Raw genomic sequence first — 115343 nt, forward strand, 5'->3', positions numbered from 1 at the left:
TTATGACAGAAGATCCCGGCATTCTCTTTGTAGCCCGGAGGGTACGTGGAGATTTCACCCAGGTTCAGATAATACTTGGAATACGGAGGCTGCTGCAAAACGATACCATAGTCCGTATCCAGACGTTCCTGCACGGAAGTCAGGGCGCGGGCTGCTTCCCCGTTCTCTACACCGATTCCGGCCATAACGCACATGCCTTGCGGCTCAATGAAGATCTGGCCTTCTTCGTTCTCCTTGCTGCCGATTTTGTCGCCATAGTGGTCATAAGCACGCAGGAACCAGTCGCCGTCGAAGCCGTGGGACAGGGTGATGGCACTCATGTTCTCGATCTTGGCAACAGCGTCAGCGGCTACATCATCCAGACCGCGCATCCGGCAGAGCTCGGCATAGTCCGGTCCTACGAAGACGAATAGACCTGCAATGAACACGGATTCGGCTACACCGCCTGCAATATTCTCTGTAGTCTGGAACGATTCGCCCGGCTCGGTGGAGAAGCAGTTCAGGTTCAGGCAGTCATTCCAGTCTGCGCGTCCGATCAGCGGCAGGCCGTGAGGCCCGAGGTTGTTCGTGACATGCTCGAAGCTTAGCTTCAGATGCTCAAACAGAGTAGCGGTGTGATCGGGATTGCTGTCAAAAGGAACCTGCTCATCAAGAATCGAATAATCGCCGGTCTCTTTAATATAGGCTGCTGTACCCGAGATCAGCCAGAGCGGATCATCGTTGAAGCCGGAGCCGACTTCATTGTTGCCCTTCTTGGTCAGCGGCTGGTACTGGTGATACGCGCTGCCGTCAGGGAACTGGGTAGCGGCGATATCGAGAATCCGTTCTCTGGCGCGCTCAGGAATCTGGTGGACGAAGCCGAGCAAGTCCTGATTGGAGTCGCGGAAGCCCATACCGCGGCCAATCCCGGATTCGAAGTACGAAGCGGAACGGGACATGTTGAAGGTTACCATACACTGGTACGGATTCCAGATGTTCACCATCCGGTTCAGCTTGTCGTCACCGCTCTTGATCTGGTATTTGGACAGCAGATTATCCCAGTGTGCAGCCAGAACCTCCAGAGCAGCATCCACTTGGGCATCTGTAGCGAACTGATCGATGACAGCCTGGGCCGGCTTTTTGTTGATTACGTTCAGGGCTTCCCATTTCTCATCCTCCGGGTTCTCGATGTAGCCGAGCACGAAGATGAAGCTCTGGGCTTCGCCCGGCTCCAGCGTGATGTCAAGGGCGTGGGAGCCGATTGGCGACCAGCCGCTGGCAACAGAGTTAGTAGCCTCACCGGCAGCAACTGCCTGCGGAGCATCCAGTCCATTGTACATGCCCACGAACGATTCGCGGTCGGTATCGAAGCCGGCAATTTCCTTATTTACAGAATAGAAGGCGTAGTGGTTTCTGCGCTCGCGGTATTCTGTTTTGTGATAAATAACGGAATCCTTCACTTCGACTTCGCCGGTGCTGAGGTTACGCTGGAAGTTGGTCATATCATCGTTGGCATTCCACAGACAGAACTCGGCAAAAGAGAAGAGCTTCACAGTCTTCTTTGCATCGCCTGTATTCTTAACGACCAGACGGTGGACTTCCGCATTGTGGCCCATCGGTACAAAAGCAAGCTGGTTCACGGAAATGCCGTTACGCTCACCTGTAATAGAAGTGTAGCCAAGACCATGGCGGCATTCGTAGAAATCGAGATCCCGCTTCACCGGCATCCAGCCCGGAGTCCAGAAGTCCCCGCCATCGTACAGGTAATAATAGCGGCCGCCGGTATCCAGCGGAATATTGTTATACCGGTAACGGGTAAGTCTTCTCATCCGTGCATCGCGGTAGAAGGTATAGCCCCCGGCAGTATTAGAGATGAGGCCGAAAAACTGCTCGTTGCCGAGGTAGTTAATCCATGGATAAGGTGTTTTGGGGGTGTTGATTACATACTCTTTGCGGGTGTCGTCAAAAGTTCCGAATTTCATGAGAGACAAGTCTCCTTTCGATTGTGAACGCGCGTTTACAAAGCGGAGAAAAAATTCCCTTGGAGCAAGGGATTTTTCTGTAACCGGATAAGTGCAATATGCTGTGAAACTTTACGACTTCTTCGGCGGCTGACAGGAATCGCGGGTAATCAGACGCGCCGGGAAACTGATAGTGCTAAAGGTCGGCGCTTGCGAATCACATAGCTCAATGACCTTCTCGACAGCGGCTTTGGACATTTCATAAATCGGCAGACGGACGGAGGTCAGCTTGGGATGAATCCGGGCAGCAAGCTGCACATCGTCGAACCCCGCAATGGAGATATCCTCCGGCACGGAAATGCCATGCTCCGAGAACGCTTCCATCGCCGAGATCGCCATATCATCGTTGGAGGAGAAGAAGGCGGTGGGCAGCGGGCCGCCGGAATGGAGCAGCTTCTTCACTTCCTGATATGCGGTCTCCTTGAGAAAATCACCCTGAAGGACGAAGTCCTGCTGCAGGGCAAGTCCATGGCGCTTCAGCGTATTCTCGTAAGCCATATAGCGCTCCCGCCCGGAATAAGTATTCATCCGTCCGCAGATCATGCCGATCTCCGTATGGCCGAGACCGATTAAGTACTCAATGGCTTCTACCGTGCCTTCATAATCCTTGGAATTCACAATGGCGAGATGATTGCGGTCCAGATGCTCTGACATAATCTCCGAAATGTCATAATCGATCAGCACAAGCGGGGAGCCGAGACCCACCATCTCCCGTACAATCTCGATATCCTTCTGGGTGCCGACAATGATGCCTCCGTCAATCCGTTTCTGGAGGAAGGCCTGCTTGACCTTCAGGAAGTCGTCGGGAGAATAGACGGTGTGAATCAGAACATAACAGCCGCGGGCATTCGACGTATCTACCACAGCATCGACGAACGGGGCAAAATAATTATTCTGATAAATCCGCGTCGTATTCTCCTTCTCGTTCATACTGATGGCAAACAGCCCGATCGTGTCGGTCTTCTTGCCGGCCAGAGCCCGGGCAAAGCTGTTCGGCTCATACTGGTGCTGTTCAATTACCTTCAGCACCTTGGCCCGGGTCTCTTCAGGGACATTGGAATAATTGTTGATCACACGGGATACGGTGCTTCGCGAAACCCCGGCTAGCTTGGCAATATCTTCGCTTCGCATATTGTACCCCCTCTATTGTAAACGCGCGTTTATGAGCTTATTGTAGAATAATCCGGCTCGGAGGTCAATCATTTGTGCGGATATATTTTAGACTTGATGTTACTTCATGACACAGGCTTATAAAGCAAAAACGATTGCCGGTCCATTACGGATCAGCAATCGTTTCAATTCGGTGCGAAGCTTATTCGATATCAATGCTCCATTGTCCGTCCGCTTCCACTGAAAAGACATAAATCCCGTCAGATTCGATTTTTTCGGCTGTGGAGCCGGAGTAGTTACCGATTTCATTCACCAGCAAGAGGCTATCATTCAACTTGACGGCAAAATTGGATTCTCCTGTATGCTTGGAGGTGAACCGGGTCAGCTTGCTTTGCAGTTTTGCAAATACAACATCGTTACCCTTACCGGATAACTTGATCGGTGCGCTCTTAATGTTGTCAGGGATGCTCTGCTTGATGTCCACCTTCCAAGAGCCATCCGACTCAACCTTCAGCATAAATTTTCCTTCTTCGGGTAGCACGACTAAAGACTTTCCTTTGTAAGGTCCAATTTCGTTCACAATCAATTTTTTGTAATCTCCTGTTTCATCGTACAAATAGATTACAAAATTAGAATCTCCGTTATCTGTTGCCTCCAATATAGCGATCCCGCTGTTAAGATGGAAGAACTCTGTGGCCTGGTCTTTTTTTCCTTTGAGATGGATGGATTCGTCTTTTGCTGGCGCTGGCGTAGCGGGTGCAGCCGTTTCATCGGGTGTAGGAGTGGGATCTGGATAGCGGGCGGCAACGGAAGCAGGCAGAACTCCACCAATTTTCGTGAAAAGTTTCTTTACATTTTGCACATCATTTTTCTCAATAGAGTCAGCAATCTCCAGATAAGTGAAGGTATTCTCTTTATCCTCTCTGGCCTTAATCCGGATGTTCTCGGCAATTTCTTTGGAAGACTCATCATTCCAAGCACTGGTGCCGAAGTTCTCCAGGTATTCCTGCGTCTTATCCTTCACAGAGAAGTTCTTCAGCTCCGGCGCTGGAGTAGGAGAAGCAGTCGGAGCAGCAGAAGGAGTCGTGGTTACAGCTTGCGTAACCTCAGCGGACCCGCCACATCCGCTTAATATCACCGGTGAAGCTAAAAGAGCAAAAGCTAAAGTCATTTTGGATAATTTTCCGTACATCAGTAATTTCCCCCAAATGTTTAATCATACTTAGCCAGTATATCAAAATTGGATTATTTCTACAGTGAAATTTAATAGAACTTTGCATTCCTGACACAAACATGCCAAACTAGATAGGATTAGGTTATCGACTTATATCATGATGAATTAGGGGGATATAAACTGTGTATATGACAGGTTTTGGGTCCTTGCTTGCCGGAGGATTCAGTATTTTTGCTCTTTTGCTCTGGTTATTTTGTCTGGGGATGGGGATTTATCTATTTGTGCTGGTGGTGAAGCTTGCCCGTAGGGGAATAATTGCACTGGACCTGTACAACCACTCCAAAAATCTGGAGATCCGTGAGCGTTATGAGGCGGCTCACCGGAGAGATGATTTCTGAATGATTGCATCTGATGGCAGGATTTATTATACTCCAAATATGGAATTTTCAAATTTGTCATATCTGGAGAGGAGTTTGAGCGAATGAAGAAGAAGATGACTGCTGCACTGACTGCATTTGCCGTACTTGGAGGAATGGGCACGGGCGTGTATGCCGGAGCCAACCTGCAGGAGATCAAGGCTTTTCTGAATCCAAGCATCAAATTCAAGATGAACGGCCAGCCTGTACAGCTTAAGAATGCCAGCGGTGCGGTGGTTGCCCCAATTTCCTATAAGGACACAACCTATCTGCCGGTTCGTTCCGTATCCGATCTGCTGGGAGTTACTGTTAAGTTCGATGCTGCAACTAACACTATTTCCTTGGGAGAGCAGACGGCAGGTGTACCGATTGCTACGGGCTTTGACAATATGTATCATACCAAAGACCCGGGCAAGACCGTGTACAAAGATAAGGATTACAAGGATGTATTCTTCGATGACGCCAGCAGTGACCGCGGCAGCTCCTTCATGCTGCAACCGGACAAAAAGTATCAAAAGCTCTATCTACAGATAGCCGCGATCGGCGGGGAGATCAAAGACCTCTCGATTCAAGACGCCGACACTAACACTGTACTGAAAAAGCAGACCATTGACCCGGCCAGCGGGCTTACTACCATCGAGGTGGATATTGCCGGAGTCAGCAGCTTGTATATCACTGGCGACGTGAAGAAGGGAACCTCGGTCTTCGTCCCGCTAACGACATCGTATTATAAATAATTTCTGAACTTATATATTATTCGATTCTCCCGGGAGCCTTGGTTTCCGGGCTTCTTTTTGTCTACATTTGTTGTTTGGAAGAAGAAGAAAATGGGTATTATCCGGTAAGCCGGTGAATCTGACTGGCGATGTTAAAGTTCAATGAATTCATGAGGAGTGAGAAGATGTCCACAAAAAAACTAATAATGGGCTTATCCTTGACGTTGTCCCTTCTGGTCCTGAGTGCGTGCAGCAATTCAGCGAACGCGCCATCCGCCGATCCGTCCCAGGAATCCACACCGGCAGCCGAAGCGGCGCAGACCCCTGCGGCCTCAACAGAGCCGGAGCAGACCCCAGCAGCAACGGATGAACCGGAGCAGACGCCTGAGCCAACAGCCGGAAGCAACGAGACGGCTTCCGGATCTGCGGATCTGCCGAAATTCCTGCCGGAGGATTTCCCGATGCCTAACAATGTAACAGAGACCATCCTTTCGAATGCGGAGGAGAATGAGGGCAAGAAGTCGGCATTGCTGGTTTTTAGAACAACAGACAGTATGGAATCGGTAACAAAGCTCTATGATGATTATCTGGCTTCGAAGCTGGGTGATCAGTCTGTGAAGACTATTGATCCCAAGAACCTGATCATTCAAGGGAAGACCAAGGATGGTAAGCAGAGCTGGTCAATCATTGGCGGTCCGCTTGCGTCCAAGGAGGGAACCGTTGAGCTTAACGTAATTTGGTCTGAAATATAAGACGTACAGCCAAGCTGCTTTACACAGAGGAACATCCGTTGAGCTCGATTTAGAGCAGCCAACGGATGTTTTTTTGTGATCGGACAAAAAGTGTCGAATTTTGTAATTAAAGAGTATACGCCAGGTGTGACGGGGATATATAATTAATTCTGTGAACGAAAATTAGTCAGGCGGTGTTATGGTTTGTCTTGGGAACCTGTAGGGTTTATGTTTTTCTCAACAATAGAGACGCTTGCGCTCTATTATCTGATTATGTCTCTCTATAGATTCAAATGGAGATGGTACATCTGGCAGGCTTTATTTGTCATCTTGCTTAACAATCTGCAAAGCTATCTGTTACGTAATGAACTGGGCATGTCGAATGTTGCACCACTTGTTTTAATTCTGATTTTCATCTTCTTTTTTGCTGCGGTGGTGAGGATGCCGCTGATTCTATCTATCATTGCAACGATATCAGGATTTGCTATTTTTGCAGGGATTCAGACGCTGATTCTTTGGATTGTCTTTGGCTCCGTTTCGGATATCGACAGTAAGGCCAACGGGTATTTCCTGCAGGTTGCGACGGCTGCTATTGTCTTTGGTGTATTCGGCTATCTATACCGCAAAGGCAAGGGCTTCACCTTCGATCTGGATAAACTCCGCTTCAAAATAGAGGATATCCTGCTGTCCATACTAATTTGTGCATTTGTAATCGTAGTATCTCTCCTGCTCTATTACAATGATATTTTATTGAATGCGCTGATTTTTCTGATCATGTCTGTATTCCTTCTATACTATTCCAACCGGAAGGAGCTGGAAGATGCTTGAGCATATGTCCGGCAAGCTTGCACTGCGCATCAAACGTATAGTTCCCGAGCATCCGGCAAATGTTTCAATCCTGAAGTTTGCTATTGCGGTCATCCTTAATGCGTTATTTATTATTGGGCTGACACTGGTGGTGTCCCTTCTGACGGGCAGGACAAATGAGATAATTCTGATTCTGATCTCCTTTGCCCTATTGCGTCAGGTATCCGGCGGGGTGCATCTGAAATCGGGAATGGCCTGTGTCTTGTTTACAGCGACTTTATTCACGTTCTTGTCCTTCATTGAAGTAGGCGATACAATGATTCTGCTTATGAATGGAATCAGTCTATTAATTGTACTCTGGCTGGCCCCTATCGGAATTGAACACCAGACCCGGATTCCCAGACAGCACTGGCCTAAGCTTAAAGTCATAGCAGTAATGCTTGTGGTAGCCAATGTGGTGGCAGGTTCACCGGTGATTGCGGCCTGCTTTTTGGCTCAATCGGTCAGTCTGCTCATAGCTAGAAGGGGGGTGAGAACTGAGCATGAAGGGGTTACAGGCTCTACGACGCGCAGTAGTGTATAAACTTGCATCCGGTTTGTCTGCCTTCGCTGCCCTTATCGTGTTGGTTACAGCAAGTGTATTTTACATTAACCAACCCGAGGTTCCTGAAGAGTTACTTAAATAACATTGGAGTTGATCCCTTTGAGCACGATATCTGTTACTAGAGACACAGAGGGAAACACTGGTGTATTCTCACTCGATATTGAAAAAATAACTTTTATGGAATTTGAACGGACTATCTATCGGATCATTGTCCATACGTACGATCAGACCTTTTATACAGTAGGTACGCTGAAATATTGGCTTAATACCCTGGCCAGTTCAGGATATAATTTCGTTCTAGCAGATAGAAACACGTTAATTCAGGTTTCTAATATTATCCAGTTGGATAAGACTTTTCATATTGCTTATTTTGGGGAAGACCATAGAGGAGTCGAGCAAAAGTGTTTTCTGTCAGAGAAGGGCTATAAAGAAATTCTCAAATACGTAAAGACATCCGCATCGGATATTCAATTAGTGGAGCTGCCCCAGTGGTAGCTTATTTTTTTAGGGAGGTTGGCGATTTTTCCAGACTGAGAAGCGAAGAGTAGATCGGAAGTGGTATATATAATAAGGCTGACCCTGCGCTATTCATTCTCAAGCGCCTAGGGACAGCCTTTGTTTAGATTATCCTAATCTGCAGCTAATTTAGAATACATACACAGATCAATGAAGGTTCCGTTGGAGCGCTCACTCTGTCTCAGTGTTCCTTCCAGCGAGAAGTTTAATTTCTGCAGCACCTTAATCGAATTGATATTAGCAGGCTGAGCCTTTGCTTCTATTCTATTGAAGCCCAGTGTATCAAAGGCATAATCTATTAGCGCGCGAAGGGCTTCAGACACATATCCTTTTCCCCAGAACTCGCGGCTAAGGTCATAACCGATCTCTGTCTTCGCATGATCATAGTCCAGCATATTATAACCGCATGAGCCGATAATCCGGCCGGATTCTGCTTCTATGATAGAATAGCGGATCGCTTGGTTCTCGCCCGCTAACTTACCAAGCAGCTCAATCATCTCTACGGCCTGACACTCATCCGTGAAATTGCTGATATTCATGAACCGGGTGACTTCAGGATCGGACCAGATCGCGAAGAGACTGGCTGAATCGGCGGTACTCATTTGTCTTAATACTAATCGCTCGGTACGTAATTCAGTAATCATCAAAGTGTTACCTCCATGAAGTTATATGGTATTGGTGAGGCACAACTATTGATATCTGCGCATAGTTCAGTCCTTTCCGAGTGTAAGCTGCCTCTATTATATAGAAAGCAAGAGAGAAAGTTAACAGCCATCCAGGATCGATTCAACAAATCTTCACAAAGAAGGGTACTTTGCTTGGTGGCGTCTCCTAATCTATCAACATATCCTATGTATTGTGAGGACGAAGGTAGCATAGCGATTTCGATCCTCTCAAATATATTTTAGGAGGTATAGTTTATGCCGCATAAACTATCATCTACCCATCTGATCAACCAGGGGGATACTTCAATTTACAATCCAGGTACCTCTACTCCGGCTTTTACAGATGCGAATTTTTTTAAGAATTGTGGAAAAACAGGAGCGACAGGGACTATTCAAAAATTTGGTTGCCCTATTTGTGATCTTGCCATGTTTATTTTATATAAAGGCGGGCTCTCTAATGCAACGAAATCCAATGTGTATTACGCCGTTTGGGAAGCAACTAAAAAGGGAACGGACAACGCTGCTGATTTCACAGCAAAGGGATTCACTGCAAAAATCGGAAGTCAGAGTATCACTGTAAGCATTACTCCGATTGCGGACGTATCCGTGGAAGCCGAAAAAGGGAACATCTGCATGATGAGACTTGAGGAAGGTTCCAACTCTCATTATGTCATTGTGGACGGGCATGACTCCTCCGCTTCCGGTTTTGATAAATACCTGGTATGTGATCCGGATGGCGGTGTTCAGAAGACCTTGACAAAGACCATGCAAAAAAGAGGGTTCACGGTAAGTGCATCTGTAATTACTGAGAGATATAAGCTTAGTTAAGGAAGTCATGGGAGCAGCTTGATCGCTGTAGATTCATACTGTCATTAATAGAGGCTGTGTGGGCATGTGCTCATGCAGTCTTTTTTTTGTTTCTTACTCCGCCTAACATGGTAAAGTTTAGGTAAAAAGCATCTGGGAGGGCATGATGAGAAAAACGATAATGGTAATGTTGTTCTTGTTCATATTGACAGCTTGTGCGGATTCCAAAGACGGGTTAACCACCAAAGATTTAGCCGTCCAAAAGGTGAACGATTCTAAAGCCATTGTTGGGTATGGAATGAGCCGTGCGGAAGGGGAAGAGGTACTTGGTGAAGGGGATGATAAGAGTATTGCGAATTCCGTCATGTACAGCTCTGGTGTAAGGGTTATGTACCGTGAGGATAAAGTGGCAGGTATTACTCTGTCAGAGGAATCGAAAGATACGTATGAAACCACTGGCGGTTTTAAAATTGGCATGTCCAAAGATGACTTCAAAAAAATATACGGCGATCAATATCTGATGGATATGGAGCGCAATCTGGATTATGCTTACGATTCCATCAACAAGCGTTACTTGCATGATAAAGAATGGGCAGCAAAGGCTGAAGATGATTCGAAAATATATGTAATTTCAGGTCTGTTCAACGGTAAAGGTGTAGCAGACGGCATTGCATTAGTGGATAAGCGAATGGCGATAACTTACAGGTAAATGGGAGGGCTGAAGATAAAAAATGGGCTTGCATGTTTCATAGATATTTAAGGGGACAGAATAGCAATATATGGGGCACAAAAGGCTGGCTTCGTTTACAATGAGTGGTTCTGCCATGATATAATCAATGTATATGATTGGAGTGATAATCGTGGAATTACTCGACGCACGGAATGACTTTATCTTCAAGAAAATCTTCGGCAGTGAGAATAACAAGGATGTTCTGCTGGCCTTCCTCAATAGTACCTTCATGGAAGCCGGCGAACCCCCGCTTACAGAAATTATATTAATGAATCCGTACACAGATAAGGATGCTCCAGCTGAGAAACAGTCAATCCTTGATATCAAGGCCAAGACGGCAGAGGGCAAACGGATTAACATCGAAATGCAGCTGTTCAATCCATACAATATGGAGAAGCGGACACTTTTCTACTGGAGCGAGATGTATTACCACCAAATTCAAAAAGGTGACGATTACAGCCAATTGAAGAAGTGTGTGACGATCAATATTCTGAACTATTCCTGCCTGCCGAATGACCGTCATCATAATGTGTTTCACCTTCGGGAAGACCACACTGGGATTCAGTTGAATAACGATCTGGAAATTCATGTAATGGAATTAACAAAGCTCGAGGAGCAGGCCGTCCCATTAACTGGTGGTCTGATCAACTGGTTATTATTCCTGAAGGGTGTTGAACAACCAAACTGGGAGGTGCTGACCATGAATGAACCGATGTTGAAAAAAGCAATGGATACGCTGGAGTTCCTGAGTCAGGATGCCGCTACAAGGATGGAGTATGAAGCGCGGATGAAGTATTTGCGGGATGAGGCGTCGCGGATGAATGGTGCTAGGGCTGAGGGGCGAGCTGAAGGACGAGCAGAGGGTGAACGAAAAAAGGCAGAGGCAATGGTGCGTGAACTTCTTGCACTTGGAGTAGAAACCTCCATTATTGTTAGAGCCTCAGGCCTCCCTGAGGAAGAAGTTTTAATCTTGAAATCATAAACGGGTAGACACTGACCATGAAGTAACCGATGCTGCAAAAGCAAATATAAAAATAGCTTGCCATTCCCTCACGTCCTGTGTTATTATAAATTTCGTTGCAGGACGGTAGCTCAGCGGGAGAGCACTATCTTGACAGGGTAGGGGTCATGGGTTCGAACCCCATCCGTCCTATATGCAGAAGGCCTTGATATTCAAGGCCTTCTTTCTTTTTAGAAACACGAAAAACAAACAGAGAAGCTATTGACGTTTGGCAGCAGATGACTTTATGTGTCTAATGCAATGTTATAGTTTCTTTTTTTATGGATATTTAAAGAGTGACAAAAACCCACGACACCCCATCCGTAGTATATTACAATAATAGCGCTTGTCTGGAAGTTCCTTAACCAACAACATAAAAGGTGAAATTCTATCATGATCGTAACGTTACATGAAGCGGAGCGCCCTGGGGTGAGTCTAAAATATGTGGTGATTTTTATGAAGCAAGGCGAAGATTGGGTGCTTGTGCGGCAGCGTGAGCGGTCCACCTGGGAATTTGCCGGGGGGCATATTGAGGCGGGGGAGAGCCCCGGGGAAGCTGCGGTAAGAGAGCTCTATGAAGAGACAGGCGCCGAAGATTATGAGCTGCATCCGCTATGCATCTATTCGGTCAGCAGTGATGAGCTGGGAGAGAGCTACGGAATGTTGTATTATGCAGATGTCAAAAGGTTCGGAGCTATGCCCCCGTTCGAAATGGCGGAGCTTCGAAGCTTCAGCGAGCTGCCGCAGGCGGTGACCTACCCGGGGATCTACCCCACGCTATATGCGAGAGTATGTGAATATGTGAAGCATCTGTGAATCAATCTTAATCGTATTTCTGGTAGAATAGACACACGATTGGCTGAAAGGAGGCCCAGCTCATGAGTAATGAGATTACGAGGTTTAAGCGTCTTGGCGACTACCTGAGATCACGGCGGGACCGTCTGCAGCCAGCAGCTGCAGGCATCAAGGAAACGAACAGTCAGCGCAGAACGCCAGGTCTGCGGCGGGAGGAGGTTGCGGTTCTGGCCGGCCTCAGCAGCACTTATTATACATGGCTGGAGCAGGGCAGGGAGGTTACCGCTTCCAGAGAGGTCATGGAGAGTCTCAGTCAGGCGCTGCGGTTGTCGGCAGATGAGCGCAAGCACCTGTTTGAGCTTTGGAATCCTGGCTTGCCGGATACACTTGCTTCTATAGATACGGTCAATCCGGAGCTGAACCCGCAGTGGCGGGATATTATCCGCCAATTGACTTATCCGTCTTTTATAACGAATGAGCGGTCTGAGGTGCTGGCCTGGAATGATAAAGCGAGTGAAGTGCTAAGTGATTTCGGAGGTCTGTCTGCTTCAGAGCGCATTATGATGCGTCTTCTGTTCCTGGATCTGGAGCTGCGCCGCCGGATGCTGAACTGGGAGGAGTTCGCCCTACATTCAGTAGGTGTGTACAGAACCTATTATGACTTGAACCTGCATGATCCCTGGCACAAGGAGATGGTCGATCAGCTCTTGGAGGACAGTGCAGATTTCGCCGGGATGTGGAAGCAGCACAATATTCAGGGCAAAAGGGTCAACCGTGTGGTCATAGAGAGCCTTGGTACAAGTCAGCCTGTCGTATACGATATCAATTCGATGGCAAATCTGGCGGATCACCCGGGCCTGCATATTTGTATCTATACCCCTGTTATGACGTAGCAGACGATTCTGTGAGGGACATACCCCATACGTTTTCCGCTGCTCCCTGGTAATGATCTTACTAGTATGAACGTACTGTGGCTGCTCCATGGCAGGACGGTTAGAATAAGACATGTTCGAAAGATCTATTACAGGGACAGAGGGAGGCAACCATATGCATACAAGAATACTCGGTAACGAAGGGCTGAGCGTATCAGCTCTGGGACTCGGAACGATGATGATGCCTGATAATGAAGAGTCTGTAAGAACCATTCATGGTGCGCTTGATCTGGGCGTAACTCTGCTGGACACAGCGGATATCTATGGAGCCTTCGAGCAGCAGCGCTTCGGCGGCAATGAACGGCTTCTCGGACGGGCGCTTAAGGGCCGGAGAGATCAGGCGGTGATTGCGACCAAATTCGGCATTACGCATACTCAGGGAACCAAGGGAGATCCGGCCTATATCAAAAAATCCGTAGATGCCAGCCTCTATCAACTCGGCACAGATTATATCGATCTGTACTATCAGCACCGTCCTGATCCGAACACCCCAATTGAGGAAACCGCCGGTACCCTGGCTGACCTCGTCAAGGAAGGGAAGATCCGCTTTATCGGCTTATCCGAGGCCTCGCCTGAATTGATCCGCCGGGCACACGCGGTGCATCCGTTGACCGCCCTGCAGACAGAGTATTCACTCTGGAGCAGGGAGGTGGAGGATGAGATTCTGCCGCTGGTCAAGGAGCTGGGCATCGGCTTCGTTCCTTATAGCCCGCTGGGCCGCGGTTTTCTGACTGGACAGATCAAGAGCTTCGATGATCTGCCGGAGGATGATTACCGCCGCCATTACCCGCGGTTCCAGGGAGAGAACTTCACCCGGAACCTGGAGGTCGTCTCGTTGATCGGGCAGATGGCAGCCGAGAAGGGCTGCGCCCCGGCACAGCTTGCTCTGGCCTGGCTTCTAGCACAAGGAGAGCGGATTGTACCGATCCCCGGCACGAAGCGGCTGGAGCGGTTACAAGAGAACCTCGGAGCGCTTCAGGTTACATTGACGGCAGAGGATCTCGCACGGATTGAGCGGATATCCCCGCAAGGAATTGCAGCCGGAGCACGTTACCCCGGCCAGAACTAAGCTATCACACAGAGCGGACAGCTGCTGTGCATCCATTCCTATTTTTTTCCCGGAGCGTTTTTGCCTGCGCCGCTTGCTTTAGTGAGCGGTATGCGGGAAGAACGCTTTTTTAATCCATCCCCATCCGCTCCAGCTCCTCTTCGATCCGCTGCACCTCTATCCGCTCAAACAGTAATTTAAGCTCCAATATAGGCTGCCCTGCAAGGATGGATACCGGGTGCCATACAGGCTGTTCTATGGATAGGAAGCCTCTAATCTTCTCGCAGGAGAAAGGAATGAACGGGTTCAGCAGGTTTGCCAGGTTGGCAATAATCTGAACACAGGTGTACAGCGTGTTGCCCCCGGCAGCAGGATCATGCTTGATTTGGAGCCAAGGCTGCTGTTCATCGAAATATTTGTTGGCCTGGCGGATATGCAAGAAGATGAATTCCAGAGCTTCCTTGAAATGTCCGGCCTCAATCAGACTTCCTGCTTCCTTATACAGCTGCTCCAGCCTGCCAACCCATACTTCGTCCAAATCTCCGTCTGGAACTCTGCCATTCCAGGACTTATTCAGGAACACGAGGCTGCGGTTGACGAAATTGCCGAACGCGCCCAGCAGCTCGCTGTTATGGCTATAGACGAACTCTCTCCAGGAGAAGTTGGCATCCCGCTTCTCGGGACCGTTCGCCGTCAGGAAATAACGGACCGAGTCCGGGTCATACCTGCTGAGAATATCCGGCACCCAGACCGCCCAATTGCGGCTGGTGGAGAATTTCTGCCCTTCCAGGGTCAGATATTCAGAAGAGAAGATCCGGTCCGGCAGATGCAGTTCCTCAGCTCCGAGCAGGAGAGCCGGCCAGATCAGGCTGTGAAAAGGAATATTGTCCTTCCCATGCACATAGTAAGCGGTTATTGGCGGCTGCCCATCGTTATTTTGTGCGGATGCTATAGACCAGAAATCCTCCCACCGGTTGCCTGTCTCCGCCGCCCACTGCTTGCTGGCGGACAGATAGCCGCTGACCGCTTCGATCCAGACATAGATTTTCTTGTCTGCGAAGCCGGGAGTGGGCACATCCACGCCCCAGTCCAGATCGCGTGTTGCTGCACGGTCCTGCAGACCTTCCTGCAGATATCTGCGGGTTAGCCGGACGGCATTATCTCTCCAGCCCTGCGCGGAATCAGCATATTCTGTGAGTGCTTGCTGGAAGCTGGACAGCGACAGATAGTAATGCTGAGTAGAGCGCAGCACAGGCGCAGTGCCGCAGAGGGCACATGTGCGTTCCAGCAGATCCACCGGATCGAGAATTGTTGAACAGTAATCGCATTGATCTCCCCGGGCATGCTGTCCGCAGACCGGGCAGAGGCCATGGACATAACGGTCCGGCAAGAAGCGCTGGTCCTGCTCACAATAGCACTGGAGACTGGATTTCTGGTACAGATACCCGTGATCCAGCAGCTTAAGAAACAGCTCCTGTACCGTGCTGTGGTGATGTGCCTGATCGGTCCGGGTATACAAGTCATAAGTGAAGCCTAAGGTGCGGAAGCAATCGGCGAACTCCTCATGATACCGGCTGGCGAATTCGCCCGGCGTTACACCCTCCTGCGCCGCCTGTACAGCAACGGGGGTGCCGTGACAGTCACTGCCGGATACATAGAGTACAGCGTCACCTTTGGCACGGTGGTAGCGGGCCAGAATATCTCCCGGAAGAATGCTGGCGAGTCTGCCCAGATGCAGGGAGCCGTTGGCATAAGGCCAAGCCCCTCCGATAAAAATGTTAGTCATATCTCTCTCTCCTCCTCAAATTCATTGGACGCAAAAAAGGCACTCATCCCCCAAAGGGACGAGAGCCTGTGCTCACGTGTTACCACCCAAATTCATCAATGCCTCGCGGCATTCACCTCTTCAGGTACGACCGCATAAAAATGCGGGTATACCCTAGCATGGTAACGGATGCGGGTTCCGGCGCAGCCTACGACCCGTTAATGCCAGGTTTCGGTGCGCAGCTCTGAGACCATATTCCCAAGGGTTTTCTTTGCTCCTTTTCACCGGCCGGAGCTCTCTGTGGAAGAATTGCCGAGGTACTCTTTCTCTTCGCAGCTATTGTGGTATCCTAATTACTGGATATCATATATGCAGCCCGGGAGATTTGTCAACATCATAAGTCTATTTGCAATCCACCGCACTCCTGTGCGACAGTAGAGAGTAAGAGAGATCAAAAGGAGATTGAGACTATTGCAGGAAAACAAACAGGAGAAAAAAAGCTCAGGCGCATGGGGATGGCTGGGCAGTGGGGCGGTATTGCTGCTGCTTAAGGGAAAAGCCATCATCTCTCTGCTCAAGCTGGGTAAAATCGCAGGTCCGCTAATCTCCATGATGGTATCGATCTGGGCCTATGCACTAATTTCGCCATGGCAATTCGCTGTGGGCTTCGTTGCGTTATTATTCGTTCATGAGATCGGCCATGTGATCGCTGCCAAGCGGATCGGACTGCCGGTAAGCGCTCCGTTGTTCATTCCTTTTATGGGCGCACTGATTACGATGAAGAAGCAGCCGCTGGATGCCAGGGAGGAAGCTTATGTCGCTTTTGGCGGTCCTATATTGGGGAGTATCGGTGCACTGATTGTGTTCGGAGCAGCCTATTATTATCATAGCCCCTTGTTATATTCACTGGCCTACATCGGCTTCTTCCTGAATTTGATTAATCTGCTGCCGATCCATCCGCTGGACGGGGGGAGAATTGCCACGGCAGTTACCCGCTGGTTATGGCTGGTAGGGCTCATTGGAGGCTTAGCTGTAATTATCTATTTGAAATCTATCCTGTTCGGCATCATCTGGGTAATGTTCGCCTATGATATGTATAAGAAGTACATCAGCCGGCGTACGAAGAATCAGATGCATACGGTGCTTAAAAGCTTCCTGATCCCCATAGAGGATCTGCAGGAGCAAGGGTACCTGATCCCCGGCCCCGAGCATAAACGGGAGCTGCCGTTCACCACCTACAGTGATTTGAACCGCCAGCAGTTCGTCGGGGTACGCTGGGATAACCTGGATTACTATGGAACGACGACCCTGCCGGTACAGTCGCTGATCGGAAAAGTCAAAGTCGTGCAGCTCGACCAGCTGTATGTGGACGCCAGCCTTCACTTGAAGATGACCTGTGAGATCAGCTTCACTGTTTATGACAATGATAAGTACTATGATGTGCCGGCTGCTTCCCGCTGGAGATATGGGGCGGCGTATTTTGTCCTTGCTGGAGTTCTCGGGGGTATGATGTATCTTGTCCATGTGGTTGGCAATGTAAATCTGTAGAGCTTCGTTTATGAACCTCCCGTTTCGTCAAAGCTGTAAAGAGCCGAGAAGGATAAGGGGGTAACAACAATGCGTATGGCAAGAGTATGTCTATTATGGATTGGAGCGTGTCTCCTTCTGGGAATCGCCGGATGTGCGTCAGGCAAGGAGATTCCTGAATATACGGATGTGCACAACATGACCGGACTAGACGGAAGTCTGAATTCACGGGATAGCCTGACCTCGCCGGTTCTGCGGGATGTGTATGACCGCCCGATTCCCGAGGAGGTCTATGACACTCCCTGAGTACAGTCTCCCTGCCCGCTGGCCTTGCCCCGAAACGCTCAGGCTCTATACAGAATATTAATAATTCTGTATAATGCTCCATATTGATTGGACCTACAGAGAGGAGCCAGGGGATGGCAGTGGAAATCGTACATGTTACTACAGAGGAGCAGCTTCAAATGGCGCTGGAGATCCGCAAGAAGGTATTTGTGGAAGAACAGAAGGTGCCGGTAGAAGAGGAAATCGACGAATATGATGCTATCAGTGAGCATGTGCATCATTTTCTGCTCATGGAGGGCGGGCAGCCGGCAGCAACCGGCCGGATGATCTATTATAAAGCGGACACCGCCAAGATGCAGCGGATTGCCGTTCACGGGGCCTTCCGTGCCAAGGGATGCGGACGTATCCTGCTGCTGGCTATGGAAGAACGCGCACGTGAGCTGGGGCTGCAGGCATCCATTCTGGATGCCCAGTGTCAAGCAGAACCCTTTTACCGCAAGCTTGGCTATGAAGTGATTTCCAAGGAACCCTTCTATGATGCCGGAATTCTGCATGTCAGAATGAGTAAGGCCCTATAAACTTCCTGGTACATACTCTTTCGCTGCGATGGACAAGCTAGAATCGGCCAGAGCAGCTGGCTAATTCTAGTGCGAAGGAGACGATCCTAAGTGATGAATCAAGAACGGGAACGCTTTATTGCCGCCAAACGTAACGGTGACGGGGACCTGACCGGGTTCCAGACCTCCTCCGGACGTGTGCTGGATTATCAGCAGGCACTTCAGGAGGTGCAGTCCGGCAGCATAGCTGGCGTTAATGTTTTTAAAGGTAAAGATGGCGAAATGTATATCCGCGGCGATGCAGACGGAGATCCTACGAATAATCTGGATCAGCTTCCGCAATTTTAGCCGGGCATAGATAACAGGAGGAACGGCCGGACAGGCGTCTTACAGGCGCTGAAGTCCGGCCGTTTCTATGTCCAGAGGAGACAGCAGCTTCTCCAATAATGCTGCGTTAACGTCTGCTGCACATGCCGAAACCGGTTGCTGAAGGGCTTGATTTTCTTTTCTTCTGCAAAAAGAAATAATTCCCTGAATTCTGCGCAACTTGTCGTTGGCTTAGCAGTATACATTAACAGCATGAATTATTTGGAGGGGCTTTACAATGAGATGGAGAAAAATTGCTCTTTGCACGGTTGTGTTTTTCATGATGGGAAGCTCCTATTTGTTCGCGGACGCTGTGAACCAGAGGATCAAAGTATGGAGCAATGGAAAGGAAATAGCCGATGGCGGCTATTTGATTGACGGCAAGACCTATATTCCCGCCAGAGAGGCCGGGGGGATCGTCAGCTGGGACGGCTCGGGCAGAGTGACGATCCTTAAGCCGAACGTTCATATCGTACTGTTCAAAGGCGATACGGTATTCGGCAATGTCAACACAGGCAAGCTGAAGATGAAGATTCTGACACAGGTGGACAGCCTGAAGGACAGCATTGCTGCCGTGAAGGTGGCGATTACCGATCCTGCCGGGAATGTGAAGGATATTCTGGAGGATGCTGCCGGCTCCAAGAATGAGGATTTTTGGTTCTCCACACCGGAATTCACCTATGATTTCAAGGAACCGGGCAAATATAGTGTTGGCTTCTTCATGAAGGCGTCCAAGAACGGAGAGTACATTCTTGTGTCCGAGAAGGTAGTTACGGCTTCATCCAAGAATTAAGTCCCTCCTGCAAATTGACCTGTCCTTATCTTACGTGTTACGATACCAAATGTAGGATAATTCAATTAAAGTGAGGTATTACAATGAGCGATCACAAACATGAGCATGGCCATGAACATGGTGAAGCATGCGGTTGCGGACATGATCACGACCATGAGCACGAGGAGTTTGTGCTGACCTTGACGAACGAGCAGGGCGAAGATGTAGAAATGGTACTGGTGGAAACGTTCGACGTAGGCGAGAAGTTGTACGCCCTGCTGCTTGAGCGCGAGAACCCGGAAGCAGACGGAATCATCCTTCGTATGGAAGAAGAAGACGAGGAAATGGTTCTGTACAACATTGAAGATGAAGCTGAATGGAAAGCTGTTGAAGAAGCTTATAACGAGCTGCTTGCCCAGCAAGAATAGATTTCAGGCATTCATGCAAAACCCCGATACTCTATACGTATCGGGGTTTTGCATGTCGCACTGCTATGGGAAAAGCCTTAGGAGATCGGCTCTGCTTCGACAATAACTTTTATATTGGTAATGCTGCGGTCCTCAGGTCCTTTGACAGGCAATCCGATTTCTACATGGTCGATGATATAGTCGATATTATCCTGGGTAATAACTTCTCCAGGGAGAAGAATAGGAATACCCGGCGGATAGACGTAGATGAACTCTGCAATGATGTAACCGGCAGACTCCCGGAAGGGAATCAGCTGTGTATCCGCGTAGAAGGCATCTCTCGGGATTAGGGCCAGCTGCGGGATATTCGGCACTTGTACCTTAAGCTCATAGATCTCACCCTTGCTGTAATGGATCGCTGAGAGCACCTGCAGCGCCGCAAGCAGCTTATCTACAGATTCTTTAGTATCTCCAGGGGTAATCAGGCAAAGAATATTATACATGTCGCTGAGTTCAACTTCGATGTTATACTTCTGCCGGAGCCAGTTCTCGGTCTCGTAACCGGTAATGCCCAGGTGGCGTACATGAATGTTCAGCTTCGTCGGATCATGATCGAAGGTGGCTTCTGTTCCGAGAATTTCTTTGCCGAAGCTGTACAGCCCCTCAATCTCATTAATTGAATTACGGGCATAGGTCGACAGGGCAATCGTTCTCGCCGCCATCTCATGTCCGTTCAGGGCAAGGTTGCGTCTACTGGTATCCAGAGAGGCAAGCAGAATATATGAGGTTGAAGTGGTGGTCAGCATGCTGAGAATGGTCTGTACCCGTTGTGGGTTGACAAGACCCGTCTTGGCATTGAGGTTCAGTACCGAGCTCTGTGTCATGGAGCCGCCCAGCTTATGCACGCTGGTTGCTGCCAGGTCTGCACCGGCCTGCATGGCCGATACCGGTAAGTCCTCATGAAAATGAATCAGTACTCCATGTGCCTCGTCCACAAGTACGGGAACCCCGTAACTATGGGCCAGGTCGACAATCGAACGGAGGTCGGCGCATACGCCGAAATACGTCGGATTGATAACGAGGACACCCTTGGCATCCGGATGGCGCCTTAAAGCCCGTTCCAGCGAGCTGGTGGTTATGCCGTGGTCTATCCCAAGATTCTCATCCTGTACAGGAGAGACGAAAATAGGCTTGGCTCCGGAGAAAATAATGGCCGACATCACCGATTTGTGAATATTGCGCGGCACAATAATTTTGTCTCCTTCTGAGCAGACAGAGAGGATCATAGTCATGATGGCATTGCTCGTGCCTTGTACACTGAAATACGTGTAATCGGCGCCGAAAGCCTCTGCAGCCAGCTTCTGAGCTTCAAGGATAACCCCGGTGGGCTGATGAAGATCATCAAGCGGTGCAATATTGATCAAATCTATGGATAGAGCGTTATCGCCGATAAACTCACGGAATTCGGCATCGGTCCCTAGCCCCTTCTTATGTCCCGGAATATGGAATTGAACTGGATTTCCGGCGGCATGCTTTTTGAGAGCAGTGAAGAGGGGAGTAGCTTGTTGATTCATTTAATGCTGTCACAACCTTTCGCGAAGAGTGGTTTTTTTGATTTCGCTGAAGCAAAAGGTGTCCCCGGAGGGACGGAATACCCATTTCTACTTGAGCAAGCATCAGTATAACAAATCAATCAACATAATACTAGGATGTGATGAAATGTCTGGCAAAGCAGCGGAACGTATGCATATCAGTTTAGCCTCACCGTTCATATTAGAAATGTGGATCATTATTTTCCTGGTCGAATTCGTCAAAGGCTCGCTGCTGGTAGCTCTGCTGCCAGTCTACATGGAGAATATTCTGGGTCTCTCCGTAACAGTGGTCGGATTCGCCTTCGCGCTGCAGTATCTCGGGGATAACCTGTTCCGCAGCCCGTTCGGCTGGGTGATGGAGCGGATCGGCTACCGCTGGACGATGACAGGAGCGCTGCTGCTGCTGGTCGTGGCTGTCGGGCTGATTATCTATGCCAAAGATGCCGTAAGCTTGTCCATCGCCTGTCTGATTCTGGGGATTGGTACCTCGCCGCTGTGGCCTTGCACGATGACAGGCATCACCGAGCTGGCGGGCTCAACCAAGAGCGGCAGCAGCGGCGCAGCTATGGGGGCGGTGGAGATGGCCTCCCTGGCCGGAACCGGAGTCGGGCCGATTATCGTCAACTTCATGATGGATCATGGCGGACAGGGCTACCGGACAGTCTTCCTGGTGCTGATGGGCTTCGCTGCCGCCGTTGTAGCCGTGGCGCTGTTCCTGCCTTCGAAGATCGGCGGGCATGCGCCGCGTGTGGTGCGTGAGATATCGGCAGAGGGACCGCCGGTACCGCGTAAGCCGGTAAGGCCCTTGGAGAGTCTGAAGCGGACCTGGCAGCAGGTCACCTCCTCACTGAAGGTAAGCCGTCTGCTGTTCCCGGCGCTGTTCCTGCAGGCTTTTGCGATTGGGCTTATGACCCCGGTGGTCACCTTGTTTGCACGCTCGGAGCTGCATGTCACCCCGAACCAGTTCAGCCTGCTGCTGATTGCCGGGGGAGGAATTACCGTACTGACACTTATACCCGCCGGGAAGCTGGTCGATAAGGTCGGTACTTCCATCTTCCTTAATATCGGTTTCCTGCTGGCAGCCTGCTCCATGGCCTTCTTCTCACAGGTCCGCTGGCTGCCGCTGGCCTTCGTGGCGGTGGCGCTGGTCGGGATCAGCTATGCGCTGATTCTTCCGGCGTGGAACGCTTTCCTGGCGAAGCAGGTGCCGGAAGGCGAACGCGGGACCGTCTGGGGGCTCTTCCTGACGCTGCAGGGCTCAGGGATGGTTGCCGGTCCGGTGGTGTCAGGCAAGCTGTGGGATACGGTCAGCCACGGCGCTCCTTTTCTGGCCAGCGCGGGAGTAATGGTTATATTATTCGGCCTGCATCTGCTGATCGTCCACCGGACGAAGCTGAAGCACGGCAGGGCGCACTGAGTCCAGCTGGCACAGGGAAGTGAACCCGGTGCAGAAATGCAATAAGCCGCAGACCGCCTGAAAAGGGGAGGAATGCGGCTTTATTGCTGTTTTTGCGTATAAAAGGGCTGGTCCATACCTCCTAAAGTGGGTACCAGCGTTTGGAAAAGGCCAAAAACGGGTAAAAATAGTCAATAAACCAAGTTACCGCTACATAATATGAAGTATAAAATAAGTGTAAGCTACGCAAAGATCCAAGGTGCAGGCGGAGGTCCGGCAGTCTGTTCTACTCTTAGGTTAGGCCATGAAGCTGACGATGCTTAAATCAAGCAGTTAGGGGGGAGTGCCGTGAACAAAAATGATGAAGTGGAGTACTGCAATCTGGAGCTGCGGTTCGACAGACAGCATATCCAGGATCTAATCAAGGACTTGATCAAGGAAGGTTATTCCCTGTACTGGAGTGAGAACGAGAGTGTTTTTCTTATTTCGGTGCGCACCGGCCGCAAGCTTGTGAAGCTGCGCTTCCAGCGGATTAAGGACGGCTTCAAGCTGGTGGGAGATTACATGATCCGTGATGCGCGCCTGTCAGAATGGATGGAGAAGCTGATTGGGGATATGAGAGGTCATGCCGTTGTCAAGCGCTTCCGTGACCGTCAGATCATTATAGAGAATATTTTATTCGGTGAAGTCATCCGCCTGGTGGAGATTTCCGGTTATCAACAGCGGGTGCTGTACCAGAAGGGGCCGCTTTTGTCCGATCAGGAGCTGACGAAGCTGTTCTACTCCATAGAGGGCGAAGAGCGAATCCGCGACCGCAGGCTTGCCGTGGATGAACAGCTCGACTTGCTGAATGAAGCTATGCGTGAACGCGATAAGGAAGCGGTAGCGGCCAGCACAGCGAGGCTTGAGCAATTGACCAGGGAGCTTGCAGCGCTGGAATGGTAGGGTGCGAAGTGAATACATGCAGTTAAGGGCATCCCATCGCGGGGTGTCCTTTTATTGAGCCTTTCTTGAGGACGGGGGTTCACTTCTGCGCACAAAACCGTTAAAATAGTCATTGTGAGCAATTTCCCTGATGGATCGAAGTTTGTCAATGAAATTGATCTCTCTTTCGCAGGCGGAACTTTGCTGTCTCTGACAAAGGGTGGTATTCTTATACTGCGAGAAATGGATTTCACAAAAATACAGGGTGCAAAGGGTGGAGAACCAGATGTCAAAACAACAAATCGGCGTTATTGGCTTGGCGGTAATGGGCAAGAATTTGGCTCTTAACATCGAGAGCAAAGGCTTCAGCGTATCCGTGTTTAACCGTTCCCCGGAGAAGACACATGATCTGGTCGCAGAAGCAGCGGGCAAGAACCTGGTGGGTACGTTCTCCGTTGAAGAGTTTGTACAATCACTCGAAGTACCGCGCAAGATTCTGATCATGGTTCAGGCAGGCCAGGCTACAGATGCCACCATTGAGCAGCTTCTGCCGTTCTTGGATCAAGGCGATATCATCATTGATGGCGGTAACGCTTATTTCCCTGACACGGTACGCCGCAGTAAATATCTTGAAGACAAAGGCTTCCGCTTCGTCGGCACCGGCGTGTCCGGCGGTGAAGAAGGCGCGCTCAAGGGTCCTTCCATTATGCCGGGCGGTCAGGAAAGCGCGTATAAGCTGGTTGAACCTATCCTTACGGCGATTTCAGCCCATGTGGGCGGAGAGCCTTGCTGTACATATATCGGGCCGGACGGTGCAGGACACTATGTGAAAATGGTGCATAACGGTATCGAGTACGGTGACATGCAGCTGATTGGCGAAGCCTACCACCTGCTCAAGGACGTCCTGGGTCTGGATGCCAAGGAGCTGCACAGCACCTTCGCAGAATGGAACAATGGCGAGCTGGACAGCTATCTGATTGAGATTACGAAGGATATCTTCGCTCAGTATGACGAAGAGACCGGCAAGCCGATGGTGGATGTTATCCTTGATGCTGCCGGACAAAAGGGTACCGGCAAGTGGACAAGCCAAAGCTCGCTGGATCTAGGCGTGCCGCTGTCCATGATTACCGAATCTGTCTTCTCCCGCTTCCTGTCGGCCATGAAGGAGGAACGCGTTGAAGCCAGCAAAGTGCTGAGCGGACCTGCTGTGGCTCCTTTCGACGGCGACAAGGCTGAATTCATCGAGAACGTGCGCAAAGCATTGTTCGCCAGCAAGATCGTATCGTATGCCCAGGGCTTTGCCCAGCTGCGTGTAGCTTCTGACGAATACGGCTGGAATCTGAAATACGGCGAGCTGGCCAAAATCTGGCGCGGCGGCTGCATCATCCGTTCCCGGTTCCTGCAGAACATCACAGATGCTTATGAGAACAATGCAGAGCTGAAGAACCTTCTGCTTGATCCGTTCTTCAAGGATGTTATGGACAACTACCAGTCGGCATGGCGCAAGGTTATCGCTTCGGCTGTAACTCTGGGCATTCCGGTTCCGGGATTCTCCAGCGCCCTTGCATACTACGACAGCTACCGTACAGAACGTCTTCCAGCGAACCTGCTGCAGGCACAGCGCGATTACTTCGGCGCTCACACCTTCAAGCGTGTGGACAAAGAAGGCGTGTTCCACCACAACTGGCTGGCAGAGTAACAGGCAGCGTTCAGCTTCATGCTTAGGAACCCGAGATGCTTTCCGCTTCACGCGGAGGGCTATCGGGTTTTTTGCATCCATGTGGCATAGCCATGGCAGGTACAGGCCGCTTCAAAATGAAGGCTGCCGGCATTGTGCAAACTTTTCACCCTGTGTTATGATATGACAAATGTCGCGGCTTGGAGGTTGTTATGGACGATCGAAATATCATTCTCGTCGGGATGATGGCTACGGGGAAGTCTACAGTAGGCGCCATTCTGGCTGAGGAGCTTGACTATGAACTGGTTGATCTGGATGCAGTAATTACCGGAAGAGAGGGCCGCAGTATTGCGGATATCTTCGCAGAAGGCGGAGAGCAGGCATTCCGGCGCATTGAATCAGCGGTGCTTCAGGAAATGCTGCAGGGAGAGCGCAAAGTGATCTCTACAGGCGGAGGGGCGGTTCTTGCGCCAGGGAATGCCGCAGTCATGCTGGAGCATGGATTTGTTGTGGCTCTTACAGCCACGGAGGATGCCATTATTGAACGGGTCAGCGGGGATGTGAACCGGCCGCTGCTCGCCGGCAATGCGGCAAACCGGGTCCGTTCCATTATGGAACAGCGCAGGGAAGCTTACCGTTTCGCGCATTGCACGGTCGATACAACGGAGCTGAATGTGGCTGAGGTCTCGCAATACATTTTACTGCGTTACCGCGCTTGAGCTTTTATGTGTGTTGGCGCTTAACATCAGGATGAAGTTCAATTACGCTTCGGTATCATCCCACTCGATCATGCCGCCGCTCAGGTTAGAGCCTTGAATGCCGAATTGCTGCAGATATTCACAGACCCGCTGGCTGCGGTTGCCGGAACGGCAGATGAAGATGATCTCAGTGTCTGACGGAAGACTCTCCGTCTGCTGCGGGATCTGGCCCATCGGGATATGCTGTGCACCGGGAATCATGCCGAAGGCAACCTCATCCTCTTCACGGACATCGATCAGTACAAGCTCTTCGCCGGCAGCGAGCCGCTTACGCAGCTCCTGCGGTGTAATTTGCGGAATTTCATTCATGATAGTACCCTCTTTTCTGCCTGAATGGGAATGGACTTTCTTCACGCAATGATAACACAACTGCGGATTACCCTGTCAAACAGGACCGTACATACTGACTATATATGATGAAGGAGCGCTTATACTATGGACGTTATTGTTAGGCCTACGCCGACGCTGCAAGGAGAATTCGGAGCTCTGTCCTCCAAAAACTACACCACGCGCTACCTGCTGGTAGCCGCTCTCTCTGAAGGAGTCAGCACGATCTACCATCCTGCCCACAGTGAGGACAGCGACGCGATCCGCAGATGTATTGCCGATCTTGGCGCAGTCCTGACTGAAGATGATGAGAAAATCGTAGTCCAGGGGTTCGGACGCCATCCCCGTGACGTCAAGGAGCTGAATGTCGGGAATGCCGGCGCTGTGCTGCGCTTCCTGATGGCGGTGGCTGCTCTTAGCCCGGAGGTTACCTTCGTGAATACGTATCCCGATTCTCTCGGCAAGCGGCCGCATGACGACCTCATTCTGGCACTGGGCCAGCTCGGCGTGAAGGTCGAGCATAATAACGGAAGGCTGCCCATTACGATCCGCGGCGGCAAGCCGCAGGGCGGACGGATTACCGTTTCTGGCGCTGTCAGCTCGCAGTATCTCAGCGCACTTTTATTCCTTACGCCACTGCTTGAAGAAGACAGTGAGATCATCGTGGTGGATGATCTGAAATCAAAGGTGGTCATCGGCCAGACGCTGGAGGTGCTGGAGCAGGCCGGGATTATCGTACATGCGGCTGACGATTATATGTCCTTCAAGGTGCCTGGACGCCAGAACTATGCAGCCAAGACCTATACGGTGCAAGGCGATTATCCGGGATCAGCCGCAGTGCTTGCGGCCGCAGCGGTGACGAAGTCGGATGTGACCATTCACCGGCTGGCTGAGAGAAGCAAGCAGGGAGAGCGGGCCATTGTCGATGTGCTGCGGATGATGGAGGTGCCGCTCACCCATGAGAACGGAACAGTGCATGTGCAGGGGAACGGCATTCTGAAGGCGGTAGAATTCGACGGCGATGCGGCAACCGATGCAGTGCTGGCAATGGTAGCTGCGGCGGTTTTTGCTGAAGGGACCTCGCGCTTCTATAATGTGGAGAATCTGCGCTACAAGGAATGCGACCGTATCACAGACTATCTGGCTGAGCTGACCCGGGCCGGTGCGAAGGTCGAGGAACGCCGGGACGAGATCATTGTGCATGGCACACCGGATGGCGTGGAAGGCGGCGTAACGATCAATGCCCACTATGACCACCGTGTAATTATGGCGCTTACTGTAGTTGGCCTGCGGGCCCGCCAGCCGCTGCTGATCAAGGATGCCCATCATGTGGCGAAGTCTTATCCGCAGTATTTCGATCATCTGCGCTTGCTGGGTGCGGATGTGGAATGGGTGAATTGAGCAATCTAGGTTCTTTAAGCATCACACCTCTTGCTCCGGAAGATATCCCTTCCGTATCGAAGCTGTTCAAGGTGACGATCGCCGACGCCTTCGAACGGGAAGGATTGGGGCACCTGCAGGAAGACATCCGGCAGGAGACCGCAGCCAAGATACAGATGGCCAATGCTGCGCTGAATCCGCAGGATACGGATGTGTATTTCTGGCTGGCCAGAAGCGGTGGAGTGGTTATCGGCACGGTTTCTTATGCGCCTTGCGGAGAGGACATACGGAACTGCACCGATAACCGCCTATCGGCTGTCGGTGAGCTGGGAAGCTTGTATGTCCTGCCTGAAATTCAGGGGCAGGGTGTAGGCTCAGCTTTAATTGAGGAGGTCACGGTCTTTCTCAGAAAGCGGGGGATTTCCGAATTCTGCCTGGACAGCGGTTATAAGCGAGCGCAGGACAGATGGCTGCGGAAATTCGGAACGCCCCATGCAGCAGTGCAGGATTATTGGGGGCCGGATTCCATTCATATGGTATGGCTGTGCAGCTTGGGGCACCCAGAGGATTCGTAGATCCAGATATAAATGAACAGTTACGTAAGGCTGATGGGAATTTGGAACTTCTGGTGCGGCGCTGTATGATATAGGTGTTGCTGAAAATGACAGAACCGTGGCTGAAGCGGCAAGCAGTGCTGCGGAGGGCATGGACGAAATCAGACGGAAGGGGAAATACACACATGAGCTTTGAGAACCCTAGCAGGGAAGAGATCGGCGAGATTCTGGCTGCGGCAGGCAATATCGCTGTTGTTGGCCTATCCGACAAAACTGACCGCACCTCATATATGGTTGCAGGGGCTATGCAGAGCCGGGGCTACCGGATCATTCCGGTCAACCCGTCAGTGGACGGGGAGATCCTGGGCGAGAAATGCTACCATACGCTGGCGGAGATTCCGGAGCCGGTGGATATTGTGAATGTATTCCGCCGCAGTGAATACTGCGCGGCTGTTGCGCAGGAGGCTGCTGATATCGGCGCACGTGTGCTTTGGCTGCAGCAAGGGATCATTAGTCAAGAGGCGGCGGACATTGCCGCTGCCAATCATATGATCGCGATCATGGACCGCTGCATTAAGGTGGAGGAAGCGATTACGATGAAGGGCCGGAGCCGGGGATAAGACGATTCGCATGTATGATCAGGTGTGCAGATACCGGATATACTTGTAGGTCAAAGCTATCCAGATTTAATTTTTTCAAATGTCCCTCAGACCTGGTTGCAGTATTCTTGATTAGTTCTCGCTAACAATTATTGAAATGATTTACACAGACGAAGAACGTCCTTTACTCCATTAACAAGGGGAGAAGGGCGTTTTTTTTGCATTTTCCGGGAGGGGGAAGGTAGATATGGAATTTGAAATGGCACACAGCAGCTTTATGGAGGCACATACGAATGAAAGAACGGGTGAACGGAGGGGGAGGCTGCTGCGCGGACATAACTATGCGGAGAAGCTGTTTCTGCAGAATGTATGGTGGCCGCTATTCGAGTCACTGGAGCATCTGCACCCTGAATATGAGGTGTACGACTGGAACCGGAAGTCGCAGTTTCTGGATTTTGCTTTTCTGCCGCAGAACGGAACCCGCTTTGGCATCGAATGTGACGGTTATCAGAGCCATATCAAGGATATGGACCGGGAAAAGTTCAACTATGCGCTGAACCGGGACACCTTCCTGACCGGGATGGGCTGGAAGATGCTGCACTTCTCGTTCGACGACATCCAGCAGCGTCCCGAAGTGTGCCGGATGCTGCTGCAGCTGGCGCTGGCACCGTTTTTGGCGCGGAGTAGAGTGGCCGGAGCACAACTGTTGTCTGGAGAAAAAGACGTATTACGTTTAGCCTGGCAGATTGGAAGACCCCTTCGTCCTAAGGATGTAACGGATTATTTCGAGATTAACTTTAGAACGGCACACAAACTGCTCAGCGCTCTGAGCGAGAAAGGACTGCTCCAGCCTGTCGCTGGCGGAAGAGGGATAAGATCCTATGAACTGAGGCCAATGCATCAGGATCAGAGTTGGTGAGAAGACGGAACATCATTGGTTAAAAGGCTTTGAATAGTCGCAGCCGCACCAGTGTGAATGTATTTTGTACATTAGAATTTAGTCAAAACCCGCGATTTCGAGCTTCTGTTGCATTTTATACAGTAGAATTTTGATTTATGGTTGGTTATGATGTAATTCTGAGAATTCTAATGTACGAAATACAATAGATCGTGGATATGAGCGGAATTTCGGCCAATCTGTTGTACAAAATACAATCACCGCTCTATTGGTAGGCTGTCTGTGCTCATGCTACACTTTAGCGGGTGCGAAGGGTGCGAAGGGTGCGAAGGGTGCGAAGGGTGCGAAGGGTGCGAAAGGCGCTGATGGCGCTGACGGTGCCGTCTTCGTAGCGCGCTTCACCTCCGGTTCACGCCCAGATTCTTTTGACAAAAACTGCTGTAACGCTTACCATTCAATATAGAAAGAAAGGAGAGGGTCGCCTTGAATTGGCTCGGATCTTTGCAGCAGTTGGGCAGAGCCATTATGCTTCCTACCATGGTGCTGCCGGCGGCGGCTATCCTGCTGAGTCTGGGCAGCTTACCGTGGTCTGCATGGGGACTTTCTTCGGTATCCGAAGTGACGACGTACGCGGGGCAAGGAATATTCTATTTCATGCCTTATTTGTTTGCTGTCGGTGTGGCGTGGGGGTTGTCCAATCAGGCCGGACCGGCCGGACTGGCCGCACTCGCAGGGATGTTCACTTATGACCGGATTGTGTCCAACATGGGAGACGGGGCTGTACAGCCTGCAACATTAATCGGGATTATCCTTGGGATTGTAGCCGGTGTAGCGCATAACCGGTTTAAGAATATCAAGCTGCCGGAGGCGATCCAGTTTTTTGGAGGGTCGCGTTTTGTTTTGCTGTTCATGGGCTTATTCTCGGCTCTGTTCGCCTGGGTCATGCTCGGGGTGTCTCCGCTCTTGCAGCAGCTGCTCAATGAGCTGTTCAGGGTAGTGCAGGTGACCGGCGGCTATGGAGTGTTTGTCTACGGGGTGCTATACAGGGTACTGACGGCCTTTGGCCTGCACCATATTCTGAATAATGTGTTCTGGTTCCAATTGGGCTCCTTTACGACGCCTGACGGCAGTACAGTCGTACAGGGGGATTTGCCGCGCTTTTTTGCCGGTGACCCTACGGCGGGGGTGTTCATGGCCGGGCTGTTCCCGATCATGATGTTCGCCCTGCCCGCAATTGCTTTTGCGATCATTCAGGAAGCGCGCGAGGATCTCAAGCCCAAGATCAAGAAGACTTTTTTGCGTGCAGCATTGGTGTGCTTTCTGACCGGCGTGTCGGAGCAGATTGAATTCGCCTTCCTGTTCGCGTCGCCGTATTTGTTTGCGCTGCATGTGGTCATGTCCGGGCTTGCGATGGTGTTGACCTACTCGCTCGGGATTCATCACGGCTTCTCCTATTCGGCGGGGACCATCGACTTCTTCCTCAATATGCATCTGTCCCAGCGGGCCTGGCTGCTGATTCCAATCGGGATCGGCTATGGCATTGTCTATTATAACGTGTTCCGCTGGGCGATCCGCCGGTTCCAGATTCCTACGCCGGGCCGCGAGGAGGGTTCTGAGCTGGGCGACTGGGCGGGCAATATCCCGTATCAGGCTCCGCTGATTCTGGAGGCGCTGGGCGGCAAGGAGAATATTGTGCAGGTTCAGGCCTGCATTACCCGGCTGAGATTAACGGTGCATAATGACCGCTTCATAGATACAGGGGCGCTTAAGGGACTGGGCTCCGCAGGCATTATCAAGCTGGGCGGGGGCAATGTGCAGGTCGTCTTCGGTACATATTCGGAGCTGATCCGTGAGGAGATTGACAAGCTGATGCTGCGCGATCTGCCGCAGGTGCTGTTCAGTGCGCCGATCCAGGGACGGATGATGCCGATTGAAGAGGTGCCGGATCATATTTTTGCCGCGAAGCTGGTCGGAGATGGAGTGGCCTTTGTCCCGGAAAAGGGAGAGCTGGTCTCGCCCGTATTCGGCAAAGTGATGCACGTATACCCTACGATGCACGCAGTGGGCATTGCTACGCCCGAAGGGCTCGAGGTGCTCATGCATATCGGAATCGATACTTCGCAGCTTAAGGGTCCGTTTGAGGCGCTTGTACAGGAAGGTGACAGTGTGGAGCCGGGGCAGCTGCTGGTCAAGTTTGATCTGGCCTACTTGAAGGAGCATGCCGCTTCGCTGGCGACACCGATGGTGATTACCAACCCGGACCGGGTCAAATCCTGGAGCTATGCGCCATTCAAAAACGTGAAAAAGGGGCAGTCTTCCGTCATGTCCGTGGTACTACATGAAAGCAATGTTGGAGGGATCGAAGCATGATACAAGGCATAGGCGCCGCAGCAGGTGTTGCCATCGGGAAGGCCTTTGTCCTGCCGAACTGGGAATGGAGTCTGCCGGACACCCAGGTGAATCCGGTGGATCTGGCGAAGGAGTTCGAACGGTTGTACGAAGGCATTCGGACCTCCAAGGACGAAATCGAGTTTATCAAAAAAGAATTCCGCGAGGTCGTCGGACCGGAGGAATCGAGTATTTTCGATGCCCATCTGGCGATCCTGGATGATCCGGTGTTCATGAGCGAAATCCGCGGCATTATCGAACGCCAATACAAGGCAGCCGAGGTGGCGGTCAAGGAAGCGATCGACCACTTCGTGGCGATGTTCGATTTGCTCGACGATGAATATATGAAGGAGCGTGCGGTGGATATCAAGGATGTCGGCAACCGCCTGCTGAAGCATCTCCTGGGTGCGCCTGAGGTTACACTGCCGTCGGATACCCAGCCGTACATCCTGGTAGCGAAGGAGCTGTCCCCCTCACAGCTGGCGCATTTGAATCCGGCGTATGTGCTGGGCATAGCGACGATGATGGGCGGCAAAACCTCGCATTCCTCCATCATGGCCCGTGCGCTCGGCATTCCGCTGGTGGCGGGCCTGGAGAACAAGATCCTGACTCCTATCCAGACAGGGGACATGCTGGTGCTCGATGGGGAGACCGGGGCGGTCATGATTCATCCGGATGAATCCACATTGCTTGATTTCAACACCAGACGCGCGAAGCAGCAGCGGAAGCGGGAGCAATTGGAGCTGCTGGCAACCGTGGAAGCGGTGACGAAGGACGGGGTGTCTCTGCGGCTGGCCGGCAATATCAGTTCCGTGAAGGAGCTGAATATGGCGCTGAAATACGGGGCCGAGGGAGTGGGGCTGTTCCGTACAGAGTTTCTGTACATGGACCGCAGCTCTTTTCCGACAGAGGAGGAGCAGTTCGAAGTCTATAAGCTGGTCGCGGAAAAAGTCGGCAAGGAGACCGTGGTTATCCGTACGCTTGATATCGGGGGAGACAAGCATCTGGATTACTTCCAGCTGCCGGAGGAGCAGAACCCGTTTCTTGGCTACCGGGCCATCCGGATCAGCCTGGACCGCAAGGATATGTTCAAAACCCAGATTACAGCCATTCTGCGGGCCAGTCATTACGGCAATGTGCGGATGATGTTCCCGATGATCTCTTCGGTCGAAGAGCTGCAGGCGGCCAAAGCGGTGCTGAACGAGGTGAAAAGCGAGCTGGACAGCCGGGGAGTACCGTATAACCGCGACATGAAAGTAGGTATAATGATCGAGGTTCCGGCCGCAGTGATGATTGCCGACCTGCTGGCAGAGGAAGTGGACTTCTTCAGTATCGGCACGAATGATCTGGTGCAGTATGTACTGGCTGTGGACCGGATGAATGAGCAGATCGCCCATATGTATCATCCGTACCATCCGGGAGTGCTGCGCATGATCCGCATGACGGTGGATGCGGCACGCAGCGCAGGCATTGATGTCAGTGTCTGCGGCGAGATGGCCGCAGACGAGCGCTCACTGCCGCTCTGGCTGGAGCTGGGGATCAGTGTGCTGAGCATGTCGCCGCAAGCCTTGCTGAAGGTGAAGCACCGTACGCTCAACACCCTGGCTTCTGAAGCCAGGGAGATTGCGAAGGTCTGCTTCCGCAACCGCACCAGCTCGGAGACAGAGGAGCAGCTTACTGCTTTTGTAGGTCGGAGCGGATTTCCGCTGGGCGCCGGCGGAGATTCCAAAGAGAAGACGTCATAGCCTTCTTGCGGCCGAATGTTAGCAGCGGAACAAAGACAAGGTGAACAGGAACATCGATATAAAGTCCGGTGAAGGTCAAGGGGCCATACACACCGGGCTTTTTGCTGTAAAGGGGTGCGAATCATCCACGGCTGTATTGCAGCTGAATTCATGTGCAACAGCATCATTCGCCCAAAAAGCAAAACCGTTTGGATTGCTGGACAGTCAGTATATACAGAAGTCAAAAAAAGAAGGGGGATACTAAGCCTCGATGGAACATACGTGGGAAGGCGAGCAGGTGCGCCGCTTGAATGAACAGGAGCAGCTGTTCATCAGCCGGGTACTGGAACAGAAGAAAATACTCTACAGCATTGCGTACAGTTACTTGCGCAGCGAGGCGGAGGCACTTGAAATGGTTCAGGAAACTACATACCGGGCCTGGGTCAAGCGCGGGAGCCTGAAGGATGAGGACCGGTTCGCACCCTGGCTGACCCGGATTCTGATCAACTGCTGCAAGGATGAACTGAAACGCAGGAAGCGGCTGGCCGCTCCTGTGCCGGAACAGGCAAGCGCTGGACTGCAGGAGATGACCAGTGACCGTAAGCTGGATATGGAGCGGGCTCTGGAAGCAGTGAAGCCGAAGTACCGTCAGGTGCTTGTCCTGAAGTACTACCGGGATATGACACTGACGGAAATTGCCGAGGTGCTGGGCAAGCCGGAAGGAACGGTCAAGACCTGGCTGAATAAGGGGCTTAAGCAATTGCGCGACAAGATGAAAATCAAAGGGGGACTATAGCATGGTCAAGACAGAAGAAGAGCTGCTGAAGGAGTACTACCACAGTCTGTCGGCGGAAGCCGAGGAGGTCCCGGAAATGAGGCTGAATACGGCAATCCGCAGAGGAATAACGCGTTCCAGAAGAAGCTCTATGTCACTTAGGAAGCGTTATGCTCTGGCCGCAGCGGCGGCAGTACTTGGACTAGTACTGTTGTTCTCTTTTCCCCGGGCAGGCGGGGTGTTGAAGACACAGGGAGCTGCTCCGGATCAGGCAGTATTACTTCCAAGCAATGGGGTGTTTGAAAAGTATAATCTGGCAGTAAGACATTCCACAGTATCTTCGGCAATCGAGGCTGGCCTTGTACAGCGCATCACTGGTGTTACCGCGGAGCAGAACGGATTTGTCCTGACTGTAGATGGAATTGCTGCGGATCAGAAGGGGATTATCATTTTATACTCATTGCAGAATAAGACTGGCGAGAATGCCGGAGTTGAACTTATGCAGCTTACTGGAGCTGCTGCAAACCCTTTGAATACAAGCAGGGGGCCGGGGAACTCAATTTCCCCAAATCGTATAACCTACGGTTATGAAGTAAGGCAGTGGGAGAGTGGTGCGGGAGCTCTTCCTGATCAAATTACGTTTGAGCTGGAGCTTGGGAAGTACAAGCAGTTCACTCCAGTTTCAGCAGATAGCCCTCTCTCTAAATTGTCTGTAGCTCTTCCGCTGGACCGGGAGCAGCTCGCCAAGGCAGGAGAAACCGTACATGTAGACAAAACACTGGAAATAGACGGTCAGAAAATTAAAATCAATGAGGTCTATCTGGCCGCCTCCGGCATTTATCTGGACTATACCTGCGGCCCGCTGAACTCCAAACAGATCTTCTCCATATACAAACCGGGTTTCTTAGCAGGTGGCAGCGGTGACTATACGTATCTGGATTTACGCGCCGCCGACTTTACGGACAGTGGGGGCACACTGATATTTGCGAACGACAGCCGCCTTGCACAATCACTCCAGCTGCAAATCAATGGAATTCTGGCGCTGGATAAGAAGGCAACCCAATTAGTAATTGATACGGATAAGCAACAAATTATCAAGGCTCCGGATCAGAATTTGCAAATGTCCATTCATAACACGGAGAAGGGCTCCACGATGGTGCTGGAATATGATTCTCAGGCAAAGAACAACAGTATCTACAATGACTTTAGGCTGGGGCAAACATTTACCGATGGAGCAGGTACAGTTCATTCAGCAGAAAAGTTTGATATCGATATTCCGCAGCGCACGGAGCCGGAGAATGCGAAGTCAATCCCTCACATGTATTACAAAGGTCTGGGAAGTAATAAATATCCGCAGCCGCTGACGTTCACCATTGAGGCGTATCCTGCCCTGATCAAAGAGAAGCTGTCCGTTTCTATCCGCTAATCCCCTTTAAAAGCGGCAAAAAGCCCTGAATCCTGCAGACGACAGGGCAGGGCTTGTGTTTATATCAGATATCATGCTGCCTGTTATTCACCGGCCAGCGCATCGCAGAACGCTTTGCCGTATGGCGGCAGGTCCGGCGGGAGGCGTGCGGAGATGATGTGGCCGTCCACAACGACAGGCTCATCCTTCCAGATAGCCCCGGCGTTCTCCATATCATCACGGATACCCGGTGTGGAGGTGACTGTTACACCTTCAAGAATTTTGGCGGAGATTAAGACCCAGCCGGCATGGCAGATCTGGCCAATCGGCTTCTTCGCAGTATTGAAATCCTGCACCAGCTTCAGCACTGCGCTGTACCGGCGGATTTTGTCGGGAGCCCAGCCTCCGGGAACAAGGATGCCGTCATAGTCGGCTGCCTTCAGCTCGTCCCAGCTGTATTCAGCAGTGGCCGGAACGCCGTATTTGCCGACATACGTCTTCCCCTTCTCAAGGCCGGCCAAATGAACCTCGGCCCCTTCCTCGCGGACGCGGTATACGGGATACCACAGCTCAAGATCTTCAAATTCATCGTCCACCAGCGCAATCACTTTTTTACCAGATAGTCTCATTCTGTACAGCTCCCTTCGGCTTAACTTCCTGATATCTATGTCATTCTATCAAAAGACACAGTTGAAGTCACATTTCGATATGGAAAATCCTAAAACTATTACCAATTAAAACATGATATGCTAACTAGCAGGGATTCAGGGGAATGAGGTAGAATACTAGAATAGGGAAAAGCCAATACTATGCGTTTTTAAAAGATCATTCTGAGGTGTGGGAGATGTATAAGGAACAATTAATGAAGAAGTCTTGCGGCTGCGGCGGGGTCATGACCATACATATGCATACGCTAATTTATAGTGCGAAGATCAAAATTACTCAGGTCCCTGTATATACCTGCGGGCAATGCGCCCGCTATGAGCCCTTGACGGCGATTAAGCGTGACCTGGGTCTGCTGATCCGGGAGCTTGGAGAGCGCCCTGCGGGCAAGCTGCATCTGTCCTTTGCGGACCGCAATGAGTGGGCCAGTGTGCTGAAGGATACGCTTTCTGCGGGCTTGTTTGCCGGCGGCTTGCCGGAACTGGAGGAGGCTATCCGCAAGGCTATGCAGAGCCGGATTGATCTGCTGCTGGATGTATACCGCACGGCGGCGGATCTGTCCGACAAGAAGTGGATGGAAGAGATCGGTCTGCGGCTCTCCCAGTTGACTGCCCAATCGGCAGAAAGTGCCAAATAAAGAGCATTTTTTGACATTTTGAAAAAAAGTCTGCAAAAACAATGAAAAACTTTCAGCGAATGTTGGATTTTTCACGCGCTTTTTGATACGATAGAGAAAGCATACGGAATTATTGAAATTTTAAGGGCTTTCAACTGGAAGCTATTGGAGAATCAGGAATTGGCGGAAGGCGTTAAAGCCGCGCCAGAACTGGCGTTTCAACCTTTGAAAGAAATTTTGAAAGGAAAATGAAGCGTTATCATTGCACAATTGTACAAAGTGTCGTATCATAATTTTAATTAGTCGAACGATAAAATTTATCGCAATGGAGAGAGTAATTTGACGGTAACCATTTACGATGTAGCTCGAGAAGCAGGCGTATCTATGGCTACGGTATCACGGGTTGTGAATAATAACCCCAACGTGAAACCGCAGACCCGGAAGAAGGTTTTTGAAGCGATTGAGCGTTTGGGCTATCGTCCGAATGCTGTGGCGAGAGGTCTCGCCAGCAAGAAAACGACAACCGTAGGGGTTGTTATCCCTGATATCTCAAACTCGATTTTTGCGGAAATTGCACGCGGGATTGAAGATATTGCCAATATGTATCATTACAACATTATTCTCTGCAACGCTGACAAGCGCAAAGAGAAAGAGATTCGTGTCATTAACACACTGCTTGAGAAGCAGGTGGACGGGCTGCTGTTCATGGGCGGAACCGTTACGGAAGAGCATATTCAGGCGTTCCAGACCTCTGCTGTGCCTATCGTGCTCTGTGCGACCCGCGATGAGAAGGGGACGTATCCATCCGTGGATATCGACCACGAGACGGCTGCATTTGATGCAGTGAATACGCTGATCCGCCATGGACACCGTGAGATCGCCATGATCAGCGGCACACTGCAGGACCCTGCGAACGGGTATGCCCGGTTCCACGGCTACAAGAAGGCGCTGGAGGCGGCAGGTATCGAGTATCAGGAGGATCTGGTACGCATCGGTAACTATCGTTACGAATCCGGTGTCGAAGCTATGAAGTACTTCCTGGGTCTGAAGAAGAAGCCGACGGCTATCTTTGCCGCTACTGATGAGATGGCGATTGGCGCCATTCACAGCATCCAGGATGAAGGCCTCAAGGTGCCGGATGACTTCTCGATTATCAGTGTAGACAACATCCGGATGGCTTCGATGGTTCGTCCGCTCCTCACTACTGTAGCACAGCCCATGTATGATCTCGGTGCTGTAGCGATGAGACTGCTGACGAAGCTGATGAAGAAGGAGACGGTTGAGAATCCGCGGGTTATTTTGCCGCATGAGACCATTCTTCGTCTATCTGTCAACCATGTCAACAAATAAAATTAGTATGTTTAGCTCGTGAATATAGGTTTCATAAGAAGCTCCTTCGGGAGCTTTTTATGTTTGCGGGCATAAAGTTCAAGGGGGATATGAAATGAGCGGTGTTCTGGGTCTGATTGGCGCAATGGATGAAGAAATCAAGCTGCTGCTGGAGGAGATGGAGAACCGCCAGACCACGGTGAAGGCTGGTATTACCTTTTATGCAGGGACAGTGTTCGGGAAGGCAGCCGTGGTCTGCAAATCAGGGGTAGGGAAGGTGAACGCCGCCGTAACTACCCAGATTCTGCTGGACAGCTTCGACGTTGAGCAGGTGCTGTTCACAGGAGTAGCAGGAGCGCTGCATCCTGAGCTGAACATCGGGGATATTGTTATTTCATCCTCCTGCATTCAGCATGATATGGATGTTACAGCGCTCGGTTATGCCAGAGGGGTGATTCCGTATCAGGAGATCTCTGTCTTCCAGGCAGATCCGCTACTGGTGAAGTTAGCAGAAGAGGCCTGTCAAGAGCTGGGGCAGAAGTCTGTAACAGGCATCGTGCTGTCCGGGGATCAATTCATTGCCAGCAGGGAGTCAGTAGCTAAGCTGCGTGAGCAGCTGGGCGGGGCCTGCGCAGAGATGGAGGGCGCGGCGGTCGCCCAGGTCTGCTATATGAACGGGGTCCCTTTTGTAATCGTACGTTCCATGTCAGACAAAGCAGACGGCTCAGCCCATATGAATTACAGTGAGTTCACCGTAACGGCCTCGCAGCATTCGCATGCCATTCTGGAGCATATGCTTAAGGTTATGTAACCTGCAGGCAGGCCGCCTGAATTAATACATAAACCGCTGTCTGAAGCGCACCCGGTCGAAGGTCTCGCGGGAGGACAGCGGCACATCCCGGCCCATACGCACCATAAGGCAATTGGCCGGATGCGAGCAGATCTCCGGGTCATCGGTGGCATACCACACCATATCTACCGTCTTCATCAGCTTCTCCATCATCTGGCGGTACTCCCATACACTAAGGCCGCTCCCCTTGAGGTCCCAGTGCCAATAATATTCGGTAGTGAATACAATGCAGTTCTCCAGCTGTCCCTCTTCAAAAGCGCTTGAAACCAGCAGCTTCGCAAGGCCGCTTCCGCGATACTCGTCAGCTACTTCGATGGCTCCCAGTTCAATCAGATCCTCCATCCCGCCCTGCGACCATAACTCCAGTTCATCCGGGTAATGAAAAGTAACATAGCCCACGATAACGTCTGAGACCACTGCTGCCACGATACGCCCTTCAGGTAAGCCGGATATCTCGATCAAGGCTTCAAACTGCTCCTGCGGCTTACGGAAGGCGTCCAGATCGCGGTGCATGCTTAAGGTCTGAAGCGTTTCGGGAGTTAAGGGTCCACGGACAGAAATCAGCCGGCCTTGATGCTCTATGGTATGGGATACAGGGATTTTATGGTGCTCCATGCTTGGGCTCCCTTCCGGTTCACTATAATATGGAATGTAACCGCTTCCTGTGATATACTGATTCCGACACGGAATATTCACATTTAGAGCATTGACGGAATTAATAGAATTAGAGGGTACCCTTAAAGCTTAAAGCAAACCAGTAGGGGAGGCAAGAGTAATGGGGCAAGTTCAAGGCGAAATTTTACCGGGCCGGGTGCAGCATTCGAATATGGAGGATTATTCCCGGGCAGTTGAGGAATTCCGGTGGGAGGATGTCGAGCGCAGCTTCTCCTGGCATGGGACCGGCAAGGTGAATATGGCACATGAAGCGATAGACCGTCATGTCGAGGAGGGGCGTGGGGCTGCTACAGCACTGATCTACAGCGATGCGGTGCGTGAGGAGCGGTACACCTTCGCCGACTTACGGGAACGGTCGAATAAGTTCGGTAATGTACTGCGCAAATACGGAATCGGCAAAGGAGACCGGGTGTTCATCTTCATGCCGCGTACCCCGGAGCTGTATTTTAGCCTGCTCGGCATTCTGAAGACGGGAGCAGTGGCAGGCCCGCTGTTCGAGGCGTTCATGGAGACGGCGGTCAAGGACCGTCTGGAGGATAGCGGAGCGGTGGCGCTAGTAACCACACCTGAGCTGCTGCAACGGGTGAAGCGGGAGCAGCTTCCTGGACTGCGCCATATCTTTGTGGTAGGAGCTTCTGCTGCTGAAGATTCAGGGCTACTGAACTATGAAGCGGAAATGGCTGAAGCGTCTGCCGAGCTGGAACCGGAATGGCTTAGCCTGGAGGATGGTCTGATTATGCATTATACCTCCGGTTCAACAGGAAAGCCCAAAGGCATCTACCATGTGCAGAGAGCCATGATCCAGCACTATTATACAGGCAAGGTAGTTCTGGATCTGCGGCCGGACGATGTATACTGGTGCACGGCCGATCCGGGTTGGGTGACCGGAACCTCTTATGGGATATTTGCCCCTTGGCTGAATGGAGTAGCCAATGTAGTCCGGGGAGGCCGATTCAGTCCGCTGGATTGGTATAAGACGATTGAGCGCTTCGGGGTGAGCGTATGGTATAGTGCGCCTACGGCGTTCCGCATGCTGATGGGAGCTGGCAAGGAGACTCTGGAGGGGATCGATCTAGGCAGTCTGCGTCATGTACTGTCTGTAGGCGAGCCGCTGAACCCGGAGGTTGTGCGGTGGGGCGACAAAATCTATCAGCAGCGGATTCATGATACGTGGTGGATGACCGAGACGGGAGCGCAGCTCATCTGCAACTATCCCGGAATGGACATCAAGCCTGGCTCCATGGGCCGGCCGCTGCCGGGGATTGAAGCAGCTATCCTTGATGACCGCGGCAACGTACTGCCGCCGTATTCCATGGGCAATCTGGCCATCCGCACCCCCTGGCCGTCCATGATGGCCAAGGTGTGGAATAACCAGGCTAAGTACGAGGAATACTTCCGGATTCCCGGATGGTATATCTCGGGGGATTCGGCTTACATGGATGAAGACGGCTATTTCTGGTTCCAGGGCCGGATTGATGATGTGATCAATTCCTCCGGGGAGCGGATCGGGCCCTTCGAGGTCGAGAGCAAGCTGGTGGAGCATCCGGCTGTGGCGGAGGCGGGAGTAATCGGCAAGCCGGATGTCATGCGCGGAGAGATTATCAAGGCTTTCATCTCGCTGCGGGATGGATACAGTCCAACCGCTGAACTGAAGGAAGAGATTGCGGCATTTGTCAAGGCAGGCCTGTCTGCCCATGCAGCACCGCGTGAAATCGAGTTCAAGGATAAGCTTCCCAAGACCCGTTCCGGTAAAATTATGCGCCGTGTACTGAAGGCCTGGGAGCTGCATCTGCCGGCAGGCGATTTATCTACCATTGAAGACTAGGCAGAATTACAAGTGGAAACGTCTTTGGCGTCCTATTAAAGGACGGTACCGTTTCGGCGAGAAATAGAAGGATAATGTACAGTGTGAAACATATACATTCTTATATTTAAAAAAAGCCCGTTCCCCTTATTCCGGGGAACGGGCTTTTGAAGCTTAAACTGAAGTCTGTCTGCCCAGCTTAACGTCCGGAGTTGCCTGTAGCGTTAGTGGCGGTACTGCCTCCGGCATTGCCGCTGGCATTGCCTGCAGGCTTCCCGCCGGTATTCCCGGCGGCATTCCCGCCGCTGGTTCCGCCCGCTGCGTTGGTACCGCCTAAAGGAGTTGAATCATCAACGGCAGGCGGCTGAATAATGATCATGCCAGGGTCCTCAGTACTGTCCGGAATGATTCCGGCGTCCGGTGTCGGTTCAGCGCCTGGGGTCTGTTCCGGAGTAGGCGTAGGCTCCGGTGTCGGCTTAATGCCGCCAGCCACACTGCCGGAAGCAGTCTCATGTCCGGCTACGTCAACAGCAGCCACATAGAAGGTAGCATTAGCGCCTGCCGGAGTCCCCGGCCTGAAGACGGTACTCTCTCCAGCCGCGAGAACGGCCTGCTTCTGGAAAGACCCGCCGTTCAGGGAACGGTAGAGGCGGTAGCCGACAACATCAGGCGAACCGCTTGGAGTGAACGTAACTACAGCCTTGCCTGTACTGTAGGAAACCATGACTTCACCTGGGGCACTTGGCCCGTTTCCGTCATCGACCCGCGGATCGACCTCGGTCGGATAGTCGGTCTTGGCATCCTGCGGCATGTAGTACGCCAGGGATTCATGTGATTTCATTGCCGGGAAGGCGGCCAGCAGCTCTTTGACCAGCTCCTGAATCGGCTTCTCGCGCTTGACTACGATCTTCTCCTTCAGGAAATCCTCAGGAGTTCCTTCCAGAGGGATGTAGTTCACCCCGTTATAAGTGATATATTTAGCATTGGAGATTCCGTCGTCGCTCTCCTTGGGAACAAACTTCGCGTTGAACAGGTCCGTTGTGAATCTGTCCGTCAGCTTGGAAGGCTTCTTGCCGCTGTATGCCGAGACTGTCGCCTTGACGATGCCCTCCGGCTGGGCGAATTCCTTCGTGGTGAACAGCTCGGGACGTTTATCAATCACTGTATTCATTACCTTGGTCCACAGAGTCTGCGCCTGGCGCTTCTGGGTATCCCCCTGAAGGGTATTGACCTGCTCTTTGTAGCCCACCCAAATTCCAAGGGTGACATCCGGGGAATAGCCCATGAACCAGACATCCCCATAGTTCTGGGTGGAACCGGTTTTGCCGACAATCGGAACTTCCTTGAAATGCTTGTAGTTCCTCTTCACTGTAGTTGCTGTTCCGTCAGTAATTACGGTGCGCAGCATATCCGTCATCAGATAAGCGGTCTGCTTGGAGAAGACCTGCTCCGGGTTAACTTTATGCTGGTAGACGATTTTACCCTGACTGTCTACGATCTTCTCGATCATATAAGCATCATTGAAGGCACCGCCGTTACCGATGGAGGAGTAAGCATTGGTCAGCTCTTCCACGGATACCCCGTACTTCAGACCCCCGATAACCCCGGTCTGAGCGCTATAGTCATTGTCTTGGATGGTGGTAATCCCCAGCTTCTTGGAGAAGGCCCAGGCCTTCTCAATGCCCACCTTGTCATTGAACAGCTTCAAGGCCGGAAGGTTCAGGGATTTGTTCAGGGCATATCGGGCGGTAACCAGACCCTGATAACGGTTGTTGGCATTCTTGGGAATGTGGTAGCCTTTGCCTCCGTCCTTCATGACAATCGGCGCATCATCCAGAATGCCGGCAGGCTGAATGAGCCCTGCATCCAGGGCAGGCAGGTACGCTGCAATCGGCTTCATGGTGGAGCCGGGCTGGCGGACCATCTGGGTAGCGTAGTTCATCTGCTCGATGTTGAAATCGCGCCCTTCAATCATGCCGAGAATCGCGCCCGTCTTATTGTTGATCATCATACCGGCCGTCTGTTCTTTGCCTCTGGCCTTGCTGTCCTTGGTGAAATTACTGCTGTCATCCGAGATGCTGTGCATCGCGCTGTACACTTTCTTGTCTATGGTGGTGTACACCCGGTAACCGCCGGTCATCAGCTGCTGGCGGGCTTCCTCCAGAAGCTGGGCGGAATCGGCCGCAGCGGCCGCCTTGTCTGCCGTACCCTGGTTCAGCTTCAGCAGGATCTCGGACGCTTTGCGTTCGGTCTCCATCATGAGATAAGGGAAGGTGGCATAGGCCTTCTTGGTATGCGGTGCAAGAGAGCTCTTGATGTCAAAGAGCAGCGCCTCGTCGTACTGGGAAGTGGTGATTTTGTTCTCCTCCAGCATCCGCCGTAGGACCAGCTTCTGGCGGTCCATCGCCCGGCCGAAGGCCGTCTCGTTGAATTCGCCTACGCCGTTGAACGCGGAATACTTGGAGGGGAGCTGCGGCAAGCCGGCGAGATACGCCGCCTGGGCCACGTTCAGCTTCTCCAGATCATCCAGGCCGAAGATGCCTTTGGCGGCAGCTTTGATACCGAATACATTATAGCCGTTGGAACCGTTCCCGAAAGGAACCTTATTTAAATAAGCCGTTAAAATCTCCTGTTTGGACAAGAAGCGTTCCAGCCGCAGGGACAGCAGGATTTCCTTCACCTTGCGGTCTTCTGTGCGGTCCAGGTTCAGGAACACGCGCCGTGCAAGCTGCTGGGTCAGGGTACTGCCCCCGGTCTGAACGGATTCGTTCAGTACCTTTTGCTTGACGGCCCGCAGGGTGCCGCTGAAATCCACCCCTTTATGATTGTAGAAATTATTGTCCTCTATAGCGAGAACGGCATCAATCACAAGCTGCGGAATATCGTTGAATTCAATAAGTCTGCGGTCTTCTTCTGTGCGGAGCTGGCCGATCGGCTGTCCGTCACTGAAATAGGCAAAGCCGGTAATGGCGTTCAGCCCAACCTGCTGCTGGATTAGTTCTTCGGGCCGGACCGGATCGTCCTTCACTATTGAAGTGACGTAGCCGGCTACAGCGCCGCCGGCGAACAGGCAGCCGAGTATACCGAGTATGAACATCCACTTCACAACTGAACCGAACCTGCGGAGCCAGGATCTGCGCGGTGGACGCTGTTTTGCGGTCTTCTTTTTCTTCTCCTCAACCATCGACGATAATCCTCCTTTTAACGGAACTATTATAGCACAATTTGGCGATTTTGAATGCGCTTCTGCCGGAGAGGATTTTTAAGATCCCCACAAAGTGGGGACTTCAGCTTCTTATCATAAAAAAAGCTCCCGGATAGAAATCCGGGAGCTTTGATCAGATTCCGCTGTAAGCGAATCTTAACGGTTGTAGAACTCGACGATTTGCTTCTCATCGATATCCTGGGACAGCTCAGCACGTTCTGGCAAACGGATATATTTGCCTTCGAACGATCCGTCAGCATATTCCAGGTAAGCCGGAAGATGGTTGCGGTTCTCGAGAGCTTCCTTGATCGAAGTCATAGCGCGGCTTCTTTCGCGGAGTCCGATAACGTCGCCAATGCTTACACGGAAAGAAGCGATGTCGACTTTTTTGCCGTTAACGGTTACGTGGCCATGGGATACCAACTGGCGTGCGCCTGCACGGGAGTTAGCGAATCCAAGACGGTAAACCAGGTTGTCCAGGCGGCTTTCGAGCAGGAACATGAAGTTTTCGCCCGCAATACCCTGAAGCTTTTGTGCCTTAGTGAAAAGAGTTTTAAACTGCTTTTCGCCCAGGCCGTACATGTGGCGCAGTTTTTGTTTTTCCAAAAGCTGCATTCCGTAGTTACTTACTTTTCTGCGTTGGTTAGCGCCGTGCTGTCCTGGTGGGAAAGGGCGTTTCAGGTCTTTGCCTGTACCGCTAAGGGAAATGCCCAGACGGCGGCTGAGTTTGAATTTAGGTCCGGTGTAACGTGCCATATTATAGTAGACTCCTTTTAATGAAAAAATGTATTGTAGGGCCTATTTGCGCCGCAATTCGTATCCGTGAAAGCGTTAAATGGTTTCACACTGCCGAGGGAAGTTCAGCCGCTGCCCTGACAGTAACGAAATGCGTAGAGGGTGACACAACGTTACGCCCAATAAGACTTGTTACAGTCTTGTTCAACAATAAATATTATATGAAAATGACAGGCAAAGTCAAGCGCAACTTAAAAGAGTTTTTGTCTATCTTTGTCGTTAGTTCTTTGGTCCTAAAAAAAATCCCGGTTTTGCGGAAAATATAATGCAATACCTCAAGAAAGGGAGTAAAATATAACTAATTGGATGTTATCGGAAAACTGTGATTTCAAAATATCCTGACTATAATTACGCTGAATTGGTAATGTCTCTACAATAGAATCAGGAGGCTGCTCCGGTCTGGCCTGATTGAAGATGCAAAGGAGGTCCTCTTTATGTCAGAGCAGGAGGCATACGGCCATAAGGATCGGGACGGCCGTATGCTGTTACAGGACATGAGGCAATCGGGCGGAGAGTATGAAGATCCCGCCGCCTGGCTGAAGGAGACGGATATCGTGTCTCACGATTTCCCCTACGCTGTCAGCTTGATTGCCGAGAGTTTCAGGGAATGGCAGGGACAGGGAGTCCCCTCCTTCGCGAAGACCTGGAACTGGTGTGTGCTGAATTATGAAGGTGATTGGATTGAGCCCGGCTCTGAATTCCGGCAGGGGCGCTGGAGAGCAGAATGGGAAGAAGCGGCGGCAATCTGCCTGCAGACAGGCGGGATGTATGCTGCCGAGGTCCAGGAGGAAGGACAGGCTTATTCACTTCTGGCTTTGCCGGTATTTACGCGCGGGCACCGGGAAGTATTTGCTGTGCTAGGCTGCAGAATGCCTGCGGAGCAGTATGAGTTAGGAGGGCAGCATACGGCTGAAGCTATGTCGATGCATTTCCAGACCTGCTTTTATCACCGGTTTGAGCATGTGTTTGTCTCGGATCTTGCGGGGATTCATCTGCATGCCGAGCGTGAGGGCAGCCGCCGTTCGCTGCTTTTTCAGATTGTCCAGCGCATGCATGACAACATTGATGTAGACGCCGTGCTGACGGAAGTCATTGACAGTATTGCTGCGATGTATCCGGGAGCGCGGCTTGATTTGTTCATGTCCCAGGACCATCGCAGTACGCATCCTCAGGTCAAGCCGCTTCCGCTGACATGGGCAAATAATGATGTCTGTGCCCGGGCCTTCAAGGATGGGCGGGTTACGCTTCATACCGGGAGAGAAGAGAACGGGACAGTGGAGGTAGGGCTTCCGCTCGGCGGCAAGCAGGGGGTATACGGTGTGTTTCATATGATTATGGACAAGGCGTCCTTCCATGAGCTGGATCTTAGCTTCCTGACCATGGTCGCGGATACCGCCGGTACAGCCTTTGAGAATGCGAAGCTGTACGAACGCTCCAATCAGCTGATCAGGGAGCTGCGCATGAGCAATGAGCTTACGCAGCGGCTGAATCAGAGCCTGAGGCTCGGCGATATTTTCCAGTTTGCTTTTGAAGAGCTGCTGGATATGTTCGAGGCGGATTATTGCTGTATTCTCCATATGAATGAAGAACGCGGCGGGCTTGAGGTAATAGCCTGCAATTATCTGCCGCTGCTGGGTGAAATATTGGATGGCAATCAGGGACTCGGCAGTAAGGTGTACGCTACGGGAGAGCCGCTGCTGCTCTCCGATTACAAGTATGCTGTAGGGCAGACTTCAACGCTGATGGATGCTACAGGCTCAGAGTCGCTGATCGCAACTCCGCTGAATGTGGGCGGGGAGGTACGGGGAGCCATTATGCTGGCGCATAAGCAGGCCCACTTCTTCTCCTATGACAGCTACAGGCTGCTGCAGGCGATGGCCGGTCATATCGGGCTGGCTGTCGGAAATGCGAGGCTTCATGCCGAGGTGCGCCGCCTGGCGAACCGGGATACGCTGACCGGACTCTTCGCCCGCCACTATCTGGATGAAGAGATCAAGCAGCGGCAGTCCAGTGATTTTTGCGGAACTCTGATTGTGGTGGACATTGACCAGTTCAAGATGGTGAACGATACCTATGGACACCAGAAGGGGGACAAAATCCTGAAGCAGGTCAGCGACATCGTGAAAACCTCGATCCGCCAGGGGGACGTCGCCGCCAGATGGGGCGGGGAAGAGCTTGCGGTCTATCTGCCTCAGCTTGGAGTGCAGCAGGCCGTATTCGTAGGGGAGCGTATCCGCAAGCGTGTGATGGGAGAGACAGAGCCGCGTGTGACCGTGTCCTGCGGGGTCGCCGAGTGGAGCTGGACCGATGACCGGGTCAGTGTCGAATCTCTTTTTTACCGGGCGGATATGGCGCTCTATGAAGCCAAGAACAACGGGCGCAACCAGGTAGTGATCGATAACAAAACCACAGAGAACAATTCGAAGAATCCTTGGGCTTAGGCCTTAAGGATTTTTCTTTTTATGAAAGCAACTGAATAGACATCGAAGCTAAAGCGTCACCTTGTGAGGGGGGTTTGCGTCATCCGGCGTATAAGCCCGGCATTCAGGGAGACCCTAGGTAGAATGCGGGTACACTCTACTTTTTGCGGAAAGGGCTTGATGGCCATGATGAACTTACGGCGCATCCGTACAGGATTTCTTGTACTTCTGATGCTCTCTGGTCTTGTATCCAGCGGGTGCACAGTGATGAAGGACAAGCCGGCTGCGGAGGACTTGAATCTGGTAATGGCGGGGATGGATGGCACTGACGGGGTGTCCTTTGAAGGAGCGGCTGCGCTGCTGATCGACGGGAAGACGGTACCGGAATCTTCACTCTACTATGGAGGGAAGGTGGCGGATCACAACCAGATCACTCTCTATTCGCTCTTGCCGGATGGGGGACAACCTGCACCTGCGGCAGAGTCCGGTCCGCATTCTCTTAGGCAGGGCTCGGGTGATGCACCAGTCTACTATACACGTATGGTGAAAGAAGACGGGAAATGGACGATGAAGCAGGCTTCTCCGGCTCTGGACGGCAGCAATCCGCTGGAGGCGCTGAATCCGCTGCGCCAGCTGGAGGAGCTGGAGAAGATGGGCAAGACGGTGACGGAGGAAGCGGGCAGTGCCAGAGGGACCCGTGTACTGCGGATTGAATTAACGGAAGCAGAGGCGCGCAGACAGCTATCGGCAGAGCTTGCGCAGAAGATGCAGGCAATCAAGCCGGCTGCCGGGGAAGACGCTGCTGTGCCTGCTGACACTCATGCTAAGGCACTTGCGGCTAAGAGCGCACTGTGGGAACAGAAGCAGACAGAGCTGCAGCAGAGGCTGAACCAGGCGGATATCCGCACGGTCTATTATCTTAAGGTCGACCCGAAGCGGAATCTGCCCACCCGGCTGACCTCGAACCGCACCCTCACCTATCCCGGCAAGGCCGGAGCGACCACGGAAGAGGCTTATATTACGCAGGTGGATTTCTACGGTTATAAGTGAGCGGTTTCCTTCCCGCAGGTGGCTTGCGCTCTATGACAGGCGTGCTACAATATAACGGTATGTTTATTTTCAGCAAGAGGAAGGAAGAGAGAGACAGATGAATGATCCCCGGATTCAAAAGCTTGCGGCGAACCTTGTAGGTTACTCCGTAAACGTACAGCCCGGCGAGAACGTGCTCGTCGAAATGATCGGCAGTGAACGAGATTTGATCAAAGCCGTTGTGGAGGAAGTGGGGAAAGCCGGAGGCCGTGCATTTGTGCAGCTGACCGACCGTACCGTTCTGCGCAGTATGCTCAAATATGCAACACCTGAAGGAATCAAGACCTGGGCGGAGATCGACTTGAACCGCATGAAGCAGATGGACTGCTATATCGGCATCCGTGCCGGTGAGAACGTCAATGATCTGTCCGATGTGCCGGAAGAGAACATGAAGCTCTATAATTCCCTGTATTCCCACCCGGTACATAGCGAGCAGCGCGTCAAGCACACCAAATGGGTGGTGCTGCGTTATCCTAACGCCAGTATGGCTCAGCTCGCCAACACGAGCACAGAGGCCTTTGAGGACTTTTACTTCGAAGTCTGCAACCTGGATTATGCCAAAATGGACAAGGCCCAGGATTCGCTGGCTGAGCTTATGCGCAGAACCGACAAGGTGCGTATATTAGGTCCCGGAACGGACCTTACGTTCTCCATCAAGGGAATCGGGGCGGAGAAATGCTCAGGCCAGAAAAATATCCCGGACGGAGAAGTGTACAGCGCACCTGTCCGCGATTCCGTGAATGGAACGATCAGCTATAATGCCGCATCGATCTATAACGGGGTGACCTTCGAGAATGTGAAGTTCACGTTCGAGAACGGGCGGATCGTAGAGGCTGCCAGCAATGATACCGCACGACTGAATGAAATTCTGGATTCCGACGACGGTGCGCGCCATATTGGTGAGTTCGCCATCGGCTTCAACCCTTATATTCTGCATCCGATGAAGGATATTCTGTTCGATGAGAAAATTGCCGGCAGTCTGCACTTCACACCCGGCCAGGCTTATGATGTAACGGATAACGGAAACCGTTCGTCCATTCACTGGGACCTCGTGCTGATTCAGCGACCTGATTACGGAGGCGGCGAAATTTACTTTGACGATGTGCTGATCCGTAAAGATGGAATTTTTGTGGTGCCGGAGCTGGAAGGTCTGAATCCGGAGAACCTGAAATAAAATGGTACAAGAGCGGTGATTCCAAAAGCACGCAATGCCTGTTTCCAAGAAACACCTTGCGTGAGTAAGCGGATTCAATGTATCATGGAATTGGTAACAAGTGAATATAAGTTTATAATCAAGTTGCGGAGGGATTCCTATGTCCAACAATGCGGCAATCGTGGATATTGCACAGACAGCAAGCCAATTTAATTCATCTATCGTTCTTCAAGCGGACAACAAGTACATTGATGTGAAGAGCATCCTGGGCTTGTTCACTACTCTGGTATCCAGCCAAAGCTACGAGCTGCATGTACATGGCACAGATGCCGAGGAAGCTAAGAAAGCCATGAGCGAAGTTTTTGCCAAACACAATCTGAATTTTACAGTAGTAGCAGAGTAATTCCATTTTCTTCTCGGACGTCCGGCCTTGCGGCTGGGCGTCTTTGCTGTGCAGCGGGGGGATTTTGCAGGAACTTTAGGAATAACCCAAACTGAAATCTTGTATTAGGTCCTAATTTCGACTAATATTAAGAATAATAAGCATTAGCAGCTGTAACTTTTGGACATGGGGGGGAAAATGCATGACTTCATCGGATTTGCAGGAACAGCTCAATATCAAAGCAATCAATCTTCTTCAAGAAGATGCCGATAAAATTCAGAAGCTCATTGAAGTACAGATGGAGAATTTGGCAACCCGTTACTGCCCTCTCTATGAGGAAGTGCTGGATACCCAGATGTACGGCTTCTCCAGAGAGGTCGATTTTGCGGTCAGAGCGGGGTTGGTGCCGGAGCTCACAGGCAAGCAGGTGCTGAGTAAGCTGGAACGCAATTTGGCTGTTCTGTATGAGGCACTGAATAAGAAGGCTGAGGAGCGGGAGATGTAAGTCCCGGTCATCAAGTGGAAGCGGCTATATTTTCAACAAAACGCACATGACAGACCCGGGGGTCAATCATGTGCGTTTTTTTATAATTATTTATAAGTTTCGGGGCCCCCGCAAAGTACCTGAGTAATCGTCGAAGCAAAAGCATCACTTTGTGGGGTTGTTTCAGACCAGATAAAACGATACGCCGAGAATCATGTAAACTGCTAGCAGCAGGAGACCTTCATACCAGTTGGTTGCGCCGTCCTGAATAATCGATTTGGCGATGAACACCGATACGGCTATAGCTACAATCTCAATCGTGGTGAAGACAATCGACATGGTGTTGCCCATGAAATAACTGGCGAAGATCAGCACAGGGGCAACGAACAGGGCGATCTGCAGACTGCTGCCTACGGCGATCTCGACTGCGGCTCCAATCTTGTTCTTCATGGCGAGCATAATGGCAGCGCTGTGTTCTGCGGCGTTACCGATAATCGCTACGAGGAATGCACCGACGAACAGCTCGCTGAAGCCGAAGCGTTCGGTGAGCGTCTCCAGCGTTCCGACCAGCCATTCACTGACGAAGGCGACCATCACGGTGGCAAGGACGAGGTAGAGGATTGAGCGGTTACGGGACCAGACTGGAGCATGCTCATTGGGCAGCTCTTCCGCCGTATCGTCCGTAACATCCGCCAGGTACTTCTTATGTGTGATCATGGAGAAAACCAGCCAGGCGAGGTAGGCTGCAATCAGCAGGCCGGCGACGACAAGGCTCAGTACATTGGTGTCTTTCTCGGTGATGGAATGGGTGTTGAAGAACATGGCCGGGACGAACAGGGCGATGACCGCAACGATCATCAGTGAGCCGTTTAGACCGGCGAGCGTGACATTGAAGTTCTGAACCTTGAACTTCATGCCCCCGGCAAAAATACTCAGTCCGAGGACAAGCAGCAGGTTGCCGATGATGGAGCCGGTCAGACTCGCTTTGACCATGTCAAACAGTCCTTCCTTGACCAGGAAGAAGGCGATGATCAGCTCGGCCGCATTGCCGAAGGTTGCGTTCAGAAACCCTCCAAGCCGCTGTCCGGCGTAGTGGGCTACACTCTCAGTGGCCCTGCCGAGGAAACCGGCCACGAAGATGACCGAAATGGCAGACAATATGAACTGAAGGGTATGATCCCAGTTCGCGTAATGCCCGGTGGCGCTGAGGATAAAGCTGATGACCAGCAGCGCCGGTGAGATCCATTTTTTCAAAGGTAAGCACTCTCCAGTCTCTTTATGTAGGTTGAATTCATAATCAATATACCCAAATTGTTCCTGGCTGTAAACGGGGGTGAGAGAAAGTCATTTGCTTTTTAGCCCGCTTTGGAATTACAATAATTGATAATGAGAGTAGGGGGGATATGGCATGGCAGAACAGCTTCAACTGGAATTGGGAAATATACGGATATCGAATGACGTTGTCTCAAAAATTGCCGGCCTGGCCGCGCTTGAGACTCCCGGAATTGCAGCCATGTCTGGCGGTTTGTCAGAAGGCTGGGCAAAGCGCCTGAGCGGCAAGAACGTGCAGAAGGGCGTTACTGTCGAAGTTGGCCAATTGGAAGCTGCGGTAGACTTACGCATCATCGTACTGTACGAAACGCCGATTCATGAAGTGTGCCGCATGCTTCAGCAGAATGTACGCGAGGCTGTGGAGAGTATGACCGGGCTTCACATCGTAGAGGTTAACGTTAAGGTCGAAGGCGTAGCCTTCAAGAACGACGAGATTTCTTAAGCACAATTATACTAGGCATCCATGCAAAAGGCAGTCCGGAATATATTCCGGACTGCCTTTCTACTTGTTGGCTCAACCCTCATCAGCATGCAGGTTGCCTCTTAGCGTGCGCGTGTACCTGCACTTCTGTTGTTGCGCACTTGTCTGACCGTAGTCACAGACTTCACGACTTCCTCCTTGGCAGGACGGTTGGTCTCCCGTGAGATGCTCAGCATAATCCCCATACAGAGCATGGTGACGAGCAGGGAGGAGCCGCCGTAGCTGATGAAGGGCAGCGTAACCCCTGTAAGCGGAATCGTATTGGTCACACCACCGATGTTGATGAAGGCTTGAATGGCGATCAGCCCCATGATTCCGATACCGACCAGTGTCCCGAAGGGATCGGTGCACCGCAGTGAAATCAGAATCCCTCTCCAGATGAAATACAGATAGAGCAGCAGGAACAAGGCGGTTCCGACAAAGCCGAGCTCCTCTCCAATAACCGCAAAGATAAAGTCGGTATAAGGGTACCGCAGATAATGCAGCTTCTGAATACTTTGCCCGAACCCGGAGCCTTGTGTTCCACCTTCACCGAGGGCGATCAGAGACTGCATAATATTATATCCACTGCCCTCGGAATTTCCCTGAGGGTCCAGGAAGGCTTCGATACGGCCCTGTCTGTAGTCCTTCTGAATCTCTGCCTTCTCGGTCGGCGGAGACAAGGAATCGATAGCGGCCTTCGCCCCGATGACGAGGGCTACTCCCAGAACAAGCAGAGCGATCGATCCCATGATGTGCTTCATGCTGGCGCCGCCGGCGTAGATGACAAGGCCGCTGGTCGCTACAAGAATGAGGCAGGAGCCCAAATCAGGCTGCATCATAATCAGTCCGGCGACAATTCCGACGATAATCATGACGGGGATATACCCTGTCCGCAAATCGCGCAGACGTTCGCCTTTTTTGGTGATCAGGGCAGCCAGGTAGAGAATGATAGAGATCTTGGCCAGCTCGGTAGGCTGAATCCCCAGGGTTCCGATACTCATCCAGCTCTTGGCGCCGTTAATCCCCTCGGTGGTTGCTACGAACAGCAGCAGGACGAGGGTAATCACGAAGATCGGTGCGTACCATTTCTTAAATTTGCTGTAGTGGATGTTCATGACCACAAACATGATGAAGCTTCCCAGCACGGCCCAAACCACTTGCTTTTTGACGAAGAAAAATGCATTATTGCTGTATTTCTCGCTCGCAAGGGTTAAGCTGGAACTGGAGCTGAACACCATAAGCAAGCCGAAGCCCACGAACAGCAGGGTGAGAATAAGCAACTGGAAATCGGGTGTTCCTCTTTTGGGCGGGCTGGCCTTGGCGGCCTTCTTTCCCTTCGCGGTGCTCAAGCTTCCAGCAGCGCTTTCAATTCACCGATATGCTTCCGGGCTACCTCAAGCACCGGCTGAGGCACCGGAGATTCATATTCCAGTCCGTGGGGGAATGTAGCCTTGCCTAGGTAGACAGCTTCAATAGCCAGTACCGCGTCCGCCTTCTCCAGCTTCCCTTCCACAGCACGGGTATTAATGCGCAGGAAGTATTCGCCGCCGTCCTTGCGGTCTTCTATCTTGCAGTCGTAGGTCGCCCGGTAGTATTCCCATTGCCATCTGATGAATCCTGCTCTTGCTGCACTTTCGTCGAGATAAAGAAGGTCGCTCTTCAATCCTTCGAGACCCGTGTTCTCAAATATCATAGCGCACAACTCCCCTTAATGAAGTATAATGATTCATTTGTAATTAAAATTTGTTATTGTTCTTCCTCATGATAGTCTGTTTCCCGGGGTTGTGCAAGGTAGAACGGGCTGATCGATACCCACTTTTTTGTGTTTCTGCTACAATAAAAGAAAGTTGGCAGTCTGCGGAGCGGGCAGAGCCTACGGGCTTGTCCTGACGGCTTGTCCGCAGGATGCTGCCAGAGAAGGGAATGGAGAGTTATGGAGAGGTTAGAGATCGGGGAGCTGCTCCCGGAAATGATCAAGTGGCGCCGCCATCTGCACCGTCATCCGGAGCTGTCCTATCAGGAGAAGGAGACCTCCGCTTATGTCGGGGCAAGGCTCGCGGAGCTGGGGATTGAGGTCCGGCGGAGTGCAGCAGGCTATGGATTGACAGGTATACTTAAGGGCCGGGAGTCCGGCAAAACGGTAGTCCTGCGTGCCGATATGGACGCGCTGAATATTACAGAGGAGAGCGGCCGGAAATATGCTTCCCAGCACCCCGGAGTGATGCATGCCTGCGGCCATGACGGCCATACCGCCATGCTGCTGGCTGCGGCGGCGTATTACAGCTCCCGCCGTGAGGAGCTGAAGGGGGAGATCCGCTTTCTGTTCCAGCCGGCGGAAGAGGTGTGTCCCGGCGGCGCAGTGGGCATGATTGCGGAAGGCGTGCTTGCGGGTGCGGATGCCGTCTACGGGCTGCATCTGTGGACACCGTTCCCTCTCGGGACGGTAGGCAGTGCGCCAGGGCCGCTTATGGCCTCAGCCGATGAGTTCTTCATTGATCTGATCGGCCGGGGAGGACACGGGGGAATGCCCCACCGCACGGCAGACAGCATTGTGGCCGGTGCGGCACTGGTTACCGGGCTGCAGACGATTGTCAGCCGGAATGTTGAGCCGTTGCGTCCGGCAGTAGTCAGCGTAGGAACGATTCAAGGCGGTTCGGCCCAGAATATCATAGCCGAGCGTTGCCGGATTACCGGGACGGTGAGGGCATTTGATGAAGAGACGCGTCATCTGATCCGCCGCCGCATTGAAGAGTTGGCGGCCTCTGTAGCCGCAGCCTATGGTACGGAGGCGAAGGTGGACTATCTGATGGGGTACCCGCCGCTGGTGAATGACGAGGCGGAATATGAACGTTTTGCCCGTGTTGCCCCGAAGGCGCTTGGGACAGATGCCGATGTAATGCTGATGGAGAAGATTATGCCTGCGGAGGACTTTTCCTATTATGTTCAGGAGATTCCCGGCTGCTTCATCTTCGTCGGTGCGGGCAATGCGGCCAAGGAGGCTGTCTATCCGCATCATCACAGCAAATTTGATTTCGATGAGGATGCCATGCTCTATGGCTTGAAGCTGCTTGTAGGTATGGCCGACTCCTGTCTGAATGAGTCAATTTCCGTATAAATGTTACCGTTACAGGAAAAACTACTCTCAAATGCCACGCTAACGTGGACGGGAGGGTTCATTCTTGAAGACAGTCAAAGAAGTAATGACCGCGCAGCCGGTGTCGGTTACTCTGCTGGACAATATCTATGAGGTTGCCGTTGCCATGAGAGATAGCGGGACGGGCTTTATTCCGGTGGTAGATTCGGCTGATGGAGCAACGCTGATTGGTGTGATTACAGACCGCGATCTGGTCATCCGCGGGTACGCGGCCAAGCATCCCGGCTCAACAGCCGTGGAGACTGTCATGAGCCGGGAGATCCTCTCCGTTGAGGAATCCGCCTCTGTGGAGGAGGCGGCTGAGCTGATGGCCTCCGCACAGATCCGGCGCATTCCGGTGACGCAGGGCAAGAAGCTGACCGGAGTAGTCTCCTTAGGTGATCTGGCAGACAAGAGAATGTTCGCAGATGAGGCTGCTGAGGCGCTCCATGAAATCTCGCAGCGCCAGCAGCTGCATTAATAGAATGACGAATGGCTCATATCCGTTAGGCGGAAATGGGCTTTTTCGTTGTAGGGAGAATGTGGATGCTGGCTAATGAGCCATTGAGTAACATTAACAGCTTAAACCGCTATCACACATAAGGAGGGAACAGGATGAGAGGAGTAGAGGCGGGGCCATGTATAATACGGAATGACCGGACAATTCTGCTGGAATGCGGACATCCGGGATTTGAGGAGGCGCGGGCGGTTCTAAGCGGCTTTGCCGAGCTTGTCAAAAGTCCTCCAGCCTATCACACTTACCGGATCACGCCTTTGTCCCTATGGAATGCCGCAGCCGGGGGGCAGTCTGCGGCAGAGGTCACTCAAGGACTCCGCAGGCTGTCCAGGTGGGGCATTCCTTCCGAGGTGGAGGGGGAGATGGAGCTGTTAATGTCCCGTTACGGAAGCTTGCACCTGCATGCAGATGAGAGTGATTCACAGCTTGTCAGGTTAACTGCTGACCGGGCGAGCCTGCTGGATGAACTGGATGATGCTCAGGAGCTGAAGGAGCTGGGCCTCTGCCGGGCCGGGGAGCTGCATAGCTATTGTCCGAAGATGAACCGGGGCTTGCTGAAGCAGGAGATGACCAGACTGGGTTATCCGGTTCTTGACTACGCCGGGTACCGGGACGGACAGAAGCTGAAGCTAGCCTGGCGGGAGTCTATTGGGAACAACGTCCGAGAGGGCAGCAGCAGTGGATTCGAGCTACGGGATTATCAACGGGAGGCTGTCCGAAAGTTCCAGGGGACTGGAGGACATGGAGGCAGCGGAGTGGTCGTGTTGCCCTGCGGGGCAGGCAAGACGGTTGTGGGCCTTGGGGTGCTGGAGCAGCTGCAGTGTGAGACGCTGATCCTTACTTCGAGCACGACTTCTGTAGAACAGTGGCGCGGGGAGCTGCTGCTGCGGACCTCGCTGAGCGAAGAGGAGGTTGGGGAATACACGGGAGAGCACCGGGAGGTGCGGCCTGTAACCGTTGCAACCTATCAGATGATGACCCATAGGCGCTCCAAGGGAGGAGCGTTCGTCCATATGAATCTGTTCCATGAACGGAATTGGGGGCTGATTATCTATGACGAGGTCCATCTGCTTCCGGCACCTGTCTTCCGGGCAACCGCAGATATTCAGGCTACGCGGCGGCTGGGGCTGACAGCAACGCTGGTCCGGGAGGACGGACGGGAGGGAGATGTGTTCTCCCTGATCGGCCCGAGATGCTATGACCTGCCCTGGAAGGTGCTGGAGCGGCAGGGATGGATTGCGGCTGTCGATTGCATCGAGGTCATCGTTCCGATGAGCCAGGAGCTGCGGCAGCAATATCTGTATGCCGGGGCGAAGGAGCAGTTCCGGCTGGCGGCCGGCAATCAGGCCAAGGCTCAGGCGGCAGCACAGCTTGCCAAGGCGCATCCCGCAGCGGCGATACTTGTGATCGGCCAGTATCTGGACCAGTTGGAGCAGCTGGCGGCGCTGCTTGCGGCCCCGCTGATCACAGGCAAGACTCCGCAGAAGGAGCGGAACGCGCTCTATGCTGCGTTCAATGAAGGCAAGCTGCCGGTGCTGATCGTCTCCAAGGTAGCGAATTTTGCTGTGAATCTGCCGGATGCCTCAGTGGCAATTGAGGTATCCGGCGCCTTCGGTTCCCGCCAGGAGGAGGCTCAGCGGCTGGGCCGCATCCTTCGTCCGAAGCCGGGGGATAACCGGGCGTATTTCTACACGCTGGTTACGGGAGACAGCCGGGAACAGGATTTCGCTCTGCGCCGCCGGATGTTTCTGACTGAGCAAGGCTACGAATACGGGGTCCGGATGCTGGACCCGGCGGAAGGAGCTGTTCTCTGATGGAACTGGAACCGGCAGATGATATTAGCAGACTATCTTCGGACGCCTGTGAAGTACTGCTGCGGATAGCGGCAGAGCATGCGGCCTCGCCGTGTACAGCAGATTCTATAGAGCGTCTGCGGCCTGAATTCCTGTGCAGGGCTGAACAGATACTGGCCCTGGAGGAACTGCTTCATACGGGGATGCTGGAGCTGCGTCAAAAGGTGTGGGGAGAGAGGCTGTATCAGGTACCGCAGCAGCAGTATCCCTTGATCCTGCGGAGCTTCTGGACGGGTTGCCCGCAGGTACAGGTGGAGGGGACAATACGGGTTGAGCATGCGGCGTGTTCAGAACTGGCAGGGGAGATATTTCAAAGCCTGTTGTTCATAGCCCGTGAAGGCCTGCCGCTGACATCTAAGGGAGTGTTACATAAGAAGCAGCTCAGCCGGTTAGCCGGAAGGTTGTCCATACCGGAGGGGGCTTTGGCCCTGCTGGAGTCCTCCGCCGGTCACCAGAGCTATCCGCTGCCGGTTACATTAATCATTGATCTGCTGAGCGCACTGGGGCTGATCACCCGCGACAATAGCGGGTATGCATTAGACAGACCGGTGCTGCAACGCTGGCTGACGCTTACTGCTCAGGAGATGACGGATACACTCTATACCTTGATCATCAGCCGTTACGGTGCTCCGCTGCCTGAAGAGCAGCATTTCAGACATTTGCTCTCGGCAGCGGAGTTTAAGGCGGACGAGTGGTTTGCGGTAGCGCCTGTACTAAGCTGGATGAGACAGAATGGTCTTGCCGGAGAGCAGGCTGTGCCGGGGACGGCAGGGACAGACTCAGGGCTTAAGCAGGCTGCACTTGCCTGGCTTCGCCTTCTGGCCGCCTTCGGATGGTGTGAGCTAGGATCTTCAGCAGAAGGGGAGGAGTGCTTTCGCTGGAAGGCAGTGAAGCCACAGCTAACGGGGCATAGTCTAGGAGCAACCCCGCAGAATCAAGAGGGGTACCTAGACAGCGCCTCCGAAGCTCAAGACACCGCCTTCAGCCCGCAGAGACCCGCAGCAACTGAAGCCGCACGCAGACCGCTGCCACAAGAATCGGATTCAGCTTTCCCCGGCTTCATTGTCCAGCCGGATTTCGAGGTGCTGGTTCCGCCGGAGGTCCCGTATACGGTCCGCTGGACCTTGGCCGGGTGTGCGGAGCTGCTGCACCACGAGGATATCTGGAGCTTCCGGCTAACGCGGGAGCGGCTGGAAGCGGCAGCGGACCAGGGCTTCGCTCCGGGTGAGGTGATCTCCTGGCTGAACGACCATGCCGCCGGAGGATTGCCGGAGCAGGCCATACTTGCGCTCCGGCAGTGGGCCAGAGCGATCGGGCGGACTGAATTGGCGGAGGTGCTTCTGCTCTCCTGTGCCGGAGAGCAGGAGGGCGGGGATATCGCTGCTCATCCCCGGCTGCAGGACATCGTTACCCGGATTGGCCCGCTCCACTTCATCGTCCGGCCGGAGGCAGCCGGGCAGCTGCGCAAGGAGCTTGCCGCCGCCGGTCTGGCGCCATCTGTAAGGGCAGGGAAGCTGAACGGGACTGCCCCTACCCAACTGTTTGAACTGTCCGGGACAGTACAGCGTTACGAGCTTCCTGCCGCAGCCGGGGAACGGGGCCTGCTGGGAACGGGACCCTCCCCGAAGCTCCTGCCGCCGGACAGGGGCACACCCCCGATGCTGGAGCTGCCGGGTGAAGAGGCAGTACCGCAGTTGTGGTTCAATCAGTGGAGGCAGTATCATGCCACCACAGCGCAAAAGGTAATGGAGCAGGCTCTAAGCTGGGGAATCAAGGTCCGGCTCTCCTACGGCGGCAAGGCGGCGGATTTCATTCCAGAGCGGATCAGCGGACGTCCATGGAGGGTGCGGGGCATTCTGCTGTTTCCGGGGATGGAGACGGCAGAGGAGACAGAGCTTGCAGCGGAAGACTGGCAGGAAATTCAGCTGCTGCATCCGCTAAAGGGCAGAAATTCTTCTTCTGCTGAGGCGGGCGGATATGTTATGATAAGGTAGTCTATCGCTGCGGTAGAACATTAAATGCAGAAAAGAGTTGAAGTTCATGAGCGTAGCGGAATTAAATACGGTCGATATGGCCGAAGTGCTGACATACGCCTATGAATTAGGCGATATGATTAATCAATCCGCAGAAGTGTCGGATTACCTATACTGGAAGGGGCAGGTGGATAACCATCCCGAAATCCAGGCCATGATCAAGCGGCTGCAAAGCAAGAAGGAGCTGTTTGAGGAGACACAGCGGTTTGGTCATTTTCACCCGAACTATCACTCGGCCAAGGATGAGGTTGAGGCTGTAGAACGGGAGCTGGAGCAGTTCGAAGCGGTAGTCCGCTTCAAGAATGCGGAGAAGACGCTGGATGATATTCTTCATTCCATGTCGGAGGCGATCGCATTCTCGGTCTCGGACAGCATCAAGGTTCCTAGTAACGACCCGTCCCCCAAGGGCGGATGCGGCAGCGGCGGCAAATGCTCTTGCGGATAAGCTGACCCGTGAGGAGACAGAGAAAGAGAGGCGGATAAGCTTATGTTTGCGGAACGGACAGGTTATATCGTATGGGTTAGCGACGTCAAGGCGGCACGCAACCTGGAGAAGTACGGCACACTGCACTACGTTTCCCGTAAAATGCATTACGCGGTAATGTACGTCAATGCGGAGCGCGCCGAGGAAGTCATGAAGAATGTCCGCAGACTTTCTTATGTGCGTAAGATTGAGCGTTCGTACCGCAATGAACTGAAGACGGAATATACCAGCAACGGACCGGACAAGTCCAAGTATTACGGTCTGTAGTTCAGGGATAAAGGGTAGTTAGACAGGCGCCGCTGGCGTCTGTTTTTTTAGGGAGGGGGACCCGCAATGAACAAAGAGGAACAGGTCTTAACCGCTTTCCGGGAACTATTTAATAAGATGAACTGGCTGAACAAGTCGAAGATGGAGATCAGTCTTAAGGGCAATAAACCCTCCGAGGTGCACTGTATTGAATACATCGGAACACATGCAGACGCCAACGTGACCAGGCTTGCAGAGGCCTTGTACATGACCAGGGGGGCAATCAGCAAGATAACACGGAAGCTCCTGCACAAGGGGCTTATCGAGAGCTACCAGAAGCCGGACAATCAGAAGGAAATCTATTTCAGGCTTACTGTTAAAGGGGGGGCTGTATATCAGATCCATGACGAACTGCACCGTGAGTTCCGGGAGCGGGACAGACCTGTGTTTGAGCTGGTGACCGACAGCCAGTATGCCGGGATGCTAAGCTTCATGGAGAAGTACAATAGGCATTTGGATGAAGAGATTAAGAAGCAGGAACTGGAGAACGGCACGGAAGAAGATTGATTTTCCCTATATACTTTAGGCATAATAGTTCAGGCAGAGCTACCTTCACCCGACAGGGTGTTTTTTTATGTCTATATTTTTGTTTCCGTGGAATCAAAAATGTGTTAGGATGATATTGTTTCTTAGGAAACAAAGCATAAACTCTAAGGAGGCAAGATACATGTCTACATCCAAACCTGCTCATCATCAAGATCAATCTTCAGAACCAAAGGTAGACAAGCACGCGCTTATATTCGGTCTAATCTCAGTATTTTTATGCGGAATAGGCTTCAGTATTATCGCTCCTGTGGTTCCGTTTCTCGTCCAGCCTTACATTAGCGATCCCGGAAAACAAGCGGTGATGGTTACCCTGCTGACTTCAGCGTATGCGGCCTGCCTGTTCTGTGCCGCGCCTGTGCTGGGTGCGCTGAGTGATAAATACGGGCGGCGTCCACTGCTTCTCCTATGCCTGCTGGGTTCTGCTGCCGGTTACTTCATATTTGGCCTTGGAGGGGCTTTGTGGGTGCTGTTCGCCGGGCGGATCATTGAAGGGATCACAGGCGGGAGCATCGGTACGATCTTCGCTTATTTTGCAGACATTCTTCCGCCGGAGCAACGGACTAAGTACTTCGGATGGGTGAGCGCGGTGGTAGGGGCGGGTACTATTATCGGTCCGTCTGTGGGCGGGCTGCTGGCCAAGTTCGGATACTCGGTGCCCATGTATGCTGGCGCAGCCGTGACACTACTCAATGTGGGTTATGGCTTCCTCTTCATGCCGGAGAGTCTGGAGAAAAGCAAGAGACTAAAGGTCATCCCCTTAGTCAGGCTGAATCCCTTTTCTCAGCTTGCCAGCCTGCTGTCCATGAAGAACCTTAACAGGCTGTTGGTCTCTGCGCTCCTGCTGTGGATACCGAATGGATCATTCCAGGCTATTTTTTCACAGTTCACGTTGGATAATTTCAGCTGGAAGCCGGTTATCATTGGAGTGATGTTCTCCATCATGGGCTTGCAGGATATCCTGTCCCAAGGGTTCATTATGCCGAAGCTCCTGAAAAGATACAGTGACAGGCAAATAGCGCTCCTCGGAATGGTCTCGGAAATTGTTGGCTACATCCTGTTTGCGTTGTCGGCTGTGCTCGCCTTTTATCCTCTTTTTATCGCAGGGATGTTTATCTTCGGCTTCGGCGATTCGGTCTTCGGGCCTTCGTTCAACGGAATGCTGTCCAAATCTGCCGCTGCGGGCGAACAGGGACGGGTTCAAGGAGGCAGCCAATCGATTCAGGCACTGGCGAGAATGATCGGGCCTCTGGTCGGAGGACAGCTCTACGTGTCCCTTGGACCGGCTGCACCGGCCTTCATGGGGGTGATCCTAATTGGAGCGGCAATCCCTGTGCTCTATACGATTAACCGGGCAGAAATACTGTCGAAATAAGTCGTTAATGTGAAAAATGTTTAGAAAGCCATGCCCCGTCCCGAAGTTTATCCCTGCTTAATAATTCCAATCTATGCTGAGGAGAGTGTTATTGAATTCACGAAGACAAGCAGACGGGGGATTAGATGAATAAGACAGGAGCCCTGTCCCGCAAGCTTGCGGCTTTGCCGCAATATCTGAGGTACATGAGCGGGAGATTCAGGGATGAGGTTCAGGAGCTGGGCAGATTAGCTGTGCTGCTGGAGATTATGGAGCATGAATTGCTGGATACGTATTTTCAGCCCATTCTGCATTTGCGGACCGGGGAGACACTGGGACATGAGGCGCTGAACCGCCCGCCCGCTTCGCCGCAGTTTCCGAGCACGGAGCACTTTTATGATTTTGCCGGACGGAGTGATCAGATGTTCCGCTTCGAGCAGTACTGCCGGAGAATGTCGCTGTCCCGGTATATGGAGCGGCTGCCGGAGGCAGAGGCCGGGAACAGGGAGCTTCTGTTCTTGAATGTGCAGCCCGGTGTGCTGTATGACCCCCGCCACAAGAGCGGAGAGACGCTGGGCTATCTGAAGGAGCTGGGGCTTTCGCCGGAGCGGATCGTCTTCGAGCTGACAGAGCGCCAGGCGGTGCAGGACTATGTCCGGTTTGAAAAGGTTCTGTCCCATTACCGCGAGCAGGGCTTCCGCATTGCTGTGGATGATGCCGGCTCCGGCTACAACAGTCTCAAGACGCTGGTCTATCTGAAGCCGGAATTCATCAAGCTGGACAAATCCCTCATCCGGGGTATTCATACCAGCCGGGAGCAGCAGGAGCTCCTGGGACTGGTCAGGGAATATGCCGACCGTTCTTCCACCCGGGTGATAGCCGAGGGGATTGAGACTGCGCCGGAGCTGCATTTTTTACAGATGGCGGGAGTGGAATATGGTCAGGGCTTTGCGCTCGGGAGGCCGGCTCACCGGCCTGAGCGTGGAGCGCTTCCGTCTCCGGTGCTTCCGTATCCAGTCAAGGGAGGGTGTAAGCATGTTTCTTCAGATCGGTGAAATCGCTGAACAAATCCCGGACATTTCGATTCATCACAAATGCGGGTTTGTCGACCAGATTTTTAAAAGCAATCCCCAGCTCCAAGGCGTAGCCGTCACACAAAACGGGCGGACTGCCGGATTGATTATGAGGATCAGCTTTTATCAGAAAATAGGTACGCTATACGGCTATACGCTCTATATGGGCAGACCTGTAGAGCTGGTGATGGACACAAATCCGTTGGTGGTGGACTATAACACGCCCATTATCGAGGTAAGCCGGCAGGCGATGTCCAGGCGGGAAGAGAATCTGTACGATTATGTGATCGTAACTCACGAGAAGGCTCTGTTCGGTGCGGTCAGCGTACGGGAGCTGCTGCTTAACTTCGCGGAGATTCAGGCAGTGGCCGCCAGCTTCCTGAATCCGTTAACGGGTCTGCCGGGGAATATCAGCATTACCGAGTGGATGGTGAAGACGCTGCTGCAGGATGAATTCAGTGTACTCTACATCGATCTTGACCATTTTAAGGCGTACAACGACACCTACGGTTTCAAGGAAGGCGACCGGATGATTCAAGCTACTGCGGAGCTGCTGAAGCACGAGGCGCTGCGGATGAACGGATTCCTGGGGCATATCGGCGGGGATGATTTTATTATTTTTATCAGCAATTATCACTATGAGGAATGTTGCAGAAGCATTATCGCGGCGTTCGATACGGCAGTTAAGGATTTCTATCATGCCGGGCATCTGGCCCAGAAATACGTGCTGACCGAGAGCCGTTCGGGACAACTGGAGGAGATTCCGCTGGTCTCGATCTCGATTGCCGTCGTTACGAACCGCAGCCGCCGGTTTGCTTCCATTGAAGAGCTGTCGGTAGAGGCGGCCCGCTTCAAAAAAAGCTGCAAAATGATCAGAGGCAGCAGCTACGTAGATGACACCGATATCAGTATACATAGGACGGGCAGCTGACGTTTCGCACTGCAACACTCCCGGGGAGGGCAGGATGCTTGAACAACGGCCCTAAGTGCGGTAAGATTGACAACAATAAGAGCATGCCAAGACCCTTTTTACGTGGAGTGTGATGACTATGCAGGGCAAGGGGCTGGATTGGTGGGGCGAGCACGAACCCTTCCATATCATGCTGAATAACTACGGGATTGCCGACATCGTGCTGACCCGGCATGCGGGGAGCCGTTATGCGGACCGGGTAGCTGCTGAGGACAGCGGGAATGTGGAGGTGACCGCCTGGATCTGGCAGGCTTTGAAGCAGAATCGGCTGAGACCTTACTCGAACAGTGATTATAATGCCTATCTGATCGATAATGATACGGTGATCGTGGTTAATTTCAGGCAGCTTGAGGGCGTCACCGCCCTCTCCGGAGAGCCGCTGTATGTCATGGTGATCGTGTCTTTTCTGGGCAAAATATCGGTGACTCCGCAGCTTCGGGATCTCAAGAGATACTATTCCTGGCTGCGTCATTCCCGGCGCATGAAGCTGTCCAAGAAACGCCGCAGGCGCAAGTAGGATACTTGAAACGAGGGAGGCATGCGGCTTAGGGCTGTGTGCCTTTTTTGCTCTACACTCTACAACTGTAATTAGCGAAGGAGTCAGTAACGTATGAATTTTCATCAGCTTCATATTTTCTATACCGTGTCCGAACGGGGCAGCTTCTCGGCGGCGGCACAGACTCTGCATATGACCCAGCCTGCGGTGACCATGCAGATTCAGGCGCTGGAGGATTATTTCGGAACCAAGCTGTTCGACCGCTCCACCAAAAAAATCATACTCACTGAGGCCGGCTTGACGCTGATGCCGTTCGCGGTGCGCAGCATGCAGCTGATGCGCGAGACGGATCAGGCGATGTCAGCCTTCACCCACATGCTGGAGGGCCGTCTGATGCTCGGAGCCAGCCTGACCATCGGCGAATATGTGCTCCCCCGCCTGCTGGGGCCTTTCGGCAAGGAATATCCGAATATCTCGATTATGATGAAGGTGATGAACACTTCACAGATTATGGATGAGATTCACAAGCATCAGCTCAATTTCGGGCTGATTGAAGCGCCGGTCTCCCACCCGGATATGGTGATTGAGCCGGTAATGGGCGATGAGCTGAAGCTCATCGTTCCCGGGGAGCATCCGCTGGCCGGCCAGGCGGAAGTGACGCTGGCGCAGGCGCTCGCCTACCCGTTCGTGCTGCGTGAACGCGGTTCCGGTACACGGCGGGTGATGGAGGAGCAGCTTGAGGCGAACGGACTTGATCCTGCGGCGATGCAGATTGTGATGGAGCTGGGCAGTACGGGAGCGGTGAAATCGGCGGTAGAGGCGGGATTGGGGATTACCATCATCTCGACCTCCTCGGTCAAGCATGAAGTGGCACTCGGCCTGCTCAAAATTGTTAATCTGACGGATGCCTCCTTCAAACGGCAATTCTACGCCATTCATCTGAAATCGACCCTGCTGCCGATCTCGGCGGTAACCTTCCTGAGCTTCCTGCGCGAGCATGCCGGCGGACAGTAACCTTAATTAAAAGAACAAATTAAAAGAACGGAGGAATTCTATGACAGACCATAAGCGTCATAGCGGTCCATCAGAGGCGGAGTTAGTTACAGCGGTTCTTGCTGATACTGCCGGAAGATGCGACCTGCACACCCATACCCAGGCCTCGGACGGCATGCAGCCGCCGGCTGAGAATGTGCGGCTTGGGTATGAGGCCGGCTTAGCAGCATTAGCCATTACTGACCATGATACGGTCAGCGGTGTAGCGGAAGCGGTGGAAGCAGGTAAGCGGTATGGGATTGCTGTAGTTCCCGGTGTTGAGATTAGCACACGGCAGGGCGGGAAGGAGATCCACGTCCTCGGATACTATATTGACATAGAGCAGGAGCTGCTGCTGTCCCGCCTGGAGGAGCAGCGGGGAATCCGGCTGGGGCGGAATGAAGCGATTCTGGAGAAGCTGCGCGGACTGGGTATAGCGATCACCCTGGAGCAGGTAGTGTCAGGGCTGGGCCGGGAGCTGAAGCCTGATGAGAGCATCGGCCGGCCGCACATTGCGGATGAGCTGGTACGGCTGGGTGCAGCCGTGGATATGCGGGATGCCTTCGACAAGTATCTGGGCGAAGGGGCGGCGGCTTATGTCTCGCCTCCGCGTATTACACCAGTGACAGCCTGCGAGTGGATTCGTGAAGCAGGCGGTGCGGCGGTGCTGGCCCATCCGGGAATCTACGGGGATGACGCTCTGGTCCGGAGCATTGTGGAGCAATGTGATCTGGACGGCATCGAGGTATATCATTCCGACCATGGCCCGGCAGAGCATGAGCGCTACCTTGCTCTTGCTGCGGAATTCGGCCTGCGGGTAACCGGCGGCTCCGATTTCCATGGTGCGCGGCAGGGCGTTGTTTTCCACGGGGATATCGGCAGTGTGAGTGTGCCTGCCGCTGTGCTGGAGCAGCTTAAGGCTGCCAGAGGCTGACGGCAGGACAGAAGACACAAGACACAAGACACAAGACACAAAAACCTCCGACCCTTAGCGCGCTACAGGACGGAGGTTTTTTAGTAAGAGCAGCACCTGCTATTGTGTTCGGTTTTCCGCATACATTGGGCCCACGCGCCTTCACGCGAGCCGAATGTATGCTGTTTTCCACATACATCTGGCCCATGCGCCTTCACGCGAGCCGAATGTATGCTGTTTTCCGCATACATTGGGCCCATGAGCCCTGAGCGAGCCGAATGTATACTGTTTTCCACATACATCTGGCCCACGCGCCTTCACGCGAGCCGAATGTATGCTGTTTTCCGCATACATTGGGCCCAGGCGCCTTCACACGAGCCGAATGTATGCTGTTTTTCCACATACATTCGGTGCGACCCCCTTATCCCGGAGTCCTCCGTATCAAATCGGTACTTGTCGTAGCTATGCTCTTTATTTCGCTTTTTCTCTCGGCCAGAAGAAGCGGGAGCGGTCTTCTAGAGTCAGGACCCACTCCGCAAAGGTAGCTGGCGGCATGTTCCGAAGGCTCGTATGCATTCTGCGATTGTTGTAAAAGTCCATGTACCGGTCCACGGCTTCATAGGCCTCTTCGAAGGTGTCGAAGGCCTCTTTTCGGAACAAATCCCGGTCGATATTGCTGTGGAACGATTCAATAAAAGCATTTAAATCTGGCGTTCGAGGCGGAATGCGTTCATGGGTCATTTCCCAGCTTTCACACATGTCGCCAAACAGGTGGCTGACGAACTGTGGGCCGTTGTCGGTGCGGATCACCGGGCGTGCGCTGCCAGGGGCGCAGTGTTGCTCCATGGCGCGTCCCAGCGTTTGGCAGGCGTGCTTGGCCTCACATGACGCTCCGCGGTGGTAGCCGACGATGACACGGGTAAACACATCGATAATGCTCAGGACAAAGAAATGCCGGTCCCGGCCCGCCACGTACCCATACTTAATGTCCATCTGCCAGAGCTGGCCTGCTCCGGTAATGACCCGGTTCTCCGGCAGCCTGCGGGGATGCTTAAAGCGTTTGTGGCGCTGCGGCTGCAGGATATCCAGCGCCTGGCACAGCCGGTAGCTTTTCTTGTGATTGAGCCTCAGCCCGCGCTGGTTCCACAAGCACTTGGCCAGCAGTTTGTATCCGTACACATGCTCTTCTCCAGCGATTAATTCCAGCAGCCATTCCTGGATTTCCTCGTCGCTAATCTTCTCTCCAGACTCGGTCAGGGAGTAGCCGGGTACGGGTCTTCCGCGTCCCTGAGGTACGGCCTGTGGCTCCTGTGACTTGCGTTTCTTACGGTCGTAATACGTAGACTCTGCGAGCCCCACGAGACGGAGTACCAACGCTGCGGTATTCCCCTGCTTAATGAACATCTCGGCTATCTCGATTTTTTCGGATAAGCAGGGGTTGGCTTTTTTAGCAGTTCACGCAGAATCTCGATCTCTAACTCCTTTTCACCGAGGATCTTGATCGCCTTCTCGTATTTCTGCTCCACATCCAGGAGGCGCTTCAATTCCTCCACCTGCTCCTGGGGATACGGATGCTCTTGTTCCCCATGGGCTTCGCGGTAATCTCTCACCCACTGATTCACCGTCGATGGGGTCACCCCATACTTTCGGGCAACCACCGCTGCCTTAATGCCAGACAACACCTCTTGCGCGGCTTTCTCTCTTGTTCCTGTTAAGTGTCCCATACCGTTCATCCTCCTCCTGTTTCTAGTCTACATTTTTGTGGGGGAGGACTCCAACTTCTTTAGGGGGCTGTGGAGCATTGGGCCCACGCGCCTTCACGCGAGCCGAATGTATGCTGTTTTCCACATACATCTGGCCCACGCGCCTTCACGCGAGCCGAATGTATGCTGTTTTCCGCATACATTGGGCCCAGGCGCCTTCACACGAGCCGAATGTATGCTGTTTTTCCACATACATTGGGCCCACGCGCCTTCAATGCGAGCCGATTGTATGCTTTTTTCCGCACACAATTGGCCCACGTGCCTTCACACGAGCCGAATGCAGAATGTATGCTGTTTTCCACATACATCTGGCCCATGCGCCTTCACGCGAGCCGAATGTATGCTGTTTTCCGCATACATTGGGCCCACGCGCCTTCAATGCTAGCCGAATGTATGCTGTTTTCCGCATACATTGGGCCCATGAGCCCTGAGCGAGCCGAATGTATGCTGTTTTCCACATACATCTGGCCCATGCGCCTTCACGCGAGCCGATTGCATGCTGTTTTCCGCATACATCTGACCCATGCGCCTTCACACGAGCCGAATGTATGCTGTTTTCCGCATACATTGGGCCCACGCGCCTTCACGCGAGCCGAATGTATGCTGTTTTCCACATACATTGGGCCCACGCGCCTTCACACGAGCCGAATGTATGCTGTTTTTCCACATACATCTGGCCCACGCGCCTTCATACGAGTCGATTGTATGCTGTTTTCGCACACAATTGGAACACGCGCCTTCACGCGAGCCGATTGCATGCTGTTTTCCGCATACATCTGCCCCATGCGCCTTCGTGCGAGCCCGATGTTTTGCAGACTACTGGTGTCCTAACTTCGCAGCACATTCGGCAGCTGTTTGATCCGCTCTTCATCCGGTGTGACGAAGAGTGTGCGCTGATGATCGTAGATGACGAAGCCCGGCTTGGCACCGCTTGGCTTGCGCACGTAACGGATGAGGGTGCAGTCCACCGGCACGCTGCTGGATTGCTTGGCCTGGCTGAAGTAGGCGGCGAGCTGGGCGGCTTCCTCCAGGGTGGCATCGCCGAACTCCTCGCTGCGGATCACCACATGTGAGCCGGGAATATCCTTGGTATGCAGCCAGGTATCGTTCGGCGCGGCGAGCCGGTTGGTGACATATTCGTTTTGCAGATTGTTTTTGCCGACATAGATGTCCACCCCTTCAGAGGAGGTGAAAACCTGCAGCGTGGGTCTGGCTGCCTTCTTTTTCTTCTTGCCTTTCTTGCTGCGGTCGCGCAGATAGCCCTGGCTGACCAGCTCCTCACGGATCTCCTCGATGTCATTCAGTGAGGCATGAGCCAATTGCTGGAGCAGCAGCTCCATATAGGCGATCTCTTCGTGCGTCTTCTTAACCTGCTCGCCGATCACCCGCAGGCTGTTCTTGTATTTGTTGTATTTCTTGAAATACCGCTGTGCATTGTCCGTAGGGCTGAGCAGCGGGTCAAGCGGAACGGTAATCTCCGCCTGATTCTCATCATAGTAGTTTACTAGTTTTGCTTGCTTGTCGCCTTTGTTCACGGTGTGCAGGGAAGCGAACAGCAGCTCGCCCCAGATGCGGAACTGGTCTGCATCCTCGGCTTCGTTCAGATCCTTTTGCAGGTTAGCCAGCTTCTTGATGTTCTTGCTGCGCTCGTTGCTGAGGAAGCGGATCAGGTCGCTGACCCGTTGCTTAACGGTATCCTTCTCCGCTTTGTCCCCGTAATAATCCTCCAGGCACAGGCTTATGGAGCTGTAATGCTTCACATTCCCGCTCATCAGCTTCAGCGGAATGGCTGAGAAGACCGGCTTGCCCTTGGCGTTCCAGCCAGTGACCGGAGCGAATTCCTGCTTGCTTACAGGTTCCATGACCGATTGGAAGGCTTCCCAGAGCTGTTCAGGCTTATCCATTCCGCTGCTGTAACCTTCAGCTTCACCGCTCAACTCTTTGTACCGGTATAGAATTTCCCCGGCGATCAGCGGACTCAGGCCGCTGAAGGCGTGAACCAGCCAGCCGGCCGGATCGGCTGAAGGGGCCGGGCCGCCCGAGCCGTCAGCCTGCGGGGCCTCAAGCGAGGCCAGCAATGCTGCGATCTCGCCCTCGATCAACTCCTCCTCCGGCTCCTGCGGATGCTCGGCGGCGTAACGGGCCGCTTCCTCTGCCGTTGCCAGGAGGGTCAGGAAGTCGGGCTGGCTGATCTGCAGGGGATTCAGCTTATGCTGCTGCGGCGGCTGGGTATAGGCCGCACCCGGCATAACGACCCGGTAGCTGCTGATCGACGGGGTAACATGATGAATGCCGTCGATAATCGTCCCCGTGGCCAGCTCAGTCAGAATGATATTGCTGTGGCGTCCCATCAGCTCGATGATGATTTTTTTGGCGGAGACATCCCCCAGCTCATCCCGGGTTCTGACGGTGATATGAATAATCCGTTCAAGCCCCACCTGGGTGATGCTCTCGATGGTGCCGCCTTCACAATGCTTGCGCATCAGCATGCAGAACATCGGCGCTTCCGCCGGATTGATGCTGCTTCTCTCGGTCAGGTGCAGCCGGGGGTAGGTCGGGTTTGCCGACAGCAACAGCTTGCCGCCGCCGCCCGCACCGCGCAGGGTGAAGATGAGGTCATGTGTGCTGGGTTGATATATTTTGCCGATGCGTGCACCGATGAAGGGCTGAAGCTCATGCACGATCGCTTGGGTAACAATGCCGTCTAATGCCATGATAAGGTTCTCCTGTCGCCTGATAATGAATTACTCCCTCTATGATGCCATACTTTTACCGGTTCGCGCAAAAGGATAAGCCTAGATGCAGTGATATTTTGGGACGACCATGAATACACTTGGACATGAACAGGTGGAAAAGCTGTGCGCCGCCGGAAGTCAAGAAACGACCGGGAGGGGAAAGATTAGTTATGGAACAAAAAAGCTGGCACCGGCTCGGTGCAGAGGAGCTGCAGGAGATGTTCGGCGTTCAGCCGGGAACGGGGTTAAGCGCCGAGGATGCCGCCGCAAGACGGAAAGAGAGCGGGTACAATGAGCTGTCTGAGGGCAAAAGGGTGTCACCTTTTACACTGCTGCTCAATCAGTTCAAGGATTTCATGGTACTGGTGCTGATGGGGGCGACACTGGTATCCGGCCTGCTCGGCGAATATTTAGACGCCATTACGATTATCGCGATTATTCTGCTTAACGGGGTACTCGGATTCGTGCAGGAGTTCCGCGCCGAGCGTTCGTTAAGAGCACTGAAGCAGCTCTCTGCGCCTACGGCCAAAGTAATGCGCGGCGGGAAGCAGGAGGTGCTGCCCGCCAGAATGCTGGTCCCCGGAGATATCGTCCTGCTGGAGAGCGGGGACCGGATACCGGCAGATGTCCGCTGGCTGCAGTGCAGCAGCATCTATGCCGAAGAGTCGGCGTTGACGGGGGAGTCGCTGCCGGTCTCCAAGCATGCCTCGGCGATCTATGCCGAAGACATCCCGCTGGGCGATCAGAAGAATATCGGCTTCATGGGTACGATGGTCACCCGGGGAACCGGGCGGGCCGTGGTCATCCGCACCGGTATGGCTACGGAGATGGGCAAGATCGCCGATCTGATCCAGAATACGGAATCCCAGGAGACTCCGCTGCAGCACCGTCTGGAGCAGCTCGGCAAGATCCTGATCTATGTCTCACTGGGGCTGACTATTGTCGTAGTCCTGGCAGGAATTATGCATGGCCAGCCGGCAACGGCGATGTTCCTGGCCGGGGTGAGCCTGGCGGTGGCAGCTATTCCTGAAGGGCTTCCGGCCATTGTGACGATTGCGCTCGCCCTGGGTGTCCAGCGGATGATCAAGCGCAAGGCGATTGTCCGCAAGCTGCCTTCGGTAGAGACGCTGGGCTGCGCCTCAGTCATCTGCTCGGATAAGACAGGAACCCTGACACAGAACAAAATGACGGTCACCCAGCTCTGGAACGCCGGACGGACTCTTGAGGTATCAGGGGAGGGTTATGCTCCGGTAGGGAGTGTACTGCGTAACGGCCGGCCTATTGATCTAAAAAATGACCAGAGTCTCCGGCGCATGCTTCAGGTAGGTGCATTATGCAGCAACGCAGAGATCTATGAGAGCATCTCCGATGCGCGCAGCAAAAAGAAAGGCAAAGGCGCAGAAGCGGATAAAGCGGCTAATGCCCAGCCGGTCTGGGAACTGAAGGGCGATCCTACGGAAGGTGCACTGGTCGCTTTGTCTGCCAAAATGGGACTAACTGCCCAGGCGCTTGCCGTAACCTATACGCGGGAGACGGAGTTTCCGTTCGATTCCGAACGTAAGCTGATGTCCGTAGTTGTAAATCACCCCGGCGGCCGGATGATCTGCACCAAAGGCGCACCTGATGTGCTTCTGAATTGCTGCACGTATATGCTATGGGAGGGTGGAGTCGTGCCCTGCACGCCGACCTTGCGCCAGAAGGTACTGGATGCCAATGAACAGATGGCTTCCGGTGCGCTGCGTGTGCTCGGGATGGCTTACCGCGATCTGCGGAGCGGAGAAACGGCCGGCAGCGAAAAGGAAGCGGAGAGCCAGCTTGTCTTCGTGGGTCTGGCCGGGATGATCGATCCGCCGCGCAAGGAAGTGCGCGATGCGATCAGTGTGACGCGCCGGGCAGGCATCAAGACAGTCATGATTACCGGCGACCATGGGACAACGGCAGAGGCTATTGCCCATCAGCTTGGCATTCTGCAGCGCGGCGGTACGGTTCTGACCGGCAGCCAGCTTAGCCGGATGGACGATGATGCACTGGATAAGGTCTCCGACAGCGTATTCGTCTACGCCCGGGTATCGCCGGAGCATAAGCTGCGGATCGTCAAATCGCTGCAGCGCCACGGCCATGTCGTAGCGATGACTGGCGATGGAGTGAACGATGCGCCTGCAATTAAGGCCGCCGATATCGGGATCTCGATGGGAATCACCGGTACGGATGTGACGAAGGAGGCCTCGGCCCTGGTCCTCGGGGACGACAACTTCTCGACCATCGTGGCCGCCATTGAAGAGGGACGGAATATCTACGAGAATATCCGCAAGTTCATCCGGTACCTGCTGGCCTCGAATGTCGGCGAGATTCTGACCATGTTCTTCGCCATGATGCTCGGGCTGCCGCTGCCGCTGGTTCCGATCCAGATTCTGTGGGTCAATCTGGTTACAGACGGCTTGCCTGCAATGGCGCTGGGCGTGGACCAGCCGGAGAAGGATCTGATGGAGCACAAGCCGCGCGGTGCGAAAGAAAACATCTTTGCCCGGCGGCTGGGCTGGAAGATTGTCAGCCGCGGGCTGCTGATCGGCCTCTGTACGCTGGCCGCCTTCTGGCTCACGCTGCGGATTGATCCAGGCAGCGCGCAGCAGTTGATCCGCGCGCAGTCGGTTGCTTTTGCCACCCTTGTGATGGCTCAGCTCATTCATGTGTTCGACTGCCGCAGCTCGCGTTCGGTCTTCTACCGGAATCCGTTCCAGAACAGATATCTGGTCCTGGCGGTCCTGTCCTCTGTCCTGTTAATGCTTGCTGTTATGTATCTCCCTCTGCTTCAGCCGGTGTTCAAGACCGTTCCGCTCAGCTTCCGTGAATGGTGCCTGGTGCTGGTGATGTCCGGAATCCCGACCTTCCTGATGGGAGCGGGCAGCGTCTGGGGCGGCAAGAAGAACCGCAGCCGCAGCGGCGGACGCCAGATGATAAAAAGTACAAAGTTTTCAGCATAAAATCAATAGCTTCACTCCACTCCTATAAGGTATGCTGGTTTCACTGAGAAGCTTGGTTTATGATGAATCAGGAATGTGAAAATAGCTGAGATTACTTATAGGAGTGGACCTGACAATGGAATTTACTAAAATGCACGGATTGGGCAATGATTTTATTATCGTATTCGGCGAGGAAGAGCTGCCGGGCAATGCCCCGGAGCTGGCAGTTACGCTGTGCAACCGGTTCTTCGGCATCGGCGCAGACGGACTGGTGTACATTCTCCCTTCGCAGCGCGGTGACTACATGATGCGTATCATGAATTCTGACGGCTCTGAGGCTGAGCAATGCGGTAATGCAATCCGCTGTGTATCCAAATATGTATATGAGCATGGTCTGGTGGAATCGGAGCAGATTGTCATTGAGACGATTGGCGCCGGAGAACAGAAGGTATCCCTGAAGGTGAAGGACGGGATCGTGGAGAGCGTGACGGTGGATATGGGCGAGCCGGTTCTGTCCGGACTGCAGATTCCTGTAGCGATTGACGCGGAGCCTGTGCTGGACCAGCCGATTGAAGCGGACGGCACAGCGTTCAGATTCACCGCAGTCTCCATGGGGAATCCGCATGCGGTCATTTATGTGGATGATGCCGTAACGTTCGATCTTGCTGTCTGGGGACCGAAGCTGGAGGTTCACCCGCTCTTCCCGCGCAAAGTGAATGTGGAATTCGCCACCGTGGTGAACCGCAGCCACGTGGATATGCGCGTCTGGGAACGCGGAGCCGGTCCTACCCTGGCCTGTGGAACAGGCGCCTGCGCGACTCTGGTCTCCTCCGTGCTGAACGGAGTGACGGACCGCTCGGCGGTCATCAGCCTGAAGGGCGGCGACTTGTTCATCGAATGGAACGAGGAAGACAATCATGTCTATATGACCGGCCCGGCCCAGGTGGTATACACCGGCTCAGTGAACATCTGATATCTGATTCCCATGGAACTATTTGCAATCCCCTGCATGTCAGATGCAGGGGATTTTTAATGTAATTCAGAGCCAGTATGAGCCTGAGCATGAAAGAAAAGCCGAATAATGGCAGGCATATCCGCGAATAATAGAACCCTGTATGGAATCAGGGAGGAGGAGCGGGTATGAAATCAGGGTCCAACCGAAAAACACAGAAGGCGGGAGCAGAGACTGCACCGGAATCGGTACGGCCGCAGAGCGGCGTTCCCTTGGGTCTTGCAGATACGGTCGCTCAAAGTCTGCTCCACATTCAGACGGAGCTTGGTGACAGCCCGGATCTTCAGATTCGCAGAATCCAGATCGGAGGAGAACGCCGGCTGGAAGCGGCCGCTGTTCATCTGAGCGGGCTGGCGGACTCTGCGGCTGTGAATGAATTCGTGCTGGGCTCGCTCTTGAATCATACGGAGGAGCTGTTCCCCGGCAGCACGGCTGGCGGCGCTGACAGTCCCCGGGAACAAGCTTCGCTCCCGCAGCAGATCCTTAGCCGCGCTATGGAGATAGGTAACGCGGAGCTGCAGGAGGATTGGAAGGAGATCATGCTTGCTATTCTCTCCGGGGACACAGTAATTTTGCTGGAGGGCTGCCGGGCAGCAATTCTGTGCGGGACCAGGGGCGGGGAGCAGCGGGCGGTCAGTGAGCCATCCTCCCAGCTCGTGGTCCGGGGGCCAAAGGACGGATTCGTCGAGTCGGTGGCCACGAACATCTCGCTGATCCGCCGCAGAATTAAATCCGCCAAGCTGCGCCTGGAAGTCATGAAAATCGGCTCTGAGACCCATACCCATGTAGCACTGATGTACATGGAAGGGATTGCGGGGGAGGATCTGATCCATGAAGCCAGAGACCGGCTGAACAAAATTGTCATGAATGAGATTCTGGAATCCGGGTACATTGAGGAATTAATCCAGGACAAGACATTCACACCTTTTCCGACAATCTACAACACGGAACGGCCGGATGTGGCTGCGGGTAATCTGCTCGAAGGCCGGGTGGTCATTATTGTGGACGGCACGCCGTTTGTGCTGATTCTTCCTGCGGTGTTTACACAATTTTTTCAATCTGCCGAGGATTATTCCCAGCGGTTCGATATTACCATATTGATGCGGCTGGTCCGTTATTTGAGCTTCCTCGTGCTGATTCTGGGGCCTTCGGTGTACCTTGCGCTGACTACCTATCATTATGAGATGATTCCGACCACGCTGCTGATCAACCTGCTCTCCCAGCGGGAGAATGTGCCGTTCCCGGCCTTTGTGGAGCTGCTCTTGATGGAGCTGGCCTTTGAAATCCTGCGCGAAGCCGGAGTACGTATGCCGCGCGCCATCGGGCAGACGGTCTCTGTGGTCGGTGCGCTTATCCTGGGAACGGCGGTGGTCGAGGCCGGGATTATTGCACCTATCATGGTCATCGTAGTGGCGTTGACCGGGATTGCCAGCTTTGCGCTTCCGGCGTACAACCTGGCGATTGCCGGGAGAATTATCCGGTTTGCTTTTCTGATCATGGCCAGTATATTCGGCTTCTATGGAATTACACTGGGCCTGATCCTGCTGGTGGCGCATATGAGCAGCCTGAGATCCTTCGGCGTTCCTTATCTCTTCCCCTTCGTGCCGCTCTCCATTAAAGGGCAGAAGGACACGCTGTTCAGAATGCCGCTCTGGCTGATCGGGCCGGACAAGCCGCCGGCACAGATGCGCGAAGAAATGCCGGATTATATGCTGTTAACGACCGGTCATGAGGAGCAGTTGCCCCCGTTAATCCGCAAGAATGCCAGGGCTAAGGAGGAGAACCGTGAAGAATAGAATTTTCCGTCTGGGGCTGATGCTTATCCTTCCAATGCTGCTGCTTACCGGCTGCTGGGACAGTGTTGAACTCAACCGGCGGGCGATTGTCTCGGGGGTAGCGATCGATAAAGGCGACTCTGAGGCTGAGCGGTACAAGCTGTCTTTTCAAGTGATAGTAGCGGAGGAAATCTCCGGAGAGAAAAGCAGAGGCATATCACCGGTTGCGCTGTACACAGGTGCAGGCCGTACGATGTTCGAGGCGCTCGCAGATGCTTCCCGCCAGACGGCACGCTTCCTCTCTCTGGGCCATGTGCGGGTGCTGGTGATCTCGGAGGTCTTCGCCCGCGAAGGCATCAAGGATCTTCTGGATGTGCTGGAGCGGGAGAGCGATACCCGGCTGAACAGCCTGATCTTCATCTCCAAGGGACAGCCTGCGCGTGAGATCATGTCCACAATGACTGTATTCAGCAAAATCCCGGCCAATGATCTGGTGGAAAAGCTGGAGACGACCTCCAAGCAGTTCGGGTATAACTTCCGCATGGCCGTAGACGATGTGATCCGGGGAATTGAGATCAGAGGAGGCGGTCCGGTGATCAACGGGGTATACACGAGAGGAGGGTGGACTCCGGCATCGGGCAGCAATGACAGCCTGAAGAATATCGAACCCGGGTCGATCCTGAGAGTCTCCTCCCTGGCGGCGTTCAAGGATGACAAGCTGAAGGGCTGGCTTACGGGTGACGCTGCACTGGGCACCGTTCTTTTGCATAATCGGATCAAAGAGTTCCCGGTTCTGCTCAAGCAGCAGGAGGGCAATTATCTCTCCTTCAATGTCTATCAGTCCCAGGTGTCGCTTGCAGTCGAGTCGTCTGACCCGGAGCATCCGGTCTTTACGGTCAAGATCACTCAGCAGGCAGCGCTCAAGGAGGCTCCGGGTCCGCTCGATCTTACCTCGCCTAAAGTGCTGAAAGAGCTGTCAGACCGGCTTATAAAAGAAAGCGTGAAGCATGTCCAGGCAGCTATAACCACCGCCAAAGAAATGGGCAGCGATTATCTCGGCTTCGGACGGGCATTGCAGCGGAAGGACCCGCGCGGCTGGAAGAAGGTCAGGGACCACTGGGAGAATGTATTCGCTGACTGTGAGATCCGGTTCGATGCGGATGTGGTCATCCGGCATACGGATATGCGCAGCAACTCTTTTCAGATTCATTAAGTCTGCCGGTAGGGTAACCGGGTGAGGAGGTCCACGAAATATGGGTAAGGTCAAAATCGGACTCGGCGAATTCTTCAGCCTGACGGTGCTGTTCGAGCTGGGCACGGCGCTGGTGGTTAATCTGGGAATGGGGGCAGGCCGTGATGCCTGGCTCTCCATCCTGATCGGCTGCGCGGCGGGGCTGATCATGTTCACGGGATACGCCTATCTGTACCGCAAGCACCCGGACCAGCCTTTTACAGCCTATACACGGCAAATTCTCGGAAAATATATCGGGGCACCGGTAGGCCTGCTCTACATTGTTCTCTACATAAACCTGGCCGCCCGGGATCTGCGCGATGGCAGCACTATGCTTGCAATGTCGACCATGCACAATACTCCGCTGTTCATCTTAAGCGCCCTGATGCTGCTCTCGGGAGCATATGTGCTGCATAAGGGGATAGAGGTACTGAGCAGAACGTCCATGGTATTCGCATTTGTCGTTCTGGGAATCGGCCTGTTCGGGACAGTGATGCTGATACTCTCCGGTACAATCAATCTGCACAGACTGTTGCCTGTACTGGAGAATGGCTTCCAGCCTGTGCTTAGCTCGGTGATTCATCAGAATTATATGTTTCCTTTCGGGGAGATGGTGTGCTTCACTATGCTGATGCCGTATCTGTCCAGTGTCAAAAAAGGGCCCTGGATCATCGCCGCCGCCATGGTATTCTCCGCGCTGCTGCTCAGCTTCACGATGGCTCTGAATGTTTCGGTTCTGGGTGCTGACATTGTAGAGCGCTCGCCGCTCCCGCTGATGCCGACGATCAGCAAGATTTCCATTTCGGATATCATCCAGCGGGTGGACATTTTCGTGGTTATGGTACTGATCATCGGGGTGTTTTTCAAAATGGCCGTCTTCTTCGCTGCCGCGCTGATCGGAATCTCGGACCTGTTCAAGCTGCCGTACCGGAGAATGCTCTATCCCTGCGGACTGATCATCCTCTTCACCTCCATGCTGGATGCACGCAGCTTCATTGAACATCTCGATGAGGGCGGGACCCTGCTGTACAGGGTGTATCCTTATTTAATGATAGTCATTCCGGTGCTGCTGGTCATTGTAACGGCGGTGCGTGATCATTTCTCCGCTCCCCGGCCGGGCTGACGGCCGCTCACCCAATAGATGGCATCCGGCACAATCAGCAGCAGCACCAGCACAGCGGCAGTCAGCTTCTCCGAGGTAGTATAGAGCAGATAATTCAGAATATAGCGGATATTCTCCGCGCCGTAGCCGAGCATCAAGTCCAGCAGGTACAGGTACAGCAGCGAAAGCGCCGACAGCAGGAGAATTACGGTATATTTGCGCAGCAGCAGTTTTCTTGTTTTTTTCTTCATTTATGCAGTCTCCTTCCGGCAAGATTAAGCGTAGTATGATTCATTTGCCGGACTGGCATACAAGAATAACGGACGCCTGCCTCTTTTGCTTGCTAAAGCTTATCATCCATCCCGATTTATGTTACATTAGTATGAAACTAATGTCAGTCAAGGGGAGGTTCTTGCGGTGAAGCCGGATTTGCGCTCTGCATGGGAGAACAGCGTGTTGGTCGGAGACGGAGCGATGGGAACTTTTTTGTATCAAAAGGGTTTCCCTGTCGGCATCTCCTACGAGGAATTGAATCTGACCTCACCGGAGGTCATTGAGGATGTGCACCGCAGCTACATCAATGCAGGTGCTGTACTGCTGGAGAGTAATACCTACTCCGCGAACTACGACAAGCTGTCGAAGTTCGGATTGGAAGCCAAGGTGGCGGATATCAACCGTGCGGGTGTCCGCATTGCCCGCCGGGCTGCCGGCGAGAACGGTTATGTGGTCGGAGCCATCGGCTCGATCCGTGCCGGCAAACGGGCGAATCTGTCTTCCTCTGAGCTGAAGAAATTCTTCTCGCAGCAGATTGCTGCACTTCTGGAGGAAGCGCCGGACGGAATCATGCTGGAGACCTTCTATGATGTCGAGGAGCTTCATCTGGCGCTGAAGGCTGTGCGCAAACTCAGCCCGCTGCCGGTAATCTGCCAGTTGGCGGTGGACGATTCGGCGCGGACGCTGGACGGGTTAACCCTTCCCGAAGCCTTCCATATTCTGCAGCAGGACGGAGCGGACGTAATCGGCTTCAACTGCAACACCGGACCAAACGGGATCAAGCGTGCGCTGGGTACCCTACAGGGCAAGCTGACGCTGCCGGTGTCGATCTATCCGAATGCGGGCGTAGCCGATTATGTAGACGGCCAGTACCGCTACGGGGCATCACCGGAGTATTTCGGCCAGATGGCACCGGTGTTCGCGGATATGGGCAGCCGGATTATCGGGGGCTGCTGCGGCACCACCCCTAAGCATATCGCTGAAATCTCCGCCGCCCTTAAGGGCTATGTGGTGGAGCCGCTGCCTGAGCCCGCTGCCTTCAGCGCGCCTGAGAGAATTGCGGTGCAGGAGCATTTGGCGGATGACGGGGGGCAGGGAGGCGGCGAGCCGACGCTGGTCGATCTGGTCAAGGAACGCCACACCGTCATCGTAGAGCTTGACCCTCCGCGCGATCTGGACATCGCGAAGTTCATGAAGGGCGCAGAAGCGCTGCGCCGGGCCGGAGCCGATGCCCTGACGCTGGCCGATAATTCGCTTGCTGTAACCCGTATGAGCAATATGGCGCTGGGGCATCTGGTGCAAGCCCGCACAGGCCTGCGGCCGCTGGTGCATATTGCCTGCCGCGACCGCAACCTGATTGGTACCCAGTCGCATCTGATGGGCTTCGACGCGCTGGGGATTGACCATGTGCTGGCCGTGACCGGAGACCCTGCCCGGTTCGGGGACCTGCCCGGCTCAAGCTCGATCTATGACCTGACTTCCTTTGAAATTATACGTATGATCAAGCAGCTCAATGACGGCGTGGCCTTCTCCGGTAAGCCGCTCAAGCAGAACGCGAAATTTGTCATCGGTGCAGCATTCAATCCCAATGTCAAGCATCTGGACAAAGCGGTTGAGCGCCTGGAGAAGAAGATTGCCTCGGGTGCAGATTATATTATGACCCAGCCCGTGTATGACCCTGAATTGATTGCCCGGATTGCTAAGGCTACAGAGCACCTTGATATTCCGATCTTCATCGGCATTATGCCGCTGGCCAGCGGACGCAATGCCGAGTATCTGCATAATGAGGTTCCCGGCATTCAGCTCTCCGCCGAGGTCCGCAGCCGGATGGCCGGACTCGAAGGCGAAGCGGGCCGGGCCGAAGGGGTGCTGATCGCCAAGGAGCTGCTGGATGCGGCGATTGCACATTTTAACGGAATCTATCTGATTACGCCGTTTATGTTCTATGATATGAGCGTGCAGCTGCTGGAGTATATTTGGAAGAAGCAAGGACGTAAGTTATCCCCCTTGTTTCGCTAGTAATAATCAATTACAATAGTGTAATGGATGTGATTCCGTTGTCATATAGTATGACCGGATACGGTCAGTCAGCCCTGCAATCCGGCGGACACAAGATAACATTCGAGGTCAAATCGGTGAATAACCGGTACTGCGAAGTTGTGCTGCGGTTGCCCAGGGAATGGACGGGGTATGAGGATAGACTGCGCAGAATGGTTCAGGCTCATATCAGACGGGGACGGGTAGATGTTATTATTAATAGAGAACTCACCGACGGGGCGGCTGACACGCCTGTGCTGGACCGCCGCAGGGTGAGCGCCTATCTTGATGCAGCGGAGGTGCTGGTCCGGGAGTATGGCTTCAAGGGTGAGTTGTCCCTGCGGGATATCCTTGCTATGCCCGGTGTGATGGAACCGAAGGAAGAGACAGCTGCTGCTGACGCTTCCGGAGAACTTGCAGAGCTTCTGGAGCAGGGTCTCCAGCTTAGTCTGGAGGCCCTGCTGGAGATGCGCGGACGCGAAGGCTCCTATCTGGCGGCTGATCTGACGCGCAGACTTGACCGTCTGGAAGAGCTGCATGCCGGAATCAGCAGATATGCGCCTCTGGTTGTGGAGGAGCAGCGCGAGAAGCTGCGGCAGCGGCTTAACCTGCTGAATGACGGGAGCTTTCCCTGGGATGAGCATAAATTTGGCATGGAGATGGCTATTTTTGCCGACCGCTGCAATATTGATGAGGAGTTGACCCGGCTTCACAGCCATTTCGGCCAATGCCGGGCCCTGCTGCTGGGCAGCGAGCCTGCCGGACGCAAGCTTGATTTTCTGATCCAGGAGATGAACAGGGAGACCAACACAATAGGGTCGAAGTGCACGCATCTGGCGGTTGTGAATCTGACGTTTGATATGAAGGCGGAGCTTGAGAAGATTCGCGAGCAGGCGGCGAATCTCGAATGACAAGAACCAGTGAGCAAGCTATGATGTTACTTATGGGGGGAACAACCGGAACATGGCAATCAAATTAATCAACATCGGCTTTGGGAATATCGTGTCAGCGAACCGCATTATTTCCATTGTCAGCCCGGAATCGGCACCGATTAAGAGAATTATCCAGGAGGCCAGAGACAGGCATATGCTGATCGATGCCACCTACGGAAGGCGGACGCGGGCTGTCATCATTACCGACAGCGACCATGTGATTCTCTCGGCTGTACAGCCTGAGACGGTAGCTCACCGCCTATCCAGCAAAGACGACGATAACGACGAATAACAACAAATGGAGTGTACTATGTCAAAAGGATTGCTGATTATACTATCCGGCCCTTCCGGTGTCGGCAAAGGTACGGTATGCACAGCGCTGCGGCCGAAGATGCCTGAACTCGTCTATTCTGTTTCTGCCACCACGCGCTTACCGCGTGCGGGTGAAGAGAACGGAGTCAATTATTTTTTCAAATCCAGAGAGCAGTTCGATGATATGATTGAAGGCGACATGCTGCTGGAATATGCGGAGTACGTGGGCAATTATTACGGTACTCCGCGTGACTTTGTAGAGAGAACCCTGGAGAGCGGAAGAGATATTATTCTGGAGATCGAGGTTCAGGGAGCGCTCAAGGTCAAGGAGAAATTCCCCGAAGGTATCTTTGTGTTCCTTCTTCCCCCGTCCATGGACGAGCTGAAGGACCGCATCCGCGGCCGGGGCACGGAGCATCCTGATGTGATCAGCCACCGGATGTCTGTGGCCGAGGATGAGATCGGTCTGATCCGGCATTATGATTATGCCGTGGTGAACGATGAGATTGATTTGGCTTGCAAGCGAATAGAAAGCATTATTATCGCCGAACATTGTAAGGTTAGATAACCGGTTCTGCAGATAAGTCCATTGCTACACAGTAAAAGATGAAGAGGTGCCTTACATGCTATATCCATCCATTGACGAAATGATGACTAAGGTCGACAGTAAATATTCCCTGGTCGTGGCTTCAGCCCGCCGGGCCAGAGCACTCCGCGAAGGCGGCAAGACCGATGTCAGCGCTCCGAAATCCCACAAATTCGTTGGGGTTGCACTTGAAGAAATCTATGAAGACCGCATTGTGGTCACACGCGGCGAGGAATAGGACCAGATTTATCGCCTAAGCTGGAGAAGCTTTGGTGCATAATCTGTCCGCACTTGTCTTGCTTGAAATGGTGCCGCCACAATAAGGGCGGCAGGACCATTTCTGCCGGGCAGGCTGCTCATAAACAAATAATAGCCCGTACCGGGCTGTTCCTGACAACCGGAAGGTTGTTATTTTTTTCTCTATCTATATGGAAAGGCTGAGGCTGTATATAGATTCAGTAGCGGGGGGAGAGCACAAATGAAGAGCCTACAAGGGAAGTCGATTATACTCGGAATCACCGGCGGTATTGCTGCGTATAAGGCGGCGGCGCTGACCAGCAAGCTTACCCAGAAGGGGGCCGAGGTGCATGTCATTATGACGTCATCGGCCAAGCAGTTCATTACAGAGCTGACGCTCCAGTCGTTGTCAAAGCAGCGGGTGTATAGTGATACGTTCCAGGAGCGAGACCCGTCTTCGATTTCGCATATTGATCTGGCAGATGCCGCCGACCTGGTTCTGATTGCTCCGGCTACGGCCAACATTATCGCCAAGATGGCCCACGGCCTGGCAGATGATATGCTGTCCACCACGCTTCTTGCTACAACAGCGCCTATTATGGTAGCTCCGGCAATGAATGTCCATATGTATCAGCATCCGGCAGTCCTTAGCAATATGGATACCCTGTATAACAGAGGCGTTCAGTTTATTGAACCCGGAGAAGGGCTGTTGGCCTGCGGGTATGTGGGCAAGGGACGGCTCGAGGAACCGGAAGAGATCGTGAAGGTGGTTGAGAACTTTTTTGTACTGCAGAAGGAGAAGACCTCCGGGCCGCTTGCCGGCAAAAAAGTGGTAATTACCGCAGGAGGAACAGTAGAACGCATAGATCCTGTCCGTTATATCTCCAACGATTCCTCGGGTAAAATGGGCTTCGCCCTCGCGCGCGCAGCGCGCGCCATGGGAGCCGCGGTGACGCTGATTGCCGCGCGTACCGATGAAGCGCCGCCCCGTGATGCCGGTATTGATCTGATCCGCGTCCAGTCGGCACAGGAGATGCACGATGCGGTCCTGGCCCGCTGGAGTAATTGCGATATTCTTGTAAAAGCAGCGGCGGTTGCCGATTACCGTCCACGCGAGAGCAGTGACTCGAAGATTAAGAAGAGCGGCAGCACTATGACGCTGGAGCTGGTGAAGACAACTGATATTCTGGAGAGTTTGGGCAGAAGCAAGGAGAAGCAGTTCCTGATCGGCTTTGCCGCCGAGACCGGCAACACCGAATTTTATGCCAAGGATAAGCTGGTCCGCAAGAACCTTGATCTGATCGTAGCCAATGATGTGGCCGTAGAAGGCGCGGGATTCGGCACGGATACCAACATTGTCAAGGTGTATGATGCCGAAGGTCTGGTGCTTGATCTTCCGCTGGCTTCCAAGGATGAGGTGGCGCGCCGGATTCTGCGGCTGGCAGCTGAGCGTGTTGCCGGAGCCTTACTATAATGGATATTGCCAAGGTCATTGTCGATGTTCCTGTACGCAGCACCGACCGGCCGTTTGACTATATTATCCCGGACGCTCTGAAGCTCTGGATTGAAGTGGGCAGCCGTGTGGCTGTTCCGTTCGGTCCCCGCACGGTCCAGGGGTTCGTAGTGTCCCTGGAATCGGGGGAGACCGGCGGTGTCTCGCGGATGAAGCCGATTGTAGAAGTACTGGATCTGCTTCCTCCACTGTCGCCGGAGCTCGTTGAGCTGGCCGACTGGATGAGCCAAAGATACGCCTGCAGACGGATCTCCGCACTGCAGGCGATGCTTCCGACTGCCCTGAAGGGCAAAGCCGAGCGCCTAATCTCGCTTGGGAGTACAGAGGAGGAGGCCAGCGCCCCCGCAGATGAGCTGTTTCCTCTCTTCCTGGAGGCGGATAACGAAGAACAGCAGATCATTGATTTCATTAGGCGACACAGTGAGGTATCCATGAAGCTGCTGACCCGCACCTTCCCTGAGGCTGCAGAGACGATTAAGTTTATGGTGCGGCGCGGCGTACTGGCAGAGAGCCAGTCGATTAAGGATAAAATGGGCAAAAAGAAGCTCAAGGCCGTCGACCTGGCTATTGGCCTGTCAGCAGCCCGGGAGTCGCTCTCCAGCTTCCCGGCGCGTTCGGCGCGCCAGAAGGAAGTGCTCTCCTACCTCATTGATATGGAAGCCATGCTGCCGATGCCGCTCAAGGATATTCTGGCGATCCTTCAGGTTACTGCGGGCACGGTCAAAGCACTTGCAGACAAGGGTTATATTGAAATCAGTGAAATTGAAGTCTACCGTGACCCTTACCAGGGACGGGACTTCAAGCCAAGTACCCCGCTACCGCTGACAGCGGAGCAGGAGATTGTATACAAGCGGATTGTGGGCACTGTAGAGCAGCAGACGCATGAAGTCTTCCTGCTGCACGGGGTGACCGGCAGCGGGAAGACGGAGATCTATCTCCAGACGATCCAGCGCTGCATCGAGCAGGGACGGCAGGCAGTGGTGCTGGTGCCTGAGATTGCGCTGACTCCGCAGATGGTGGAACGGTTCAAGGGCCGGTTCGGCAGCGGGGTGGCGGTGATGCACAGCAGGCTGTCTGTCGGCGAACGTTATGACGAGTGGCGCAAGATCCGCGAAGGCAAGGCGATGGTTGCGGTCGGAGCACGCTCAGCCGTGTTCGCTCCGTTCGCCAATCTGGGCCTTATTATTATGGATGAAGAGCACGAAGGCTCCTATAAGCAGGAGGAGAATCCGAAATATCATGCCCGTGATGTGGCTGTCCGCAGGGCAGAGCAGGGCGGGGCCGTGGTTATTCTGGGCTCTGCAACACCTTCACTGGAGAGCTATCATGCTGCCAGATCGCAGAGCGATATCCACTTCTCGCCGGTTCTGCTGGAGATGCCGAGCCGTGCGCTCGGCAACGAGCTGCCGAAGGTGGCAGTAGTTGATATGCGTGAGGAGCTTAAGGAAGGTAACCGTTCCATGTTCAGCCGCAGACTGCATGCCGCTCTGGTGAGCAGACTGGAGCGCGGTGAACAGACGGTGCTGCTGCTCAACCGCAGAGGCTTCTCGACCTTCGTCATGTGCCGGAGCTGCGGCTATGTTGCCGGCTGTCCGGAATGCGATATCTCGCTGACCTACCACAGCCGCAGCGATAATCTGCGCTGCCACTACTGTGGTCATGCCGAACCGGCGCCTAAGCTGTGTCCGGAATGCGGCAGTGAGCATATTCGTTTCTTCGGGACCGGGACACAACGGGTAGAGGAAGAGCTGGGCAAGCTGTTCCCCGGTATCCGGGTTATCCGTATGGATGTGGACACGACCACAGAGAAGGGCTCGCATGAGAAGCTGCTGAACCAGTTCAGGGACAAGAAGGCCGATGTGCTGCTGGGTACACAGATGGTCGCCAAAGGACTAGACTTCCCCGATGTAACTCTGGTTGGGGTCATTACTGCGGATTCTGCGCTCAATCTGCCTGATTTCCGGGCGGCTGAGAAGACCTTTCAGCTCTTGACGCAGGTTGCCGGCCGTGCGGGGCGGCATCAGCTCCCCGGCGAGGTGGTGGTGCAGTCGTATACACCGGAGCATTATTCGATTATCCATGCCAGCGGGCATGATTACCGTTCATTCGTCCGGGACGAGCTGAAGCACCGCAAGGAGCTGCATTACCCGCCTTATTGCCGTCTGATTCTGGTCACCCTGTCGCATGAGCAGCTTCCGCTGCTGCTGAAGCTGGCGGAGAACTATGCGCTCAGCATTCAGGGCAAAGCCAGACAGCTGCGCTGGTACGGCAGTCTGGACAAGCTCTCCTCGGATGCGCTGGATCTGCTGGGACCGGTGGCCTCGCCGCTGCCCCGGCTGAAGGGGCGGTACCGTTTCCAGTGCATCATCAAATGGCGCGGTGCGATTGACGCCATTGCGCTGGCACGCACGGTGGCGGAGGAGCTTGAGGATTCCGTCCGCGATAAAGGTCTGCAGATCAGCATTGATGTCGATCCGCAGATGTTGATGTAATCCTCCGGCGTGTTACAATAGTAAGGCGGTTTTGCCCTAAGGAATCGATAAAATTAATGATATGTATAGAACAAGGATGGTGTTAGTGTAAATGGCGATCAGGCTGATTGTGAAAGAACCGGATGAAGTATTGCACAAGAAAGCGAAGACGGTAACCACCGTTACCCCTAATGTACAAAAATTGCTTGATGATATGGCCGATACGATGTATGACGCGGAAGGCGTAGGTCTCGCAGCCCCGCAGGTAGGCATTCTGAAACGGCTGATTGTAATAGATGCCGATGAAGAGCATGGGTTGATCAAGTTAATCAATCCCGAGATCGTCAGCATGGAAGGTGAGCAGTTCGGACCCGAAGGCTGTCTGAGTATTCCGGGCCTGAACGGGGATGTCCGCCGTGCTGAGACAGTGACCGTACACGGCCTGAACCGCGAGGGCGAGGAAGTGACCATTACCGGAAGCGGCCTGCTGGCCCGGGCTTTTCAGCATGAGATTGACCACCTGAATGGCGTGCTGTTCACGGATATTGCTGAGAAGGTCTATGAATACACAGCAGAGCGCAGTGAAACTGAGGAGTGAATGAAATGAGAATAGTGTTCATGGGAACACCGGCCTTTGCAGTCCCCTCCTTGCGGATGCTGCTGGAAGAGGGCTATGAGGTAGTGGCCGTGGTGAGTCAGCCGGACCGGCCGCAAGGCCGCAAGAAGACGCTGGTGCCATCCCCGGTGAAGGCGGCTGCACTCGAGCTGGGCTTGCCGGTCCTTCAGCCTGAACGGCTGCGCCGTCCTGAATCGGTGGCTGAACTGGCTGCCTATGAGCCGGATCTGATTGTTACCGCCGCATATGGACAGATTCTACCCAAGAGCGTTCTTGAGCTGCCGGCGAACGGATGTGTGAATGTTCATGGCTCGCTTTTGCCCAAGTACCGGGGCGGTGCTCCGATACAGCGCTGTATCATGAACGGCGAGAAGGTGACTGGTGTGACACTGATGTATATGGCGGAAGGACTGGACACCGGAGATATGATCTCACGGGTGGAGGTAGCGATAGAGGATGACGATACCTCAGGCACGCTGTTTGAGAAGCTCAGCGTTGCCGGACGGGAGCTCCTCAAGGCAGAGATGCCGCGACTGGCAGCCGGCCGTGTGGAAGCTGCCGTGCAGGATGACAGTGAAGCAACCTATGCGCCGAATCTAAGCCGGGAAGATGAACGGATCGACTGGGGCCGGGGCTCGCTGGAGCTATACAACCAGATCCGCGGTCTGGTGCCGTTCTCGGGTGCGTTCACCCTGTGGAACGGCGAGACCTTCAAGGCATGGGCTGCGGTGAAGCCGCAGGCGGTGGGACAACCGGGCGGCAGTGTGGCTCCGGGCACCGTGCTGTCCGTGAGCGAACGCGGCATTGAGGTGAAGACCGGCGACGGGGCCATCCTTCTTACAACCGTTCAGCCTGCCGGTAAAAAGGCCATGAGCGCAGCCGACTTCAGCCGTGGTGCAACTCTTGCACCCGGCACGGTGCTCGGTTGAGCGCGGGCGGCAAGGGAGGCGGCGGACAACGTCCGCATCCTTCCGGCAACCAGCCAGCGGCCTCCGGCCGGAAGCCTGCCGCAGGCAGAACCGGCGGAGCGGGCCGGAACCGGCAGGGCGGCAAGCCCGCTGCGCCGGCTTCTGCACGTGAGGTTGCTCTTGATATTCTGGTGCGTGTAGAGCAGCAGGGCGCGTACAGCAACCTGCTGCTGGGAAGCAGTCTGCAGAAAGAGGGCCTCAGCCGTGAGGATACGGGACTTGCTACAGAACTTGTGTACGGAACCCTCTCGCGTATGATTACCCTCGATTATGTCCTCAGCAGCTTCGTCAGCAAAGGGATAGCCAAGCTGGAGCCTTGGGTAAGGAGTCTGCTGCGGTTAAGCCTGTACCAGATCATGTATCTGGACCGGGTGCCTTCGCATGCAGCCGTTAACGAGGCTGTGAATATCTCCAAGAGACGCGGCCATCAGGGCATCTCGGGTATGGTCAACGGCGTGCTGCGCAGTGTGCTGCGGGCCGGAGATCTGCCGGTATTGCCTGCGGGGCTGAGCCGGGAAGAGCGGATCTCCATCCTGCACTCCCATCCCCTATGGATGGTGAAGCGCTGGTCAGCGGAATATGGCCCGGATACAGCTGAAGCCATGTGTGCGGCGAACAATGAGCCGCCAGCAGTCAGTGTCCGTGTCAATACAACGATGATTAGCCGGGAGGCCATGCTGGCAGAACTGCTTGAAGCCGGTCTGGATGCCGCAGAATCGAAGGTGAGCCCTGCGGGGCTGGTTATCCGTGGCGGCGGCAATCTGGCACTGACCTCCTGGTACCGGGACGGCTATCTGTCTGTTCAGGATGAGAGCTCGATGCTGGTAGCCGAGGTTGTCGCTCCCGAAGCCGGAATGAAGGTGCTGGACTGCTGCGCTGCCCCCGGCGGTAAGAGCGCCCATATGGGTGAACTGATGAAGGACGAGGGCTCAATACTGGCCAATGACCTGCATGAGCATAAGGCTAAGCTCATTGCCGAGCAGGCAGTACGCCTAGGCTTGGAGTGCATCACCACTGCTAGCGGGGATGCACTGGAGCTGGGTGTTGCCCTCCAGCCGGAATCCTATGACCGGCTTCTGCTGGACGCTCCTTGCTCGGGGCTTGGGGTCATCCGCCGCAAGCCTGATTTGAAATGGCGCAAGCAGCCGGAGGATATTGCAAGCGTAGCTGCGCTGCAGCTTGAGCTGCTGCAATCGGTCTCCGGGCTGCTGAAGCCGGGAGGCGTGCTGGTCTACAGTACGTGTACTACCGAGCAGGCGGAGAACAGCCGGGTTATTGCTGCTTTTCTTGAGCGCAATCCCGGCTTTGCTCCGGTAAGCTTCAAGTCAGCCGTCTGGGAACGGCTGGAAGGAACCGCACTTGCTGCCGGTGACGGCATGCAGCTGCTCCCGCATCATTATGGCAGCGACGGCTTCTATATTGCCCGGCTGGAGCGACTCTTGTAATATAGCGATTGTGCTTCCGGACTACAGCTTCCCGCCCGCAGATTCATCCGCGCGGCGGGCTTTTCTTTTACCGGTTCTAAGTTTTGTGTTAAAATAGGAAGAATGAGAAACAATACGCATATAATTTATGAAAGCACAGGTGCAAAAATACAATGAAACCTTTAATATATGATTTTTCATTAGAAGAGTTACAGCAATGGGCTAAGGACAATGGAGAACCGGCTTTTCGCGGCGGGCAGATCTTTGACTGGCTGTATGTGAAGCGGGTTAATGACTTCGAATCTATGAGTAACCTCTCCAAGGCACTCAGAGCCAAGCTGGTTGACCAGTTCAGTATTTCGGCGCTCACCGAGATTACGAAGCTGGAGTCCAAGGACGGCACCGTGAAATTCCTGTTCGGTCTGCATGATGATCATGCGATTGAGACAGTTATTATGAAGCATAATTATGGTAACAGTGTGTGTGTGACCACCCAGGTAGGCTGCCGGATCGGATGTACCTTCTGTGCATCTACCCTGGGCGGTCTCAAGCGGGATCTGACTGCAGGAGAGATCGTTGCCCAGGTAGTCCGCTCCCAGCAGATTCTTGATGCGCGCGGCGAACGTGTCAGCAGCATTGTCATTATGGGGACAGGCGAACCCTTCGAGAATTATGATGCAACTATGAGATTCCTCCGTCTGATGATCCATGAAAAGGGCCTGAATATCGGCCAGCGCCATATCACTGTATCCACCAGCGGAATTGTGCCGAACATCTACAAATTCGCCGATGAAGATACTCAGATTAATCTGGCGATCTCAATTCATGCTCCTAACGATACGCTCCGTTCCAAGCTGATGCCGGTGAACCGCCGCTATCCGTTCGACGATGTAATCGAGTCCCTGCGCTATTATCAGGCCAAGACAGGCCGCCGGATCAGCTTCGAGTACGCCTTGATCGGCGGCGTGAATGATCAGAAGGAGCATGCAAAGGAGTTGGCTGGTGTGCTGAAGACCATGCTCTGCCATGTGAATCTGATCCCGGTCAATCATGTGCCTGAGCGCAAATATGTCCGGACTTCCCGCAATGATATCTTTGAATTTCAGCGTATACTGGCCGATCATGGCGTGAATGTTACCATCCGCCGTGAGCAGGGCCATGATATTGCGGCCGCATGCGGACAGCTGCGCGCCAAACATATGGAGTTGGGGTGAGGATATTTGATCAGAACAGTTCAAGCCAGCGACATTGGCCGGGTACGTACCGTCAATGAGGATTCAGTCTGGATCGGCGCCACGCGCCACGGTTATACCCTAGGCATTATTGCCGACGGAATGGGGGGACATCTGGCTGGCGATACCGCGAGCAGGCTTGCACTTGAGACGGTTAGGGGGATTCTGGACCAGCTGGAGCCTGATCTCCCGGAAGCAGAGCTGAAGGAAGCGCTGACTGCCGCCATCATGGAAGCCAATAACACAGTTCACAGAGAAGCTCAGAGCGATGAGAAGCTCCATAATATGGGGACGACCATCGTTGCTGCATTGCTGAAAGGGTCGGCAGGCTATATCGGCCATATCGGAGACAGCAGGGCTTATCTGATCCGTGACGGTGAGGCCAGGCAGCTAACCGAGGACCATACGCTGGTGAATGAGCTGTTCAGGAACGGCCAGATCAGTCTTGAGGAGCTGGATAATCATCCCCGCCGCAATGTGCTTACCAGGGCGCTGGGGACGGATACAGTGGTCTCTGCGGATCTGGCATATGTTACGCTTGCGATTGGTGAGCTGCTGCTGCTGTGCAGCGACGGGCTCAGCAATTATGTCAGTCTGGAGCATCTGGGCAAGGTAGCCGGAATTCATGAAATATCTCTGGAAGAAAGAGCTGAGCGATTACTTCAACTGGCATTGCTTGCGGGCGGCAGCGATAATATAAGCGTTGCTATGCTGGAACACCAAGGAGAGGCCGCAGTGCCCGAGACAAAGGAGTGGGAAAGATGATCGGTCACGAATTGGGCGGCCGTTACCAAGTCATCGAACGGATCGGCGGAGGAGGCATGGCGCTTGTCTATAGAGCCCATGATATTCTGCTTAACCGGAATGTTGCTATCAAAGTACTGCGCAATCAATTTGTGCATGATGAGGAATTCATCCGCCGGTTCCGGCGGGAGGCGCAATCAGCTGCATCGTTATCTCATCCCAACGTAGTCAGCATATACGATGTCGGCCAGGAAGATGAAATTCATTATATCGTTATGGAGTATATTGAAGGCAAGAACCTGAATGAAATTATTAAAGAGCGGGCACCGATGCAGGTGGATGAGTCCGTGCGGATTGCCTCGCAGATTTGTGATGCGCTGGATCATGCGCATATGAACCAGATTATTCACCGCGATATTAAACCGCATAATATTCTGATCGGACGTAACGGGCGGGTTAAGGTTACCGACTTCGGGATCGCCCGGGCAGTTACTTCTACTACGATTACCCAGACGGGATCTGTGGTCGGTTCCGTGCATTATTTCTCGCCGGAGCATGCCAAGGGCGTAACTACAGGCGAGAAGTCGGATCTTTACTCCTTAGGCATCGTACTGTATCAGATGCTTACGGGTGTATTGCCTTTCTTGGGGGAGAGTCCGATCAGCGTGGCACTGAAGCATCTGCAGGAGGAATTCGAGGAGCCGCGCCTGCTGAATCCGCTGATTCCGCAAAGCGTGGAGAATGTTATTCTCAAGTCGATGCGCAAGAACCCGGAGGAGCGCTACCAGTCTGCCAAGCAAATGCTGCAGGATCTGGAGACCTGTCTGCTGCCTGAACGGCGCAGCGAAGCTAAGATGCTGTTCCAGGATGATGAGGATGAGGACAGAACACGTATCATTCCGGCGATCAAGCCGCTCCAGCGCGGGCTAAGCAGCCGTGGCGGCGGAGACGAGCGAATCCGCAGTATGGAGGAAGCTCCGCCGCCTGCTGCCGCGAAGCGTAAGAACCGCGCTGCACTGTGGATCAGCCTTACACTGGTCGTGTTAATCGCCATGACCGGAATTGTGTGGTATGTCAATTCCAAGCTGTCGGTCGATGAAGTCTCGGTGCCTGCAGTGACAGGGAAGACCTTCCAGGAGGCCAAGGCTGAGCTTGAGGCGGTGGGACTGTTTGCTGAAGAGCCTGCGCTGGTTGAGTATAATCCTAATTTCGAAGAGAATATTGTCTGGAAGCAGAACAAGACCAATACGATGGTCAAAGAAGGAACTCATATTATCCTGACGGTAAGTGCCGCCAAGGTTCTTCCTAAGCTTAAGGATATCTCTAACCTGAGTTATGATGATGCTGTCAAGGAGCTAATCGCCCTTGGTATTGCCCAGGATAGAATTGCAACACCGGATGAACGCTATAGTGAAGAGTTTGCCAAAGGTAAGGTCATTAGCTCTGAGCCTGCCGCAGGCGCAGAATATGATCCTGAGACGGTAACTGTCAAGCTGATCGTGAGCAAAGGCAAAGAAAGCACCCAGATGCCGGATCTCCTCGGGAAGACGGAGAAGGAAGCCAAGGCTGCGCTGGAGAGCGTAGGTCTGGTGCTGGATGCGGTCAAGGAAGAGCCGAGCTTCACTTACGAGAAGGGTAAGGTTACGAAGCAGTGGGCATATGAAGCAGGAGATTTGGTCCCTCCAGGCGAGAAGATCACTATCTACATTAGTACCGGGTATCCCGATGAGGCACTGGAATTCACCTTTAATGTTCCTGTAGCGCCGGCCGCAGAAGGCAAGAAAAGCAAGATCCGCATTGTCTTTGCAGATGCGCGCAACAATGGCGAGAATCAGGAATGGGGCACGCGCACAATTGGCAAAAGCCAGATCTTATCCGTAAACATGCTGCTTGCCCCTAATAAAGACGGCATGGTATCTGTCTACCGGGACGGAGAGTTCCTGGAGACTTATCCGATCACTTATGTCGATGTCAAGAATAACACGGTGCAACAGCCTGAACCGCCTCCGGAGGAGACACCGACGCCTGCACCGACGGTCGCTCCGACCGAGCCTGTTCAGCCTGTTGAGACTCCAGCTCCCGACCCGACAGCAGATCCGGCGATTATTCCGCCGGACACCGGCGAAGGAGAGGTGACGGGCGAGACGGACCAGACGGGTTATGTTCCGGGTAACGGACAGAATAACAATGAACTGGCATCCGCCCTCAGCAATGGCAACAGTAATGGTAAGGGGAAAAGTAATGGTAACGGTAAGGGCCCTGACAACAAGCCAGGCAAAGATAAAGGCCATAAATAATAGAACAGATAAGCTTCAGCCGGGCTGCCGGGAATACGGGCAGGGTTGAAGCAGCGAAATGACCCGGGGGACTTCACACTTGGGTCATTTGCGTAAATATACAGGAGAGGAAGGCTCAGCATGTATGCCTGAAGGAATCATAATTAAAGCGTTAAGCGGATATTACTATGTTAAGCCGCTCAAGGATGAACAGATTGTAACTGAGGAAGAGGCGGTACAGTGCCGGGGGCGCGGCATTCTGAAGAAGAAAGGAATTGCGCCGCTGGTCGGTGACCGGGTAATCTATATGCTGACCGAGAACGGAGAGGGTATGGTAGATGAACTGCTTCCCCGTGAATCGGAGCTGATCCGCCCGCAGGTGGCTAACGTGAAGCTGGCAGTGCTGCTGTTCTCCGTGCGGGAGCCGGATATGAATCTAAATCTGCTGGACAAGTTCCTGGTTCATATCGAGCATTCAGGCCTGGAGACGCTGATTGTGCTCACGAAGCAGGATCTGGCCGAGGATGAAGGGCAGGCTACGGAAGCCGTCAAAGCTCTATATGAGCAGATTGGTTACGAGGTTATGGTCACAAGCTCACTGAACGGATCTGGTGCGGATGAGCTGCGTCAGCGACTGGCCGGAATCATCAGCGTCTTCTCAGGACAGTCAGGCGTAGGGAAGTCCACATTGCTTAACCGGCTTGTGCCGGGTCTTGCGCTGGAGACAGGGGAGATAAGCCTCCGTCTCGGACGCGGGCGTCATACGACACGCCATGTAGAGCTGATGGATATAGGTAATGGCGGGTTTGTGGCCGACACTCCGGGCTTCAGCCAGCTGGATTTCCTGGAGCTGGGCGTAGAAGAATTGTCGGAGTGCTTCCGTGAGTTCGCTTCCTACGCGGAGAATTGCAAATTTCGCGGCTGCAGCCATCTGCACGAACCGGGCTGCAAGGTGATAGAGGCCTGGGAGTCCGGAGATATTGCAGATAGCCGTTATGAGCATTACAAGCTGTTCTTTAATGAAATGAAAGATAAAAAGCGGAGGTATTAAACTCATGGTAAAAATTGCTCCTTCCATATTGTCAGCAGATTTCGCAGCGCTTGGTGCAGAGGTAGCCGAAGCGGAAGCCAGCGGTGCGGACTGGATTCATGTAGATGTGATGGACGGACATTTTGTGCCGAATATTACGCTGGGTCCCGCAATTGTGTCAGCGGTGAGAGCCCATACTTCTTTGCCTCTGGATGTGCATTTAATGATAGAGAACCCGGAACGCTATATCGCTGATTTTGCCGCTGCGGGCGCTTCCGTGATTACGGTTCATGCCGAAGCCTGCGTACATCTGCACCGTGTAATTCATCAGATCAAGGAGCTTGGCCTGATGGCAGGGGTGGCCATTAATCCGGCTACACCCGCAGCGGCGGTGCGTGAGGTTCTGGAGGATGTGGATATGGTGCTTGTGATGACCGTCAATCCGGGCTTCGGCGGGCAGGCCTTCATTCCGCGCACACTGCATAAGATTACGCAGCTCCGGAAGTGGGCGGAAGAGATCCATCATAAGGGCCTGCATATCGAGGTAGACGGCGGAGTAGCCGAAGCTACGGCACCGCTTGTAGCTGAAGCAGGGGCCGATGTGCTTGTGGCAGGCAATGCGGTGTTCGGCCGCAGCGACCGCGCAGGAGCGATCAAGGCCATTCGTGAGGCGGCGGACAGTGCAGTGCAGTAATAGGAGCTGATGCCCATCTACTATTAAATGAATTGACCCTCAATCTGCTGCATTCGCATACGGAAGGTATAGGCCAAGTTGTGGTCGCATAAATATGGTTACATGAGCAGAAATCTCATGTAGCCTTTTTTGCGGAGGTCTGCAATCGATGGAACATTCTTCATCTAGACAGGATCGTCTCCTACTGCACGGCATGAATTGATGGGAGGGTTAATCATGAAATTTTACACGTTCAAGCTGCCAAGATTTTTGGGAGGTTTTGTTAAAGCGATTTTGAACACGTTTCAGAAGAGTTAGGTTTAAGAAGACAAGTAAATATGAAAAAAAGCACCTTACGAATGTAAAGGGTGCTTTTTGCTACAAATATAATATCTCTTCTATTCTCGCTGAAACGGATACCGTCTATGAAAGAACGGCATATCCGTTTCTACTTGGTATGAGATATCGCCAGGCCCGGGAATGATCGGAAACTAGACGCGTTCAACTTTACCGGATTTCAAAGCACGGGTGCTGACGTACACGCGTTTCGGTTTGCCGTTCACCAAGATACGAACCTTCTGAACGTTAACTCCCCAAGAGCGACGGTTGCGGTTGTTAGCGTGAGACACGTGGTTACCGCTACCCGGTTTCTTGCCTGTTACTGTACATGTGCGGGACATAGATTACACCTCCTTGTTACTTACACCTGCGTAAAACAATACTTGAATATCATATCACAGCAAAAATTGCTTCGTCAACCGATTCAAAAACATTTATTTCTGCAGACTCTTATAGTACAATATAAATTAGTGCATTATGTCCAGTTGATCATTGAATTGATTAGGCATGAAGTTAGGAAGGGGAATTCTCATTGAGTAAGCGTTCTATAAACGGGACAGATTTTACCGCAATGGTACTAGCCGGTGCGGAAATGCTGCAGCAGCATGCCGAGCATGTCAATTCATTGAATGTGTTTCCGGTGCCGGATGGCGATACGGGCACAAACATGAATCTGACGATGACCGCAGGCGCGAACGAATTGAAGAGAAACAACACAGCCTCTGTCGGTCAATGTGCGGGAGTGCTGTCGAAGGGACTATTGATGGGCGCGCGCGGGAACTCCGGCGTTATTTTATCACAGCTGTTCAGAGGTCTTGGACGTTATGCGGCCCAATATGATGAGCTTAACACACAGCAGTTCGCTGCAGCGCTGCAGACCGGGGTGGATACCGCCTATAAGGCAGTGGTGAAGCCGGTTGAAGGCACCATTCTTACGGTCGCCAAGGAAGCTGCCAGACATGCAGTGTATTATGCACGCCGCACAACGGATATTATCGAGCTGATGACTGAAGTCCTGGCCAAAGCTAAGGAAGCCTTGGCATATACGCCTGAGCAGCTCCCTGTGCTGAAGCAGGTGGGTGTGGTGGATTCGGGGGGCCAGGGTCTGGTCTACATCTATGAAGGCTTCCACCAGCATCTGACGAGCGGAGCAGTCTCAGCACCTGTACAGACTCCTGTGCAAGGACAAGCTGCGGCCCCTGTATCCGTGCCGTCGCCGGTGCTAACCAAACCTGAGCATGCGTTGTCTTCCGTACAGTCTTCCGCGCAATCGCAGCTCCATACGGAAGATATTGAATTTTTATATGATATGGAATTTTTCATTAACCGTCAGCTTGGCGCATCCGTGAAAGCAAATTTTGATGAGGAAGCTTTTCGGAAAGCGTTATCAGTTAACGGGGATTCGATCATCGTGATCTCGGATGATGAGACGATCAAGGTGCATGTGCATTCCAAGACTCCCGGAGAGGTGCTTAACCTGGCGCTCGTCCACGGAGAGATTACCCAGATTCACATCCTTAACATGCGTGAGCAGCACCGCGATCTGTTGACTGCCGGTATGGACATCGCACCGATGCCGGATGTTTTTGCTGATATCCCGGAAGAGAAGGCCAGCGTGCAGGCACCGGCGGTTCCTCCTGCGGACGATCTGGCGCCGTACGGCTTCATTGCGGTCTCCTCGGGAGACGGGATTTCGGATATCTTCCGCAGCCTGGGTGTCGATGCGATTCTGGCCGGCGGCCAGACGATGAATCCGAGTACAGAGGATTTCGTGAATGCGATCTCTTCCATTTCCGCGAAGCATATCTATATTCTGCCGAATAACTCCAATATCGTCCTGGCTGCACAGCAGGCCAAGGAGCTGCTGGAGGGCGAACGTGAGATTACAGTGATTCCGAGCAAGAGTATTCCTCAGGGAATCTCGGCAGCCTTTGCCTTCCAGGAAGAGGAGGCGGTAGATACCAACACCAGCAACATGCTGGAGGCGATTGCCCAGGTCAAATCCGGGCAGATTACCAATGCTGTACGGGATACTGTGATGGAGGATCTGGAGATCAAATCCGGTCAGTATATCGGCATCGAGAGCTCCAAGATCGTTGCAGCTGCCGATGACTTACTCACGGTCAGCAAGGAGCTATTGTCAAGCATGCTGGTGAATGGTGACGAGATCGTTACGGTGCTGACCGGTGCGGACACCGAGGCAGACATTACGGATGCCCTCGGCAGCTGGCTGGAAGAGACGTACCCGCAGGTTGAGGTTGAGATTCATGAAGGCGGCCAGCCGCTGTACTATTATCTTTTCTCAGTCGAGCCTTAGAATCTCTTAAATGTCTCAAGCAAGCAGAGTGGCGCAGCCAAATCATAGTATGGGGAGGAACATTATGAATCGTACCGTAATCGTTACCGACAGCACCTCCGATATCCCGCCTGCTCTGGCGGAGCAGTACGGCATTGAAGTCGTTCCGCTGACGCTGATGTTCGGCGAAGAGGCATTTCGGGATAATGTAGATATGACTCCGGAACAGTTCTACGAGCGTCTTCCCCGCTCGCCGCAAATGCCGACCACTTCGCAGCCGTCTCCTGTAGAATATATGAATGTATACCGCACTATACAGGAGAAGCATCCGGGCAGTTCAATTCTGTCCTTCCATATCTCCTCCGGCTTAAGCGGTACCTACCAGTCTGCTGTCATGGCCAAATCCATGCTGGAAGAGGAGGGAGACGCTATCACTGTGGTGGATAGCCTCTCCGCCTCCTACGGCTTCGGGTTCATGGTTGTGGAAGCCGCCCGGCTTGCAGAACAGGGGCATGCTCCTGCGGAGATTCTGGCGAAGGTGGAGAGTCTGCGTCAATCCCGCAAGCTGTATTTCCTCGTGGATACACTGGAATATCTGCAAAAGGGCGGAAGAATCGGCAAGGCATCGGCCATCCTGGGCACACTGCTCAATATCAAGCCGATCCTGTCCATTGATGCGGAAGGCATTATCTATGCGGTAGAAAAGGTCAGAGGGCGCAAGAAGGCAGTCGCCCGCATGATCGAGCTGTTCAAGGCAGATCTGCCGGGTGTGAATACAATACATGTGGCCGTGGGTCATACGGCTGAACCGGCTTCCGGCGAAGAGTTCCTGCGGGAATTAGCCGGACATTTCACCTTGAAAGAGAAGGTTCTGACCAATGTCGGCCCGGTTGTGGGCAGTCATGTCGGTAACGGAACCTTAGCCGTATTCATCTGGCCCGCTTAAGGTTAGGGGATGAACATGGTGCTTACTTTGGATTCAATTGAAGTGAAACAAATAACTGGCGTGAGCGCTCAAAAGCAAAGCGAGCTTCACGCCTTTGGCGTCTTTACAGTGAAGGATCTGCTGGAGTATTACCCTTTCCGGTATGAGGACTTCCGTCCGAAATCTCTTAGTGAGGTCAAGCACGGCGACAAGGCAACCGTGATAGCCAAGGTCATCGGCATTCCGGTGCTCAAGCGCTTCGGGGGCAAATCCCGTATGAGCTGCAAGATGGTGGCCGAGCCGTGGATGTTCACCGCTACGTGGTTTAACCAGCATTATGCGCGTGAACAACTGACGGTCGGCCGTGAAGTGGTGCTGACGGGGAAGTGGGATCAGAAGCGCAATCAGATTACGGTGACTAACTATGAATTCCCGGACCGGGGCGAAGGCAAGACAGGAACGCTGCAGCCGGTATACTCCGTCGGTGGCAAGATTACGCAGTCCTGGATTCGCCGGATTATTGGCCAGGCGTTGCAGCAGTACGGGGACCTGATCCCTGAGATTCTGCCGCACAGCATTATGAGCAAATATGACTTCATGTCACGCAAGCGGGCGATTGCCACGATTCATCAGCCGGAGGATACGCGCGAGGGCCAGCAGGGAAGACGCCGGATGGTGTATGAGGAGCTGTTCCTGTTCCAGCTGAAGGTACAAGCCTTCCGCGTGCTGAACCGTGGCCGGATGGATGGCGTAGTTCATACTGTGGACAATGCAACAGTGAGGCAATTCGTGCGCAGCCTGCCGTTTGAGCTGACCGATGCCCAGAAGCATGTGGAGCTGGAGATTCTGCAGGATATGCGTTCAGGGTATTGCATGAACCGGCTGCTTCAAGGCGATGTGGGCTCCGGCAAAACGGTACTCGCGGCCATAGCGCTCTACGCAACTGTAAAATCCGGATTTCAGGGTGCGCTGATGGTGCCGACTGAAATCCTGGCAGAGCAGCATATGCGCTCGCTCACGAGGATGTTCGAGCCCTTCGGTATTACCGTGGGCCTGCTGACCGGCAGCGTAACCGGCCGCAAACGGAAGGATCTGCTGGCCGATCTACAGATGGGTATGCTGGATGTGGTCGTCGGGACTCATGCGCTGATCCAGGAGGATGTCTTCTTCCGCAGCCTGGGGCTTGTGGTTACGGATGAGCAGCACCGCTTCGGGGTGAACCAGCGCAGTGTCCTGCGGCGCAAGGGGTATAACCCGGATGTGCTGACGATGACCGCCACTCCAATCCCGCGGACGCTGGCAATCACCGTCTTTGGGGATATGGATGTGTCTACGTTATCCGAACGGCCGAAGGGGCGTGTGCCGATTACCACCTACTGGGTGAAGCCGGATCTGCTGGAGCGGGTGATGAATCTGATCAGCCGGGAGATTGAGCAAGGGCGGCAAGCTTATCTGATCTGTCCGCTGATTGAGGAGTCAGAGAAGCTGGATGTACAGAATGCGATTGATCTGCATGTGCAGATGTCGCAGGCTTTTCCTAATTATAAGGTGGGCTTGCTTCACGGGAGAATGACACCGTCCGAGAAGGACGAGGTCATGCGGAACTTCTACAGCAACGAATTGCAGCTTCTGGTGTCTACAACGGTCGTAGAGGTCGGTGTCGATGTCCCGAATGCCACGCTGATGATTATCATGGACGCTGACCGCTTCGGGCTGTCTCAGCTGCATCAGCTGCGCGGCCGGGTCGGCAGAGGAGAGCATGCTTCCTACTGTGTGCTGATGGCTGATCCGAAGTCGGAGATCGGGCGCGAGCGGATGACTGCAATGACAGATACGGATGACGGGTTCGAGGTATCACGGCGGGATCTGGAGCTGCGCGGACCGGGGGATTTCTTCGGGACGAAGCAGAGCGGCCTGCCCGAATTCCGGCTGGCGGATATGACCGCTGACTTCGAGACGCTGGAGCTGGCGCGCGATGATGCTGCGGAGCTGCTGCGGGAGGCTTCCTTCTGGACCTCGGCGGATGTTGCGCCGCTGCGCGGGTATTTGCAGCAGGAACAAATTTTTCAGGGGGATTTAATTGACTGAACAGGCACATCCGGGCACCTGCCTTCATATACTGTGAATGATTGGATATGACAGGAGGTGCTGTACTTGGGTTATCAGCAATATGGAATCAGTCCCCAGCTGGTGGATCGCATCAAGCTGAAGATGAAGAATCCGGCGGTCAAGGAACGCGTCAAGAATATGATTACCGGCATCTCCAAGCAGGAGCTGCAGGATACAGCAGTTGTACGTAAGCTGGTGCGTAATGCCTCGTCGGTGATGCATGAGAAGCTGACGTCTGCACAGGAAGAACAAATTGTGAAATTCGTCATTGCCCAAAAGATTGATCCGAACAATACGTTTCACCTGATCCGCTTATGGGGAATGTTCCGCTGACAAATAGCGGGATGCAGGAGGCTCCGATAGGCGTGTAATCCAAAAAGCGTTCCCGTGTGTTACTTACGGGAACGCTTTTTACTTGCTTTGTGCCGCTATGGAAGGCCATAGGGCTTAGCCCGGCGGCTTATTACGGAAAAGCGCTGAGATCCGGTTGTTCCGCGCGGCATTAATCACAATCTTGCTGTCCTGATCACAGTCATGCACGATAGAGGCAAGCTGCTCTTCCTCCAGCCTGCTGGCCAGACAGAATACTGTCCCTGGCTCTCCCTGCGGTCCAGTGGATCGTACCAGCTTCACCTCGCGGTCCAGCGACTGCTGGAGCTTGCGCCGGATCTCCTCGCATTTGCTGCTGGTAATGAACACCGCCTGCGTGAGCGAGAGGTCCCTTAAGGAGAACCGCAGCGCTTCAAAGGCAAGCAGGTAGGCGATGATACTATACATCGCCTGATCCCAGCCGAATAATGATCCGCCGTAGAGCAGGATGAGCATGTTGAACAGCATAATCGGCATCTCAGCCGATTTGGGCGGTCCTCCGTTCAGCAGCCGTACGCTCTGCTTCTCGCTTCCTGCGGTCAGCCCGCCGAAGCGTACAGAGATGCCCAGGCCGAACCCGAGGCATAGCCCCCCGGCAATGGCCGCGGGCAGCGGCTCACTGATTGCCGCCGGGAAATGGTGCAGGGCCAGGGACCCTGCCGTCAGGCAGATCAGGCCAAGCATCGTATACAAGGCAAAACGGAGATTAATCTGCCTGCGCGACATCAGAATAAACGGAAGGTTGAACAGGAACAGGAATAATCCAAGCCGCATTTCAGTCACATGGGACAGCAGGGCGGATAACCCGGCAATGCCGCCCGGAAGCAGCTTATGCGGCATCAGGAACAGCTCCAGACCAACAGCTGCAAGTAGTCCTCCGCCTACAATGGACAGCAGACGCAAGGTCTTCGAATAACGTAAGGGTGAAGCATTTCTATATCTGACTTTCATAAGATTTCCTCCTTTCAGCAGGAAACCGGTATTTGTGTTGCGGATTACGGTGGTTGCACCTTCATTCAGCGTACAGCCGCACTCCTACGAAATGCGAATTATATTTGAGCGGAATCAGCAGCAGCCGCTTCAGCAGAATGTAAATGAAAGGGAGCAGAGAGACACAGAGCAGCAGCCCGGGAGGTCCGGACTCCAGTGTCAGAGGGTTCTCACGGGGAGCGAGCCGGATGGCCTGCGCATCATAAATCTGCGTATGATGCACGCGCACCGGTTGGGCCAGCTTATGCTCATAGCGGTCCGGCCTTACAGAATGCATCTCAGGCTCTTGTTCATGCAGCATCTGTAGAGCCATGATCAGAAAAGTCAGCAGCAGTACCGGAAGGAACACAGTCTTCAGCAGATCCTTCAGCGTCAGACGCGTCCAATCTCTCCTCATGAGAACACCTCCTTTTTTGTTCATTGTAGTTAAAGCATATCATAGGATCTTAGCAGGGCCAAATATAATACACTGTTATTTTCAGGTTTGCGTACGCGAAATAACGAAACCGGCGCTGCTACACTGCGTATTCTCTAGTAAATTGAACTTTTTGTGAAAAAATTATCGGAAGAAGGGGTTAATTTGCATAATGCAGGCGTATATAACGTTTTGTACCCGGCAGCGTCCAGCAGCCAGAGCGGATTTTTCACGGAAGGGCCGTTCTTGTTAAAGCTCATTCTGCTGCTGATCGCAGGCTTTGTTGCATACACGGTTTGGAGAGGGCTCAAGACCTGGATGACGAACCAAACCAGTCCTCTGCAATCAAGGGTCGTTACGGCAGTAGCCAAACGCACAGAGGTCTGGGGAGGAAGAGGGCATATGGGGACCCATACGAGTTATTATGTGACCTTTGAGTTCCATAATGGCAGCCGCAGAGAGCTTGAAGTGAAGCCGAAGGCGTATGCCATGATTGTGGAGGGGGACCGGGGGGAGCTGTCGTACCAGGGCAGCCGGTTCAAAGGATTCGTTCGGGCAGGGATGCAAAGGGACAGCGGGGTCAGCAGGTGATTATTGAAGTGATAATTTGCAGCAAAAAATGCAGGGAAGCGGCCCGGGCGCTAAGTAAGCGGGCCCGTACAGTCTTCCTTGCATTTATTGTGTCCGGGTCTAGAGCACGCGCTGCATGTGCAGAATTACGTTGCTCCAGTATCCGCTGTCCAGCTCGCTGATCTGCACGCCGGGGTCGCCCCAGGTGTGAATGAAATTACCGCCGCCGATGTAGATGCCTACATGACCGGGCACTGCGTCGCTCTCAAAACGTCCGGGTACGGTGAAGAAGATCAAATCGCCGGGCTCCAGCGAGCTGCGCGACACCCGTCTGCCGATATTGTCCTGATCTTTGGCCAGACGGGGCAGATCCACCCCGAATTTCTGAAAGACATGGCGTGTAAAGGACGAGCAGTCGAAGCGCTTGGTCTCTTCATAGGGGCCAGCGCCGAAATCGTAAGGTACACCGAGAAACTTTTTGGCATAGGAGACCAGCTCTCCCGTGTCCACGTTCGATACACTCTGAATCCGCAACGGCTTCGCAGCCTCCACCTTGCCGGAGCCCTCTGTACTCTCCCTGTCGGAAGGAGTCGCGATATTGATCTCGCCAGTAACAGGATTCCAGCCGACCTCGGTCTGCAGCAGCTTGGACAAGGCGGTGGGGGTGATATAGATTTGACCTTCACGGCGGACGGGGACATCGGGAAGGGTGATTTTCTGGCCCAATGAGAACACCTGGCTGGAATCCGGCCGCAGCATATACATGACATCACTATAGCCGAGCTTGGTATAGCCGCCGCTTGCCGTGTCATCCTTCATCCGGAAGCCGATGGAGGCGACAGCCGGTTTGAGCGGAATCCAGTACTTGCCTTCCTTGTCGGTAAAAGAATTCTTCTCATAATAGCTGCCCGCAAATGTTCCGGTTGGGGTCAGCGAGTTAACCTTGGGAGTGCTGTCCTTGCTGGTGTAGCTGCAGGCGGTTGTTCCCGTAATGGCAGTAACTAGGATAGCGGAGGACAATAAAATTTTGCTTGTACGCAGATTGATTATTGGCATAGGGCACGCTCCATCTTCAAACTTTAAGGTAAGTTTGTGCAGGACCGCTTTTTTTATGTGCTGCAGGCTTTAGCAAACAATGTCAAGATAAACCGCAGATTGTTGAAGCGAGGGGATACTCATTGTGCGTATTTTGTAAAATATGGACCCCACTTAAATGATTGACGGGAAATCAACCTACATATAATATATGTTTAATAGATTCGGGGAGCGGATGGGGACAGGGTGCGGGCGTTCGCTTTAATGCTTTTAAAGATGAAAGCGATAATGCTGGACCGCTAGCCCAGGTTCTCGCGCTGAACCCGTACAAGAAGAGGGGTTATCAGATGAAGACGAAGAAGATTTGGATGGGGCTTAGTATGGCCTTGATGCTCGTAGCTGCCGGTTGCGGGAACAATAATGCTGCAGTGAAGAATGACGCGGGCACCGGGAATACTCCGGCCGCAGCAACGGAAGCCCCAGCCTCGGGTGCAGGCTCCGGCGATGCCAAGTCCTATAAGATTGCCATCTCGCAATATGTGGAGCATCCGTCACTGGATGCCACCCGCGAAGGATTCCTGGCTGCGCTGAAGGATGCAGGGATTGTTGAAGGGGAGAACCTGAAGGTGGATCTTCAGAACGCCCAGGCCGATCAGGCCAACAACCTGTCCATTGCCCAGAAGATTGCCGGCGATAAGAATGATCTGGTGCTGGGAATTGCGACACCTTCAGCTCAGGCAGTTGTGCAGAAAGTCAAGGACACTCCGATTCTGTTCGCTGCGGTAACCGACCCTCTCGATGCCAAGATTGTTAGCGATCTGGAGCATCCCGGAGGGAATGTGTCCGGCGCATCGGATACCAATCCGGAGTCGATTACCCGCCTGATGAACTTCATTGCCACGCAATTTCCCAAGGTGAAGAAGCTGGGCCTGGTCATTAATGAAGGAGAGCCGAATGCGGTAGTTATGGCTGATATCGCCAAGGGTGAGCTGGACAAGCACGGGATCGAGCTGGTGAAGGCGGCGATTACCAATACTTCGGAAGTGAAGCAGGCTGCAGAATCGCTTGTAGGGCGTGTAGATGCGCTGTATATTACGCTTGATAACTCCGTTGTCAGCGGCGTGGATTCGATTATCCAGACGGCTAACGACAACAAGCTTCCGTTCTTCTCAGCTGACCGTGATACGGTGGAGAAGGGTGCTTTTGCAACAGTAGGCTTCAAATACTATGATCATGGCTATCAGGTAGGCCAAATGGCGGTAGAAGTGCTTAAGGATGGAAAAAGTCCCGGTGATATGAAGGTGACGATGCAGGAGAAGCTGGACTTGGTCCTTAATCTCAAAGCAGCGGCAGCACAGGGAATTGAAGTAACGGATGCCATGAAGGCTGAAGTGGCTGATCCGGGCAATAATATTATTCAATAACATACAGGGTTCATAAACAGGGTGCGTCCGGAATGGGCGCCCTTTGCCGCTTAAGGGAGGAAGTCAGCAATGTATAATTCATTAATAGGGGCTCTGGAAATGGGCCTGCTCTACGCATTCATGGCACTTGGGGTGTATATTACCTTCCGTATTCTGGATTTTCCTGATCTGACGGTGGATGGAAGCTTCACAACCGGCGGCGCGATTGCTGCTGTGATGATCAGTAGCGGTTACTCTCCATTACTGGCGACTCTGTGCGCAATGCTCGGCGGAATGGCGGCAGGGATGTGTACCGGTCTGCTTCATACCAAAGGTAAAATCAACGGGCTGTTGTCCGGGATTCTGATGATGATTGCCCTGTATTCGATCAATCTTCGGATTCTGGTGAAGCCGAATGTCTCGTTGATGGGAGATGACACATTGTTCAGCTCCATGAATCCGCTGCTGGTCATGCCTTTTATCGTAGTGCTGGTCAAAATCCTGATGGATCTGTTCCTGCGCACCGATCTGGGACTGGCCCTGCGGGCTACCGGCGACAACTCGCGGATGATCCGCAGCTTCGGAGTGAACACGGATACAACAACCATTCTGGGAATCAGCCTGTCGAACGGGCTGGTGGCGCTCTCGGGCGCACTGATCGCCCAGTATTCTTCCTTCGCTGATGCTTCAATGGGGATCGGGATGATTGTCATCGGGCTGGCGTCGGTAATTATCGGGGAAGCAATTTTCGGTGCGAAGAACGTCTTCCGGGCGACACTGGCTGTACTGCTCGGCTCCATCGTGTACCGGATCGTTGTCGCTCTGGCCCTCCGGGTATCTTGGCTCAAGGCTTCCGATCTGAAGCTGATCACTGCAATTATCGTCATTATTGCCCTAGTCTTCCCGTCGGTTCAGCGGTATGTGAAGCAGAAGAGCACGGCCCGCAGACGGACCGCAGAGCTTGCTGAGCTGGCTCAGCGCAGTAAGCAGAGAGGAGGGGCCGCTAATGTTGAAGCTTGATAATGTGTGTAAGCTGTTCAACGCCGGTTCGCCGGATGAGAAGGTTGCACTGCTGGGAATCGATCTTGAACTGAAAGCCGGGGATTTCGTAACGATTATCGGCAGTAATGGTGCCGGCAAATCTACGCTTATGAATATTATCTCAGGCGTGATGAAGCCCGATCTGGGAGAAGCACGTATTGAGGGGAGCTCGATCAGCCATCTGGCGGAATACCAGCGTGCACGCTGGATCGGCCGGGTCTTCCAGGACCCGATGGCCGGGACTGCGCCGCATATGACGATTGAGGAGAACCTGGCTATGGCCTACAAGCGGGGCAAGTCCCGCGGGCTGTCCTTGGGTGTTAATGCGCACAGACGCACACTGTTCCGCGAACAGCTCAGCCGCCTGGGCATCGGCCTGGAAGACCGGCTGCGGGCTAAGGTGGGACTGCTCTCCGGAGGCGAGCGGCAGGCGCTGAGCCTGTTGATGGCGACCTTTACCCAGCCGCAGATTCTGCTGCTGGATGAGCATACAGCTGCGCTTGACCCATCGCGCGCGGAGCTAATCACCACCCTTACGGAATCCATTGTCCGTGAGATGAAGCTGACTACGCTGATGGTTACCCATAATATGGATCAGGCGATCCGGCTGGGCAACCGGCTCATCATGATGGATAAAGGCTCGATCATCCTTGATTTCGATGAGACGCGCAAGAAGGATCTGACGGTAGAGCGTCTGCTTGGCGAATTCGAAGCGATCAGCGGCCATAAGCTGGCTGACGACCGGATGATGCTGGGCTGATTCGGGATCATCATTCTTTAGCATTACGGCTTGATCTGCTGCCGGTTTAACCGTCGCGGGTCAAGCTTTTTTGCTATTTCAGGCGCTATGTTCCGATTCACTTCCAGGTATGAGAGGTAAAGTTAAGGGAAAGAACATAACTTGAACATCAAACACCAATGGAGGCGACTGCACATATGACTGCGAAGAAACTGGAAGGCAAGGTTGCGATTGTTACAGGAGGCGGCTCGGGTATCGGCCGGGCATCTGTGCTGGAGTTCGCCAGAAGCGGGGCCAAGGTGGCACTTCTGGACCGGACGGTGGAGAATGCGGAGAAGGTGGCCGCTAGAATCAAGCAGGAGGGCGGAGAAGCCGAAGTGTTTGAATGTGATATTGCTGATCCGCAGCAGGTGGAGCATGCCGTGAACCAGGTAGTGGAGAAGTGGGGACAGCTGGATGTGGTCTTCGCCAATGCCGGGATCAACGGCGCCATGACCCCGATTGAGACGATGGACATCGAGTCCTGGGATCAGACAATTCAGATTAATCTGCGTGGCACCTTCGCCACCGTCAAATATGCGATTCCTCATCTCAAGGAGAAGGGCGGCAGCATTCTGATCAACAGCTCGATCAACGGCAACCGGGTATTCTCCAATGTCGGGTTCTCTGCCTATAGTACGACCAAGGCGGGTCAGGTAGCTTTTATGAAGATGGCTGCGCTTGAGCTGGCCCAGTACAAGATTCGTGTAAACGCTATCTGTCCGGGAGCTATTACCACGAATATAGATGATAATACCTATCCTTCGGACGATCTCAAGGAAGTGCAGATTGAAGTGGAGTTCCCCGATGGCGGACAGCCGCTGGAGAAAGGGCCTGGACGTCCGGATCAGGTGGCCAAGCTTGCGCTGTTCCTGGCTTCTGAGGATTCGGATCATATCACCGGTACGGAAATCTACTGTGACGGAGCAGAATCGCTTCTGCACGGCTAATCCTTCTATAAGTCACTCATCGCTCATATGATGGGATAAGTGAGGTCTTCTCTGAAGCGGACGATGTTCCTTGCCGGAGCCTCAGGCAGTATTGCCTGAAGCTCCCGGTTAGCGGGGATACGCGTCCGTTTCTTTTTTTGAACAGGGAGCAGAAAATTTCAGTAAAGATTGCAGCGCATTTCAGGTATACTGATTCTATGTGCCATGACGGGCGGGAAAGGAGGGAAATGAAATATGAATATGGACCTGCTGCATACGGAATCAATCATTAAGCTGCTGGTGGCCATGCTGTTCGGGCTGTTCATCGGCATTGACCGCCAATTGAAACAGAAACCGCTGGGAATCCGGACCAGTATGGTCATCAGTATCGCCAGCTGTCTGGTTACCCTGGTATCTATTCATGCGTATGACAAATTCGGCGGACCGGAGCATCCGAGCATGGACCCTATGCGTCTGGCGGCGCAGATCGTCAGCGGTATCGGTTTTTTGGGAGCGGGTGTTATTCTGCGCAGAGGCGGAGATGCCATCTCCGGGCTGACCTCGGCAGCGCTGATCTGGACGGCATCCGGTATCGGGATTGCGGTCGGCGCGGGCTTTTTTGTAGAGGCGGGTTATGCGGTTATACTGCTTATGTTCGCGGTTAACGCTGTGCCTCTGCTTATCAAAGCCATCGGACCTGAAGTGCTGAACAAGCACGAGATCTCCATCAAAATCATTATGGAACCGAACTATATCCTGACGGATGTGATCCAGAAGATTGAGCAGCGTAATGTTATTACCGACCAGCGCAAAACACGCAAAACCGGCCGGACCATCCGGCGGATGAAGATCAAGGATCTTGAGGATGGCAGGCAGATGATCGACATGGTCGTTTCTGCGCCGGACAAGGATTATGCTACAGAAATCTATTATGATGTCAAAAAAATCGAGCATGTCATGAGTGTCGAAGTAGAGCAGCTGTAAAAATGGCATGTTGCCATTCCGGCAGATGTGGTACTCTATCTATGAGAGAGTCATTTTGAACATATGGAAGGGGATTAATGTAATGACATCGATTTCAGCATTTGAAGGACACTATGAGGGCGAAGCTGCTGTCTGGTTGAAGGCTGGCCGTTATGAAGCGGCTATACTGCCAGGCATCGGCGGGAATCTGATCTGCTTCCGTGATACTGAGAGCGGTTACCGTTTCTTGCATGAGCCTGGCGCGGAGGAGATGGAAGCATTTAAGGCGAACCCGGGCATTCACGGCATTCCTGTGCTATTTCCGCCGAACCGCTATGAGGATGGAGAGTTCCCTTGGAACGGGCAGACCTACCATCTGCCAGTCAATGAAGCTAAGACCGGCAATCATCTGCACGGCTTCCTACATACAGCTGCATGGGAGGTAGAGGAATTCGGCACCGGCACAAGCGAAAGCTTCGTCACTGTAGCTATTAAGGTGGATGAGAAGCATCCGTCCTATCAGTATCTGCCATTTAAATACACGGTGAAGCTACGCTACACGCTCGGTGAAGGCGGCCTGTCCCAGCAGCTGCTGGTTCACAATGACGGCGATGTGCTGATGCCTTGCCTGCTGGCGTTCCATACCGCTATCAATGCTCCGTTCGCACCAGGCAGCAGCGCGCAGGATTACCGTGTTAAGCTGACGATTGGCGAACGTTGGGAGCTTAATGAGCGGATGCTGCCAACCGGCAAATTCCAGGAGCTTACAGCCGATGAAGTGGCTCTGCGCGGCGAAGGATTGTATCCGTTCTACGCTTCGATGGACAACCACTACACCGCAGCTGCCCAGAATGGCCGCAACCGGATGGAGCTTACCGACCGCAAAGCCGGAGTTACGCTGGTGTATGATGTGGGAACCTCGTATAAGCAATGGATGATCTGGAACAATGGCGCGACTGAGGGCTTCTTCTGCCCTGAACCGCAGATCAACCTGGTCAATGCCCCGAAGGTGGATCTGCCTGCCGATGACATCGGCTTGTTCGGGCTTGCGCCTGGGGAGTATTGGGAGGAGAGCAGCCGGATATACGTGAAGTAGGGGGAGACAAACTGAACTTCAGTTCGTAACCTTAGGCAAAGGCGTCATTCCGGAGAATATTTGGAGTTCCGTCCGCTGTTGTCCCCAGATTTCTTAATTTATACCGCCTAGCGCGGTAGAATTCCGGTGACAAAGGCGGACGCTACCGCTCCTACAGTTCCAAAATTCCCCTCCAATCCTTGGCCTAATTATTAATTATCCTTTCAGTCTATCCTCTGGGATGAGAATAGAAAAGATAAGAGAGCAGCGTCTGAAATTTGGATGCTGCTCTCTTTTTGCTGGGAGTAACTGGCTGTAGGCTCATTGCCTTATTGAGTGCTTTCAGAAGCGGAGACAGTTGGAAAAATCCACTTGCTGATGGGCGGAAGAAGGCTGGTCGAGAAGCAGTTGGAAAAATAGCATTTGTTGAACCAGATTTCCTTCAAAAGAGCCCTAATCCGCTTGTATAGATGTAGTTATTCCAATTGCTTCAGCAAAATCGGTAGAATCCGGAGTATTAAACTACGTTTTTCAACTTGTTATCCTTCAGCTACTTCGCCGATAGCTTTTTTTTGAAGAGGGGGGTATCCAGCAAGCGCACGTTTCCTCCCCAAATCCTAGTGGAACAGGAGAAAAATAGAGGGTGTACCCAATTGGATGCTGAATTTTAAGGCGGTTTTAAGCTAAAAGGCGTATACTACTCCTTTAACAGTTAGGAGTGAATGAACTTGTCACGGTTATTGCCATCGAAGCGTTTATTGTATTTGTTGATTATTTTACTGGCTGTAGGGTTTGGGCTGAATTTATTTTTGCAGGCCGCTTCTTTTCGGATGGATGTGCTTCATGCGCTTAAGTGGGTTGGAGCTTATCCTTGGCTGTATTGTACAGGAAGTCTGTTAATTTTCTTCATCCTGCTCTTAAGCTCAGTGATTGTGCCTAACGCATATGCGGGACCGGCGGTGGTCTCGGCGCTGTTCGTGCTGCTCGGGATTGCCAGTGATCAAAAGCTGGCTACGAGAGGCGAACCGTTATTTCCATGGGATCTGATGCTGCTGAAGAATGCCGGAGAGATGAGTAAAATCACCAGCGGTATGATCTCTCCGCTTGCTATAGGGGCCGCTTTTCTGCTGGTTGCCGGTCTCGTCCTTGTGATTATTAAGCTGCCGAAGAACCGGATCAGATTGTCCCTGCGCGTGACGCTGGCGGGGATCTCTGTAGGGCTCAGCGCATGGTTTCTTGTGCTGGTCACCAGCCAATCTCCCGTGATTGCAGCAATGAGCTATCAGAACATCTTCTGGAATCAGAAGGTGAATTATACGCAGAACGGGTTCGTGTATGCCTTCGCCGGAAATCTGCGGCAGAGCCTGATGGACAAGCCGGAAGGCTACAGCCGTGAAGCCGTTGAAGCGGTGGCTGCCAAGTATTCGGCATTGCCGGATGTGCAGGTGCAGGCCGCGCCGGAGGAACAGCCGAATATTATGTTTATGATGAATGAGGCGTTCTTCGACCCTACGCGCCTGCCTGGGTATACATTAAGCGAAGATCCGCTGAAGTTCATCCATGGGGTGGCGGGCCAGACGCCGTCCGGTTATTTGCTGTCCCCGGAATTCGGCGGCAATACGGCTAATGTGGAGTTCGAGGCCCTGACCGGGCTGTCGATGTATTTTCTGGGGGATGGAACCATTCCTTATCAACAGCGCCTCGTCAAAATGTCCTCTCTGCCGTCGATTGTCAGTATTCTGAAGGACAGAGGGTATGAGGCTCTTGCGCTGCATCCGTTCGATGAGACCTTCTATAACCGGAACCGTGTCTATCCGGTGCTGGGGTTCGACAGCTTCACGAGTGAGAAGGATCTGCCGGATGCTGACCGCCTGACTCCCGAGGGGTATGTCTCGGATAAGGCGGCCGTTCAGGAGGCTGTCCGGCAGCTTCAAGCGGCTTCGGGCCCGGCATTCCTGCATCTGGTGACGATGCAGAATCATTTTCCCTTCACCAAAGGCCTGAACGGACCGAACACGATCACCGTAGAGGGCGGCCTCCCGGATCAGAAGGATGAGCTGGAGACTTATGTACAGGACACCAAGCTGACAGATGAGGCCATGGCTTATC

Annotated in this window: 109 protein-coding genes and 1 tRNA gene (2 of these 110 cut by a window edge); 88 read left to right on the forward strand and 22 right to left on the reverse strand. The window is 53.3% G+C overall.

The genetic code is table 11. The features are described 5' to 3' along the window. The 3 genes from MKX63_RS25415 to MKX63_RS25425 form a co-directional block, all read right to left on the reverse strand. Positions 1 to 1961 carry the 5' portion of a GH36-type glycosyl hydrolase domain-containing protein gene (locus MKX63_RS25415; RefSeq protein WP_341021058.1) on the reverse strand. 475 nt of this gene lie to the left of the window's left edge, so only the first 1961 of its 2436 coding nucleotides appear in the window; its start codon is at positions 1959 to 1961; the stop codon falls past the left edge of the window. A 111-nt stretch (positions 1962 to 2072) separates the two neighbouring features. Beyond that, the gene (locus tag MKX63_RS25420) at positions 2073 to 3131 is read right to left on the reverse strand and encodes a LacI family DNA-binding transcriptional regulator (protein ID WP_341021060.1); all 1059 of its coding nucleotides are present in this window, start codon (positions 3129 to 3131) and stop codon (positions 2073 to 2075) included. 181 nt (positions 3132 to 3312) lie between these two features. Further along, positions 3313 to 4134: a hypothetical protein gene (locus tag MKX63_RS25425; RefSeq protein ID WP_341021063.1), complete on the reverse strand. Its 822-nt coding sequence runs from the start codon at positions 4132 to 4134 to the stop codon at positions 3313 to 3315. Between the two features lie 338 nt (positions 4135 to 4472). On the opposite strand from MKX63_RS25425, the gene MKX63_RS25430 reads away from it, so the two are divergent. The 7 genes from MKX63_RS25430 to MKX63_RS25460 all read left to right on the forward strand — a co-directional run bounded on the left by MKX63_RS25430 (position 4473) and on the right by MKX63_RS25460 (position 8053). Next, positions 4473 to 4682 carry a hypothetical protein gene (locus tag MKX63_RS25430; protein WP_341023274.1) on the forward strand — a complete coding sequence of 70 codons (210 nt, stop codon included), beginning with the start codon at positions 4473 to 4475 and terminating at the stop codon, positions 4680 to 4682. Between the two features lie 83 nt (positions 4683 to 4765). Next, positions 4766 to 5437, forward strand: a complete 672-nt coding sequence (locus MKX63_RS25435; RefSeq protein ID WP_341021065.1) for a stalk domain-containing protein — start codon at positions 4766 to 4768, stop codon at positions 5435 to 5437. A gap of 164 nt (positions 5438 to 5601) precedes the next feature. Then, on the forward strand, positions 5602 to 6168 hold the full coding sequence (locus tag MKX63_RS25440; RefSeq protein WP_341021067.1) for a hypothetical protein: 567 nt from the start codon (positions 5602 to 5604) through the stop codon (positions 6166 to 6168). A gap of 207 nt (positions 6169 to 6375) precedes the next feature. After that, complete coding sequence (locus MKX63_RS25445) at positions 6376 to 6975, forward strand: hypothetical protein (protein WP_341021070.1); 600 nt, start codon at positions 6376 to 6378, stop codon at positions 6973 to 6975. Further along, positions 6968 to 7537: an accessory gene regulator ArgB-like protein gene (locus tag MKX63_RS25450; RefSeq protein ID WP_341021072.1), complete on the forward strand. Its 570-nt coding sequence runs from the start codon at positions 6968 to 6970 to the stop codon at positions 7535 to 7537. The genes MKX63_RS25445 and MKX63_RS25450 overlap by 8 nt, the downstream gene beginning before the upstream one ends. Continuing rightward, positions 7497 to 7640 (forward strand): cyclic lactone autoinducer peptide, encoded by a 144-nt coding sequence (locus tag MKX63_RS25455; RefSeq protein ID WP_341021074.1) that lies wholly within the window; start codon positions 7497 to 7499, stop codon positions 7638 to 7640. The genes MKX63_RS25450 and MKX63_RS25455 overlap by 41 nt, the downstream gene beginning before the upstream one ends. A gap of 17 nt (positions 7641 to 7657) precedes the next feature. Next, a complete protein-coding gene (locus MKX63_RS25460; RefSeq protein WP_209877684.1) occupies positions 7658 to 8053 on the forward strand; it encodes a LytTR family transcriptional regulator DNA-binding domain-containing protein in 396 nt (131 codons plus the stop codon). 134 nt (positions 8054 to 8187) lie between these two features. Here the strand turns inward: MKX63_RS25460 and MKX63_RS25465 are convergent, their stop codons facing one another. Further along, positions 8188 to 8718 carry a GNAT family N-acetyltransferase gene (locus MKX63_RS25465; RefSeq protein ID WP_341021077.1) on the reverse strand — a complete coding sequence of 177 codons (531 nt, stop codon included), beginning with the start codon at positions 8716 to 8718 and terminating at the stop codon, positions 8188 to 8190. A 276-nt stretch (positions 8719 to 8994) separates the two neighbouring features. Here MKX63_RS25465 and MKX63_RS25470 point away from each other — a divergent pair, with 276 nt between their 5' ends. The 7 genes from MKX63_RS25470 (at position 8995) to MKX63_RS25500 (ending at position 14072) form a co-directional block, all read left to right on the forward strand. Beyond that, entirely contained in the window at positions 8995 to 9567 is a 573-nt protein-coding gene (locus MKX63_RS25470) for a hypothetical protein (protein ID WP_341021079.1), read from the forward strand. Between the two features lie 145 nt (positions 9568 to 9712). Continuing rightward, entirely contained in the window at positions 9713 to 10255 is a 543-nt protein-coding gene (locus MKX63_RS25475; protein ID WP_341021081.1) for a hypothetical protein, read from the forward strand. 148 nt (positions 10256 to 10403) lie between these two features. Continuing rightward, the gene (locus MKX63_RS25480) at positions 10404 to 11258 is read left to right on the forward strand and encodes an Rpn family recombination-promoting nuclease/putative transposase (RefSeq protein ID WP_341023276.1); all 855 of its coding nucleotides are present in this window, start codon (positions 10404 to 10406) and stop codon (positions 11256 to 11258) included. Between the two features lie 99 nt (positions 11259 to 11357). Next, positions 11358 to 11429, forward strand: a tRNA-Val gene (locus MKX63_RS25485). 240 nt (positions 11430 to 11669) lie between these two features. Further along, the gene (locus tag MKX63_RS25490) at positions 11670 to 12092 is read left to right on the forward strand and encodes an NUDIX hydrolase (RefSeq protein ID WP_341021083.1); all 423 of its coding nucleotides are present in this window, start codon (positions 11670 to 11672) and stop codon (positions 12090 to 12092) included. Between the two features lie 62 nt (positions 12093 to 12154). After that, positions 12155 to 12964 carry a helix-turn-helix transcriptional regulator gene (locus MKX63_RS25495; protein WP_341021085.1) on the forward strand — a complete coding sequence of 270 codons (810 nt, stop codon included), beginning with the start codon at positions 12155 to 12157 and terminating at the stop codon, positions 12962 to 12964. A gap of 154 nt (positions 12965 to 13118) precedes the next feature. Next, on the forward strand, positions 13119 to 14072 hold the full coding sequence (locus MKX63_RS25500; RefSeq protein WP_341021087.1) for an aldo/keto reductase: 954 nt from the start codon (positions 13119 to 13121) through the stop codon (positions 14070 to 14072). 109 nt (positions 14073 to 14181) lie between these two features. On the opposite strand, the gene metG is transcribed toward MKX63_RS25500, so the two are convergent. Beyond that, positions 14182 to 15837, reverse strand: a complete 1656-nt coding sequence (gene metG, locus MKX63_RS25505) for a methionine--tRNA ligase (RefSeq protein ID WP_341021088.1) — start codon at positions 15835 to 15837, stop codon at positions 14182 to 14184. Positions 15838 to 16287: 450 nt separating this feature from the next. On the opposite strand from metG, the gene MKX63_RS25510 reads away from it, so the two are divergent. The 6 genes from MKX63_RS25510 (at position 16288) to MKX63_RS25535 (ending at position 19751) form a co-directional block, all read left to right on the forward strand. Further along, on the forward strand, positions 16288 to 17364 hold the full coding sequence (locus MKX63_RS25510; RefSeq protein ID WP_341021090.1) for a site-2 protease family protein: 1077 nt from the start codon (positions 16288 to 16290) through the stop codon (positions 17362 to 17364). A 69-nt stretch (positions 17365 to 17433) separates the two neighbouring features. After that, positions 17434 to 17649 carry a hypothetical protein gene (locus MKX63_RS25515; RefSeq protein ID WP_341021092.1) on the forward strand — a complete coding sequence of 72 codons (216 nt, stop codon included), beginning with the start codon at positions 17434 to 17436 and terminating at the stop codon, positions 17647 to 17649. A 113-nt stretch (positions 17650 to 17762) separates the two neighbouring features. After that, complete coding sequence (locus MKX63_RS25520) at positions 17763 to 18206, forward strand: GNAT family N-acetyltransferase (protein ID WP_341021094.1); 444 nt, start codon at positions 17763 to 17765, stop codon at positions 18204 to 18206. A gap of 90 nt (positions 18207 to 18296) precedes the next feature. Then, positions 18297 to 18533: a DUF3892 domain-containing protein gene (locus MKX63_RS25525; protein ID WP_036695032.1), complete on the forward strand. Its 237-nt coding sequence runs from the start codon at positions 18297 to 18299 to the stop codon at positions 18531 to 18533. 256 nt (positions 18534 to 18789) lie between these two features. After that, complete coding sequence (locus MKX63_RS25530; protein ID WP_341021096.1) at positions 18790 to 19344, forward strand: copper amine oxidase; 555 nt, start codon at positions 18790 to 18792, stop codon at positions 19342 to 19344. Positions 19345 to 19427: 83 nt separating this feature from the next. Continuing rightward, the gene (locus tag MKX63_RS25535; protein WP_019911532.1) at positions 19428 to 19751 is read left to right on the forward strand and encodes a DUF1292 domain-containing protein; all 324 of its coding nucleotides are present in this window, start codon (positions 19428 to 19430) and stop codon (positions 19749 to 19751) included. A 77-nt stretch (positions 19752 to 19828) separates the two neighbouring features. Here MKX63_RS25535 and MKX63_RS25540 read toward each other — a convergent pair whose 3' ends face one another. Then, positions 19829 to 21304 (reverse strand): aminotransferase class I/II-fold pyridoxal phosphate-dependent enzyme, encoded by a 1476-nt coding sequence (locus tag MKX63_RS25540; protein WP_341021098.1) that lies wholly within the window; start codon positions 21302 to 21304, stop codon positions 19829 to 19831. A gap of 145 nt (positions 21305 to 21449) precedes the next feature. On the opposite strand from MKX63_RS25540, the gene MKX63_RS25545 reads away from it, so the two are divergent. The 4 genes from MKX63_RS25545 (at position 21450) to MKX63_RS25560 (ending at position 26039) form a co-directional block, all read left to right on the forward strand. After that, positions 21450 to 22739, forward strand: a complete 1290-nt coding sequence (locus MKX63_RS25545) for an MFS transporter (protein ID WP_341021100.1) — start codon at positions 21450 to 21452, stop codon at positions 22737 to 22739. Between the two features lie 327 nt (positions 22740 to 23066). Continuing rightward, positions 23067 to 23663 carry a hypothetical protein gene (locus tag MKX63_RS25550; RefSeq protein WP_341021101.1) on the forward strand — a complete coding sequence of 199 codons (597 nt, stop codon included), beginning with the start codon at positions 23067 to 23069 and terminating at the stop codon, positions 23661 to 23663. 265 nt (positions 23664 to 23928) lie between these two features. After that, complete coding sequence (gene gndA / locus MKX63_RS25555; RefSeq protein ID WP_341021103.1) at positions 23929 to 25341, forward strand: NADP-dependent phosphogluconate dehydrogenase; 1413 nt, start codon at positions 23929 to 23931, stop codon at positions 25339 to 25341. A gap of 191 nt (positions 25342 to 25532) precedes the next feature. Next, positions 25533 to 26039 carry a shikimate kinase gene (locus tag MKX63_RS25560; protein ID WP_341021104.1) on the forward strand — a complete coding sequence of 169 codons (507 nt, stop codon included), beginning with the start codon at positions 25533 to 25535 and terminating at the stop codon, positions 26037 to 26039. A 42-nt stretch (positions 26040 to 26081) separates the two neighbouring features. Here the strand turns inward: MKX63_RS25560 and MKX63_RS25565 are convergent, their stop codons facing one another. Further along, positions 26082 to 26387 carry a rhodanese-like domain-containing protein gene (locus MKX63_RS25565; RefSeq protein ID WP_341021106.1) on the reverse strand — a complete coding sequence of 102 codons (306 nt, stop codon included), beginning with the start codon at positions 26385 to 26387 and terminating at the stop codon, positions 26082 to 26084. Between the two features lie 126 nt (positions 26388 to 26513). Between MKX63_RS25565 and aroA the strand changes: the two genes are divergently transcribed. The 8 genes from aroA (at position 26514) to MKX63_RS25605 (ending at position 36149) form a co-directional block, all read left to right on the forward strand. Further along, the gene (gene aroA, locus MKX63_RS25570) at positions 26514 to 27806 is read left to right on the forward strand and encodes a 3-phosphoshikimate 1-carboxyvinyltransferase (RefSeq protein WP_341021108.1); all 1293 of its coding nucleotides are present in this window, start codon (positions 26514 to 26516) and stop codon (positions 27804 to 27806) included. Further along, positions 27794 to 28360 carry a GNAT family N-acetyltransferase gene (locus MKX63_RS25575; RefSeq protein ID WP_341021110.1) on the forward strand — a complete coding sequence of 189 codons (567 nt, stop codon included), beginning with the start codon at positions 27794 to 27796 and terminating at the stop codon, positions 28358 to 28360. Before aroA ends, MKX63_RS25575 begins: the two co-directional genes overlap by 13 nt. 164 nt (positions 28361 to 28524) lie before the next feature. Next, positions 28525 to 28959 carry a CoA-binding protein gene (locus MKX63_RS25580; protein ID WP_341023278.1) on the forward strand — a complete coding sequence of 145 codons (435 nt, stop codon included), beginning with the start codon at positions 28525 to 28527 and terminating at the stop codon, positions 28957 to 28959. Positions 28960 to 29185: 226 nt separating this feature from the next. Next, on the forward strand, positions 29186 to 29857 hold the full coding sequence (locus MKX63_RS25585) for a hypothetical protein (protein WP_341021112.1): 672 nt from the start codon (positions 29186 to 29188) through the stop codon (positions 29855 to 29857). A gap of 462 nt (positions 29858 to 30319) precedes the next feature. Further along, entirely contained in the window at positions 30320 to 32206 is a 1887-nt protein-coding gene (locus MKX63_RS25590; protein WP_341021114.1) for a glucose PTS transporter subunit IIA, read from the forward strand. Beyond that, entirely contained in the window at positions 32203 to 33969 is a 1767-nt protein-coding gene (ptsP, locus tag MKX63_RS25595) for a phosphoenolpyruvate--protein phosphotransferase (protein WP_341021116.1), read from the forward strand. Before MKX63_RS25590 ends, ptsP begins: the two co-directional genes overlap by 4 nt. A gap of 250 nt (positions 33970 to 34219) precedes the next feature. Continuing rightward, positions 34220 to 34744 (forward strand): sigma-70 family RNA polymerase sigma factor, encoded by a 525-nt coding sequence (locus tag MKX63_RS25600; protein WP_341021118.1) that lies wholly within the window; start codon positions 34220 to 34222, stop codon positions 34742 to 34744. Between the two features lies 1 nt (position 34745). Then, the gene (locus MKX63_RS25605; protein ID WP_341021120.1) at positions 34746 to 36149 is read left to right on the forward strand and encodes a DUF4179 domain-containing protein; all 1404 of its coding nucleotides are present in this window, start codon (positions 34746 to 34748) and stop codon (positions 36147 to 36149) included. 83 nt (positions 36150 to 36232) lie between these two features. Here the strand turns inward: MKX63_RS25605 and MKX63_RS25610 are convergent, their stop codons facing one another. Then, on the reverse strand, positions 36233 to 36757 hold the full coding sequence (locus MKX63_RS25610; protein ID WP_341021123.1) for a type 1 glutamine amidotransferase domain-containing protein: 525 nt from the start codon (positions 36755 to 36757) through the stop codon (positions 36233 to 36235). A 233-nt stretch (positions 36758 to 36990) separates the two neighbouring features. On the opposite strand from MKX63_RS25610, the gene MKX63_RS25615 reads away from it, so the two are divergent. From MKX63_RS25615 to MKX63_RS25625, 3 genes are all read left to right on the forward strand, one after another. Then, entirely contained in the window at positions 36991 to 37428 is a 438-nt protein-coding gene (locus MKX63_RS25615; RefSeq protein ID WP_341021125.1) for a hypothetical protein, read from the forward strand. A 318-nt stretch (positions 37429 to 37746) separates the two neighbouring features. Continuing rightward, a complete protein-coding gene (gene ccpA / locus MKX63_RS25620) occupies positions 37747 to 38757 on the forward strand; it encodes a catabolite control protein A (RefSeq protein WP_036695017.1) in 1011 nt (336 codons plus the stop codon). Positions 38758 to 38851: 94 nt separating this feature from the next. Further along, on the forward strand, positions 38852 to 39547 hold the full coding sequence (locus MKX63_RS25625; protein ID WP_341021127.1) for a 5'-methylthioadenosine/adenosylhomocysteine nucleosidase: 696 nt from the start codon (positions 38852 to 38854) through the stop codon (positions 39545 to 39547). Positions 39548 to 39568: 21 nt separating this feature from the next. Here the strand turns inward: MKX63_RS25625 and MKX63_RS25630 are convergent, their stop codons facing one another. Continuing rightward, complete coding sequence (locus MKX63_RS25630) at positions 39569 to 40201, reverse strand: GNAT family N-acetyltransferase (protein ID WP_341021129.1); 633 nt, start codon at positions 40199 to 40201, stop codon at positions 39569 to 39571. A 160-nt stretch (positions 40202 to 40361) separates the two neighbouring features. Between MKX63_RS25630 and acsA the strand changes: the two genes are divergently transcribed. Beyond that, on the forward strand, positions 40362 to 42086 hold the full coding sequence (gene acsA, locus MKX63_RS25635) for an acetate--CoA ligase (protein WP_341021131.1): 1725 nt from the start codon (positions 40362 to 40364) through the stop codon (positions 42084 to 42086). Positions 42087 to 42264: 178 nt separating this feature from the next. Here acsA and MKX63_RS25640 read toward each other — a convergent pair whose 3' ends face one another. Next, positions 42265 to 45249: a transglycosylase domain-containing protein gene (locus MKX63_RS25640; protein ID WP_341021133.1), complete on the reverse strand. Its 2985-nt coding sequence runs from the start codon at positions 45247 to 45249 to the stop codon at positions 42265 to 42267. Positions 45250 to 45426: 177 nt separating this feature from the next. After that, the gene (gene rpsD / locus MKX63_RS25645; protein WP_341021135.1) at positions 45427 to 46026 is read right to left on the reverse strand and encodes a 30S ribosomal protein S4; all 600 of its coding nucleotides are present in this window, start codon (positions 46024 to 46026) and stop codon (positions 45427 to 45429) included. A gap of 473 nt (positions 46027 to 46499) precedes the next feature. On the opposite strand from rpsD, the gene MKX63_RS25650 reads away from it, so the two are divergent. The 5 genes from MKX63_RS25650 (at position 46500) to MKX63_RS25670 (ending at position 51614) form a co-directional block, all read left to right on the forward strand. After that, on the forward strand, positions 46500 to 48506 hold the full coding sequence (locus MKX63_RS25650) for a sensor domain-containing diguanylate cyclase (RefSeq protein WP_341021138.1): 2007 nt from the start codon (positions 46500 to 46502) through the stop codon (positions 48504 to 48506). Between the two features lie 165 nt (positions 48507 to 48671). After that, a complete protein-coding gene (locus MKX63_RS25655) occupies positions 48672 to 49535 on the forward strand; it encodes a hypothetical protein (RefSeq protein WP_341021140.1) in 864 nt (287 codons plus the stop codon). 97 nt (positions 49536 to 49632) lie between these two features. Beyond that, a complete protein-coding gene (locus MKX63_RS25660; protein ID WP_341021142.1) occupies positions 49633 to 50748 on the forward strand; it encodes an aminopeptidase in 1116 nt (371 codons plus the stop codon). 139 nt (positions 50749 to 50887) lie between these two features. Continuing rightward, the gene (locus MKX63_RS25665) at positions 50888 to 51130 is read left to right on the forward strand and encodes an HPr family phosphocarrier protein (RefSeq protein ID WP_036695008.1); all 243 of its coding nucleotides are present in this window, start codon (positions 50888 to 50890) and stop codon (positions 51128 to 51130) included. A gap of 181 nt (positions 51131 to 51311) precedes the next feature. Next, on the forward strand, positions 51312 to 51614 hold the full coding sequence (locus MKX63_RS25670; protein WP_036695007.1) for a YlaN family protein: 303 nt from the start codon (positions 51312 to 51314) through the stop codon (positions 51612 to 51614). 162 nt (positions 51615 to 51776) lie between these two features. Here MKX63_RS25670 and cax read toward each other — a convergent pair whose 3' ends face one another. Then, positions 51777 to 52847, reverse strand: coding sequence for a calcium/proton exchanger (gene cax, locus MKX63_RS25675; protein ID WP_341021144.1), 1071 nt, complete (start codon positions 52845 to 52847; stop codon positions 51777 to 51779). Between the two features lie 154 nt (positions 52848 to 53001). On the opposite strand from cax, the gene MKX63_RS25680 reads away from it, so the two are divergent. Continuing rightward, positions 53002 to 53367 carry an Asp23/Gls24 family envelope stress response protein gene (locus MKX63_RS25680; RefSeq protein ID WP_036695005.1) on the forward strand — a complete coding sequence of 122 codons (366 nt, stop codon included), beginning with the start codon at positions 53002 to 53004 and terminating at the stop codon, positions 53365 to 53367. A 101-nt stretch (positions 53368 to 53468) separates the two neighbouring features. Here the strand turns inward: MKX63_RS25680 and ftsW are convergent, their stop codons facing one another. Both ftsW and MKX63_RS25690 read right to left on the reverse strand, forming a co-directional pair. Beyond that, positions 53469 to 54737 (reverse strand): putative lipid II flippase FtsW, encoded by a 1269-nt coding sequence (gene ftsW / locus MKX63_RS25685; RefSeq protein ID WP_341021147.1) that lies wholly within the window; start codon positions 54735 to 54737, stop codon positions 53469 to 53471. Continuing rightward, a complete protein-coding gene (locus MKX63_RS25690; RefSeq protein ID WP_341021149.1) occupies positions 54734 to 55081 on the reverse strand; it encodes a YugN family protein in 348 nt (115 codons plus the stop codon). The genes ftsW and MKX63_RS25690 overlap by 4 nt, the downstream gene beginning before the upstream one ends. Positions 55082 to 55321: 240 nt before the next feature. Between MKX63_RS25690 and MKX63_RS25695 the strand changes: the two genes are divergently transcribed. From MKX63_RS25695 to MKX63_RS25755, 13 genes are all read left to right on the forward strand, one after another. Next, on the forward strand, positions 55322 to 56503 hold the full coding sequence (locus tag MKX63_RS25695) for an amidohydrolase (RefSeq protein WP_341021151.1): 1182 nt from the start codon (positions 55322 to 55324) through the stop codon (positions 56501 to 56503). A 64-nt stretch (positions 56504 to 56567) separates the two neighbouring features. Further along, positions 56568 to 57002 (forward strand): CBS domain-containing protein, encoded by a 435-nt coding sequence (locus MKX63_RS25700; protein WP_341021153.1) that lies wholly within the window; start codon positions 56568 to 56570, stop codon positions 57000 to 57002. Positions 57003 to 57136: 134 nt separating this feature from the next. Further along, complete coding sequence (locus MKX63_RS25705) at positions 57137 to 58852, forward strand: DNA repair helicase XPB (RefSeq protein WP_341021155.1); 1716 nt, start codon at positions 57137 to 57139, stop codon at positions 58850 to 58852. Further along, positions 58852 to 60885, forward strand: coding sequence for a helicase-associated domain-containing protein (locus MKX63_RS25710; protein ID WP_341021157.1), 2034 nt, complete (start codon positions 58852 to 58854; stop codon positions 60883 to 60885). The genes MKX63_RS25705 and MKX63_RS25710 overlap by 1 nt, the downstream gene beginning before the upstream one ends. 46 nt (positions 60886 to 60931) lie before the next feature. Beyond that, positions 60932 to 61369 carry a YlbF family regulator gene (locus MKX63_RS25715; RefSeq protein WP_341021159.1) on the forward strand — a complete coding sequence of 146 codons (438 nt, stop codon included), beginning with the start codon at positions 60932 to 60934 and terminating at the stop codon, positions 61367 to 61369. Between the two features lie 42 nt (positions 61370 to 61411). Beyond that, positions 61412 to 61675 carry a YlbG family protein gene (locus tag MKX63_RS25720; protein WP_036694997.1) on the forward strand — a complete coding sequence of 88 codons (264 nt, stop codon included), beginning with the start codon at positions 61412 to 61414 and terminating at the stop codon, positions 61673 to 61675. Between the two features lie 66 nt (positions 61676 to 61741). After that, complete coding sequence (locus tag MKX63_RS25725) at positions 61742 to 62221, forward strand: MarR family transcriptional regulator (protein ID WP_341021161.1); 480 nt, start codon at positions 61742 to 61744, stop codon at positions 62219 to 62221. Between the two features lie 160 nt (positions 62222 to 62381). Further along, positions 62382 to 63632, forward strand: coding sequence for an MFS transporter (locus tag MKX63_RS25730; protein WP_341021163.1), 1251 nt, complete (start codon positions 62382 to 62384; stop codon positions 63630 to 63632). Positions 63633 to 63757: 125 nt separating this feature from the next. After that, on the forward strand, positions 63758 to 64666 hold the full coding sequence (locus MKX63_RS25735) for an EAL domain-containing protein (RefSeq protein ID WP_341021166.1): 909 nt from the start codon (positions 63758 to 63760) through the stop codon (positions 64664 to 64666). After that, positions 64647 to 65615 carry a GGDEF domain-containing protein gene (locus tag MKX63_RS25740; protein ID WP_341021168.1) on the forward strand — a complete coding sequence of 323 codons (969 nt, stop codon included), beginning with the start codon at positions 64647 to 64649 and terminating at the stop codon, positions 65613 to 65615. Before MKX63_RS25735 ends, MKX63_RS25740 begins: the two co-directional genes overlap by 20 nt. Before the next feature lie 112 nt (positions 65616 to 65727). Beyond that, on the forward strand, positions 65728 to 66171 hold the full coding sequence (locus MKX63_RS25745) for a hypothetical protein (RefSeq protein WP_341021169.1): 444 nt from the start codon (positions 65728 to 65730) through the stop codon (positions 66169 to 66171). Positions 66172 to 66264: 93 nt separating this feature from the next. Continuing rightward, positions 66265 to 67164 (forward strand): selenium metabolism-associated LysR family transcriptional regulator, encoded by a 900-nt coding sequence (locus tag MKX63_RS25750; protein WP_341021171.1) that lies wholly within the window; start codon positions 66265 to 66267, stop codon positions 67162 to 67164. A 40-nt stretch (positions 67165 to 67204) separates the two neighbouring features. Continuing rightward, complete coding sequence (locus tag MKX63_RS25755; RefSeq protein ID WP_341021173.1) at positions 67205 to 68116, forward strand: PHP domain-containing protein; 912 nt, start codon at positions 67205 to 67207, stop codon at positions 68114 to 68116. 450 nt (positions 68117 to 68566) lie between these two features. Here MKX63_RS25755 and MKX63_RS25760 read toward each other — a convergent pair whose 3' ends face one another. The 3 genes from MKX63_RS25760 to MKX63_RS25770 form a co-directional block, all read right to left on the reverse strand. After that, the gene (locus MKX63_RS25760) at positions 68567 to 69499 is read right to left on the reverse strand and encodes an IS3 family transposase (RefSeq protein WP_341021175.1); all 933 of its coding nucleotides are present in this window, start codon (positions 69497 to 69499) and stop codon (positions 68567 to 68569) included. 5 nt (positions 69500 to 69504) lie between these two features. Continuing rightward, positions 69505 to 69819, reverse strand: coding sequence for a helix-turn-helix domain-containing protein (locus MKX63_RS25765; protein ID WP_341018037.1), 315 nt, complete (start codon positions 69817 to 69819; stop codon positions 69505 to 69507). An 866-nt stretch (positions 69820 to 70685) separates the two neighbouring features. Further along, positions 70686 to 72572: an Rqc2 family fibronectin-binding protein gene (locus MKX63_RS25770; protein ID WP_341021177.1), complete on the reverse strand. Its 1887-nt coding sequence runs from the start codon at positions 72570 to 72572 to the stop codon at positions 70686 to 70688. Positions 72573 to 72763: 191 nt separating this feature from the next. Between MKX63_RS25770 and MKX63_RS25775 the strand changes: the two genes are divergently transcribed. The 5 genes from MKX63_RS25775 (at position 72764) to MKX63_RS25795 (ending at position 80694) form a co-directional block, all read left to right on the forward strand. Then, positions 72764 to 75574 carry a calcium-translocating P-type ATPase, SERCA-type gene (locus MKX63_RS25775; protein WP_341021179.1) on the forward strand — a complete coding sequence of 937 codons (2811 nt, stop codon included), beginning with the start codon at positions 72764 to 72766 and terminating at the stop codon, positions 75572 to 75574. Positions 75575 to 75689: 115 nt separating this feature from the next. Continuing rightward, positions 75690 to 76526 carry a diaminopimelate epimerase gene (dapF, locus tag MKX63_RS25780; protein WP_341021180.1) on the forward strand — a complete coding sequence of 279 codons (837 nt, stop codon included), beginning with the start codon at positions 75690 to 75692 and terminating at the stop codon, positions 76524 to 76526. Positions 76527 to 76693: 167 nt separating this feature from the next. After that, positions 76694 to 78361 carry a spore germination protein gene (locus tag MKX63_RS25785; protein WP_341021182.1) on the forward strand — a complete coding sequence of 556 codons (1668 nt, stop codon included), beginning with the start codon at positions 76694 to 76696 and terminating at the stop codon, positions 78359 to 78361. Continuing rightward, positions 78351 to 79553, forward strand: coding sequence for a Ger(x)C family spore germination protein (locus MKX63_RS25790; RefSeq protein WP_341021184.1), 1203 nt, complete (start codon positions 78351 to 78353; stop codon positions 79551 to 79553). The genes MKX63_RS25785 and MKX63_RS25790 overlap by 11 nt, the downstream gene beginning before the upstream one ends. Before the next feature lie 40 nt (positions 79554 to 79593). Continuing rightward, a complete protein-coding gene (locus MKX63_RS25795; RefSeq protein WP_341021186.1) occupies positions 79594 to 80694 on the forward strand; it encodes a GerAB/ArcD/ProY family transporter in 1101 nt (366 codons plus the stop codon). On the opposite strand, the gene MKX63_RS25800 is transcribed toward MKX63_RS25795, so the two are convergent. Next, positions 80667 to 80924, reverse strand: coding sequence for a hypothetical protein (locus MKX63_RS25800; RefSeq protein ID WP_341021188.1), 258 nt, complete (start codon positions 80922 to 80924; stop codon positions 80667 to 80669). The two genes, MKX63_RS25795 and MKX63_RS25800, sit on opposite strands and share 28 nt — an antisense overlap. A gap of 166 nt (positions 80925 to 81090) precedes the next feature. Here MKX63_RS25800 and MKX63_RS25805 point away from each other — a divergent pair, with 166 nt between their 5' ends. The 16 genes from MKX63_RS25805 (at position 81091) to spoVM (ending at position 98315) form a co-directional block, all read left to right on the forward strand. Further along, positions 81091 to 82965, forward strand: coding sequence for a bifunctional homocysteine S-methyltransferase/methylenetetrahydrofolate reductase (locus MKX63_RS25805; RefSeq protein WP_341021189.1), 1875 nt, complete (start codon positions 81091 to 81093; stop codon positions 82963 to 82965). Between the two features lie 38 nt (positions 82966 to 83003). Beyond that, a complete protein-coding gene (locus tag MKX63_RS25810; RefSeq protein WP_341021191.1) occupies positions 83004 to 83894 on the forward strand; it encodes a YicC/YloC family endoribonuclease in 891 nt (296 codons plus the stop codon). A 52-nt stretch (positions 83895 to 83946) separates the two neighbouring features. Continuing rightward, positions 83947 to 84207: an extracellular matrix/biofilm regulator RemA gene (gene remA, locus MKX63_RS25815; protein ID WP_006209218.1), complete on the forward strand. Its 261-nt coding sequence runs from the start codon at positions 83947 to 83949 to the stop codon at positions 84205 to 84207. 18 nt (positions 84208 to 84225) lie between these two features. Beyond that, the gene (gene gmk / locus MKX63_RS25820) at positions 84226 to 84795 is read left to right on the forward strand and encodes a guanylate kinase (RefSeq protein ID WP_341021192.1); all 570 of its coding nucleotides are present in this window, start codon (positions 84226 to 84228) and stop codon (positions 84793 to 84795) included. Positions 84796 to 84850: 55 nt separating this feature from the next. After that, positions 84851 to 85051 (forward strand): DNA-directed RNA polymerase subunit omega, encoded by a 201-nt coding sequence (gene rpoZ, locus MKX63_RS25825; protein WP_341021193.1) that lies wholly within the window; start codon positions 84851 to 84853, stop codon positions 85049 to 85051. Between the two features lie 240 nt (positions 85052 to 85291). After that, complete coding sequence (gene coaBC, locus MKX63_RS25830; protein ID WP_341021194.1) at positions 85292 to 86524, forward strand: bifunctional phosphopantothenoylcysteine decarboxylase/phosphopantothenate--cysteine ligase CoaBC; 1233 nt, start codon at positions 85292 to 85294, stop codon at positions 86522 to 86524. Next, positions 86524 to 89055 carry a primosomal protein N' gene (gene priA / locus MKX63_RS25835; protein ID WP_341021195.1) on the forward strand — a complete coding sequence of 844 codons (2532 nt, stop codon included), beginning with the start codon at positions 86524 to 86526 and terminating at the stop codon, positions 89053 to 89055. Before coaBC ends, priA begins: the two co-directional genes overlap by 1 nt. A 91-nt stretch (positions 89056 to 89146) precedes the next feature. Next, complete coding sequence (gene def / locus MKX63_RS25840) at positions 89147 to 89632, forward strand: peptide deformylase (RefSeq protein WP_341021196.1); 486 nt, start codon at positions 89147 to 89149, stop codon at positions 89630 to 89632. 5 nt (positions 89633 to 89637) lie between these two features. Then, positions 89638 to 90579 (forward strand): methionyl-tRNA formyltransferase, encoded by a 942-nt coding sequence (gene fmt / locus MKX63_RS25845; RefSeq protein WP_341021197.1) that lies wholly within the window; start codon positions 89638 to 89640, stop codon positions 90577 to 90579. Continuing rightward, positions 90576 to 92063, forward strand: a complete 1488-nt coding sequence (gene rsmB / locus MKX63_RS25850; RefSeq protein WP_341021198.1) for a 16S rRNA (cytosine(967)-C(5))-methyltransferase RsmB — start codon at positions 90576 to 90578, stop codon at positions 92061 to 92063. Before fmt ends, rsmB begins: the two co-directional genes overlap by 4 nt. Positions 92064 to 92215: 152 nt before the next feature. Beyond that, on the forward strand, positions 92216 to 93256 hold the full coding sequence (rlmN, locus tag MKX63_RS25855; RefSeq protein WP_341021199.1) for a 23S rRNA (adenine(2503)-C(2))-methyltransferase RlmN: 1041 nt from the start codon (positions 92216 to 92218) through the stop codon (positions 93254 to 93256). 6 nt (positions 93257 to 93262) lie between these two features. Continuing rightward, entirely contained in the window at positions 93263 to 94039 is a 777-nt protein-coding gene (locus MKX63_RS25860; RefSeq protein WP_341021200.1) for a Stp1/IreP family PP2C-type Ser/Thr phosphatase, read from the forward strand. Then, the gene (pknB, locus tag MKX63_RS25865; RefSeq protein ID WP_341021201.1) at positions 94036 to 96315 is read left to right on the forward strand and encodes a Stk1 family PASTA domain-containing Ser/Thr kinase; all 2280 of its coding nucleotides are present in this window, start codon (positions 94036 to 94038) and stop codon (positions 96313 to 96315) included. The genes MKX63_RS25860 and pknB overlap by 4 nt, the downstream gene beginning before the upstream one ends. Before the next feature lie 124 nt (positions 96316 to 96439). Continuing rightward, the gene (rsgA, locus tag MKX63_RS25870; protein WP_341021203.1) at positions 96440 to 97345 is read left to right on the forward strand and encodes a ribosome small subunit-dependent GTPase A; all 906 of its coding nucleotides are present in this window, start codon (positions 96440 to 96442) and stop codon (positions 97343 to 97345) included. A 4-nt stretch (positions 97346 to 97349) separates the two neighbouring features. Then, entirely contained in the window at positions 97350 to 98018 is a 669-nt protein-coding gene (gene rpe / locus MKX63_RS25875; protein ID WP_341021204.1) for a ribulose-phosphate 3-epimerase, read from the forward strand. Between the two features lie 216 nt (positions 98019 to 98234). Beyond that, on the forward strand, positions 98235 to 98315 hold the full coding sequence (gene spoVM, locus MKX63_RS25880; RefSeq protein ID WP_020431362.1) for a stage V sporulation protein SpoVM: 81 nt from the start codon (positions 98235 to 98237) through the stop codon (positions 98313 to 98315). A 173-nt stretch (positions 98316 to 98488) separates the two neighbouring features. On the opposite strand, the gene rpmB is transcribed toward spoVM, so the two are convergent. Then, on the reverse strand, positions 98489 to 98677 hold the full coding sequence (gene rpmB, locus MKX63_RS25885; protein ID WP_076074411.1) for a 50S ribosomal protein L28: 189 nt from the start codon (positions 98675 to 98677) through the stop codon (positions 98489 to 98491). 191 nt (positions 98678 to 98868) lie between these two features. Between rpmB and MKX63_RS25890 the strand changes: the two genes are divergently transcribed. From MKX63_RS25890 to MKX63_RS25905, 4 genes are all read left to right on the forward strand, one after another. Then, positions 98869 to 100653: a DAK2 domain-containing protein gene (locus MKX63_RS25890; protein ID WP_341021206.1), complete on the forward strand. Its 1785-nt coding sequence runs from the start codon at positions 98869 to 98871 to the stop codon at positions 100651 to 100653. Between the two features lie 64 nt (positions 100654 to 100717). Beyond that, positions 100718 to 101578, forward strand: coding sequence for a DegV family protein (locus MKX63_RS25895; RefSeq protein WP_341021208.1), 861 nt, complete (start codon positions 100718 to 100720; stop codon positions 101576 to 101578). 15 nt (positions 101579 to 101593) lie between these two features. Next, positions 101594 to 103645, forward strand: coding sequence for an ATP-dependent DNA helicase RecG (recG, locus tag MKX63_RS25900; RefSeq protein WP_341021210.1), 2052 nt, complete (start codon positions 101594 to 101596; stop codon positions 103643 to 103645). A 66-nt stretch (positions 103646 to 103711) separates the two neighbouring features. Continuing rightward, complete coding sequence (locus MKX63_RS25905) at positions 103712 to 103999, forward strand: stage VI sporulation protein F (RefSeq protein ID WP_076074422.1); 288 nt, start codon at positions 103712 to 103714, stop codon at positions 103997 to 103999. A gap of 114 nt (positions 104000 to 104113) precedes the next feature. On the opposite strand, the gene MKX63_RS25910 is transcribed toward MKX63_RS25905, so the two are convergent. Beyond that, positions 104114 to 104986: a YitT family protein gene (locus MKX63_RS25910; protein WP_341021213.1), complete on the reverse strand. Its 873-nt coding sequence runs from the start codon at positions 104984 to 104986 to the stop codon at positions 104114 to 104116. Between the two features lie 61 nt (positions 104987 to 105047). After that, positions 105048 to 105422, reverse strand: coding sequence for a hypothetical protein (locus tag MKX63_RS25915; RefSeq protein ID WP_341021215.1), 375 nt, complete (start codon positions 105420 to 105422; stop codon positions 105048 to 105050). A gap of 153 nt (positions 105423 to 105575) precedes the next feature. Here MKX63_RS25915 and MKX63_RS25920 point away from each other — a divergent pair, with 153 nt between their 5' ends. After that, the gene (locus MKX63_RS25920; protein ID WP_341021217.1) at positions 105576 to 106031 is read left to right on the forward strand and encodes a DUF2500 domain-containing protein; all 456 of its coding nucleotides are present in this window, start codon (positions 105576 to 105578) and stop codon (positions 106029 to 106031) included. Between the two features lie 99 nt (positions 106032 to 106130). On the opposite strand, the gene MKX63_RS25925 is transcribed toward MKX63_RS25920, so the two are convergent. Next, a complete protein-coding gene (locus MKX63_RS25925) occupies positions 106131 to 107066 on the reverse strand; it encodes a C40 family peptidase (protein ID WP_341021218.1) in 936 nt (311 codons plus the stop codon). A 326-nt stretch (positions 107067 to 107392) separates the two neighbouring features. Between MKX63_RS25925 and MKX63_RS25930 the strand changes: the two genes are divergently transcribed. The 7 genes from MKX63_RS25930 to MKX63_RS25960 form a co-directional block, all read left to right on the forward strand. Further along, positions 107393 to 108469, forward strand: a complete 1077-nt coding sequence (locus MKX63_RS25930; RefSeq protein WP_341021219.1) for an ABC transporter substrate-binding protein — start codon at positions 107393 to 107395, stop codon at positions 108467 to 108469. Between the two features lie 69 nt (positions 108470 to 108538). Then, positions 108539 to 109468, forward strand: coding sequence for an ABC transporter permease (locus tag MKX63_RS25935; RefSeq protein ID WP_341021220.1), 930 nt, complete (start codon positions 108539 to 108541; stop codon positions 109466 to 109468). Further along, positions 109455 to 110249, forward strand: a complete 795-nt coding sequence (locus tag MKX63_RS25940) for an ABC transporter ATP-binding protein (protein WP_341021222.1) — start codon at positions 109455 to 109457, stop codon at positions 110247 to 110249. The genes MKX63_RS25935 and MKX63_RS25940 overlap by 14 nt, the downstream gene beginning before the upstream one ends. A 176-nt stretch (positions 110250 to 110425) precedes the next feature. Further along, positions 110426 to 111217: an SDR family oxidoreductase gene (locus MKX63_RS25945; protein ID WP_341021224.1), complete on the forward strand. Its 792-nt coding sequence runs from the start codon at positions 110426 to 110428 to the stop codon at positions 111215 to 111217. 240 nt (positions 111218 to 111457) lie between these two features. Next, a complete protein-coding gene (locus MKX63_RS25950; RefSeq protein WP_341023281.1) occupies positions 111458 to 112180 on the forward strand; it encodes an MgtC/SapB family protein in 723 nt (240 codons plus the stop codon). An 82-nt stretch (positions 112181 to 112262) separates the two neighbouring features. Beyond that, complete coding sequence (locus MKX63_RS25955) at positions 112263 to 113255, forward strand: aldose 1-epimerase (RefSeq protein ID WP_341021226.1); 993 nt, start codon at positions 112263 to 112265, stop codon at positions 113253 to 113255. A gap of 707 nt (positions 113256 to 113962) precedes the next feature. Further along, positions 113963 to 115343 carry the 5' portion of an LTA synthase family protein gene (locus MKX63_RS25960; protein WP_341021228.1) on the forward strand. It continues 431 nt past the right edge of the window, so 1381 of the gene's 1812 nt are visible here — the first part of the coding sequence; its start codon is at positions 113963 to 113965; the stop codon falls past the right edge of the window.

Source organism: Paenibacillus sp. FSL R7-0179 (genome assembly GCF_038002265.1).
Lineage (GTDB): Bacteria > Bacillota > Bacilli > Paenibacillales > Paenibacillaceae > Paenibacillus_AQ.

Excerpts from the sequence above, each read along its gene's own strand:
- MKX63_RS25450 (WP_341021072.1), top strand. The coding sequence starts at position 6,968 with ATGCTTGAGCATATGTCCGGCAAGCTTGCACTGCGCATCAAACGTATA.
- MKX63_RS25765 (WP_341018037.1), bottom strand. The coding sequence starts at position 69,819 with ATGGGACACTTAACAGGAACAAGAGAGAAAGCCGCGCAAGAGGTGTTG.
- MKX63_RS25665 (WP_036695008.1), top strand. The coding sequence starts at position 50,888 with ATGTCCAACAATGCGGCAATCGTGGATATTGCACAGACAGCAAGCCAA.
- MKX63_RS25785 (WP_341021182.1), top strand. The coding sequence starts at position 76,694 with ATGAAATCAGGGTCCAACCGAAAAACACAGAAGGCGGGAGCAGAGACT.
- MKX63_RS25950 (WP_341023281.1), top strand. The coding sequence starts at position 111,458 with ATGGACCTGCTGCATACGGAATCAATCATTAAGCTGCTGGTGGCCATG.
- MKX63_RS25710 (WP_341021157.1), top strand. The coding sequence starts at position 58,852 with ATGGAACTGGAACCGGCAGATGATATTAGCAGACTATCTTCGGACGCC.
- MKX63_RS25605 (WP_341021120.1), top strand. The coding sequence starts at position 34,746 with ATGGTCAAGACAGAAGAAGAGCTGCTGAAGGAGTACTACCACAGTCTG.
- MKX63_RS25955 (WP_341021226.1), top strand. The coding sequence starts at position 112,263 with ATGACATCGATTTCAGCATTTGAAGGACACTATGAGGGCGAAGCTGCT.
- spoVM (WP_020431362.1), top strand. The coding sequence starts at position 98,235 with ATGAAATTTTACACGTTCAAGCTGCCAAGATTTTTGGGAGGTTTTGTT.
- MKX63_RS25915 (WP_341021215.1), bottom strand. The coding sequence starts at position 105,422 with ATGAGGAGAGATTGGACGCGTCTGACGCTGAAGGATCTGCTGAAGACT.
- MKX63_RS25755 (WP_341021173.1), top strand. The coding sequence starts at position 67,205 with ATGACAGACCATAAGCGTCATAGCGGTCCATCAGAGGCGGAGTTAGTT.
- rpmB (WP_076074411.1), bottom strand. The coding sequence starts at position 98,677 with ATGTCCCGCACATGTACAGTAACAGGCAAGAAACCGGGTAGCGGTAAC.
- MKX63_RS25540 (WP_341021098.1), bottom strand. The coding sequence starts at position 21,304 with ATGAATCAACAAGCTACTCCCCTCTTCACTGCTCTCAAAAAGCATGCC.
- MKX63_RS25725 (WP_341021161.1), top strand. The coding sequence starts at position 61,742 with ATGAACAAAGAGGAACAGGTCTTAACCGCTTTCCGGGAACTATTTAAT.
- remA (WP_006209218.1), top strand. The coding sequence starts at position 83,947 with ATGGCAATCAAATTAATCAACATCGGCTTTGGGAATATCGTGTCAGCG.
- MKX63_RS25435 (WP_341021065.1), top strand. The coding sequence starts at position 4,766 with ATGAAGAAGAAGATGACTGCTGCACTGACTGCATTTGCCGTACTTGGA.
- recG (WP_341021210.1), top strand. The coding sequence starts at position 101,594 with ATGGTGCTTACTTTGGATTCAATTGAAGTGAAACAAATAACTGGCGTG.
- MKX63_RS25655 (WP_341021140.1), top strand. The coding sequence starts at position 48,672 with ATGATGAACTTACGGCGCATCCGTACAGGATTTCTTGTACTTCTGATG.
- MKX63_RS25515 (WP_341021092.1), top strand. The coding sequence starts at position 17,434 with ATGCGTATGGCAAGAGTATGTCTATTATGGATTGGAGCGTGTCTCCTT.
- MKX63_RS25420 (WP_341021060.1), bottom strand. The coding sequence starts at position 3,131 with ATGCGAAGCGAAGATATTGCCAAGCTAGCCGGGGTTTCGCGAAGCACC.
- MKX63_RS25795 (WP_341021186.1), top strand. The coding sequence starts at position 79,594 with ATGGGTAAGGTCAAAATCGGACTCGGCGAATTCTTCAGCCTGACGGTG.
- MKX63_RS25945 (WP_341021224.1), top strand. The coding sequence starts at position 110,426 with ATGACTGCGAAGAAACTGGAAGGCAAGGTTGCGATTGTTACAGGAGGC.
- MKX63_RS25705 (WP_341021155.1), top strand. The coding sequence starts at position 57,137 with ATGAGAGGAGTAGAGGCGGGGCCATGTATAATACGGAATGACCGGACA.
- MKX63_RS25470 (WP_341021079.1), top strand. The coding sequence starts at position 8,995 with ATGCCGCATAAACTATCATCTACCCATCTGATCAACCAGGGGGATACT.
- MKX63_RS25640 (WP_341021133.1), bottom strand. The coding sequence starts at position 45,249 with ATGGTTGAGGAGAAGAAAAAGAAGACCGCAAAACAGCGTCCACCGCGC.
- MKX63_RS25545 (WP_341021100.1), top strand. The coding sequence starts at position 21,450 with ATGTCTGGCAAAGCAGCGGAACGTATGCATATCAGTTTAGCCTCACCG.
- MKX63_RS25930 (WP_341021219.1), top strand. The coding sequence starts at position 107,393 with ATGAAGACGAAGAAGATTTGGATGGGGCTTAGTATGGCCTTGATGCTC.
- rpoZ (WP_341021193.1), top strand. The coding sequence starts at position 84,851 with ATGCTATATCCATCCATTGACGAAATGATGACTAAGGTCGACAGTAAA.
- MKX63_RS25465 (WP_341021077.1), bottom strand. The coding sequence starts at position 8,718 with ATGATTACTGAATTACGTACCGAGCGATTAGTATTAAGACAAATGAGT.
- MKX63_RS25455 (WP_341021074.1), top strand. The coding sequence starts at position 7,497 with ATGAAGGGGTTACAGGCTCTACGACGCGCAGTAGTGTATAAACTTGCA.
- MKX63_RS25560 (WP_341021104.1), top strand. The coding sequence starts at position 25,533 with ATGGACGATCGAAATATCATTCTCGTCGGGATGATGGCTACGGGGAAG.
- MKX63_RS25630 (WP_341021129.1), bottom strand. The coding sequence starts at position 40,201 with ATGGAGCACCATAAAATCCCTGTATCCCATACCATAGAGCATCAAGGC.
- def (WP_341021196.1), top strand. The coding sequence starts at position 89,147 with ATGGCGATCAGGCTGATTGTGAAAGAACCGGATGAAGTATTGCACAAG.
- MKX63_RS25735 (WP_341021166.1), top strand. The coding sequence starts at position 63,758 with ATGAATAAGACAGGAGCCCTGTCCCGCAAGCTTGCGGCTTTGCCGCAA.
- MKX63_RS25495 (WP_341021085.1), top strand. The coding sequence starts at position 12,155 with ATGAGTAATGAGATTACGAGGTTTAAGCGTCTTGGCGACTACCTGAGA.
- MKX63_RS25600 (WP_341021118.1), top strand. The coding sequence starts at position 34,220 with ATGGAACATACGTGGGAAGGCGAGCAGGTGCGCCGCTTGAATGAACAG.
- MKX63_RS25715 (WP_341021159.1), top strand. The coding sequence starts at position 60,932 with ATGAGCGTAGCGGAATTAAATACGGTCGATATGGCCGAAGTGCTGACA.
- MKX63_RS25660 (WP_341021142.1), top strand. The coding sequence starts at position 49,633 with ATGAATGATCCCCGGATTCAAAAGCTTGCGGCGAACCTTGTAGGTTAC.
- MKX63_RS25910 (WP_341021213.1), bottom strand. The coding sequence starts at position 104,986 with ATGAAAGTCAGATATAGAAATGCTTCACCCTTACGTTATTCGAAGACC.
- gmk (WP_341021192.1), top strand. The coding sequence starts at position 84,226 with ATGTCAAAAGGATTGCTGATTATACTATCCGGCCCTTCCGGTGTCGGC.
- MKX63_RS25430 (WP_341023274.1), top strand. The coding sequence starts at position 4,473 with ATGACAGGTTTTGGGTCCTTGCTTGCCGGAGGATTCAGTATTTTTGCT.
- MKX63_RS25535 (WP_019911532.1), top strand. The coding sequence starts at position 19,428 with ATGAGCGATCACAAACATGAGCATGGCCATGAACATGGTGAAGCATGC.
- MKX63_RS25670 (WP_036695007.1), top strand. The coding sequence starts at position 51,312 with ATGACTTCATCGGATTTGCAGGAACAGCTCAATATCAAAGCAATCAAT.
- MKX63_RS25445 (WP_341021070.1), top strand. The coding sequence starts at position 6,376 with ATGTTTTTCTCAACAATAGAGACGCTTGCGCTCTATTATCTGATTATG.
- MKX63_RS25770 (WP_341021177.1), bottom strand. The coding sequence starts at position 72,572 with ATGGCATTAGACGGCATTGTTACCCAAGCGATCGTGCATGAGCTTCAG.
- MKX63_RS25745 (WP_341021169.1), top strand. The coding sequence starts at position 65,728 with ATGACTATGCAGGGCAAGGGGCTGGATTGGTGGGGCGAGCACGAACCC.
- MKX63_RS25935 (WP_341021220.1), top strand. The coding sequence starts at position 108,539 with ATGTATAATTCATTAATAGGGGCTCTGGAAATGGGCCTGCTCTACGCA.
- MKX63_RS25730 (WP_341021163.1), top strand. The coding sequence starts at position 62,382 with ATGTCTACATCCAAACCTGCTCATCATCAAGATCAATCTTCAGAACCA.
- rlmN (WP_341021199.1), top strand. The coding sequence starts at position 92,216 with ATGAAACCTTTAATATATGATTTTTCATTAGAAGAGTTACAGCAATGG.
- MKX63_RS25580 (WP_341023278.1), top strand. The coding sequence starts at position 28,525 with ATGAGCTTTGAGAACCCTAGCAGGGAAGAGATCGGCGAGATTCTGGCT.
- MKX63_RS25615 (WP_341021125.1), top strand. The coding sequence starts at position 36,991 with ATGAAGAAGTCTTGCGGCTGCGGCGGGGTCATGACCATACATATGCAT.
- acsA (WP_341021131.1), top strand. The coding sequence starts at position 40,362 with ATGGGGCAAGTTCAAGGCGAAATTTTACCGGGCCGGGTGCAGCATTCG.
- MKX63_RS25720 (WP_036694997.1), top strand. The coding sequence starts at position 61,412 with ATGTTTGCGGAACGGACAGGTTATATCGTATGGGTTAGCGACGTCAAG.
- ptsP (WP_341021116.1), top strand. The coding sequence starts at position 32,203 with ATGATACAAGGCATAGGCGCCGCAGCAGGTGTTGCCATCGGGAAGGCC.
- metG (WP_341021088.1), bottom strand. The coding sequence starts at position 15,837 with ATGACTAACATTTTTATCGGAGGGGCTTGGCCTTATGCCAACGGCTCC.
- MKX63_RS25940 (WP_341021222.1), top strand. The coding sequence starts at position 109,455 with ATGTTGAAGCTTGATAATGTGTGTAAGCTGTTCAACGCCGGTTCGCCG.
- MKX63_RS25650 (WP_341021138.1), top strand. The coding sequence starts at position 46,500 with ATGTCAGAGCAGGAGGCATACGGCCATAAGGATCGGGACGGCCGTATG.
- MKX63_RS25895 (WP_341021208.1), top strand. The coding sequence starts at position 100,718 with ATGAATCGTACCGTAATCGTTACCGACAGCACCTCCGATATCCCGCCT.
- rpsD (WP_341021135.1), bottom strand. The coding sequence starts at position 46,026 with ATGGCACGTTACACCGGACCTAAATTCAAACTCAGCCGCCGTCTGGGC.
- MKX63_RS25925 (WP_341021218.1), bottom strand. The coding sequence starts at position 107,066 with ATGCCAATAATCAATCTGCGTACAAGCAAAATTTTATTGTCCTCCGCT.
- MKX63_RS25575 (WP_341021110.1), top strand. The coding sequence starts at position 27,794 with ATGGGTGAATTGAGCAATCTAGGTTCTTTAAGCATCACACCTCTTGCT.
- MKX63_RS25625 (WP_341021127.1), top strand. The coding sequence starts at position 38,852 with ATGAGCGGTGTTCTGGGTCTGATTGGCGCAATGGATGAAGAAATCAAG.
- coaBC (WP_341021194.1), top strand. The coding sequence starts at position 85,292 with ATGAAGAGCCTACAAGGGAAGTCGATTATACTCGGAATCACCGGCGGT.
- MKX63_RS25610 (WP_341021123.1), bottom strand. The coding sequence starts at position 36,757 with ATGAGACTATCTGGTAAAAAAGTGATTGCGCTGGTGGACGATGAATTT.
- aroA (WP_341021108.1), top strand. The coding sequence starts at position 26,514 with ATGGACGTTATTGTTAGGCCTACGCCGACGCTGCAAGGAGAATTCGGA.
- MKX63_RS25775 (WP_341021179.1), top strand. The coding sequence starts at position 72,764 with ATGGAACAAAAAAGCTGGCACCGGCTCGGTGCAGAGGAGCTGCAGGAG.
- MKX63_RS25740 (WP_341021168.1), top strand. The coding sequence starts at position 64,647 with ATGTTTCTTCAGATCGGTGAAATCGCTGAACAAATCCCGGACATTTCG.
- rpe (WP_341021204.1), top strand. The coding sequence starts at position 97,350 with ATGGTAAAAATTGCTCCTTCCATATTGTCAGCAGATTTCGCAGCGCTT.
- MKX63_RS25530 (WP_341021096.1), top strand. The coding sequence starts at position 18,790 with ATGAGATGGAGAAAAATTGCTCTTTGCACGGTTGTGTTTTTCATGATG.
- MKX63_RS25750 (WP_341021171.1), top strand. The coding sequence starts at position 66,265 with ATGAATTTTCATCAGCTTCATATTTTCTATACCGTGTCCGAACGGGGC.
- MKX63_RS25565 (WP_341021106.1), bottom strand. The coding sequence starts at position 26,387 with ATGAATGAAATTCCGCAAATTACACCGCAGGAGCTGCGTAAGCGGCTC.
- MKX63_RS25475 (WP_341021081.1), top strand. The coding sequence starts at position 9,713 with ATGAGAAAAACGATAATGGTAATGTTGTTCTTGTTCATATTGACAGCT.
- pknB (WP_341021201.1), top strand. The coding sequence starts at position 94,036 with ATGATCGGTCACGAATTGGGCGGCCGTTACCAAGTCATCGAACGGATC.
- MKX63_RS25440 (WP_341021067.1), top strand. The coding sequence starts at position 5,602 with ATGTCCACAAAAAAACTAATAATGGGCTTATCCTTGACGTTGTCCCTT.
- MKX63_RS25690 (WP_341021149.1), bottom strand. The coding sequence starts at position 55,081 with ATGATATTTGAGAACACGGGTCTCGAAGGATTGAAGAGCGACCTTCTT.
- MKX63_RS25800 (WP_341021188.1), bottom strand. The coding sequence starts at position 80,924 with ATGAAGAAAAAAACAAGAAAACTGCTGCTGCGCAAATATACCGTAATT.
- MKX63_RS25695 (WP_341021151.1), top strand. The coding sequence starts at position 55,322 with ATGGAGAGGTTAGAGATCGGGGAGCTGCTCCCGGAAATGATCAAGTGG.
- MKX63_RS25680 (WP_036695005.1), top strand. The coding sequence starts at position 53,002 with ATGGCAGAACAGCTTCAACTGGAATTGGGAAATATACGGATATCGAAT.
- MKX63_RS25585 (WP_341021112.1), top strand. The coding sequence starts at position 29,186 with ATGGAATTTGAAATGGCACACAGCAGCTTTATGGAGGCACATACGAAT.
- MKX63_RS25760 (WP_341021175.1), bottom strand. The coding sequence starts at position 69,499 with ATGTTCATTAAGCAGGGGAATACCGCAGCGTTGGTACTCCGTCTCGTG.
- dapF (WP_341021180.1), top strand. The coding sequence starts at position 75,690 with ATGGAATTTACTAAAATGCACGGATTGGGCAATGATTTTATTATCGTA.
- MKX63_RS25520 (WP_341021094.1), top strand. The coding sequence starts at position 17,763 with ATGGCAGTGGAAATCGTACATGTTACTACAGAGGAGCAGCTTCAAATG.
- MKX63_RS25490 (WP_341021083.1), top strand. The coding sequence starts at position 11,670 with ATGATCGTAACGTTACATGAAGCGGAGCGCCCTGGGGTGAGTCTAAAA.
- priA (WP_341021195.1), top strand. The coding sequence starts at position 86,524 with ATGGATATTGCCAAGGTCATTGTCGATGTTCCTGTACGCAGCACCGAC.
- MKX63_RS25500 (WP_341021087.1), top strand. The coding sequence starts at position 13,119 with ATGCATACAAGAATACTCGGTAACGAAGGGCTGAGCGTATCAGCTCTG.
- fmt (WP_341021197.1), top strand. The coding sequence starts at position 89,638 with ATGAGAATAGTGTTCATGGGAACACCGGCCTTTGCAGTCCCCTCCTTG.
- gndA (WP_341021103.1), top strand. The coding sequence starts at position 23,929 with ATGTCAAAACAACAAATCGGCGTTATTGGCTTGGCGGTAATGGGCAAG.
- rsgA (WP_341021203.1), top strand. The coding sequence starts at position 96,440 with ATGCCTGAAGGAATCATAATTAAAGCGTTAAGCGGATATTACTATGTT.